This is a genomic window from Clostridium sp. CTA-19 (assembly GCF_054767855.1).
On record NZ_BAAABH010000007.1, the window covers coordinates 57,672 to 150,464 of the forward strand.

Here is a 92,793-nt window from a genome sequence, read left to right on the forward strand (position 1 = left end):
ATTATTCAACAAGAAAATATAACATAAAATTTAAATTTATGTTAATAAAGTTTAAATTTTATATAGATAAAAAATCCCAATTAATATATACTAAAAGTGATGTTTTAATATAAGGCATGATTGAATAAATAATAGATTAGTATTCTCGCTTATTTGTTACGAATACTTTTTTGGTAAAATACACATATAGTCCAACTATGACTTGATTTCATCTTCTTGTCTTGTGACAAATATGCTTTGAATGTTTGATATCTTATTTCTTTTCATATGCCTAATGAAATTTAAAAAATTTGCATAGGTTTAAACAATTTTAATATTAATAAATTTAAAACATCCGAGGGTAAACCTATACAATTTAGGGGGGATTTTTATGAGTAAAATTGCATTTGTTGGCGGATTGCTAATAGATGGAACAGGAAAAGATTCAATAGAAAATTCACTAGTACTTGTTGAAGACAAGAAAATCGTTTATGCTGGAGAAATGAAAACGATTGAGGATGATTATGAGAAAGTAGAGATAATTGGCAAGACTATTATGCCAGGATTAATAGATAGTCATCTTCACTTTAGTGGAAACTTAACTGATAATGATAGTGATTGGGTACTTGAGCCACCTATACAAAAAACAATAGTAGCAGTTGCTCAAGCACGTGAAGCATTGGAACACGGATTAACATCTGTAGGAGAAATTTCACGTTCAGGAATACATATTCGTAATATGATAGAGGAAGGTATAATACCAGGACCACGTGTTGTAACTACAGGATTAGGATTTTGTAGAACAGCAGGACATGGTGATTCACATAGATTACCGTTAGACTACAATAACGATTCTCATCCTTGGGCAGAACGTATCGATGGACCATGGGAACTTCGTAAGGCTATAAGAAGAAGATTACGTGAAAATCCAGATGCAATTAAGATATGGTCAACAGGTGGAGGCATATGGAGATTAGATGCTAAAGCGGATTCACACTATTGTATGGAAGAAATACAAGCTGTTGTTGATGAATGTAAAATGGTAGGATTACCAGTTTGGTCACATGCAGAAGGATATGAGGGAGCATTAAATTCTTGTAAAGCAGGAGTTTCTGCAATTATACATGGACAAGAATTAAATGAGGAATGTCTTGAGATAATGAAAGAAAAGGATATAACTTTCTGTCCAACTCTTCAATTTTTCTTTGAGTGGTTTACAGTATATGAACCACCATATAGACCAATACATGATAAATATCCAGGTGCAACAATTGCAGAAAAAGAATTAAATCGTATAATAGATAATCTTCAAAATGCAAATAAAAAAGGTATTAGAATTACAGTAGGTTCAGATTCGTTTTGTAGTAGTTTAACTCCATATGGTAAATATGCAATAACTGAAATGTATGCATTAAATAAAGCAGGTCTAACATCAATGGAAACAATAATGGCTGCTACCAAAAATGGAGCTGAAATGCTTAGAATAGATAAAGTAACAGGAACATTAGAAGAAGGAAAATTTGCTGATATTCTTGTAATAAATGGGAATCCATTAGAAGATATAAAAAATATATCCGTAGATAAAATGGACGTAATAATGAAAGAAGGAACTTTTGTTAAAGGAAAATAATTAATTATTTAAAAAGGGTATTCAAAATTTATTTTGAATATCCTTTTCTGTTATTTAGTTGTGTTTTTGATTTAATTTATTAATGAAAATTTTATTATAAATTTAGAGAAACAATAGTATGAGGAATTTATACGTTGATTCAAAAATGTAAAATTTGATTTGACATGTATTATTTAAAGGAATAATATTATATGTGGAAGAAAAATTGAATTGTTAGGTGAGGCTCCTATAAAGACACATGCTACTGCCCAGAAAAATCGAGAGATTCCAATGGGTTAGCAGGAATTATCGCAAAGGTAATTTTTAATGTAGCTGACTACAAGTCTAAGCTTTATAGTGCTAAAGCTCTACAACTAAAAGATACTAGATTTTTTAGCAAGGAGCTGGAAGGTCTTTTTTGTTGTTTTTAATGATATTTGATATCTTTTTATAAATTTTGGAGGTGATATAAATGGACAGCGACCCTTATAGTAGGTGCAATTTTACAAGTAAATATATAGGAGTAGCTTTGAATTCATTTATACACTTTTTATTCCAAGGCTTCTCTTAATTTAAAGGAGGAGTTTGATGAAACTTGAAATGGACAGAGAAGAATTAAAAAGGTTATTACTTTACGGTTCACAAAAGGGAATAGATGAAATAATAGAGGATATACATCCAGCAGACATATTAGATGTACTACATGAAATAGAGGCTGTAGATGTAATCAAAATACTTCATAGAATACCAGAATGGTTAATCGCAGAAGTCATAGACGAAGAAGATGATGAAGAAAAATATGCACTTTTGGTGAATTTTTCCGAGAAAAAGCAAAAAAATATATTAAAAGAAATGTCATCTGATGAAATCGCAGACTTGCTAGGTAGCTTAGATGAAATTGAATCTAAGAGAATTTTAGATAACATGCCAGTTGAAGAAGCTGAAGATGTTAAACAATTGCTTACTTATGCGCCAGATACAGCTGGTGGTATAATGGCAACAGAATATATTTCAATTAAAGAAAATATGACTGTGAAAGAAACATTAAAATATCTTCAAAAAGTTGCTCCAAATGCAGAAAGTGCATATTATCTGTATGTTGTAGATGAAGATGAAAAGTTAAAGGGTGTTGTATCATTAAGAGAAATAGTTGTAAGTCCTTTTGATACAATAATTATTGATGTTTTAAATAGCAACGTTATAAGTGTTCATCATGACATGGACCAGGAAGAAGTTGCACATAGATTTGAAAAATATGGGTTTTTAACAATGCCTGTTATAAATGATGAAGAGCAGATGTTAGGTATTGTAACCGTTGATGATATAATAGATGTTTTAAGAGATGAAACAACTGAGGATATACATCGTCTAGGTGGAGTAGGTGAAAGCGAAAAGGTTAATGGAACACTTTTTGAATCTGTAAGAAGTAGGCTCCCATGGTTATTTGTTAATTTACTTACTGCTATGTTAGCTTCAGCAACAGTAAGTATGTTTGAAGGAACTATAAGTAAAGTTGTTATATTAGCTACATTTATGCCAATAGTTGCAGGAATGGGTGGAAATGCAGGAACGCAGACATTAACAATAGTTGTTAGAGGATTAGCCTTAGGGGAATTAAATTTTGAAAATGCTAAAAAGATTTTCTTTAAAGAAATAGGTGTAGGTTTAACTAATGGACTTTCAGTTGGGATATGTATTTCTATAATAGGTGGATTATGGTCTGGAAAACCTGTATTTGGATTAGTTATTGGACTGGCTATGATTTTAAATATGACAGTAGCTACGACAGCAGGATTTTTAGTTCCATTGACACTTAAAAAATTAAAAATAGATCCAGCATTAGCATCAGCAGTTTTTGTAACAACAGCTACTGATGTTTTAGGATTTTTCTTTTTCTTAGGATTAGCAACAGTATTTATACAATATTTAATATAAGAGAAAAGAAGCTCTTTAATTATTTTGAGCTTCTTTTCTCTTATATTTTTTTATCAGAAAAATTAGGAAAACCAATTGACACAGCGGTATAACAATTAATTTTAGATTTAATAAAAATAGTATAGCCTACTTTATCACATAAAGATTTTACTAGATAAAGTCCAAGACCAGTAGATTTAGTATTAACTCTTCCATTATTTCCTGTAAAGCCTTTATTAAAAACCCTTGAAAGGTCTTCTTGTTTAATACCTATGCCATTATCATATATTGTAAGAATAAGATTATTATTTTCTATATGGCATCTTATTAAGATACATCCATTGTAATTAACATACTTTATAGAGTTACTTATTAATTGATCAATTACAAAAAATAGCCATTTTTCATCAGTTAATATGTAATAATCTAAATTGATAAGTTTCAATTTAAGCTTTTTTGATATGAAATACTTAGCATGTTTACTTATAACCTTTTCTATTATTTTTTTTACATTAACATTTGATATTATAAAATCTTTATCAAAATCATCTAATCTGGTTAAATAAAGTAATTTATTTAAAGAATCATCTATATTTTTAACTTGAAAATCAATGTCTTTAAGAGTTGGTTCAAAGCTTAAATCCATATTTTCATCTATAATTAGTTTAATTATAGAAATAGGGATTTTTATATCATGAATCCATAATGTTATTAATTCCTCATTTTCAGTATATCCATCTATAAAAGTTTTCAAAGTATCTTCATATATCATATTTTGAGATTTAAATAAATTAAGATATAAACTCTCTTCATAAGTTTTATTTAGCTTAGATAATTCATTGAAATTTTTATTTTCTAAAGATGAATATAGTAATACTAGAAATTTTTTTCTTTTATTATATAAATACAACAAGTATAAAGAAGAAAATAAAATATTAATTATGAATATGTATGAGAATATGTTAAAGATATCTCCTGTAATAGGAGAACAAATAATAATTAAATATAAAAATACTAAAAAACTGGTGTCAAATATAAAAAAGGTTTTATTGTCTTTAATAAATTTTAAAAAGTTCATTTAACTGATTATATATCCTATGCCACGTTTTGTTTCAATAAAATTTTCTAATCCCAGTTCTTTAAGTTTACCTCTTAATCTATTTACATTTACAGTTAAAGTATTATCATCTACGAAACAAGAGCTATCCCAAAGTTTTTCCATAATTTTATCTCTAGAGACAATTTGTTTATTATATTTCATAAGAACATAAATAATTTTAAGTTCATTTTTAGTAAGTTCTATAGATTGATCATTATAATGTATAATGCCTTGAGTTAAATCTAAAGTTACATCATTATGTACCAAAATATCATTAGATTCACTTGTGAAATTATAGCTTCTTCTTAAAATAGCATTAACTTTTGCTAAAAGCACATCAAAAGAAAAAGGTTTGCTAATGTAATCATCTGCACCGAAGTTAACTCCCATTATTATGTCCATATTAGAATCTCTAGAAGAGATAATAATTATAGGTACTTTTGAAATTTTTCTTATTTCATTACACCAGTAAAAACCATCATAGAAAGGCAAATTTACATCTAAAAGAATTAAATTGGGATTAAATGCTTTGAATTCTGGCAAAATATTTTGAAAGTTTCCCACAGCTTTTGAATTATGACCCCATTTGTTTAAATGAATAGTTAATTGATTAGATAAATCTAAATCATCCTCCACTATAAGTATCTTAAACATAATACACCGTCCTTACCGTAAAAATACATTTTTTACTTACAATACAATTATAAATACATTTCTCTTTATAATAAAGTAAAAATAGAAAATAAACATTACAATATAACAAAAATGTAAGTTTATAGGTACAGTTTGTTATGTAATGAAATGGATAGGGTGCTAATAAGGCGATAAAATATAAATAGATTCAAACATAAATGACTAGGGGGAGAAATTATGAATAATATTTTAAAAATAAAAAATGTAACTAAAAAGTATGGAACAAGGACTGTGCTTTCAAATATTAATTTCACTATGAATGAAGGTGAAATTATTGGCTTAGTTGGACCAAATGGAGCAGGAAAAACAACTATTATGAAAATAATAACTGGACTTACTACTAAGTATGGTGGAGAAGTATTTATACAAGATGAAAATATTATGAGCATGAAAAAAAGTAAAACAAAAAAAGTAGGATGTGTTATAGAAACTCCAGGATTATATCCTAATTTGACTGGATATGAAAATTTAGAGTTTTTCTCTCAAATATCAGGAGTGAAAAATAATGATGAAATTTCTACAATTGTAAAGATGCTAGGCTTAGAAGATGCCATTAATAAAAAAGTAAAAACATATTCTTTAGGTATGAGACAAAGATTAGGTATTGCACAGGCAGTACTGTCATATCCGCCATTACTTATACTTGACGAGCCAACTAATGGATTAGATCCAAATGTAATAATAGAGATAAGAAAATTTATAAAATATATTTCAGAAAAAAAGAAAACTACAGTTTTAATATCAAGTCACATACTTTCAGAAATTGAGATGCTTTGTGACAGAGTTATATTTATGCAAAAGGGAGAAGTAATTAGATGTGAAGATTTAAAAAACAAAGGTGATGAAATAGCTACTACTGTTTTTGAAACTAAAAATATAGAAGAATTTAAAAGATTTTTTAAAGAAAAAAATATAGAGTTTTCAACTGAAGATGTAGATAAAGTAAAAATACAAAAAAATAAAATTGAGATTCAACAAATTATAAAAGAACTTATAAATGATGAAATTTTATTTACAAGTGTTTATGAAGAGAAGGAAAGTTTAGAAGAAAAATTTATGAAAACAGTAGGCGGTGATATAAATGTTTAAATTATTAAATTTATCTTGGAAAACTATTAAAAACATACTTCAATCTAAACAATATATTTTAGGAACAATATTATGCTTTATATATTCGGCTATGTGGATTTTCTTTATACAACCTGGTGGATATGATATTAATTGTTATAATTTTGAATTTTTGCGTATGTTATATGTTGGCATAGTATATCTAAGCTTTTTAGTATTAGCAAATGATATAGAACATAATACAACAAAAACAATATTTTCAGGAGTTTTTACAAGAACAGAAATAATGATTTCTAAAATAATTTCTTTAATTTTATTAGGGATAATAGTGTGGATTACAACAGAGGTTAACGGATTGTTTGCAGCACTTTCAATACCTAATAAATTAGGCGTTGAAAGTTTTGTACATTTAAATCATCTAAGATTATTAATAGCTTTAGTGGCAACAACGTTCACTATAGGGGCATTAGCTATGGTTATAGTATCTATAACTTATGAAACAAAAATAACTGTAGTTGTAGGTAGCTTGATTTTAGGAGTAGTAAATTTTTTGGCAGCAGCGTTTGTAGTAACGGTTAATAAGTTAGTGGAAGTACCAACAGGCTTATATATATTTACTAAAACACCTTTTTATATAACTTCTGAATTAATGAATGGAAGTAATTTAAATGGAGTATTAGTTATGATTTGCTGGGGAATAGCATTTTTTATAATTTCCTTATTAATAATGAATAAAAGAGAAATTAAATAATTTGTAAAAGGAGTAAAATAGATATGAATAAAATTTTTGATTTAACTTTAAAGGAAAGAAAAGTATTTAAGGAAAATAGAAACATATTATTAATTATAATAATATGTTGTTTAATGGCTATATTGGGAAGCCGTAATATAGAAAGTTTTCCAGGGAGTTTTAACAACATGTTGTCCTATGGAATCTTAATAACTAATTTTTTCATATTAGGAAAAGGTTTTGAAAAAAATGTTAATAGAGTACTATACTCAGGAGTTTATAGTAGATTTCAAATATTTCTATCTAAATTAATATCAATAATTATAAATTCAATTATATTTTATATAGCACTTATTTTAGGAATTATGATTGTTAGTATCATTTCTAATACAGGTTTAGATTCAATGAATTTTATAAATAGTATAAAAGATTTATCATATTTTATTCTTTATAGCTGTAGCTTAGCTTTAAGTATATTTTTAATAACTATGTTAGCTGATAATAGTAATATTGGTGCAATAGTAACTTATATATGCTATTTTGATTTAATATTAGCTCTTTTCGCAAATGCGTTACAATCTTCAAGACTAAGTGATGGTGTAAAAACAATAATAGAAAATTTACCATTTTATTCAACTAATATGATGTTTCAAAGTAAAATATATACTTTTTCTCAAGTTAGTGTATTAATTATATTTAGTATAGTTATATTTGCAACTAATTGTTATATATTGCATAAAAAAGAATTATAATATAATATATAACATTAAAAATATAATTTAACAGTTTTAAGGAGAAGTTATATGGATAACATACTTGTGGTAGATAATGTTAGTAAGATTTATGGATTTGGAAATAATAAATTTAAAGCACTTAAAAACATAAGTTTTACTGTTAATAAGGGAGAATTTATAGGTATAATGGGACCTTCAGGGTCAGGAAAAACTACATTACTAAATATAATTTCTAGTGTGGATAGTATTACAGATGGAAGTGTTCTTTTAAATAATATAAACATAAATAAACTTAATGATAAGGAAATATCAAAACTTAGACAAGAGGAGTTAGGATTTATATTTCAAGAGACAAGCCTTTTAGATTCTTTAACCATAAAAGAAAATATAATATTACCATTAACTTTTAAAAATGAGAAAGTAGAAGTAATGGAAAGGAAGGTTGAAGATTTAACTAAAAAATTAGGCATTTATGATGTGTTAAGTAATTATCCTTATGAAATTTCAGGTGGTCAAAAACAAAGAGCTGAGGCTTGTAGAGCAATTATAACAAATCCATCATTAATTTTAGCAGATGAACCAACAGGATCACTTGATTCTAATAGTTGTAAAATATTTTTAAGTAATTTACAAAATTTAAACAAGGAATATAAGATAACAATAATTATGGTTACACATGATCCACTGGCAGCTAGTTATGCAGATAAAATTTTATTTATAAAAGATGGAAGAATATTTACTGAAATAGTAAAAGGTGAAAGTAAAGAAGAGTTCTATTTTAAAATAACAGATATGATTGCGATGCTTGGAGGAATAAAAAATGAAATTTGTTAAAGTCTTTCTTAAAAATTTCAAGAAAGATTTTGCAAGTTTTAAAGAATATTTTTTTATATTAATTTGTTATGCTTTTGCTATATGCACGTTAATTATTATAGGTGATAAAAATTTTTCTAAAGAAATAGGTATTTTTTTTATTATATTAATTATTTATTCAATTATAATTTTTACAATTATTTTTGGTATTCTTTTAGGAGTAAGTAATGTTAATTTAGTAAACAGAATAAAAAAACAAATAGGTGTATATAGAATACTTGGTGTTAGAAAGAAGAGGGTTTATTTTTTCTTTTTAATAAAAAAATTAATAGTATTGTTTATAGCTTTAATTTTAGGAATATTTTTAGCAACCATATTATCAAAATTAATGTTAATGATTATTTTTACTTTATGTAAAAACAAGCAATATGCTTCAATAAATATAAACTTTAAAGAGTTAATAATTACATTAATAATTATAAGCATATTTTTTATAATTTCGGAAATTAAAAGTTATAAACTTATAACAACATGTGAATTGATAGAATTATTGAAAAATAAAAAAGAAAAAGTTATGTGTAAAAATAAATCTATTTTTAAATGTACTTTAGGAGTAATACTAATAATTACATCATATGTTTTAGCACTTACTTCATTAATGGGATCTTCATTAAATTTTTGCTTTTTAGTGCTAATTATGAATGTAACAGGTACTTATTTTTTCTTTTTTAGTACCATAGTTATCCTAGTAAGTGTTTTGAAAAAGTCTAAAAAATTATATTATAGAGGAGAAAATTTAATATTTATATCTGATATAAGTAATAAATTGAGTAGTAATGCTAAAATCTTAACTATTAACACTGTAGTAATAGCTTGTGCAGTAACTATTTTGAGTATTACATCTTCCATATATTATGATACAGTAAAAAATTCTAAAAAAGATTATAAATTTAGTTTTGTGATTATAAAGGATGATACATATAAAAATGATTTAGATGATATCTTTACAAAATATGAAAATAATAAGATTGTATTAGATAAAACAATAAAAACAATAAGATTTGATAATAAATACTATTTAAATCAGGAATTAGGTAGTAAAAGTGGAATTGTTGAAAGTTATATGGATTTTATTAGCGAAAGTGACTATAGATATATCTCGAAAGTTAAAAATATTAATATAGTAGAATTTAAAAGTGACGAATGTATTATATTTAAACAGTCAGCAGGAGTAGGGCTTCATAATTTTATAGAGGGAACTTATTTACAGAGCAGTAAAGATAATACTAAATTAAAAATAAAAAAACAATATAATGAAGGATTAATAAATAAAAGAGTAGGTATGGATTTAGTTGTAGTTAAAGATGAAATTTATAATAAAATTAAATCTTTAGGTAAAACAAATGTATATAGGCTTATAGATGTGAAAAATGAGAATAATAGTTTAGCTATATATAATGAATTAAAGGCTAAAAATTTAGATTTTAATTCATATGTTGGACGTTATAAAATGGATTTAAACACTTACGGACCAATACTTTTTTTAGGTGGATTTATGTTTTTAATTTTAATTATATGTAATGGCGGAACTATTTTATTAAGGCAAATAAATAGTGTATATAGTGAAAAGGAAAAATATTTTGCATTAAAAAATTTGGGTGTATCAAATGACTCAATAAATAAAATTATAAATAAAAAAATAAAAACCATATTTATAGTGCCCTTAATAATTGCAACATTAGATAATATTTTTGTAAACTTAATAGTAGAAAAATTAATGGGTAGAAGTATATTTATACCTTCTTTATGCAGTCTTATATGTTGTTATAGCATATATATACTCATAGGATATTTTGGAATAAAATATTATAAAAATGCAGTGAAATTTTATTAAGGATGAAAAATATAAAATAACTATTTATTTTATATTTTTTTATTTGAAAAGTTTTAAATTTAATTTTATTTATAGTAAAATAAAGTTAAATTTATTTTTTTATTTAGTAGTTTTATATATTTTATTCTAAAATATATAATTATGGAAATAATTAAAATAGTATTTAGATGTTTTAAGAAAAATTTGAAATATATGTTTAAAATAGAGTTATGAATTTAAAAGGCTAAATAAAAATTAATTTTTTTGACACAAATAGTATAATTTGGAATATAAAAATTAAATCACATATGGTGTATAATATAAAAAGTAATTATTTTAGGAGGAGAATAGGTTTTGAGTGTAAAAAAGATATTGATAAATGGGTTAGCTGGAATTTTATTAATTTCAGGTATTGCCATGATAGCTATGGGAACTAGTAATAAGTTTAAAACTAAAAAAGCACAAGATAAGTATATCCAAAGTTTTGAAAAAAGTGTAAAAGAAGGGCAAATAAAGGATATAACTGTTCTTGGAATTCTTGAAATACCTAATATTGGATTGAAGGTAGCAGTTAAAGAAGGAACAGAGGAAGATACAATAGATTATGCTGTAGGCCATTTTTTGAATACTGCAATGGCAGGTGAAAATGGAAATTTTGCATTAGCTGGACATAGAAATTATTCTACAGGAGAGTTCTTTTTAAAATTAGATCAACTAAAAAAAGGTGATATAATAGAATTTACTACATATGATTCAAACTATACTTACGAGGTAAGTGGTAGTGAAATTGTAAAGCCTAATAATATGGATGTTTTAAAGGAAACTTCAACTCCTACAATAACACTTGTAACATGTAGTGACGATGGAAGTGAGAGGTTAATTATAAAAGGTAATCTTAAAAAGTAATTAATAGTTAAAAGTATATAAATAAAAATAAGAGAGGAGGATGGATATGAATGAAAATTTACATAAAGAGGACTTAGGAAAATTTGTTCATCTTCATGTACATACAGGATATAGTCTTTTAGATGGTTCAGGTAAAATAGATAAATTAATTGAAAAAACTAAAGAATTAGGAATGAAAAGTATAGCAATAACAGATCATGGCGTTATGTATGGATGTGTAGACTTTTATAAAGCAGCTAAAGGAGCAGGTATAAAACCTATAATTGGTTGCGAAGTTTATGTAGCATCAAACTCTATGCTTATTAAAGATAATCGTAGCGAAAATAAAACAAACCATTTAGTGTTACTTGTTAAAAATGAGCGTGGATATGAAAATTTAATGGAGATAGTGTCTAAGGCATCTATAGAAGGATTCTATTATAAACCAAGGATAGATCATGAATTTTTACAAAATCATAGTGAAGGAATTATAGCATTAAGTGCATGTTTAGGTGGAGAAGTTCAATCACATTTGCTTAATAATGACAAAGAAAAGGCAAAAGAGGCGGCATTAAGATTCAAGAGCATATTTAAAGAGGACTTTTATTTAGAACTTCAATATCATAATCTTGAAGACCAGTTAAAAGTAAATGAAATGCTTATAGAGTTATCTAAAGAATGTGATATACCATTAGTTTGTACAAATGATATACACTATATAAATAAAAAGGATGCTAAATCTCATGATGTTCTACTTTGTATACAAACAGGAAAAACAGTGGAAGAAAAAGATAGAATGAGATATCCATCTAATGAATTCTATTTAAAGTCCCCAGGAGAAATGGAAAAAACATTTGGATATATACCAGAAGCTTTAGAGAATACAGTTAAAATTGCAGAGATGTGTGATTTTGATTATGAATTTCATAAATCTAAATTGCCTAAATTTCCATTACCAGAAGGCGTTGAGGCTTATGAATACTTAAAAAAAGTATGTTATGAGGGATTAATAGAAAAATATGATGCTTTTAATGGACTAAAAGATAAAGATTTGAACTATGAAGAAGTTAATTTAATTGGGAAAAAAAATAAACAGGCCCAAAATCTTATAGATAGATTAGAGTATGAACTTGGAATAATCAGAGAAATGGGGTATGTAGATTATTTCTTAATAGTTTGGGATTTTATAAAATTTGCAAATGAAAATGGTGTACCAACAGGACCTGGTAGAGGTTCAGCAGCAGGTGCTATAGTTGCATATACATTGGATATAACTAAAATTGACCCTATAAAATATGGACTTATATTTGAAAGATTTTTAAATCCTGAAAGAGTTAGTATGCCCGATATAGACTCAGATTTTTGTTATGAAGGAAGACAAAAGGTTATAGATTATGTTGTTGAAAAGTATGGTAAAGACAATGTATCTCAAATTATAACTTTTGGAACTATGGCTCCAAGAGCTTGTATAAGAGATGTGGGAAGAGCTATGGACTATCCTTATGCAGAAGTTGATAGAATAGCTAAAATGATTCCAACAGTTTTAAATATAACAATAGAAAAAGCGCTAGAAATGAATCCAGAGTTAAAACAAGCCTATGATGATGAAGAAAGAGTTAAAGAACTTATAGATGTAGCAAAGGATTTAGAAGGGCTTCCAAGACATAGTTCAACTCATGCTGCTGGGGTAGTTATAGCATCTAAACCTCTTGTAAGCTATGTGCCACTTCAAAAGAATGAAGAAATGATAGTTACTCAATTCACAATGGGAACTTTAGAAGAACTTGGACTTTTAAAAATGGACTTTCTTGGATTAAGAACATTAACTGTAATGAGAGACTGCGTTAAATTTATAAAAGAAAATAGAGGAATTGATATAGATTTAGACAAGATTGATTTAGATGATCAAAATGTTTATAAGATGATAGGTGAAGGCAAAACTGTAGGGGTATTCCAACTGGAGTCTGCTGGTATGACGAGTTTTATGAAAGAGTTAAAGCCAGACTCACTAGAAGATATTATAGCTGGAATAAGTCTTTATAGACCAGGCCCTATGGCTGAAATACCTAGATATATAGAAAGTAAAAGAAGTCCTGATAATGTTCAGTATGAAACAAAGGAACTTGAAGACATACTAGATGTAACCTATGGAGTTATGGTTTACCAAGAACAGGTAATGGAAATAGTTAGAAAACTAGGCGGCTATTCACTAGGACGAAGTGATATGGTTAGAAGAGCCATGTCGAAGAAAAAACATAAAGTAATGGAAGAGGAAAGAAAAAACTTTATCCATGGTATTGTAGATGATAGTGGAAATGTTGAAGTGCCAGGTTGTATTAGGAATGGTATTTCAGAAGAGGCTGCTAATAAAATATTTGATCAAATGATGGACTTTGCCTCTTATGCTTTCAATAAAAGCCATGCTGCTTGTTATGCTGTAATAGGATACCAAACAGCCTATTTAATGAGATATTATCCAGCAGAATTTATTGCAGCAATGTTAAACTCTGTGAAGGGAATTAATGAAAAGGTAGCATATTATATTAGATTTGCTAATCAATTAGGTATAGAAGTATTTCCACCGGACATAAATGAAAGTTATTCTGATTTTACGGTAAATGAAAACAGCATAAGGTTTGGACTTTCAGCAATAAAAAATGTTGGTGAAAATGTTATAGAATCTATTGTTAAAGATAGGGAAGAAAAAGGGAAATTTACAGGATTTATGGATTTTTGCAATAAGATAGATACATCTATTGTAAATAAAAGAGCCGTGGAAAGCCTTATAAAGTCTGGTGCATTTGATTCTTTAGGAATTTATCGTTCTAAACTTTCAGCGGTATATGAAAGAGTTTTAGAGGGGGTAAATAATGAAAGAAAGAGAAATGTAAAAGGACAAATAAGCTTATTTACTGATATATTAGATGATGAGGCAAACTCAGAAGTAGATTTCCCGGATATAAAAGAGTTTAATAAAAGAGCAATTTTAGCTATGGAAAAAGAAATGACAGGAATATATTTATCTGGTCATCCATTAGATGATTACGAAAAATCTTTGAAAATGCAGACAAGTCATAATATATCAGATTTACTTAAAGGTGAAAACTTAGAGGATAATATAGATATAGAAGAAGATACCTCTAAAGTAAGTGATAATGATAGGGTTATAGTTGGTGGATTAATTTCAATTGTAAATAGAAAAATAACTAAAAATAATACTATGATGGCATTTTTGACATTAGAAGATTTATATGGGGCTATAGAAGTTGTAGTTTTCCCTAAAACCTTTGAAAAATATAGAAACCTGTTAAATGAAGATGAGGTTGTATTAATTAAAGGAAGGGTTGCTGTAAGAGAAGATGAGCAAAATAAAATTTTGTGTGAACAGATAGACCCATTAGTAAATATAAGCAAGGATAAAATATATGTTCTTATAGAGGATAAAAGTAAGTTGAAATTAGCTACAGAAGAAATAAAAAGAAAATTTTTAGACTTAAAAGGGAATACACCAGTGTATTTATGTACAGCTGACGATAGAAAATCATACTTATTAGACAAAGGTTATTGGCTAGAGAATGAGTATGATAGTATAAAACTTTTAAAAGATATTTTTGGAGAAAATAACGTAAAAGTTATGGAACAAAAATAGTTACTATAGGATTCCAAAATCACATTTTAGTTAGAGTTTATAAGTTTTGGATGCCTGGAAGAACAATATATGACTCGAAAATTTTACAACATAGAAACAGCTTTTATAAACTATGGCTAAACAGAAATTACATATGTTTAGTCATAGTTTTTGCTATATATAAATTAAAGGATATGGGATTTTATGAAGGAAATAATTAATAAGAAATATTTTAATAAAAAAGATATATTAATGTGGGCTATAATTATATTGCAATGGCCAATTAGTAAAAAAATTAATAATGATTATGTACTTATTGTTTTTAATTTATTATTTTCATTTAGTATGATGTATTTAATCATTTCTTTAATAAAAGATATGGTTATTAGTGATAGAGAAAAATCTAAGATTACTAGACCTAAAAAGTTTTTTATACTAAGTTTATTATTAGGAGGCACAATATTAGGAGCTATTTGTTTATATATAAGTTTAAAAAGTATTTAATATTGCTTCAGCTTAACCGTTAATTTATTAAAAAATATCGAAAAAAGAATTAATAAAAAGGTTAAGTTTAAAAATGGTACCTATAGAGTAGACACAATAAAATATAGTGTCATCTATAGGTACTTTTTCATATAAACATCTTAAGTTGGAGAATATGGTGTATTAAAAGTAAAAGTATTTATTGAATATTACTTTTTTAACATCCAATAAGGCATAGTTGGAACTTCATCTTGATATATTGGAATCTTTACATCATTTCGTGATTTCCCATAGATAGCTTTATGATCATCCATTATCTTAGAGATTTCTGATTGACTTGATATAATGTTATCACTAAGAACTAAAGCCTGCCATCTCATGCCACATGTAGCCATTTCATATAAGGGTTTAAATCCATTTCTTTTATAGAAGTTTATTCTACGCTTACGTAAATTATTTTCAGAAGCAGAATCTTCAGAAACTGGTAGTTCTGATTCCACTATTATATATTCATTTTTGTAGTATTTTTTAAGGGCTAATAGAATTTTACTTCCTAGTCCTTTATTGCGTAAGCTTGAAGATACGCCAAGATAATCTAAGAGTAATAAATTTATATTTGGAGATTTCCAAATAGTTGCATACCCGAGCATTTGATTAGAGTGTTTATCAAATAGTCCTAATAAATCATATTGACCAGAATTTCGAAGTTTTATAATATCAGCTAGAGGCTTTCTTTCTTGTAAGTTAAAATCCTTTTCAAACTCTTGTGTGTACCAATATGTTACTTCTGAATCTGTCATAAGACGAAGCTTTAAATCACTCATTTTCTCACTCCTATCGTTATTAAATATTTACTGATATAGTGTCAGATTTTTATTACCATTAAATGAATATATAATAATAAATTTTACAATTAACAATATTATAGCATATATAAGTTTAATCATTTCTTTATATAGGGTTCCAAATTAAATTTTAAACTTATTCATTTATCAAATGAGAAAACTCAAATTAATATTTTATCAATAACTAACAGATTATTTTAGTTAAAAGTTAATAGTGAAAAGTTAAGAGTTGTGGTGATTATTACTCACTATGTTCCTAATAATACTAAACGTACTTTTTTAGAAACAGTTTTGATTGCTTTAGGTTTTATTTGTATTTTTTCTTAACTGATAACAAAAATTTATTCAATAACCTAAAATATTTTTATACAAAATGTAGTGTTGAATTCTAGGTGATTCGGAGCATGTCTCACTATTTTGGTTATTCAAGTTTTGGAATAGATAATTTTAAAACTTGGATACCTAAAATAATAAAATCATCTATGTAAAAGGATTATATAGAAGCATATTTTATTAGATTTTTAAATTTCTCATTTTTGTATTATATTTTTGATAATAGATATAGTTTATTTTATGTTTAACCCTTTAATTTATTTAATTATACATAAATGAAAATTAAATAAATATATATATATTGTAAAGAACAAAAAAATTAGAACTTGAAATTTTATACATAGGATGTGTTAAAAACATTTAGAAAATCATTTTAATATAAATTTCTACAAAATTTGTATTGGGATTTTATAAGTGTTATTTTACATGTTCAATATTATATTAAAGGAGGCTTTTTTATGAATGCTATAGTTTTGCTTTTAGGAGCTATAGTGATATTTATTGTCGCTTATTTAACCTATGGAAGTTGGCTTGCTAAAAAGTGGGGTATAGACCTTAATAGAAAGACACCTGCACATACTAAGTTTGATAATGTGGATTATGTGCCTGCTGATGCAAGAGTTCTGTTAGGTCATCACTTTTCATCTATAGCAGGGGCAGGGCCTATAACAGGACCAATTGTCGCTTCAGTATTTGGATGGCTACCAGTGTATTTATGGATACTAGTAGGTAGTGTGTTTGTTGGAGGAGTACATGATTTTGGTTCACTTTTTGCATCAATAAGGCATGATGGAAAAAGTATAGGAGAGATAATAAAAACTACTTTAGGAGAAAAGGGAAAATTACTATTTAATATTTTTGCATGGTCTACACTAATTTTAGTTGTTGCAGCATTTACTGATATATGTGCAAGCTCATTTGCCTATGACCCAGAAAATTTAGCTGGTGCACAGGCAGGAACAGCATCAATGCTTTTTATTATATTAGCGGTAGGTTTTGGATTTTTTGTTAACAAAAAGGGTAAAGGTGTAGGTATATCAACGGTAGTTGGAGTTATTTTATTATTTTTATGTGTATGGATTGGATACTTATTCCCAATAATTAAATTATCTAAAGGAGCATGGATGGTAGTACTTATAATATATATAGCAGCAGCATCAATTTTACCAGTTTGGATATTGCTTCAGCCAAGAGATTATTTATGTTCATTTTTACTATATTCAATGCTAATTTTAGGGACAATAGGTATATTTGTAAGTAATCCTACTTTAGAAATTGCAAGCTTTGCAGGGTTTACAACTGCAAAAGGTGAAACATTATTTCCATTTTTATTTGTAACTGTAGCTTGTGGTGCAGTTTCTGGTTTTCACTCTCTTATAGGTTCTGGAACATCTTCAAAACAAATAAATAAAGAGGGAGATGCAAAACTTATAGGTTATGGTGCAATGCTTATAGAGGGAATAGTTGCAGTTATAGCATTAATAGCTGTAGCATCATTTAAAGGTGTAGAGGGTGCACCAGCAGCTGTATTTGCTAGTGGTATTGCAAATTTTATGGGTAGCTTTGGAGTGCCAGTAAAAGTAGGAAAAGTTTTTATTATGCTAACATTTGCATCCTTTGCACTAACTAGTTTAGACTCGGCAACAAGAATAGGAAGATATATTTTCCAAGAAACTTTTTCAGATTCTGATGAAAAAATAAAAAAAGTTTGTTGTAATAAATGGTTTGCTACTATAGTAACGGTAGCAGCATCAGGATTGTTAACATTGTATGGATATACTAAAATTTGGCCTATATTTGGATCTGCAAACCAACTTTTAGCAGCGTTAGCATTATTAGCACTAAGTACATGGCTTATGAAGGTTGGAAAAAATTATACTATGGTAATAATACCTATGATATTTATGTTTATAGTAACAGTATCAGCACTTTTAATATTAATATATCAGAACCTGTTTACAGGTGGTAGCATAATCTTAGGAATATTAGGGGCATTATTGTTAATAGTAGCAATAATGTTATTGATAGAGTCATATAGACAATTAAAAAAATTGAAAAACAATATAAAAACTAATTAAAAAACAAACTAATTTTAAATTTATTATATAAAGAAACTAGCAGTTAATAACATAAATAGCTAGTTTCTTTCAAATTTTATATTGTAATTAATTTGATAGGAGAGTTTTAATATGGATGCAATAACTTATATAGAGAAGTTAGAACAAATGTATGAAAAAAATTTTCAAGTTATAAAAAATAAAACAATTTGTAAAAAAAGGTATGATTTATATGCACATTATAAAAACATTGAAGGAAGAACTTTGATAACTAAAAATGATATAATTGATAAATTTGAGGTAAATGAATATTGTCTTGTTAGAAAGGTTGATAATTTAGACGAAAAAATAATAAATGAATTGTTGCAACATAGTAAAAACCTAATAAAAGAGATTGTAAAACCACACATAGAACATAAAAAAAGTAATATCACATTAATATTGCTTTGTAAAAAACCCCTTTTTCAAAATACTGTACAAGCTATAAAGAAATTCAAATGTGAAAAAATCCATTGTTTTTATCTTTGTGGTATAACAGAGGTAAGGTTAGTTGTTATTGATATAGCAAAAGAAAGAGCGTATACCAGCAAGAAAGCAAAAGAATTGGGTAAGATATACTTAAATAAATTAGAAAATACTGTATAATAGTATATTTAAAGATTAATATCTTATTCAAAATATAATCTAATAAATCTCTATAAATTGCTTTATAATAATATATAGAACAACAATGCTAAGATGTATTTATATTTTTTATGTTGGAGAATATAAATACAGACAAATTAATAAACAAAAATTTTAAAAGTTATTGATTAAATCTTTTAATTTGCTTAAAATTTAAAGTATAAAGTTATGGAAATTTTTGTTTTAAAATTTATATTTTTGGTCAAATTAATAAGAGAAAAATTAATTTGTTAATATGAAGACTTAAAAAGATTTCTTTAAGTTTAATTAACAATAAAATGTTATATTATTCTAAGAGGCACATAATCTAATTTGTCAAAATTTTAATTTAATTATTACAATGCTAAAAAATTTATATAAATAATTTTTAAATTTAACAATATATAATTAATAATAAAAATTAAGAAGCAAAGGAGGCGTTATTAATGAAAACTATAGGTGTTTTAACAAGTGGTGGAGATGCTCCAGCTATGAATGCAGCAATAAGAGCAGTAGTAAGAATGGGTACAGATAATAACTTAAGAGTTTTAGGAATACAAAATGGATATAATGGTCTTATAGAAGGCGATATTGTTGAAATGCAAAGATTTTCCGTATCAGATATAATTCACAGAGGTGGAACAATACTTAAAACTGCTAGAAGTGAAGAATTTAGAACTCCAGAGGGCAGAGAACGTGCTAAAAAGGTAATGGATATCTTTAAAATAGATGGTCTTGTGGTAATTGGTGGTGATGGCTCTTTTAAAGGAGCTAAGCTTTTATCAGAGTTAGGTGTACCGGTAATAGGAATACCAGGAACAATAGATAACGATTTATCATATACAGATTACACAATAGGTTTTGATACAGCATTAAACACAATATTAGATTGTATAAATAAAATTAGAGATACATCTACTTCACACCAAAGAATTAGCATAATTGAAGTTATGGGCAGAGAATGTGGAGATTTATCTTTATTTGCAGGAATTGCAGGTGGAGCAGAAAGTGTAATAATACCAGAAGTAGAATTTAGTTTTGAAGAAATATGTACATCTATATTTGAAGGGAAGAGAAGAGGAAAACTCCACAATTTAATAATATTAGCAGAAGGTGTTGCAAAAAATATAGGCGGAGCAGAAAAATTAGCTAAAGATTTAGAAGATGTAACTGGTCTTCAATGTAGAGCAACAGTTCTTGGATATATTCAAAGAGGTGGAAATCCAAGTGCATTTGATAGAATACTTGCTTCAAAATTAGGAGTAAGAGCTGTAGAGCTTTTAATGGAAGGTGCAAGTGGGAGAGCTGTAGGAACTAAAAATGGTCAAATAATAGATATGGATATAAAAGAAGCTTTAGAAATGGAAAAAGTCTTTGATAAAAGATTGTATCATATAGCACGAATTTTATCATACTAATAAACTGTATGAAAAAAATATTATTAAACTTAATGAAAAAATATTAAATCAATAGGAGAGAAATAGGATAAACAAAAGTTTAAGTCTATTTATTAAGGAGGCAAGGAAAATATGAAAAAAACTAAAATAGTATGCACCATAGGACCAACAACAGATAATAAAGAAATTATAAAAGAGCTTATGAAGTGTGGGATGAACGCAGCGAGACTTAATTTTTCTCACGGTAGCCATGATGAACATAAAAATAGAATCGATATGATAAAAGCGGCTAGAAGTGAACTAAAAAAATATATAGCTATAGTATTAGATACAAAGGGCCCAGAAATTAGAACACATAAATTTGAAAATGGAACTGTAGAATTAATACAAGATACTGAGTTTGTTATATATTGTAAAGAAGAAATTATAGGTGATGAAACTAAGTGTTCTGTTACTTATGGAAATTTATATGAAGATGTTGAACCTAAAGACACTATATTGATCAATGATGGTCTTGTTGCCCTAGAGGTTCAAAGAATAGAAGGAACTAAAGTATATACAACAGTTAGAAACACTGGAATTATTGGTGATAATAAAGGTATTAATGTTCCTAATGTGGCAATAAAGCTACCAGCATTAACTGAAAAAGATATATCCGATTTAAGGTTTGGAGCTGAAAATGATGTTGATGTAGTAGCTGCTTCATTTATAAGAAAGGCTTCTGACGTTTTAGATATAAAAAAAGTTCTATCTAAGGCCGGAGCTGAACATATACAAGTATTTTCTAAAATAGAAAATAGACAAGGTGTAAATAATATAGATGATATCATAAAATTTTCTGATGGAATAATGGTTGCTAGAGGTGACTTAGGTGTTGAAATACCAGCAGAAGAAGTTCCTGTAGTACAAAAGATGATAATAGAGAAATGCAATATAGCTGGCAAGCCTGTAATAACAGCAACTCAAATGTTAGATTCTATGATAAGAAATCCAAGACCTACAAGGGCAGAAGCTTCTGACGTTGCAAATGCTATATTCGATGGAACAGATGCTATAATGTTAAGTGGAGAAACTGCAAATGGCAAATATCCAGTTGAAGTTGTAAAAACAATGGCAAATATTGCAAGAACAGCAGAAAATTATATAAATTATGATTCAAAATTGAACTATAGTAGAAAGAGTCATATACCAAATGTTTCAAATGCTATAAGTTTAGCTACTTGCACAACAGCGGCAGAATTAAATGCATCAGCAATAATAACTGCAACACAAAGTGGCCATACAACTAAACAAGTATCTAAATATAGACCTAAGTGTCCAATAATAGCAGTAACACCAAGTGAAAGAGTTGCTAGAAGCTTAGCATTAAATTGGGGCGTTTATGCTATACAAGCAGAAAAAATAGATAATACAGATGAACTTATGGAAAACTGTGCAAAAGTTTCATTAGAAAAAGGATATGTAAAAAGAGGGGATTTAGTTGTAATGGTAGCAGGTATCCCAGCTAACTTTGTAGGAAGTACTAATATGATGAAAGTTCATGTTATTGGGGATATATTAATTCAAGGAACAGGAACTATAGAGACTACAGCTTATGGAACAGCATTATGTGTAGATAATGTTAAGGAAGCAGTAGATAATATAGATGAAGGAGAAATTCTTGTAGTAAAAAGATTAGGTAGAGAATACTGTGATGTTATAGATAAAGTTTCAGGAATAATTGTTGAAGAAGATGAGATGAGTTCAAGTGTAGTTATTGATTGCACAGCAAAAGATATTCCAATAATATATAGTGCAGTGGATGCCATGGAAATAATAAAGACTGGAGCATTTATAACACTGCATTCAAATAAAGGTGTAGGAATAGTTTACTCTGGAAGAGCTAATATAAGTCACTAAAAATTTAAAGAAAAATATATGAAATATTTTATATATTTCATCCGTTTAAAAAAAATTAACATAGAAATAAATATAAAAAAATAAAATCTACTGTTTATTGTATTATTTTTTTGATATAATATTATATTGTATTTTAATTTATTTATGTTATTATAGTGAATAAAGTTGTAAAAACATGGATAAAATTAAAAAGAATATAATAGGCAACTGATTTATTATTGACACCCATTACGGGTGTTTTTTTTATTTTAGTATAGTAATATAGGGATACAATTAACTTTTAACTAAAATAATCTGTTAGTTATTGATAAAATATTGATTTAAATTTTCTCATTTGATAAATGAATAATTTTAAAACTTAAATTGGAACCCTATAGTACTTATTATAAAATCAAATTTTAATTATAATAAAGAATTCATAAAAATACACGAGTAAAAGCATATATGGAAAACAAGCTTTTAAGAAATTCTAACTAAAAGTAATTTAAGTAGGTGAGTGTAATGAAAAAACAAATTAAAAATTTTTTTAAGCCCAAAGGCATAGGAGCTAAGTTACTAACAGTATTTTTATTAGTAACTTTTGCTATATGTACATCTTTATCAGTAATATCAAGCTTTATAGCTAGAAATGCATTAAATAGATTATTAAACTCGACGTTACCACAAACTACAGAAATGAGTTCAAAATATATACATGAAAAATTAGAAATAAGTAAAAGAGCTGTTGAAAATTTATCTGCAAATGATTTGGTGATAGATGATAAATTATCAGTAGATGAAAAATTAAAAACATTAGAATCAGCTTTAAAGTTAAATGGATTCTTAAGAATTGGTATAGCTGATAAGAATGGAAATATTAAATTTAATGATAGTAACACTAATATAAGTAAAAGAGAATATTTTAAAGAAGCATTAGGTGGGAAGGTATCTGTAAGTGCGCCAAGTCCTAGTATTAATGAAAAAGATAATGGAGCCATAGTTAGTGCATATGCATCGCCAATAAAAGATCGAAATGGACAAATTATAAATGTATTAGTTGCAATTGAAAAGGCAGATTTTTTTAATGAAATTGTAAAAAATATTCAAATAGGAGAAACAGGAGAAGCTTTTATTGTAAGTAATGATGGTGAAATTGTAGGTGATAAAGATATTTCCCGTATAGGAACAGTAAATTTAAAAGAAGCTTGTAAAACAGAAGAAAGCTTAAAAGGTTTTGATAAAGTTTTAGACAATATGATTAAAAATGAAAAAGGTATAGAATTATACAATAATGGTAGTAAGGATATTTTTTTAAGTTATAACAATATTCTAGATACTGACTGGACATTAGGAATTAAGATAGAAAAAAATGAAGTTTTAAAGGATGTTAAAACAATACAAGTAAGTTCCTTTGTTGCAGCTTTAATTTGTTTAGTTATAGGTAGCATTCTTATAATGTATCAAATTAAATCTATAAATAAGGGGCTAAAAAATGCTACTAATGCATTAAATGTTATAGGAAATGGAGATATGACTGTCAATATAGATGAAAAGTTAATAGAAAGAACGGATGAGCTTGGAATAATGGGAAAAGCAATGAAAACTATGCAGGGTTCTGTAAGTTCTACTATAAAATCTATAAGAGAAAATGCAGAAAATATAGATAACTATAGTGAAAATCTAGCTAGTATATCTGAAGAAATGGCAAGTTCAACTGATTCAGTTGCAAATTCAATTCAAGAAGTTTCAACTGGAATTCAAAATCAATCTGAAGATATGAGTAGCATGTTTTCAATGCTTGAAGACTTTAATCATAGGATAGAAATGGTTATGTTATCTATAAATGAAATAGGAAGCGAAAATAAGGAAATTTATACTTTATCTGAAAAAAGTAATGGGGATATGCAAAAAGTTACAGTTTCAGTATCAAATGTAAATGATGGTTTTAGAAGTTTAGTTGACAAGGTAAAATCTGTTGAAGAAAATATAAATAAAATAAATGAGATTATAACTCTTATAAATAGTATATCAGAACAAACTAATTTACTTGCTTTAAATGCAGCTATAGAAGCTGCAAGAGTAGGAGAAAGTGGAAAAGGATTTGCTGTTGTAGCAGATGAAATAAGAAAACTTGCAGAACAAAGCAAAATGTCTGCACATAGTATAACTAATTTATTAAATACTGTATTTAATGAAACAGGAATAATGGTTCAAACTACAGAAATTGTTAAAGGAGAGATAGAATCTCAAAGTGAAATCATAAATGGTGCTGTAGGTAGCTTTGAAAAAATAAAAGAAGCTGTAAATAATATAACACCTAAAATTACAGATAGTCAGGGCTTAGTAAAAGAAATAGTTACAAGTAAAGAGAGTATAAATGAAAAAGTACAAAATGTTATGTCTATATCACAAGAAATTGCAGCATCATCACAAGAAATTGCTGCAATATCAGAAGAAATGAATGCATCATCAGAAGAAGTTGCAAGTTCAGCATTAAATTTAACTGATATGACTAAAACCATGAAATGTGAAGTAGAAAAATTTAAAGTATAATAAAAAAGTGTTTAAGAATAAGATTTAAAATTATTCTTAAACACTTTTTGCGTGATAATTTAAAATATAAAGAAAATTTTTAAATGAACGATATTAATAAAGTTAAATAATAATTAACAATTTTTACACAATTTTAATAAAATTTAAATTAGGAGGTTTTTATGAAGAAAAAATATATCCATAGATTAGAATTTAAAAGTATAGGAAGTAGATTACTAGTAAGTTTTATTGGAATTATAATTGTAATATGCATATTATTTGCAACAGTATCTATAACTATAGCTAAAAAAGCATTAACTGATTTTTTAAGTACAACATTACCAGAGACAACTGCTATGTGCGCAAATTATATACATGAAAATATAAATGGTAATATGAAAGTTGTTGAAAATTTATCATTAGATAAAGATGTTAGGAGTGAATCAGTAGCTATAGAAGAAAGAGCGAAGACATTACAAAACAACTTGGAAGTAAATGGATTCATAAGAATAGGGATTTCTGATAAAAATGGAAAATTTGTAGCTAGTGATGGTAAAACAGTATTAGATATAAATGATAGAGAATACTTTAAAGATGCTTTAAACGGAAAAGTTACATTAAGTACACCAGCTAAAAGCTTAAACAAAGAAGATAATGGTGCTATTATAAATGCATACGCAGCACCAATAAAAAATGATAGAGGAGAAATAACTAGTGTATTGGTGGCTATTAGAAATGCTGAAGTATTTAGTGAAACAGTGAAAAATATAAAAGTAGGAAAAACTTCTAATGCATATATTTTAGATGCAAATGGAAATGTTATTGGATGCAATGATATAGAAAAGGTAGGAAATTTCAACTTAAAAGAAGAGGTAGAAAAGGATCCAGATTTAAAGGGCTTTAAAGTTGCATTAAATAGTATGATTGAAAAAAATGAAGGTATAGAAGCCTATAGTTCAAAGGGCAAAGAGTTTTATTTAACATATAAAGATATAGAAGGAACAGATTGGACTGTTGGTATTGAAGTAAAAAAAGATGAGGTTTTAAAAGGCATAAAAACTATACAAAATTACTCAATATTAATTTCAATATTATTTATACTATTAGGAAGTGGAATTATAATAATTCAAGTTAAGTCTATAAATAAAGGTTTAAAAGGTGCAACGAAAGCTTTAGATGTTATTGGAAAAGGGGATATGACTGTTGAAATTAATGAAGGATTAATAAATAGAACTGACGAACTAGGAATAATGGCAAAATCTATGAAGAGTATGCAAATATCTATAAGAGAAACCATAAATGCAATAAAAGAAAGTGCTCAGAGTATAGATAGTTACAGTGAAAATTTAGCAAGTATATCTGAAGAAATGGCAACGTCAACAGATTCAGTGGCAATTTCAATTCAAAATGTATCTAGTGGTACTCAAAATCAGACAGAAGATATGGGCATAATGGTTTCAATGCTTGAAGAATTCAACAATAGTGTAGAATTAGTTATGGAAGCTATAAATGAAATTGGACAAGAAAACAAAGGGATTTATAATTTATCTAAAGAAAGCAATGAAGATATGGATAGTGTTATAGTTTCATCTGAAAATGTGAATAAGGCCTTTGGAAATTTAGTGCAAAAAGTAAAGTCAGTTGAAGGAAATATAGATAAAATAAATGAAATCATAAATATTATAAACAGTATAGCAGAGCAAACCAACCTATTAGCATTAAATGCAGCCATAGAAGCAGCTAGGGTAGGAGAGAGTGGTAAAGGATTTGCTGTTGTAGCAGATGAAATAAGAAAACTTGCAGAACAAAGCAAAATGTCTGCAGGTAGCATAACGGGGTTATTAAATGCGGTATTTAAAGAAACTGGAATCATGGTAGAAACCACAGAAATTGTTAAGGGAGAAGTAGAATCACAAAGTGAAATCATAAACAAGGCTGTAGATACTTTTGAAAAAATAAAAATAGCAGTAGACAACATGAACCCTAAAATCAAAGGTAGTCAAGGCTTAGCATTAAAAATTATAGAAAGGAAAGATGTTATAAATGGTAAAGCACAAAGTGTAATGTCTGTATCAGAAGAAGTATCAGCATCATCACAAGAAATAGCAGCAATAGCTGAAGAAATGAATGCATCATCAGAAGAAGTAGCTAGTTCATCATTAAAATTATCCAATATGACTAAAATGATGAAAGAAAAGGTTGAATTATTTAAAGTAGATTAAAAGTATAAAACTCTAATTAAATTTTTAAAACTAAAGTTTAATTAGAGTTTTATTGTTATAAATTAAAATAAATATTAACTTTTGATTTTCATACATAAAATTTTCCTCAGTTCACACAATATAGATAGGTAAACCTATTATTTAAAAGAATTTAAATAAGGATGTGATTTTATGAATGGAAGTTTAAGTTGTAATGCCCAAAATTGTTTATATAATGCTAATGGATTGTGTGGTGCCAGTGTAATTAAAGTAAGAGGGGGAAATGCTGAAAGTAGTGCATTTACTCAATGTGATTCATTTGCTGAAAAGGGACTTAAAAATTCATTAGCTAATATGTTTAATATGAATATTCAAGGCGAAATAAAACAAGCATTTACTAATACGTCTATAGAAATGTATCCCAAAATAGAATGTGATGCAAGAAATTGCGTATATAACATAGGAAATGTATGTTCAGCAGATTACATACAAATCAATGGTCAAACTGCATTGTCAAGCACAAGAACAGAATGTTCAACATTTAAAAAATAGAGATTGGTATTCTTGTATATTTTTATATGTGTAAAGAAAGAACTATAGCTTTAAGAATATAGTTCTTTCTTTTGGTGTTCTAAGGTGACAGACATTAAATATATAAAATAAATTAACTTAACTTAACTTTACATAAGGTGACACTCATTAAATATTGCAAACAAAGTATTTGAGTGACAATCATTAATTAATAATTGTCACTCAAATATAATAAGTTACTTTTATTTTTTAACTTCATTTATAAATTCAGTTACAGCTTCTTCTTTTGTAGCCCAAGATGTAACTAATCTAATAGCTGAATGAGTATCATTTATTTTTTTCCATACATAGAAGCCAAATTTTTTTTGTAATTTTTCAATTAAATTATTTTCTAGTATAGGAAAAATCTGATTCGTTGGAGAATCAATTAAAAATTCACAGTTAGCTTCTTTTAACCCATTAGCTAAATGATTTGCCATAATATTAGAATGATTTGCTAATTCAAAGTAAAGGTTATCCTTAAATAATTCCTCAAATTGTATTCCAAGAAGTTTTCCTTTTGCAAGTAGAGCACCTTTTTGTTTTAGATGATATCTAAAATCTTCTCTTAAAAAATCATTTTTAATAACTAAAGCTTCACCAAGAAGGGCACCATTTTTAGTTCCCCCAATAAAAAATGAGTCTGTAAAATCACACATATCTGATAGTGTTAAATTTGCATCTTTAACACAAAGTGCACAACCAAGTCTTGCACCATCTGCATATAAAATTAGATTATTGGATTTGCAAAATTCGCTTAGTGATTTTAGTTCATTTTTTGTATAGACAGTACCTAGTTCTGTAGGGTTAGAAATATATACAAGTTTGGGTTTGACTACATGTTCATTTCCATAAGCATTTAAAATTTCTTCAATTTTATTTGGAGTTACCTTTCCATCATTTGAATCTACTGTGATAACTTTATGTCCAGTATATTCAATTGCACCAGTTTCATTAACAGCAATATGTCCTGTATTTGCAGATATACATGCTTCATAAGGCTTTAAAAAAGCACCAATTGCAATTAAGTTTGTTTGGGTACCACCAGAAATTAGATGAATATCAATGTTTTTATTATCTATTAAGCCTTTTATTTTATAAATGGCATTTTTGGTATGTGTATCATTTCCATAACCTTCTTCTTGGGTAAGATTTGACTCTATTAAAGAGTTTAAAATTTTGGGATGAGCGCCTTCACTATAATCATTTTTAAAACTGTATAACATCATAAATCTCCTTTGTATTTATTTTTTATTTTATTTAGTTAAAATTATAAAATATTAGTTAATTGAAGTATAAGTAAAGAATTTTTAAAATTCAACTATTTTTATTTGATTTAAAAATTTAATTTAAAGTGACAGTTATTAATTAATAAAAATAAACAAGTAATATAAAATAATAAATAACTGTCACCATAAGTATTATAAGTAATTAGGGTAGTTAAAAATATTTAATGAGTGTCACTTATAATAATAATAAATAAAAGAATTAGTTTTATAATAAAACACAGGCTTGTCCATTTTATTAACATTATTTATTGCAAAATTATTAAAAAAAATTTTTTGAATACCATTTTTGTTTTATTTAATTTTAAAAATTAAAAATTTATAAAATTTTCAAAGAGCGTTTTATATTTATTGTTAGTTAGAACTAGATCAATTGCTTTGTTGCCAAGTTGTGATACTCTGCTAGAAGTTAGGTTACCTAAAATTGTAGCTATTTCTTTGCATGTTTTTCCACAAAGTGCTGTTGCAAGTAAAGAAATCATTGCTCTTGCATTTTGATTTCTACTTCTATTTTTGATGAAAATTTCATTCGGATTTAAATTTTCTTCTTTGGCTACAAAATTAGTAATTTCTTTTATTGATAATTCAGGTTTTAATATGCCTTTTTCATTAGTAAATTTTTCATCTTTAATTTTAAATTTTAAATTTATATCTTTAAAGTTTGATACTTGTTGATTCATTGTAGCTTCAAATACTTCTTTATATTCTTTTCTAGCTTTTCTTTTATTTTTACACATTATTTCTAGTATCATATCAATATCTAAAACATCAAATTCATCTTTGCCTCCTAAATAAACACGCATACTTGAAAATACATAATCTTGTGGTCGTTCTAAAAATCCTGGTAAATCTTTTGGGTTTCTATGAATATAGATAGAAGCATTTATTAAATACTCATCAGTAGTAATCATTTCACTTTTAAATCTTTCCTTGCATAGTCTAGAGTCTAAATCATATTTTTTATTATAAAATTTAACATATCTTAAATTTAAACTTTTCATTATTACAGAAATATCTTGATTCTGTGAATCTATAAGTAGATGTGCATGATTATCCATTAAACAAAATGCATATAATTTAAATGGATACTTTAATTGACTTTCCTTTAGTTTAATCATAAACATATTTTTATCAGCATCACAATTAAATAATAACCTGTCTTTTACACTTTTTATAATAATATGGTATATTGCATGAGGCGCTTTTTCTCTTGCATATCTTCCCATTTTTATACACTCCTTAAATATCTATTTTATGTCATAAATAACATAAGAATTTTATATGGCTTTAAATTGATAAATAAAGCTTGTTTTATTATGAGTATTGACAGTATAGATATTTTTAATCGAGAGTAATGACTTGAATAAAATTTAAAAAATCTATATATGGTTAATTTCTTTTAAATTAAAAGAAAGTTTGTTAAAATATATGGATGTACTGTTTTATAGAGAGTAATTTAAACTATAAAAATAGATAATTGTTTCACTATGGAATAGAATAAGTAAGTTATAATTGAAAAAATAAAGGGAATAATCAATTTAAGCATTTATATAAAATTCAATGCACAGTTATTTACTGTGTATTTAGGAAAGGTGATTTTATGGGTAAAAATAATATAGTTAATTGTAACGTTGAAAAGAATAAGGAGTATATAATAAAAATAGAAAATAGTGGTCATCAAGGTGAAGGTGTTGGAAAAATAGATAATTTTACTGTTTTTGTTGAAGGAGCTTTAAAAGATGAAACAGTAAAAATTAAATTAATAAAAATTAATAAGAATTATGGTGTAGGAAAGCTTATAGAAGTTCTGTCTTCATCTGAATCAAGAACTGAACCAGCCTGTAGTACATATAAAAGATGCGGTGGTTGTAATCTTCAACATAGTACATATGAAGCTCAATTAAGCTTCAAAACTGAAAGAGTAAGAGATGTTATTAAAAGAATTGGTAAGTTAGAAGATGTGAAAATACATAATACTATAGGTATGGAAACCCCATATAACTATAGAAATAAAGTTCAACTTCCAGTAGGAAAGAATAAAGATGGTGAAATCGTTGTTGGATTCTATGCCCCAAGAAGTCATGACATAATAAATATGGAATGTTGTTACATACAAGATGAAGTCGGAGATAAGGTTATAAAAGTAGTAAAAGAATGGATGAAAAAATTTAATATAGAAACTTATGATGAAAAAACGAATAGTGGAATAGTTAGACATATAATGATTAGAAAAGGATTTAAGACTGAAGAAGTAATGGTAGTTGTAGTTACTAATGGAAATAGTATTCCATATTCAGAAGAATTGGTTAGTATGTTAAAAGATAATATTGAAGGAATAGATAGTATTATACAAAACATAAATAATAAGCAAACTAATGTAATACTAGGTCAAAAGTGTAAAACTTTGTATGGAAAAGATACTATAACTGATTTTATAGGAGAATTTAAGTTCAATATATCTCCATTATCATTTTTTCAAGTAAATTCAATACAAACAGAAGTTCTATATAATAAAGCTTTAGAATATGCCGATTTACAAGGAGATGAAATTGTATTTGATGCTTACTGCGGAACTGGAACAATTTCATTATTCTTATCACAAAATGCTAAAAAAGTTTATGGGGTAGAGATAATACCTCAAGCTATACAAAATGCTATAAAAAATGCAGAAGAAAATAATGTTACAAATACAGAGTTTATAGTGGGGGAAGCTGAAAATGAGATTCCTAAATTAATAGAAAAAGGAATTAAAGCAGATGTAGTAGTTGTTGATCCACCAAGAAAGGGATGTGAAGAAAGTTTATTACATTCAATAGCTAAAATGTCACCAAAAAAAATAGTTTATGTATCTTGTGACCCAGCAACATTAGCAAGAGATTTAAATATATTACAACAACTAGGATATAAAACTTTAGAAATACAACCAGTAGATATGTTTCCACAAACTGCTCATGTTGAAACTGTGGTTAAATTAGAAAAAGCTAAACTAGTGAATTTATAAGGTTAAATAAAACATAAAGGGATATTTTTATCAAATTGCCACCATAATTTTATATATGGTGGCAATTTATTTTTTAAAATCTGTCAACACTATTACAGGAAAATTCAGGTGTTAAATGTGTATAAGTGTACCTGTTTGTTGATAAATTACTATGACACCTTATAGTTTTAGTTATTTCTTGTGTATGTAAAATACTTTACTTTTAATATAAGTAATGTAATAATAGTATGAGAAAAACTAAAAAGGAAATTTATTGAATAACGGTATGCTAATGATTTTGAAAGTTTAACTGACTTGTTATATGAATATGCACTTAAAAACGGTGATGTCGACTAAAACACAGTTATTTCTTCTATATTGGCTGGAGGAATGTCTATGTGAAAGAGACTATGAAAATCATTGATAATGGCAGATATTGCGTAAATTAGTATGAGGTGAAACTTGAAAACTCTTTATAACTTGGCATGAATTCAATAAAATTTAAAAGTAAATAGATTTTTATATTGGTATTGAGTAATAGATAGCAAATAAAATGTAATTGAAACCATAACAATGACCTTCTTTCGTAGATATTTGCTTTGTGATGATTTCATTATATACGAAAATAGGGGATCATTGTTTTTTGTTTTGAAAAATGACATAACTTTTGAAAATGTTAAATTTTAAATAAGAAACAGGTATGTCAGACTTGACACTACCTTGAATTTGTAGGGGGAATGAATATGAAAGCAAGAAAATTATTGGATGCATTATTGGTAGCCGAAAAGCTGAAAGATACAACACGCCATTGCTATACTTCAAAAGGCAGGCACGAGAGTGTTGCAGAACATAGTTGGATGATGACTTTGATGGCTTTCTTTATGAGAGATGAGTTCCCTGAGGTTGATATGGATAAGGTTATCAGAATGTGTATTATTCATGACTTGGGAGAATGTTTTACTGGAGATATTCCTACTTTTGAAAAAAACCTAGACCACGAACTGAACGAAGAAAAGCTACTGTATAGTTGGGTTAATTCCTTGCCAGAGAAATATGCAGTAGAAATGCGAGAACTTTATGAGGAAATGGCAGAGCGTAAAACAGCTGAAGCACAGATTTATAAAGCCATTGATGGACTTGAAGCATTGATTCAGCACAATGTGTCTGACTTGTCTACTTGGATTCCGAAAGAATTTGAACTCAATCTAACTTACGCAGATGATAAGGTTGCATTCTCTGATTATTTGAAATCCTTAAGACAAGCTGTTCGTGAAGATACCATTAAAAAAATTGATGAAGAAAATTAAAACTTTGCTATAAATATTAGGTTTACTGATATTTATGGAGGCAGCGGCTGTTTGTAACAAAGGAAGAAGCGATAGTAAGTATTTCGTATAAGGAAGAAAAAGAAGTAGAACTCCGTACGAGTATTGATATTAATAATAGGGACATGTACATAGTTCAATATCGTTAACACATTAGTAGTGTTACTTTTATTTTTGTTATATTTGCCATTCTTTACTGGTTCAACATGAATGGTTAGTAAAGAATTGAAAAGAAACGCAATAAAGAACATGAATAGGTTTAATTTTAAAATCAATCACATTTTTTCTGTTACACTATTCTAAATGTAAACGGGAAACATTAATTTCTGTTAAACAAATCAATATTTCCATTATCAAAGAGACAGACGCATAGACGAAGAGCCTATAATACACAGTAATAAATGTGGTTATCCGCTCTTTGTATTATGTAGATTTTAACAGTAAAATAACAATAGCTATGAAAGGAATTAAATAATGAATAAAAAAAGTTTTTTAAATATTGTTACAATAGTGGCATTAAGCATTACTATATTTACAGGGTGTGGAAATAGAACAGCTACAGCACCAGTGAACTTAAGCGACTTACAAACAGATATCAGCACTTTTGCTGTATCAAAAAATGTACAGGTTGTAGGACTTGGAGAAGCAAGCCACGGTGCAAAAGAATACCATCAGATGAAAGCAGAAGTATTCAAAGCATTGGTTGAAAACAATGAGAGTCGAACATTCATTATTGAAGGTGACTTTGGAGGAGCATTAAAGGTAGATTCTTATATTCATGGGGGCAAGGGAACAGCTGAAGATGTTGTTGGAGAAATTGGATTTAATATTTATCGTACGCATGAAATGGCTAGCTTGGTAGAGTGGATGCGTTCCTATAATGAAACTGCCCAAGATGGAAAAGACTTGCACTTTTATGGAATGGATATACAGAGATATGATAACAATAAGGAATACTTGTTTTCCGTATTGGATACGGCTGCACCTACATTAAGTGAAAAATATAAAACAGCCTTTTCGCAATTAACTGATGAAGCAAGATTGGATTTAAGTACAGATATTTTGAATAATTCTAAGGCGGATGTTTTAGAGCTATTAAAAGAGATGGATGATTCTGAAACAGATATTGTAGCTATTTCTGGACAAACTGCTTTTGATTTTGCAAGAGAAAGTGCGAATACAATATATGAATGTAGCGAAACAGTATTAAGTAATAATGCCGACTATAATGCTTTGCGAGATAAGTATATGTTTGAAAAAGTGAATTGGTTTTTACAACATGGCGATGGTAGTGTAATATTTATTAACGGGCATAATGGTCATATAGGTAAAACTTCAGCTTCTGGCTATACTTGCTTGGGTGAATTACTGACTAAGAACTTAGGAGAAGATTATTGCGCCATTGGAACAGATGCGGAAGATACGGAATTCAATTCACAAGGCAGTAATGGGGATTTTAGTATTATGGAAGTTAAGAATCGAAATGAACTTAATAGTCTGCTTGACAAAATGGAGAGTGATTTTTACTATATTGACTTCTCAAAAGTAATGGATGATGTACATTGGCAAAAACTTTTGAATGGACAACAAAAGCTTACTACGTTAAATGTAGGAATTTCAGGTTGGCAAAAACTTTTAAAATCACTTTATACAACAAATATTGTTCCAAGCGATACGTTTAACGGGATGGTGGTTTTTAAAAAAGTTCATCCAACAACGCTAATTCAATAAATGATATTTCATAAATATAAAAAGGTATAATAATTTGATAACAAACATTAGATAATCTGTTCTATATGGGGAAATAAAACAAGGATTAAAATTTGTGAAAATACAACATTAGATAAATTTTTATTATATTATCCAAATGTAAGCAGGAAACTTTAATAAGTATATAATTAAAAAGACAGACATAAAGACACAGAGTCGATAGTTTGAGTATTGAAAATCTCATCTCATCGGCTCTTTCTGTTATATATGGATTAGTCAATTAATCTTTGATAGTGATTGCTACTTTAATACAGTTCGCTAATGCTTCTAGAAGTGGATAAAGGGAGGAAAAGAATGATAATACGTGAGTTGACACACGAAGAATTGCTAATTGCTGTAGAATTAAATTATAACTGTTGGAATGATGACTTTGCGGGAATTATTCCTTATGATTCCATGAAAATAGAAAAGGAGCTTACCTTTGTATCAAATTGGATAAACGATAAGAGGTGCCAGGATATTAGACGTATATACGGTGCTTTTGATGGAGATAAATTTTTAGGATATGTAGGTGGGAGTTTAGCTAAGAAAGAAGATGCAGAACATGGTGTCGAATTAAATTATTTGTATGTAAAAAAAGAATATCGTGGAATGGCATTGGGGTTAAAATTAATAAGAACTATTATAGCTGAATTTGAAGATTATGGGGTAAACAAGTTAATAATCAATAATTTTCACGAGAGTGAGTCAAGTAAATTCTATAAGTATCTTGGAGGGGAAGTAGTTAAACAAGTTATACAAACTGTAAAAGGAAAAGAGGTACTTGTTGATGTATTTAGTTGGAATATTGATAGTCTTATAGAGCAGTTGAAGGATAAATTAAATTCTCGTAGTTATGAAAAGGGTGGGCTTGCTTTTAACGATAAGTTAACTGAAGGTATCTCTATGACTAACACCCATACTAAAGAAGATTTAGATGTAGTTTTAAAAGGAATTTTTGAGCATAATACTAAGGGAACTAATGGGTTATTGAAAAAACCAGCTATTGACATAAATATATATTTAAAAGATGGTGAGAAAACTATTGGTGCTATATTGTGTGACACATTTAATTTTTGTATTTATATCGAAATAATGTGGATAGATAAAGACTATAGAGGAAAGGGATTAGGGAAAAAGCTTATATCAAAAGCAGAGAAAATAGCAAAAGAAAATGGTTGTATTTTATCTCACACCTGTAGTCTTAGCTATCAAGCACCAGAGTTTTATCAAGCATGTGGTTATGAAATTTTTGGAAAACTTGATGATTATCCTAATGGTATAGTACAGTATTTTTTAAAGAAAAAGCTATAAAGTGAATCTAATATAAATGATTATGCATCACTGTCCTATTCTCCTGTTTCCAAGAGAGAATAATCTTTTAAAGAAGTCTAATATAAATAATCTTTACCGATAAATGTCATAAGAAAACAAAAGGAGGATAATTAATATAGTCATAATCAAAGCAATAATAAGAGAACTTGAAGCCTTACTCTAAGAACATGGCTTAGAATCTAAAAGGATGGCTGAACGTCGAAAAAGATGTATCCTCCTAATTGTTTAAGATAAAGTATGCCTGCAAGTCATCTATTTTCCTTAAGCTGCGTGGGGAAATAGAACTTGCAACATTATGTAAAATAGAGTTGCAAACATCATATAGTTTTTGCACCAAAGTATATAAGAAAGATAATATACGGTAAAATTAAAGTAGATATACGAACTATATTAAGAAAGTTATGTGAACATAAAGGAGTAGAAATTATAGTTTGATGATGTTTGATAGACATGTCAATTAAAAGTACATATATGAAAATAGACAATTTTGGTGTAAGGTATATTATGTTGATACAGTTTGAAGAAGCAAAAGGTAATAAAAGAATATATAAAAAATCAAATACAAGAAGATATAGCATATTAAAAGAGAAGGAGGTTTATTTTGGAATTTAATGAAAAGTTACAACGACTTAGAGCACAGAGAAACTTAACACAGGAACAACTTGCAAAGCAATTATATGTATCAAGGGCAGCAATTTCAAAATGGGAAAGTGGAAAAGGTTACCCAAACATTGAATCGCTAAAATGTATATCTAAACTATTTTCTGTTTCTATAGATGAATTGTTATCTGGTGAGGAACTTATTAGTCTTGCGGAAACAGAAAATAGTTCTAATATGCAAAAAGTTTATAATATGATTGGTGCTGTACTAGATTTAATGGCGATTATGTTTATCATTTTCCCGTTATATGGAAAAACTATTGAAAACTATATCTACTCAGTGAACCTACTTTCATTTACAGAAACTACATCAATAAATCTTGCAATCTATTGGAGTATATTTATCGCTTTGATTAGTATTGGTATCGCTAAACTTATCTTTATCAGACTTGATAAAGAGTTATTGTGCATATACATAACAAAATGTTCTGTAGCACTAAGCATTGCAGCAATCTGTTTTTTTTCTATGGCAAAAGAACCATATGTTACAACATTTTTATTTTTGATTTTTACGATAAAAATATTTGTATTATTGAAGCAGTGTGAAACAAAGTAAAAAAACTATAAACCTTTGGAAATAGGCTCTGACACGAAAAGTGTCAGGGCTTTTTTCTATTGTGACGATAGGTTTCTTGGTTTTTAGGACATAAAGCCACACAATAAAATTATGTTCAACACAAAATAAAAAACAACAGAAGGGACAGATGGATATGGAAACTATTATTGAAACAAAAAACCTTACAAAAATATATGGAAGTGCTACCGTTGTTGATAACATCAATCTTCATGTACCAAAGGGAAAAATCTATGGTTTACTTGGCAGAAATGGAGCAGGGAAAACTACAGCAATGAAGATGATGTTACAGCTTGTTTATCCGACAGGAGGAGAAATTCGATTGTTTGGAACAGATTATAAGAAAAACACTCCCACACTTTATGGAAAAATAGGATCAATTATTGAAACACCAGGTTTTTATAATAATTTGACAGGATATGAAAATTTACAAATTATTGCAAAACTGAGAGGACAGCTTTCTAAAGATTCAATACAAGAGGCGCTTCATATCGTTGGATTAGAAAAGGAAACAAGGAAAGTGTTTGCTGACTATTCATTAGGAATGAAACAGAGGCTTGGCATTGCTGCAGCAATTATGCATAAACCTGAATTATTAATTCTAGACGAACCAATAAATGGACTTGATCCTATTGGGATTTCTCAAATTCGTTCATTACTGATTGAGTTAAGTCACAGTAGGAATACTACCATTGTTATTTCAAGCCACGTTTTAAGTGAGATTGAACAGCTCGCAGATACTATTGGTGTCATGCATAATGGTAAATTGATAGAGGAAGTTAACATGGAAGAGCTTCACAAGCGTAATCGTAGGTATATTGAATTCAATCTGTCTGATGGGACAACAGCTGCAAAGATATTAGAAAAGCACTATCAAATTAAAGATTACTTGATAAAAGGCAATACAATAAAAGTTTATGACTTCACTCATAGTTCTGGGCAAATTAACAAAACTTTTGTAGAAAATGGATTATTAGTAACAAATATAAATGTAGAAAAGGAAAATTTGGAGGAGTATTTTTCTGAATTGATTGGAGGTGGCAATATTGCGTAGTCTTATTTACTGTGAATTACTAAAGTTAAAAAATTCAAAAATGGTGCTTATCAGTATTCTAGGCGCTATGTCCACGCCATTTATGATGTTTATAGAATCATTGCAAACACACTTTCAGCACCCAGAGCGTGTTATAACACTGACTAACGTTTATGATAACAGTTTGCTGTATATGATGCTACTAAGTAATATGATGATTTATGTGGTAATTACCGCCTATTTGTTTAGTCGTGAGTATATAGAAAATACATTAAAAATAATTTTACCAATACCAATTTCAAGAACAAAATTATTGCTGGGAAAGTTTATCACCCTGTTTTTTTTGATTGTTATACTTAACTTTGTAACTTGGGCAGGTATTCTGATTTTATCAGGAATATATAATTCTATATTTGACATGGTAGGATATAATTTACTTATTTCTATTGAGTGGCTTTTTAAGTATTTAGTTGCTAGTATTCTTATGTATTTAACAATTTCCCCCTTTGCTTATATCGCTCTAAAAACAAAGGGATTTGTTGCACCTGTAATTGCTTCAGCTGTTATCGTTATGGGGAGTGCAGCGCTTTCAAATCAAGATTTTGGAGCATTATACCCATGGACAGCTACCTTTTTTCTGATAAAAGGAAAATTACAAAGCACAGGTTATTCAATTACTTTAGGAATAACAATTATTGCTTTTGTATCTATAGTTGGATTTTTATTGACATTTAACTACTTCAAAAAGGAGGATTTGAAATAATGATACTTAATTTTATTGAAATTTTAAAAGTTATATTTCTTGGTATAGTGGAGGGGATTACGGAATGGCTACCTATCAGTAGTACAGGACATATGCTTCTTGTAGATGAGTTTATTACTCTTAATATGAGTGAAGCCTTCAAGGAAATGTTTTTTGTTGTCATTCAGTTTGGAGCAATTCTTGCTGTAGTTGTTATGTTTTGGAAAAGAATGTTTCCCTTTCAATTTGAAGATAAATCACAATCCATTATAAAAAAGGATATCATCTATGTGTGGTTTAAGGTTGCAGTAGCTTGTATACCATCAGCTATCATTGGGGTTTTATTTGATGACTTCTTAGATGCACATCTTCAAACCCCAATCGTAATTGCAATAATGTTAATTTTTTATGGTGTATTATTTATTATTATTGAAAACTGGAACAAAAAGCGTACAGCTACTACTGCAACACTTGCAAAAATAAGCTACAGGACAGCGCTGATGATTGGGTTATTTCAAGTGTTATCATTAATTCCAGGTACTTCTCGTTCCGGAGCAACGATTATAGGTGCTTTGTTGATAGGGGTATCACGAGTGGCAGCAGCGGAGTTTACCTTCTTTCTGGCCGTACCTACCATGCTTGGGGCTAGCACTTTAAAGTTGTTGAAATTTGGATTTGACTTTACAAATATAGAACTAGTCACTCTTATTATTGGTATGTTGGTGGCGTTTATAGTGTCCATCTTTGTAATTAAATTCTTAATGAGCTTTATCAAAAAACATGATTTTAAAGTATTTGGATGGTATCGAATTGTACTTGGAATAGTGGTGTTAATTTACTTTGCTATAATGTAGGGTGTAAGCATAATTTCACCACATTAATAAAATAAAAAAGCACATTAATCTGAAATATTATCAGATCAGTGTGCTTTTTTATCCTTTAATCTCAATATGAACACCATACTTAAATTAATCATAAAATTAGATGACATTGATAAGAGTATTTTTTATTACATTGATTATTTTTGTAAGTTTTTTATATCAATCTTCAAGTCTATAGCTAAAGTAAAAATCAAGTGTTGGTAGTCTTTATGTTGTTTTATAACTGAAGTTGTATGTTTTTGTAAAAAGAAATATAATGAAATTATGGAGGTGTTATGGGTGGAGTATATAACGACAAAAGAAGTAGGAGAAAATTGGGGGATTACAGACAGTATGGTAGAGTACTATTGCTCTAATATACGTACTAATGGGGCTAAAAAAATAGGAAATACATGGCTTATTCCAATTGATGCTGAAAAACCAGTTGATGAACGATATAGAGGTAATAAAGTAAAGGCTGGTGAAAATGAATGAAAAAGATATTTTTGGTTGAAGACGATAAAGCAATCGCTAAAAACCTTATGCTTTTACTTCGTTCTGAGGGATTTGCAGTAATTCATGCCTCTACTCGTAGTGAAGCACTTGTAACCATTACTGAGAATAAATTTGATTTGGCGTTGATTGATATTTCTTTGCCAGATGGAAATGGTTTTACGGTTTGCACAGAAATCAAAGAAACAGAAGATGTTCCCGTTATCTTTCTAACGGCGTCAGGTGATGAAGCAAGTGTTGTTACTGGACTGAATATGGGTGCAGACGACTATATCACCAAACCGTTTCGTCCACGTGAATTGATTGCACGAATTGGAACTGCCCTACGAAAAAGTGGGCGTTCTGGAACGAATTTTGAAATTCTTGGTCTTCATGTGGATACGGCAAGTGGTATTGTTAAAAAAAATGGTAAAGAGGTTTTTCTTTCAGCATTAGAATACCGATTATTGCTGGTGTTTATTAGTAATTCTAAAAGTATTATAACCAGAGGTAAGTTACTTGACGAATTGTGGGATGCTGCAGGAGAGTTTGTCAATGATAATACACTAACCGTGTACATTAAACGTTTGCGAGAAAAGATAGAGAATGATCCAGCAAAACCGCAAATAATTTTAACTGTTCGAGGAATGGGGTATAGATTGGGGGGCGAACATGCTTCGAAATAGAGAATTTAGACAGTTTACCATTTTATTCTCATTAATAGCTGCCATCAATGTGACGTTGGGATTTGCAATAAATGCAGCAGCGGGAATACTTACCATTGTTTCTGTTATTGCATTTGGAACAGCGTTTTTTGTATTTACCAAAGCTCGATATAAAAGTATTTCACAAATTTCAGATCAAATCGATTGTGTGCTTCATAATGATGACCATTTGTATATTAGTGAATCGGATGAAGGTGAACTTTCTATTTTACAAAGTGAGATAACAAAAATGACGATGCGTATTAGGGAACAAAATGATGCACTAAAAAAGGAAAAAAAACATCTTGCTGATTCGCTAGCTGACATAGCCCATCAACTTCGTACTCCTCTCACATCTGTGAATCTTATTTTGTCATTGCTTACGAATAACCCCGAGGAAAATGAAAGGAGAGCATTAATTAGGGAAACAGAGGAATTGCTTGTACGTATGGATTGGCTTATCACTTCCCTATTAAAATTATCTCGTTTAGATGCAGGTATTGTAGTGTTTCAATGTGAAAAGATAGATGTAAATAATTTGATATGCGCTGCCGCTCGTCCTTTGCTAATATCAATGGAACTGCACGATATTGAGTTGCAAATAAGTGTATCTAAAGGTGTGGTTATTCAGGGTGATTCAGGTTGGCTTTCAGAAGCAATTCAAAATATCCTAAAAAATTGTATGGAAAGCGCAGGCGAAAATGGAAAAATTGAGATTGTATGTACTGACAATGCACTGTTTACTGAGATTGCTATTCACGACAGTGGTAGGGGCTTTGAAAAAGAAGATTTACCATGTTTGTTTGACAGGTTTTATCGTGGAAAAAACCCAAATGCTACAGGATACGGAATTGGATTGGCTCTTTGTAAGATGATTATAACACGTCAGGGCGGGACAATTACTGCAAAAAATCACCGTCAGGGTGGTGCAATATTCTCTATTCGTTTCCCAAAGTGACGAATCTCTCACTTGAAAGTCACATAGATGTAAGTTGAAGATTCTATTATATAGGTAAACCATTAGAAAGGAGACTCACATAATGGAATTTTTAAAGATTGAAAATTTATGCAAAGTCTATGGCAAGGGTGAAAACCAGGTTACCGCCCTTGATCATGTTTCACTTACTATTAAAAAAGGAGAATTTACAGCAATTATCGGTTCCTCTGGTTCTGGTAAATCCACACTTCTACATGCCATCGCGGGAGTGGATGTACCAACAAGTGGAAAGGTATACTTAGAAGGACAAGATGTATATGGACAGAGCAATGAAAAACTTGCTATTTTCCGCAGGCGTCAGGTTGGATTGATTTATCAGTTTCATAATTTGATACCAACACTAAATGTAGTGGAAAATATTACTCTGCCTATACTTATGGATAAGCGTAAGGTTAATGAGGAAAGACTAAATGACCTGCTAGATCTACTTGGCTTAAAAGAACGAAAAACCCATTTACCAAACCAACTTTCTGGAGGTCAACAACAACGTGTTGCCATCGGTCGTGCATTGATGAATGCACCAGCAGTTATGCTTGCTGATGAACCCACTGGTAGCTTAGATAGTAAAAATGGACAGGATATTATCCATTTATTGAAAGAAAGCCATAACAAATATCACCAGACCCTTATCATTGTCACACATGATGAGAACATTGCGCTGCAAGCAGATCGAATCATCTGCATAGCAGATGGAAAAGTAGTACGTGATGAGAGACAGGTGACTCGTTCATGAACATTTTTAATAAAGTTGCATTGCAAGGACTGAAAAAGAGTAGAACAAGAACACTTGTAACTATTATAGGAGTTATTCTATCTGCTGCTATGATAACGGCAGTCACTACCTTTGGCGTTACTTTGCTAAACTATATGAAAAATGGTGCTATATCGAAATATGGTGATTGGCACGTAGCGTTTTTAGACGTTAATTCTTCTTTTGTACAGGAACAGATAGATAATGATGAGGTTGCAAATACTGCAACATTTGAAAACATTGGATATGCAACACTTGATGGTGGCAAAAATCCCGAAAAACCATATCTTTTTATAGCTGGATTCAGCGAAGAAGCCTTTGATACTTTACCCATAACCCTGGTTTCAGGTAGGTTACCTGAAAATAGTGGAGAAATTCTTGTTTCGGGGAAAGTTTCAACAGATAGTGGCGTCAAATTTGCAGTAGGTGATACTCTTTCATTGGCGGTGGGAAGTCGGATGAATGGAAAAGATAAGCTTGGTCAGAGTGACCCATATACCGACGGAAGTGAAAATCTTGTGACACAAGATGAGAGAAACTATACAGTTGTAGGTATCTGCAGAAGACCTGTCTTTGAGGAGTCTTCAGCACCGGGATACACCTTGATAACCAAATCAGATGAACAAGTCAAGACGGATAGCTTCAGTATGTTTAGCACATTAAAAAATCCATATAAACTTCATTCATACATAAGTAGTATTAAAGATCATGCTTATGTTTTGAATGATAATGTGTTGCGTTTTATAGGCATTTCAGACAATAACTTATTCAATATATTTATGTATTCCTTTGGCGGTATTGTGTTGGCAATTATTATGCTAGGCTCAATTTTTCTAATCTATAATTCGTTTAATATGTCATTGAACGAACGTATGCAGCAGTTTGGAATTCTTTCATCTGTTGGAGCTACAGAAAAACAACTACGAAATTTGGTGCTGTTTGAAGGATTTTGCATTGGCGTAATTGGCATCCCAATTGGAGTTATTGTTGGTATAAGCAGTATTGGTGTTGTAATTTCCGTTGTTGCTAAAAAATTTGCAAGTGTTCTCTATCTCAACATCCCTTTGACTTTGACGTTGTCTACAACTGCAATAATTGTTGCAGCAGTGGTAAGCATGGTTACCATTTTGATTTCAGCCTACATTCCAGCAAGAAAAGCTTCTAGCACACCGGTAATGGAATGTATTCGACAGACAAATGAGGTGAAAATTGAATCTAAAGCTGTTAAAACATCAAAGCTCATACAACGTATTTGTGGTTTGGAAGGAACCCTTGCATTGAAAAACTTTAAAAGAAATAAAAAACGCTATCGCAGTATAGTACTATCACTTATTTTAAGTATAGTGTTGTTTATATCCACCAGTGTTTTGGTATTTGATTTGAAACAAATGTCAAATCAGACGTTAGAGTTTACTGAACATGATATCATTTTTTCCACACAGAACATGAAGGATAGTGAAATGTTACAGCTTTACGATAAGTTTAAAACTGCTAATGGTGTTTATGAAGGATTATATCAAGAATGTATAACCTATTCATCCATTGTTAAAACAAGTGAGCTTACAAAGGATTACTTGAACTATAAAGGTTCGTATTCTCAGTATGAAACGGCGAATCTACCAGTAGATATGCAGTTTCTTGATGACAGTACTTACCTGAATATTATCCAAGGTTTGGGTTTACCTACAGAAGAATATACTGGAAAAAATGCGAAAATGATTGCTGTTTCTATGATTGAGGGGGTGGATGATACTATTGATATCTTCAAGAGTTCTTCTATTAAGGTTACTTTAATCCCTGAAACTAAGGACCAATCGAAGATGGTAGAGGGGCAAAACGTTGATATTACATTCGTCAAAATTGTACCACCTGATTGCCCCCCAAGTGATATAAGTTCAGAGATCAAGCAAACTTCCTTTAGGGTGTTGGCTCCTTATTCGATGAAAGATAAATTTACATCCTATGATATTTCTACAGAAATTAAAAGTATGAGCTTTAAATCAAAGAATCCTACTCAGTCAGTTGCAGAAATGGAAAAAATCATCATGAGTGAGGGGGTTACATCCCAGTATAATCTATATAATATGTATGGATTAATGGATGATAATCGCAATTATATCTTCATTGCTAATGTGTTTGCGTATACTTTTATCAGTATGATATCACTAATTACGGTGGCAAATGTGTTCAACACAATTTCCACAAATATTAAGTTGCGCCGTCGAGAGCTTGCTATGCTTCGATCTGTGGGAATGTCTGAGCATGATTTTCAGAAGATGATGAATTTTGAGTGTATCTTTTATGGAGTGAGAGCGTTACTCTTTGGACTTCCTATAGCTATAATTACTTCATGGCTAATTCATAAAGTAATGGTAACAGACGATATCGATTTTGTGGTTCCATGGGGAAGCATTGGAATCAGTGTGTTTGGTGTTTTATTCATCGTGTTTATTACAATGCTATATACCATTAATAAGATAAAAAAGGAAAACATTATTGATGCACTTCGAGATGATATGTCTTGATAACATATATTAATTTGATAAAAAATAAAAAACATATATTCAAGTTGTTGACGATTTTCTCAAAATACACTTTATATCTAAAAATATAGAATTTATACTACACAAATAAAGTAAATTAGTGCGTAACTGTGGTAATGAAAAACTGCAGTTGTGGCAGATGACGTTTTGTGGCCCAAATGGGGCTATGCGGCGGTTTTGAAATAATAATCAAAACCGCCGTTTTCCTTTTTCAAAATTGGAAACTCAGAGGGGGTATTAGCAAAATAAATTGTTAATAACCTCCGGTAGTCGTTGCGATATTTTCCATTCCTTTCCCAAAGTGACGAATCTCTCACCTGAAAGTCACACAGATGTAAGTTGAAGATTCTATTATATAGATAAACCATGAGAAAGGAGATTTACATAATCGAATTTAAAAAAATTGAAAAGCTATGTAAGGTTTACGGCAAGGGCAAAATGCCCTTGAACATGTTTCGCTTACAATCGAAAAGGGAGAGTTTACTAAATCATCTCATGGCTGATTTATGCAGGATTGGTGGCCGACAAAAGGATTAACAACTTCAATTTTGTATTCCCGTAGGCAGTATGGCAATCAGCGTGTTCTTTATTATATTCATTACAATGCTGTATCCCATTAGTAAGATAAAAAAGAAAATATCATTAATGCGCTTCGGGATGACAAAGCTTAATTCAAAACCGATATTGACTTGATATATTGAATAATTATATAAAAGTCTAAGTTTACAGTTAATAAAAATATACTAAAAAAGGAGTGTAAAAGTATTTATGAAAATCAGTATCAAAAACGTGAGTATGACATACAAAACAGGAAAAAAGGCACTAAGTAACATGAGTTTGGAAGTGAACAGCCCAAGTTTTATAGGACTTTTGGGTCCCAATGGTGCTGGAAAAAGTACCTTTATGAAACTATTGGTATCTAAGATAATACCAACAGCTGGCGAAATAATTATTGACGGTAATTCAATCCAAAAACACGAAAAAGAACTCAAAAAGCATTTGGGTTATTTGCCGCAAAGCTTTGGTTTATATGACGAATTAACTGTTTATGAGTTTTTGGATTACATGTGTGCATTAAAAGAAATTAAAAACAACGTGAAAGATATTATCGAACAAGCTATTGAACAGACTAATTTGCAGGAAAAAAGAAATTTCAAAATTAAAACTCTTTCAGGCGGTCAGAGGCAGCGTGTTGGTATATCACAAGTATTACTTGGAAATCCTGAGCTTATCATTTTAGATGAACCTACAGTTGGGCTTGACCCAGAGGAAAGAATTAAATTCAGAAATATATTTTCACAGACTGCAAATGACAAAATAGTGTTACTTTCTACTCACATCATTGATGATATACAAGCCATTTGCAATAGAATTATAATAATTAATAACGGTACGATTTTATTTGATGGAACTTCGCCGGATTTAATAAAAACTGTACACGGACATGTTGGTTTTATTGAGGAAAAAGATAACGAGGCTTTAGAAAAAAGAATTGGGGGTAAGTACAAAGTCACATCCAAATTATTTACAGGTAATGGTGTCTCTTGTCGTGTTATCGGCACAAAAATAGAAAGTTCTATTCCCCTGATAGAGCCTACCCTTGAAGATGCATACACATATGTCATACACAATGGGGGTGTCCATTAAATGAGGAATACATTTTTTGTCTATGAAACAAAGAGGCTTTTAAAGTGCAGATTTACTCAAATAATAATCTTGTTGACGTCAGTTTTTCCTTTGATTTGTGCACTGCTCTCACCGTACATTAACGAAGACATTAGCAGTTTGATATTTGGAATAAATAGCTCTACTCTTTTATCGCAAACGATACTTTTTCCGGCAAAGGCAGGGGCAGTGCTTTCAACTTTTGCGTTTACTGCACTAACAGTTTTTGAGTTTGACAAAATACGTAGATTTAGAGTCAATTATATAATTGAACCAATAGCAAGTTCTATAAAGATAAATTTAACCAAAATTACAGGCTTAATGTGTGCAGGTCTTATTTCAACAGTCGGTTCAATGATAATTATGATCCCTCACTATATATTTAACATGGGTAGTCTAACCAATTTTAGTTATTTCTTGCTCAATTACTCCTTAATAATTTTTGGTTCGATTGTGTTGTCAACTCTTATTACCGCAGGATTTTATCTTATATTTAGGAACATTAATATAACCTGCATTATTATGTTTTTAACGGTGCTCTTTAGTTTTTTTGCAGGGATTATTAATTATCAATATATGTGGGTTCAGACAGGTGCTAATGGACTTTCTGAAAATTTTGGAAACGGGAATACCGTTTTAGGAATGTTCTGGAATAGGCTGTTTGGGTTATCGGTAGCTATGTCAATATTTTTATTTGGAATGTTGTGCGATAGATGTTATGAAAAAGGAGTATTGAAATCTCTCTTAAAAAACTGTAAAAAATATAAAATATTACTGATTTGCTTTTTGATTTCTAGTTTTGGAGCATTTTTTGTTTTTCAAAATGAACCAATTTTTAAAGCAGTTTCGCTTGGGGATTTAATGTCAGCAGTGATTAGTGGTGGTAGCGAAGACACTCCTGTAAGCACCAATGTCATAGGAACTTCAAATATATTTATAGATCTTAAGATAGAAAAAAACAAAAATTATGCTACAGGGGCTTATTTTCAAGAACTGCAAAACGGCACTGATAAGTCTCAAAACATATATTTTGAATTAGCAGACGGCTACCACATTAATGAGATCAAGTTAGACAACGTAGACATAAACTACACACAGGTTTCATCTAAAATTTTGGATAGCGCAAAACGTAAAAACGTTTTTGAAGCAAGCATTCCTAAAAACACTAAAGCTAAACTAAGTATAAGGTATTCTGGTACACCGAAAGCCTTAAATGTAAATGCAGATTTTTCCGCAGGAATTAGCAAAAATTATGTAAGTCTAAGGCGCACTATGATTGCTCCAGTTGTTTGTGCTGAGCAAAAGAATAGGATTATTGAAGGGACAATAAAAATAGACTCAAAATTTACAGTCATAACTCAAGGAGATAAAAATCGCAAAATTTCTGAACACGATGGTTTTACTGTTTGGAGTTTTTCTTGTGATAAACTAAGTGACTTATCTTTGACAGCTGGACGATATGGAATACTTGAAAGAAATGTAAGTGGTACAAATGTGGAGTTTTTCTATCCATTGGCTGCGAGCAAAGAATTTGAATCCAAGGGAAGTGACACGCTTGATATATTCTCGTTCTTTTCAGAAAAATTTGGGCAGCTAGACAGAGAGAGTCTTAAAGTAGTTGTAACATCAGGAGTACATGGCGGAGGTGGAGTTCAAGCAGGAAACATTTCTTGTATTTCCGAAGATTGTTTAACAAAAAAATCCAATATGGATTCATCGCAAGCCTCTTCTTCTGACACTTTTGCTGTGTTGACGCATGAAATTGCTCATCAATGGTGGGGCGGTGGAATAGATGTATCTAACGAAAACAGCGATAATCAAATAGATAAAAATCACGATGAATGGTCCAATGAAGCTTTTGCGGATTTTAGCACTTATTTATTCTTGAAAAACAAGTTTGGAAAAGATTATGCAGAAAATTTAATGCTGAAAAAATGGAAAGAAGGAGCAAATGAATTAAATCGAAATTTTTATCAAAGAAATCCTGAATACATGAACAAATTATCGATGATTCCAAAGTACAACGTCTCATTATTTTTAAGAGGCAATAAATGTTATGCTTTGGGGCCACTCACAGTTTACAATGTTTATAATCAAATTGGTGAAGACAATTATTTTAATTCAATGAAAGAGATATACAAAGAATATTATGATAAAAAAGATAAAAAACTATCTTTTTCTGAGTTTTTAAATATTACTGGTGTTACAAGGAGGTAGCTTTCAATGAATATAAAGATTCTTAAATACGAACTGAAAAGAATAATTTTTTCGAAAATGTTTATGATAACTTTCATAATTGCACTTTTCTTTTCAGTAATTAACCTCTATACAGAAATAATACAAGGTGTTTCTGGTACGGCACCTTTTTCTAAGTGGAGTTATTGCAAGTTTTTGTGTGACATAAATACGATTATGTTATTAATTCTAATGCTTTCTTGCACAGGGCTTTTTTCTAGAAACGAACAAAGAGTAGGAGAAATTACTTCATGTACATCTTTACCACAGAAAAAGTATTTGGCTACAAAAAGTTTAGCTCTGTTTATTTCTTACTTAATTATTGCTGTATTTTGTATTTTAATAAGTTTGGTATTTTACAAGACAACTTTTAATTTTGTTAATTTTCTAAACTTTTTATTGCCGAGCTTAATAATACTACTTCCCACTTTTGTGTTTATTTTTGGAACGAGTATGTTTTTAGGTAGCAAAAGCCAAACTTTGCTTTATGCTTGGATTCCAATTGTTTTGATTTTGTCATTGATAAGTTTTAATAGCACACCTTTTATTGATATTTTTGCCAAAGGGTATGTGACTTATATGCCTACAGTTTTACCCGTTGATAGTCTCGGTGAACCTGTTTTTAGTTTATCTTTAAATTTTATAATGAGTAGGTTGCTATTTACTCTAGTAGGAATAGTTTTATATGTAGCTTCATTTAAGAAGCTTTCTAGAAAATCTTAAAAAATTAGTATAAGTCTATTAAGGCAAAAGCTAATTCTTGTATTGAGAATACAGAATCCATCCTACAGAAGTAATGTAAATTACAAAGGAGTGCTGCCTTACAGTAATAAAAAAAACACAGTTGTGGCAGATGACGTTTTGTGGCCCAAGTGGGGCTATGCGGCGGTTTTGAAATAATAATCAAAACCGCCGTTTTCCTTTTTCAAAATTAGAAACTCAGAGTGTGTAAAAAAGTAATTTTTTCTTAAGTTATTAAAAAAGAATTTTGAAGTTTATTATATACAAGCTTAATAAAAAATTCATATCTTCTATATATTTTTCATAAAAGTGTCAGTGTTTGTGTAATTGAAATAAAATCTGAAAATTAAGTTAGAGGAATATGTAAAAGATTGTAGAATTCATATAAATGTAAATAAACTTTGAATTTAAAATCAATAAAGATATAGTTTAAGATGATAGATTTACTAAAATACTAAGAAGAGAATTTTTAGATGATAAGAAAACTAAAGTTAGTATTGAATTTTTATAAAATAAAAAATTATATTTTTACATAATAGTAATAGAAAAAATCTAATGAGAATTAGTTAAGGGAGACAACCATAAATGAAACGAATATTAATTATTGAAGATGATTTGTCCTTAGCGAAGGGGATAGCGCTCGCTTTAAAAGATAGTGAATTTACATTTGTACAAGTACAGGATTTGCATTCTGCGTGGCGAGAAACTGAAAACAATACTTTTGATCTTATCATTCTTGACATCAACTTGCCTGATGGAAATGGATTGGATTTCTTAAAAGAGTTAAGGAGGGAATCTGCTGTTCCGGTAATAATTCTTACTGCAAATGATTTGGAAATAGATGTGGTTACAGGTCTTGAGTTAGGAGCAGACGATTATATAACCAAGCCTTTTAGTTTGATGATTCTAAGGGCAAGGGTAGGTGCTAGACTTCGAAGTAATGCACCTGTTATTGTTGATTCAATATCAATTAATGAATTTCAATTCTCTTTTACAAGAATGGAGTTTTTAAAAAATAACATTTCCATTGAATTGAGCAAAACTGAACAAAAATTATTACGTATTTTACTTGAAAATAGAGGACATACTCTTACAAGGGCCCAATTGGTGGATGCCGTATGGACGGATGATGCTGTATATGTAGATGAAAATGCCCTGTCAGTTGCAGTTAAGAGATTACGTGATAAATTAGAAGACACACCTTCTTCACCTGTATATATTAAAACAGTATACGGCATTGGTTATACTTGGTCGGTAATGTGATGGACAAGCATTTTTTTATAATAGGGATCTTCTTAGTCATTTCAATGTTTCTTGTAATTTTCATCATCCTTCTATATCGTAGAAAAATGCGTCGGCTTATGAATTCCTTGACCACTATGTTAGATAGTGCTATAGATGGAGATTTCATTGAAAATACCTTTGATGAATCTGTATTGTCAGCTATAGAGGCAAAAATGTCTCATTTTTTATCATCTTGTGCTGTATCTTCAAAAAATATGAGTATGGAAAAAGAAAATATCAAGCATTTAATTTCTGACATATCCCATCAAATTAAAACACCAGTTGCAAATATACTTCTTTATTCACAGATTCTTATGGAACATGATTTGCCAGAAGAAAGTACTGTATGCGCAAAAGCACTAGCTACTCAGGCCGAAAAACTTGATTTTCTAATACTAGCCTTAATGAAAATTTCTCGTCTAGAAAGTGGGATTATTACTGTTAATCCTCAAAAGGGTACCATGAAAGCGTTGCTTTATGCTGTTATTGACTCAATACTGCCTAAAGCAGAAGAAAAAGAGATTACAATTGAAATTGAGTTAACAAATGGTACGGTTTATTATGATCCAAAATGGACTGTTGAATCAATTTATAATGTCCTGGATAACGCAGTTAAGTATTCTCCTAGAAAAAGCAACATCAAAGTTTGTACTGTATCCTATGATTTATTTTTTCGGATTGATATTATAGATAAAGGGATTGGTATAGCAACAGATGAAAAGGAAAAAATATTTACGCGATTTTACCGTTCTGCAAAGGTACGTGAGTATGAAGGTGTGGGACTAGGATTATTTCTGACACGAGAAATTATATCTAACGGAGGAGGTTATATTAAGGTATCTGGAACAAAAGGAGGCGGTTCTACCTTTTCTATTTTTCTACCAACAGAGAAAAGATAAATCTTTCAAAACTGATAGATTTCAGAAAGAATGTGGAAAGAAAATTTTGTTATTATTTTTGTATAACAAAAATTTTGATGTAGATTTTGGGGAGGACACTATGAAAACCATATTGGAAACGACAAACTTAAAAAAATATTATGGGAGTGGAGAAATGGCTGTGCGTGCGCTGGATGATGTTAGTCTTTCCGTAGAAAACGGTGAGTTTATCGCAGTAATAGGGCTATCAGGTAGTGGAAAATCTACACTTCTTCACATGCTAGGTGGTCTTGACCGTCCAACTAGTGGAAATGTAATGGTAGATGGCAAAGAAATTTTTAAAATGAAAGAGGAAGAATTGACAATTTTCCGACGCCGTAAAATTGGCTTTGTATTTCAGAGTTTTAACCTTGTGCCTATGCTAAATATTTATGAAAATATTGTACTACCTATACAGTTAGATGGTAACAAGCCTGACAAAAGTTATATAAATAAAATTATTAAGGTGCTAGGCATTGAGAACAAACTAGAAAATTTACCAAATCAACTTTCTGGTGGACAGCAGCAACGGGTTGCTATTGCAAGAGCATTGGCAACAAAACCAGCTATTGTACTTGCTGATGAACCTACTGGCAATTTAGATAGCAAGACCAGTCAGGATGTGATAGGGCTTTTAAAAGTGACAGGAAAAAAATTCAATCAGACTATTGTTATGATTACTCATAGTGAAGAACTTGCACAGCTTGCAGACCGTATTATTCGTATAGAAGATGGAAAAATATCAGGTGGTGATACCATATGATTCGAGTGAAAAACAGAAAGATAATTTGCAAATTGGCAGTTAAGAATTTTAACTCTGCCCAAACACGCAACATTATAGCTGTCTTTGCAATTGCACTAACTTCACTTTTATTTACCGGTATGTTTACTATGGGGTTTGGTATGGTAAAAAGTATACAGCGTGCTGACATGATAATGTCTGGTGGTGATGGACAAGCGCGTATAAATTATATGACTGAATCAGAGTATGACAATATAAGCAGTCATTCTTTGATAAAGGAAATTGCCTATTGTCGCAAACTTGCTGACAGCGTAGATAATCAATCACTTATGAAGCGATACACAGAGTTTTGGTATTATGATGATCTTGGTTTGAAATATGCGTTTGTTGAGCCTACAATTGGGCATAAACCTCAGACAGAAAAAGAGATTATCACCGATACGACAACACTAGAAATGCTTGGTATCCCACAAAAATTGGGAACTCATATAAAACTAGAGTTTACTATCCACAATAAAAAAGTTGCACGGGATTTCATACTTGCCGGTTGGTGGAAGAGTTATCCAGGTGTGAGGAATGGTACCATTATTGCATCTAAGGCTTATGTTAATGCTCATTTGGATGAATTGAAAAGCACCTACCGCCAAGATCGGGAAGAAACTGGAACCATCGCTGGAATTATAAAATTTAAAGATGAGCAAAACATTGAAAAAGGCCTGGAGAAGGTAGTGAAAGATAGCGGATTTTCTATGGATTTAAATGCACAAAATTATATAAATACAGGAATAAATCCACGATATTTGTCCAAGCATACAACAATGGGGATTGGAACAGCTGGTGCACTATCTTGTGCATTATTGTTAGTTGTATTCACAGGATATCTAATCATCTATAATATTTTTCAAATTTCTGTTTTACATGATATGCACTTTTATGGGTTATTGAAAACTATTGGTACCACAGGACGTCAACTTTATGGAATCATTAACCGACAGGCATTTATGCTTTCATTACTTGGCATTCCTTTAGGGCTTTGTGGCGGTTTTTTAATGGGTAAGGCATTGCTACCAACGTTACTGATACAATCTAGTTTTAAGGGGAATACAGTAATTGTATCGCCTAATCCTTTTATTTTTATGTTGGCATCTATATTTACACTAATCACCGTATTTATAAGCGTTCGAAAGCCAGCAAAAATGGCGGCAGAAGTATCCCCAATGGAAGCTGTTTCCTATACTGATTACAACTTTAACAATGGTAAGAAAAAAAAGAAGAAGACAAGGAATGGAAATCCTCAAAAAAGGATGGCATGGGCAAATCTTGGACGAAATAAGAAACGTACTGTGCTAGTTATTATAAGTCTTTCGCTTAGCATAGTGCTAACTAACACAGTTTTTAATTTTTCGCAGAGCGTAGATCCAGAGAATGCTCTCAAAAATGCCAATACTTCAGATTTTTGCATCGGTAATACCGACTTGTTTTTTCAGTACAAAGTTAATGCAGAAAGTGCCCTTAGCGAAAGTTTTATAACTGCTGTAGAACAACATGATGGATTTAAAACCGGTGGTCGCCAATACGGCTGTAGAGCTACATACACGAGCAAAACCACTAAACAAACTTGCAGCAATCAGCAGAAAGACGGTTCATTTCCTACACATATATATGGTATGGATGAATTTCCATTTTCCCGTATGAAATTAGTAGATGGTGAAATAGATATAGAGAAACTTGCAACAGGGAAGTACATCTTAGAGGGGGCTTGGGTAGATTCCCGCGGTCATATGGACATGAAAAGTATGAATCATAGTATTGGAGATAAGTTGGAATTGAATTATAATGGTAATATTCATGAAGTAACTGTACTTGGACATGTTATTGCAAACGAGGGAAATACTTATGATTGGGTGGACTCCTGCTTTTTTCTTCCAGTGGAGGGTTATAAAGAAGTTACTGGCAATACCTATACTATGAGTTATGTTTTTGATGCTACAGAAGATAAAGAAGCTGATATGGAGGAATTTCTAAAAAATTATACGAATAGTGTTGAACCAACAATGAGTTATAAGTCTAAACTCAATACCTTAGCAGGTGTTACAGATATTAAGAATACAATCATATTGATTGGAGGCACTATTGCATTCATTATTGGAATAATTGGTATTTTGAATTTTATCAATACCATTTTAACTAGTATTTTGGTTCGTCGCAAAGAACTTGCAATACTACAAAGTATCGGTATGACCAAAAGGCAGCTTGTTGAAATGCTATGTTTAGAAGGATGTTATTATGTCATATTTACTTTGGTAATTTCTATCTTATTGAGCATAGGAAGTTCACTATTTATAGTGAGACCACTATGCAATCAAATTTGGTTTTTAAACTTCAAATTTAATTTTTTATCACTGGTAATCATTTTTCCAATATTATTTGTCTTAGGTTTGTTGATTCCATATGTTGCATATCACTTTATGGGTAAAAAAAGTATTGTAGAACTTTTGAGGGTTGATGGATTATAAAATTATTAAAAAATGTATATTTAGAATAATCATGATATAGAATTAATCGTTTTGTTACATGTAAAAATGTAGTGTTTATAAAAGAATAAATTTAAATAAATAATAAGATTTTGATTTTTATAATAGTAGTATAAATCTATAAATTTTTTATTTGTTTAAAACAAGAGAGGATAATATGTTTAAATTATAGTTCAAAAATTTATTTATATTAAAAAAAGTTATCACCAAATTTATTATATATTTAAAATTGTATAATAAATTTGGTGATTAATTTGTTGTTTATGAACATTCTTCAGTTTCATTTTCCCAAAGTTTATAGTATTTTTTTAAATATATATCCATAGCTTGAGTTTGGGGTGCACAGATAGGTTTATTATTATTATCTATTCTTTTTATTGGACATCCACCGTGACACATAGGTAAATATGAACATTCCTCACATTCCTTAGGCCAGAAATCTTTCAAATATTGTTGACAGCGCTCACAATTATCACATAGATTATCAACTGTACCAATAGTTAAATCTTTTTGTCCTATTTCTTCCCAACACTTATACACTTCTCCTTCAGGTCCAATTACATAAGAATCTTTACAAAGTGCTCCACAAGCAAAACTTAAAGGAACTGGATAAAATTTTTCAACTTTATCATCAATCATATAATCTTCGTATATATCTCTATAAAACTTATAATAGGCATCTAATGTAAGGGCAGAATCACATCCAGATACTGGAGCTAGAGTGATTGAAATTTTTTTGTTACTTTTATAATTTAAATCATTATATAAGTAAGATAGTAAATCTTTAATTTCATATTTATTATTATTATCAATGTTTATCCTGATTACTATAGCAAAATATGTACAGGCAACATTTATATTTTTTAAAATAGTTTTAAAACTATTATAACCATTTAAAGCAATTCTTCTTTTATTATTAGTTTCCTCAAAACCATCTAAGGTTACTTGTCCATCTCTAACTTTCATTTCTTGTAAAAATTTAGCGTTTTCCTCTGTGAGAAGTAATCCATTTGTAATTATGGATGCATGGTAGTCTATTTTATTTTCAATACAATGTTTTGTTATAGGTTCAGTTATATATTTAATAATATCCTTATTTAATAATGGTTCTCCACCGGTCCAAGTAATTAGTAACTTTTTAAATTGGTTTGTGGATAATTTATTTAATATAAATGCTATTATTTTATCTGCAGTACTTTCAGTTAAATATTTTTTATTTTTATGCTCAAAGCAATAAGGGCAAGCCATATTGCAATCTAGTGTTGTCGCTATTGTAATTGATAAAGATTCATTTGCTAAGCGTGCATGTTGAGTTGATTCAACTAAATCTTCAATTTCATCTGAATCTATATTAACTATAAATCCTAAATCAATTAAGTTTTCTACAACTTCGTCATCATATTCATTAATTTTGTTTATATCCGTTAAAAAATTTTGAGTTTCTTTATCTAAAACAACAAATGAACATTCTTTTGAATTAAATAAAATAAGTTCATCGCTATTGTCTACTGGCACTACTATATTGAATCTAGAGGTTTTATAATCCATAAATAAGCTCCTTCCTTATAAGAACTAAAGGTATTAAAATGTTAATTGGATTTATATAAAATTAATTATAAAAAAGTGAACTTGGAATCTTATAATAATAAATTTAACCCACCGGCGTTAACCGGTGGTAATTATGTCATCATTAATATTTGTAAAAAACTACAGTCCGTATCTTGGGCATGGTGCATGTTCTGGTAATGGATAATAGCATTTTATATTAGCAGATTTATTTTTCCTTCTAATTATTTTCATAGGAGTTCCCCCTTTCTTAAATTATTTATAAGCTACTTAATTTAAACTAAGACTACTTAAATTAAAGTTAGTAAATGATGTTTAATATTTAGTAACTTTGATAATAAGTATATCTAAGTTTTTAATAAGTAGAAGAAAACAGTACTTACAATATTTAATTTATCCAAATTATACCAGCTAATAAAAGGTATTACAATTAACAAATTGTAAAAATATAGAAAAAATTTATTTTATATTATGACAAAATTCACGAATAATATAAATGTATTAAGCCTAATTAAACAAATTTCTAATAAATTTTTGTAGAATTATAAGTGAAAAATAGTCAAATAATATAAGAATTAAACTAATAAAACATCCTAAAATATTAAATTTTAGGATGTTTTAATTATTTTTATTAAGGAAACTCTAGTTCTATCAATTTCATCAATAATAAAAGTTAAGCCCTTTACTTCTATCATATCTCCTTCTTGAGGAATCCAACCAAATTCGCCGATTATGTAGCCACCTATAGTATCAAAATCTTCAGATTCAATAGATGAACCTAGAATTTCGTTAACTTCAGAAAGTTTAGTAAACCCATCAACTAAAAATTCATGTTCATTTATTATTTCTATATTTTTAGTGTGTTCATCATATTCATCATCTAAATCGCCAACGATTTCTTCTACTAAATCTTCAATTGATATAAGACCTGCTGTTCCTCCATATTCATCTAGAACAATTGAAAGAGAAACTCTTTTTTTTCTCATATCTGAAAAAAGTTCAGAAATAGGTTTATATTCATAAGTAAAGTAAGGTGTTCTTAAATGTTTTTTAATATCAAAGTTATCATTATCAATATTATGAAAAATTAAATCTTTTAGATGTAGTATACCTACAATTTCATCAACATTATTTTCATATACAGGTATACGTGAAAAATGTTCTTCTTTGAATAATTCCATTATATCTTCATATGGAGTACATAATTGAATAGCTATTATATTAGTTCTTTGTGTCATAATATCTTTTACTTGTAAATCCGTAAATTCAAAAACATTATGAATCATAGCTTTTTCTTCAATCTCTAATATGCCTTCTTCATGTCCAACATTAACTAAGGTTTTTAATTCATCTTCAGTTATAAAAGGTTTCTTAGAATTATTTTTACTTCCTAGTAATTTTAGTATAAGTTCAGTTAACTTATTAAAAATAATTATTATAGGGTTTAAAATAATTATAGTTAAAGATATTATTTTACATACTTTTAATGAAATTTTTTCAGGGTCATTTGCAGCAAAAGATTTTGGGGTAATCTCACCAAAAATTAATACAAGAATAGTCATTATTCCTGTTGCAATACCAACTCCTGCGCTACTAAAATAATCAATTGCAATTACTGTGGCTAATGAAGATGCACCAATGTTTACTATGTTATTACCTATCAGTATAGCACTTAACAATTTGTTTGGATTGTCAATTAAATTACTTACAATATCTGCATTTTTTATATTTTGATCAACTAAGTATCGAACCCGTAATTTACTTAAAGACATTAGTGCAGTTTCAGATGCTGAAAAGAAAGATGATAATGCTAAAAGAAAAAACAATATAATTATTTTTCCACTATTATTTATATTCATAGTAAATACCTCGTTTAAAAATTTATTGCTTTAAAATATTATCTGTAATATGTAAGTTTTTAATCCATAATTGGCTATGAAAATTAAAATTATATTTAATAAAATATATAAAATAAATTAACCCAAAATACAATAAATATATTTGCTTTAAAAAAAATATTTCTAATATAAAAGCTATAATAAATTATAAAAAAAAGTAGCTTTAGGTGAATTAATAGCAGCATTTATTTTATCAACTAGTGTAACTTGTTATACATATGAGATTATAGGAATATGTGGAGAATGTGATGAAGAAATGCATCTTGATAGATCACACTTATATAGATATATATAAATAGTTACTTTAAGTTAGTAAAAGACAATTTCTATTAAAATACTTTCAAAGCTTATTGTAAACTTAATTAAATATTTAAGTTGACAATAAGCTATATATTTATTATTATTAAATAAAAAATATATGGGGGTAATTATTTGAAAAACACACAAAAATTAATTTTAGTTGCTATGTTTGCGGCTTTAACAGCAGTGGGGGCCTTTATTAAAGTTCCTATACCGTATGTTCCTTTTACTCTTCAATATATGTTTTGTGCATTAGCTGGTATAGTATTAGGTTCACGATTAGGTGCTTTATCACAAATGATATACATAAGTATTGGACTTATTGGTATACCAGTGTTCACTGAAGGCGGAGGGATTAATTACATATTTAAACCTACATTTGGATATCTCATAGGATTTATAATAGCAGCCTATGTTATAGGAAAAATAAGAGAAAAGACCACAAAAATAAACTTATCAAAAGTAGTGTTCATGTTGACTTCAGGGCTGCTTTTTATATACCTATTAGGTGTTCCGTATTTGTATGTTATTTCTAATTTATATCAAGAAAAAAATATTTCTTTTTACTTTGCTTTTTTTTATGGATTTATAGTATGCATACCTGGGGATTTGATATTAACATTATTTATAGCACATATTTCAATAAAATTATTGCCTATGTTAAAAATAGGTGGATATATAGATTAATCAAACATTAAAAGGGGATTAAAGTATGAAAAAATTTATTAAAAACTTAGAAGCAAAGGTTTTAGCAATGCAATTTATAAGTATTGAAGAGGCTATGAAGTTAACATATATTAAAAAAAATTGTGATATAGATCAATTGTGCAACAGTGCTGATAACATCCGAGAATTTTTTTGTGGTAGTAAAGTAGATTTGTGTACTATTATGAATGCAAAGTCTGGATATTGCTCTGAAGATTGTAAGTTTTGTGCTCAATCAATTCACTATATGACAAATGCAGAAGTATATGGATTAGTTTCGCAAAAAGAAGTTTTAAAGTTGGCAAATGAAAATGAGAAAGAAGGAGTAAATAAGTTTTCTTTGGTAACTAGTGGTAGAGGAATTAATGATAATGACTTTGAAAAAATTTTAGAGATATATAAAGAATTAAATAAAAAAGTGAAAATAAATTTATGCGCTTCATTAGGAATAATAAAGTATGATAAATTGTGTAGGTTAAAAGAAGTAGGGGTAACTATGTATCATCACAATTTGGAAACTAGTAGAAATTACTATGAAAATGTATGTACAACGCATAGTTATGATGAAAGAATAAGCACTATAAATGCAGCTAAAGAAGCTGGAATGGATATTTGTGCAGGTGGGATTATTGGGCTTGGAGAAAATTTATATGATAGAGTTAACCTTGCATTTCAATTAAGAGATTTAAACGTTAAATCTATTCCTATAAATATACTTAATCCAGTGAAAGGCACACCCTTAGAAAATACAGTCAACTTAACTCAAAATGAGATATTAAAGACAGTAGCAATATTTAGATTTATAAATCCTACAGCGTTTATAAGGCTTGCAGGAGGAAGAAACCTTATAAATAAAAATGGTAAAAAATGTTTTAATTCAGGTGCAAATGCAACAATTACAGGAAATTATTTAACAACATCAGGTAATAAAATATGTGATGATAAAAAAATGATAACTGAATTGAATTTAGAGGTAAGAGAGAATGACTAAAGGAATATTTGTAGTTGGTACAGATACTGATGTAGGAAAAACTATTGTTACGGCAGGAATTATATATATTTTAAGAAAGAATGGTTATAATGCTATTTATTTTAAAGCAGCATTAAGTGGAGCATTAAAAATAGATGGAGAGCTTATTCCAGGAGATACAAAGCTTGTAAGTGAAGTAAGCAATTTAGAAGAACCTTATGAAAATATTACACCTTACATTTATAAATCAGCTGTATCACCGCATTTAGCGGCAAAAATAGAAAATAATCTTATAGATTTAAATAAGATAAGAAAAAAGTATAATTATTTAAAAGAAAAATATGATTACATAATTGCAGAAGGAAGTGGTGGCATAATCTGTCCACTAATAGATGGTGGAAGAGGAGTATATATTCTTAAAGATCTTATCAATGATTTAGGTATGAGTACTATTATTATAGCAAATGCAGGACTTGGAACAATAAATCATACAGTTTTAACTGTTAAATATCTACAGTCATTAAATATTAAAATTAATGGGATTATAATAAACAATTATGAGAATAATGCGATTTGTAATGACAATATTAAAATGATAAAAAAGCTTACGGGAGTCTCTATTATAGGTAAACTAAGTAAAATAGAAAATTTACAAGTTAATGTTGTTGATAGAATAAGGAATAATGCAGATAAAGACTTGAAACTAGAAAATATAATCAAATGTATGGACTTTTTATAATAGATAAAGCGAGGTGGTATTATGAATGAGTATGTAAAAAAAGATTTAAGATATATATGGCATCCCTGTTCTCAAATGAAAGATTATGAGGAACTTAATCCAATTGTTATTGAAAAAGGTGAGGGAGCTTGGCTTTATGATATTGATGGAAAAAAGTATTTAGATTGTATATCATCTTGGTGGACAAATACTTTAGGACATAGTAATAAAAGAATCAATGAGGCTATAAAAAATCAGATAGATAATATTGAACATGTTATATTTGCTAATTTTTCCAATAAACCAGCTATAGAGTTAGCAGAAAAATTGGTAAATATAACTCCAGACAAGCTTAATAAAGTATTTTTTTCTGATAATGGATCTTCCGCTGTAGAAATAGCTTTAAAAATGAGTTTTCATTATAATATGCAAATTGGAAATATAAAAAAGAAAAAATTTTTAGCTCTAAGTAATGCATATCATGGTGAAACATTAGGAGCGTTATCAGTTTGTGATATAGATGAATTTAATATGGTGTATAAGCCACTTCTTTTAGATACCATAAGAGTAGAGGGGCCAGATTGCTATAGATGTAAGTATGGTTTAAATAGAGAAAGCTGTAATGCAGAATGCTTTGAATTTATTGAACGATGTATAATAAAAAATAATGAAGAACTAAGTGCTTTAATAATTGAACCTATGGTTCAAGGAGCTGCAGGTATGAAAATTTATTCACCAATATATTTAAAGAAACTTAGAGAAGTTTGCTATAAATACAAAATACACTTTATTGCAGATGAAATTGCTATGGGATTTGGTAGAACCGGTGAAATGTTTGCCTGCAATCATGCAAATATAAGTCCAGATTTTATGTGCCTTTCAAAGGGGATTTCTGCTGGATATATGCCTATGTCAGTAATTATAACTACTGATGAAGTATATGATTGTTTTTATGGCAATTATAATGAAAAAAAATCATTTTTACATAGCCATACATATGCAGGTAATGCCATGGCATGTGCAATTGCACTAGAAAATATTAAAATATTTGAAGAGGATGAAATAATAAAACTTAATAAAGAAAAAGGAAAACTTATAAAAGAACTATCATTAAAAAGAGCCCAGTCATCAAAACATATAGGCGAGGTAAGAAGTATAGGAATGATAACAGCTGTCGAGATAGTAAAAGACAAAGATACTAAACAACTTTATCCTTGCAACATGAGGGTAGGCTATGAAATTTACAAAATTGCCCTTAAAAAAGGATTGTTGTTAAGACCTATAGGAAGTGTTTTATATTTTATTCCACCATATATTATTAGTAAAGAAGAAATAGAATTTATGGTAGATACATGTTTTAACAGTATAGATGAGTATTTTAAGAAAAATTTATATTAATATAATGTTTCGAGCCAATAACCATATATATGTAGATATTATCAAAATAAAATAACTATTGCTCAACTAATGTTTAATTTAGTTGAGCAATAGTTATTTTATTTATATATATTTAAACAGTGGGAAACTTGATTTGTTAATCAAGTTTCTTTAAACCACCATCTATAACTTGATAAGTAACAGAAGAACCTTTTTCTAATTCAGCTTGATTTTCTGTATTAATTAGTTGTAATCTATTACTAAATTCTAAATGAGTAATTGTGATTATACTGCCCTCATCAAGAGAAACTGTTTCACTATTTTTGGAGTAGTTATTAGTTCCAATAAAATTCTTAGAATATACAGTTTCGTTCTGAGGATTTTTAATTAAAACTGAAGCATATGTGTTTGAAAAATAACTATGAACAATACCTTGTGATATACTTATTGTTGCTTTCTTTTCATCTAAATTCATGTTCATTTCTGCAAAAATTCTATCACCATATCCTTTAAAAACTGTGTTAAATTCATTTCCATAATAAGTTGGTTTACTTGGAGTAGGAATTTCATTCTCTGAACATTTAGCTAATCCAACATCAGTTATCTTATAAGTTATGGTTTTATCTTTATCTAATTCTAAATTGTTGTTTATATTGGTAATTATTAAACGACTATCTGGTTCTCTATGTTTTATTGTTATATAATAACCAGATTCAATTGAAATATTTTTTAGTAAATCAGTATTTGATTTACTTCCGATAAAATCCTCAGAATAAACATTATTTCCTTCAGTGTCTTTAATTACAACTGAAGCATAACTATCTGTAAAATAAACGTGTGGTTCACCTTTATTTATATCAAGGTTAGCTTGTTTAGATGATAAATCTAAAGTTAGTTCTGCAAAAACCCAGTCACCTAAGCCTTTAAATGTGATATTAAAGTTTTCACCTAAGCAAGGATTTTTATCAGGAGTTGGTATATCGTTTTCATTAATTGGTTTTAGCTGATTTTTACTAATCTTATATGAATTAGTGGCACCTTTATTAAGTGATAAGTTTTTATCATTATTAATTATAAATAACCTATTTGAATACTCTCTATGTTTAACTGTTAAATAATAACCTTCTTTTAAAGGTATTTCTTTTACCATAGCTTCGTTTACTTTATTACCAATAAAGTCTTTATCAAAAATAGTTTGTCCATATTCATTTTGAATTAAAATTGAAGCATAGCTATCATTAAAGTAGTAATGAGTTTTAATATTTTCAATTGTAAGCTTGCTAGTTAAGTTTGTAAGATTAAGATCAAGCTTAGCAAATTGTTTGTCACTATAACCTTTAAAATCAAATGTAAAAGATGAACCTTTATTTTCTTCTCCATTTCCATTAATTAGAGTAGCAGTCTTAGTAACTGCGTTATCGAATAAATCTGTTAATATTACTTTAGCATACAGTCCTTTTGAAATATTTAAATTAGCAACTTCGTTTATTTCATTTTCATAGGATTTTATGTTATTAATAGTTTTAATAGGTGTACCTGTCATGCTAGAGTTATTGTAAATTTCTATTTTACCTTTAAATTGAGGTGTACTTTGTTCTTTTAATTTCCATGATATGTTTAATTTCCCATTTTCGTATTTTTTATTTGTGATATCAAAATCTAAGTTCCCAACATTAGGTGTATTAGGTTGATTTAATTGAAATACTTGGCCACTACTGATAGATGGTTTTGCATTACCACCTGCACTAACCCAAACATATTCTGAATTTCCTCCGCCATTCCAGTTCATATTAGGATATTGACTAGTTATTTTTTGTTTGTTTAAAGAATTCCATAAGCTATCAGAAACATTTCTGCTATAAAAATTTTTTAATCTAGCTTCTCTTTCTTGGTGACCATTTCCTGCCCAGTCTTCTTGGAACATTCCAGTACCCCAATTAAAGTTAACATTTGCTACTGGAAAATCTAGAATAGCTATCTGTTTCCATTGTTTAGTAGATTCATCCCGTATCCATTGACCAAATTTTGTGTGTCCATCTTCTTGCCAATTACGCATGGTCATTTTATACCAATTGTTGGGTTGCCAATTATAATTTGTTTCAACTTTCATTCCTTCACCTTCACCGCCAAAACGGGATGAAGTAGAATTTGGAGAAAGATATTCTGCTTCAATTGGCTGTCTAACCGATACTGGATCCCAAATTGCAAAATGAGCTGTACGCCTGTCAGCACGCTGCTGAAAACCAGCATAGCCACCTGCTTCCCCACCGGCATTCCAATTGTGTACTGCCCAATATGTATATGGCGGGTTTTTGATTGCACTCCAATCATTAGTAATAATATCCGATGGCTTTACATTTGTAGGACTAACATACATTCCTGTTGCATTAGTGTTTGCATGAACTGTTTTAAAATTACCGATGCTTATACCAATTAACAGGGCAATAACACCAATTAATAAAGATTTTTTTTTCATTGATTATCATCTCCTTGCTTTAAAATTATGAATTTTGAAAATTTTTGGTGTATTAATATAAGTTTGTAGCAATAACTTATATTTAATATAATAAGATAATTTTTACATATTGTATATAATTTTGTTAAAAAACCATTTGTTCCTAAAAAAATTCACAATTTGTCAATAAAAGTGAAATTAGTATTTAAATCTACATATTTAGAAAATAAAATGAGAATATCTGAGAATAATATACTAAAGGTAGTTTTCATATTTAGAGTTATAAATACTACAACTTTTATAAGGCTTACTGGATAAAAATGTTTTAATTTTTTATGTGTATTTAGAAAGAAATTATATGTAGATGTCCATAATTATGATTCAAGATTAGCTTGTTTCTCTATAGAAATGTTTATGTGGTAATTGAATTGGAGAAATATAAAGAAGAATATTTTATATAAAATAGATAATAAGGGGCATTGGTTTTATAAAAACATATATTAGTGAAAATACAGGCAATAAAAAATGATTAAGTGCGCAAAACTTAATCATTTTTCAGTATGGATTTAAATTAATGTCACAAACAGTATTTCTACTGCATTCTAAATTAAATTTATCTAATTAAGATACATTTTCAGGTGTATCTTTAGAGTAACTAGCATTTTTAGGTGTCAATTTATCTTTAAAAGCATCAACTAAGATAGCAATTGCATTATCTCCAGATATATTACAAGCAGTACCAAAACTATCTTGTGCTATATATAGAGCAATCATTAAAGAAAGTTGAGCTTCACTAAAACCAAGATTTGTTTGAAGAACTCCTAGTGCGGCCATTACAGCACCACCTGGAACTCCTGGGGCTGCAACCATTGTAACCCCTAGCATAGCTATAAAACCAGCAAATTGACTAAATGATAGTGCCATGCCATTTAATAACATTATAGCTATAGCGCATGATGTTAAAGTAATTGTACTTCCAGATAGGTGTATAGTTGCACAAAGTGGAACTACGAATTCTCTAACCCCTCTAGATACTTTGTTTTTTTCAGCACATTCTAAGTTTACTGGAATAGTAGCTGCTGAGGACTGAGTACCTACTGCAGTTAAGTATCCAGGAATTTGATTTTTTAAGCAAGATATAAGATTTTTTTTACCAACCAAACAAGCCACTGCAAATTGGAATATTATCATTAATATATGCATTGCAAGTACAATCAAGAATACTTTCCAGAATACAGATAATATTCTGCTTACTTCTCCTGCATAAGTCATATTTGCAAAAATACCCATTATGTGAATTGGTAATAATGGAATTATAGCTTTTTCTATTGTTTTCTTAACTATATGTTGAAATTCTATCGATGCATTTAATAAAGTTTTTCCTTTAACTGATGCAATACCTAAACCAAGAAGAAATGCTAATATTAATGCTGTTGTAACAGGCATTAAAGGTGTCATTTCAATTTGAAAAAGTGGTTTAAGTAAATGATCTTCTGGATTAACTGCATTTGATAAAGTTTTTGTAGTAGCTATAAAAAATGGGAATAATTTAGATGCTACAAAGTATGCAAAGAATCCAGCTATAAGTGTAGATACATATGCAAACAGGGTAGTTACTCCAAGCATCTTTCCGGCGCTTGTCCCTAATTCTGCTATTCCAGCAACTATAAATCCAACAATTATAAGAGGTATAACAAAGTTTAAAAAGTTTCCAAATATGGAGTTGAAGGTCGCTAGAATCTCCACTACTCTTCTTGGAAAGAATGCTCCAAAAATAATTCCAAGTGCTATTGCTATTATAAGTTTTGGTATAAGTCCTAATTTTTTCATAAGTCAATTAACCTCCTTTTATAGTGTAATTGTAATAATTTGATAAATTAAGAATGTTTGTGTTAATGTAGTTAGTATTATAGCAAAGTAAAATAAAAAATAAATAGTTTTTTGTTAAATTTTTAGGGATACTTAGTTATAATAAAGATATAAAGAAAACCTTTAGAATTACACCTTTATTTTCGTTAATTTGAAGAATAGGACCAATAATAAGGAATAGAGCTTTAATAGAAATTAGGCTAAAACACAAAAAGAAAAGATTGTATTTATGAAGAGTACAAAGAGCAAGAATTGCAAAATATAATAAGTGAATAGAATTCATAGGTTAATATATTTTTAAAAAGTTCTAAAGTAACTTTATATTAAAAAAACTGGATGTTTTAAAATTTTAGGATTAATAATTAAGGGGGAATAGTATGGAAAATAATTATTTTGTTGTAGATGGTGAGGTATTACCAGAAATATTTAGTAAGGTTGTTGAAGTTAAACAATTGTTATACAAAGGACATGTAAAGGATATAACAGAGGGAGTTAAGGTAGTAGGGATTAGTAGAAGTGCATATTATAAATATAGAGATAAGGTTTTTTTGATGACAGAGGATGTAAAAGGGCAAAAGGCTACAATTTCAATATTAGCAAGTCACGAATATGGAGCTTTATCTGAGATACTTGAGACGATAGTAAAGTTTAAGGGAAATGTAATAACAATAAATCAAGATATTCCTATAAATAAGGCAGCGAACATAACAATAACTTTAGATATATTAAATATTGAAGGGGATATCGAAGAGCTTATAGCTGAAATGCAATTATTAAGTAAAGTTATAAAAATAAATTTAATAGCTATTGAATAATATGATAGTATTAATACAAAATGTTTAATTACTGTCACCATAAATAATAAAAGAATGTATAGAGACAATATTTAAATTAGTTTAAGTTATATAAAAAACAAAAAAATGATTAAGTGCGCAATACTTAATCATTTTTTAATAAGGATTTAAATTAATGTCATAAACAGTATGTCTACTGTCTTCTAAATTAAATTTATCTAATTAAGATACACTTTCGCATGTATCGTGAGAGTAATTAGCATTTTAGTGTTTAATTTATTTTTAAAAGTATCAACTAATATAGAATTACCAGTTTATCTATAAATAAGTTTTAATCTTTTAATAATAAAATTAACATATTTTTCAACTAAATTATAGTAATTTTATCCGTAAAGAAAAGTTATGTTAATTCATTTAGTATTATAGCAAAGAAAAATAAAAAATAAATAGTTTTTTATTAAATTTTTAGAGATACTTAGTTAAAATTAAAATATAAAGAAAAGCTTTAGAATTACAACGTTATTTTTGTTAATTTAAATAATAAGGCCAATAATAAAGAATAAAGCTTTAATAAAAAATAAGCTAAAAAACAAAAAGAGAAAATTGTGTTCATGGAGAATACAAAGTATAGTAATTAAACCAAAATATAAATAAAGAAATTTATAAATTATTATGATTAAATATATATCTTAAAATAGTGGAATATATGAAAAAGTTATATAAAAATACAAATGTAAGGATAAAATATTTATAATTTAAAATTTTATTAATTATAAATATTTTTAAAATTTAGCTATTGACAAAAAATAAACTTGAGTATAACATATAAACAATAAATAACAAAATAAATTCTATGAAGAGAAAAAGTAAGCAATATTTTGTTCTACAGAGAGTTGGCATTTTGCTGTAAGCCAATGTTCAAGGTATAGTGGAAAATCATCTCTGAGAAGTAAAACTGAATTTAGTTTAAGTAAGTTTTGCCGGAGTCTTTCACCGTTAAAAGATAAGCGTATTGATAGATACGTAACTAAGAGCTATAAAGGTCTATTTATTATAGATTATTTTATAGAATTAGGGTGGTAACGCGATTTAACTCGTCCCTTATTTTAGGGGCGAGTTTTTTATTTTATAAAAATTTATAATTTTTATTTATAAGGGGGGATTTCATGGAAATTGAGATTGATATTATAAATTATAGAAAAGAAGTTATGTTTAAACGAGGGGGAAATTGTAAATGAAAAACTTATCAAATGAAAACTTATCAAAAAAAGATTTATTACTTATAGGATTAATGCTCTTCTCATTATTTTTTGGGGCTGGAAATTTAATATTTCCACCATTTTTAGGACAATCAGCTGGCATAAAAACTTGGATATGTATGGGGGCTTTTTTTATAACAGCTGTGGGATTTCCGATTTTAGGAGTAATATCTGTTGCTAAATGTGGTGGATTGACTAATCTTGCTAAAAGAGTTAATCCTATTTTTGCAATAATTTTTACAGTGTTAATATATTTATCTATAGGACCTTGTTTAGGAATTCCAAGAGCAGGGAGTTTACCTTTTGAGATGGTAGTAGCACCATATCTGCCACAGGGTATATCAAAAACGTTAGCATTGTTATTATATACATTTATATTTTTTATTATAGCTTATTGGCTTTCTTTATCACCAGCTAAATTAGTTGATCGTATGGGGAAGGTGTTGACACCTAGTTTGTTAATTTTAATATTAGTTATATTTGTTGGTGCTTTATTTAAACCATTAGGAAGTTTCGGAGAACCTGTAGGAGAGTATATGACTTCTCCTTTTGTTAAAGGATTTTTAGATGGATATTTAACTATGGATACTATAGCAGCCTTGAATTTTGGAATAGTTATTGCTTTAGCAATAAAATCTAGAGGAGTTAAAAGTGAAAAAGTGATAGTTTCAACATCAATAAAAGCTGGAGCAATAGCTGGAACTTTGTTAGTAATCATCTATTCAATGCTTGCATATTTAGGTGCAAGTAGTGGTGAAAGATTTGGAACTACTGAAAATGGAGCCCAGACGTTAACAAATGTGACAATGTATATATTTGGTAAGCCAGGTGCTGTATTACTAGCTGTTGTATTTACTTTAGCTTGTTTAACAACTAGTGTTGGACTTATAACATCTTGTAGCCAATATTTTCAATCACTAAATAATAAAATATCATATAAAACTTGGGTTAGAGTGTTATGTGTTTCTAGTATGACACTTGCAAATATGGGATTAACAAAAATTTTATCAATATCTGTACCAATACTAAATGCAATTTATCCAATAGCATTAATGCTTATACTATTATCAATGTTAGATACTTTATTTAATAAGAGTTCTATAGTTTATAGTTTAACTATATTGTTTACTGGAATTGTAAGTTTAGTTGATTCACTAGGACAAGTAGGTGTAAAGTTAGGATTTGTTACAAATTTATGTAGTAGCTTACCTCTTTATTCAAAGGGGTTAGGATGGGTAGTACCAGCAGTAGTTGGAATGCTTTTAGGAATAGCACTTTCTGTTGTTAAAGAAAAGTCGGTGGTAGAGGTTGGATAGAATATAAATATGACTAATAAAAGAAGATATTTTAAATAGAAATATTATGATGAGTTGCATTGTTATATGATTTTAAATAGTTAATGACTGTCACCATACATAAAAGTGTATATGTAATGTTTTAAAATATAGTATATCAATATATGATATTTAGAAGAATAGATAAATTAGTCTTGTTTCATTAGAATAATAAAATTATGTTATATTAAAATAGATATAAAAGGAACATATGAATAGGTGATTTATTGATAGGAATAATATTAATATGTATTGCGGTTATTATTTTTATAGCTAAAATTTTAAATTGTGGTATGGATATACATAAATTAATGTTTTTATCTATATTTGTGTTGTTAATCAGTATTGCATTAATATTGCTTGTTATTAATGAGGACGGTAACTTAGGGTGTTAGTATAAGATTAATTTCAGTAATTTTTATTATATATGGAATTTTTACAGGTATTCAAGTTCTAAGATTTAAAAAATAAATATAATTTAAAATAGTTAATGACTGTAATTATAAATGTAAAAGCTATGAGTTAATAAAATAATTCATAGCTTTAAGTTTTTCGTATAAAAATAAGCATGCGTATATCTTTACATATAACATATTGAAGTATAAGATTTTGTATAAAAGAAGAGGAAGTAAAAATTTTAAATTAAATATGGAGGAGCATATGTTTTTTATAGGCGTATTTGGAATAGAAAGAAAAGAAGAAGAGATAGGTAATTTAAATGATATATCTTGCAGAAATTGTGATACTGGTTTAGGGGGAAGAATTATAAAGACATTCAGTTTTTTCCATTTCTTCTTTATACCGATTTTTAAGTGGAATGAGAAGTATTATGTGGTATGCAATGGATGTAAGTTTATTTATGAAATTTCAATTGAAAAAGGAAAAAGCTTTGAAAAAGACAAAGATGTTAAGTTTAATTATTGGGATTTAAAACCTGTAGAAGAAAGAAATGAAATTTGTTCAGATGGTAATAGTTGCTTAAATTGTGGTAAAGTTGTGGAAAACAATTTTAAATATTGTCCTTACTGTGGAGAGAAGATAAAGTAAATTATAATTTATAAAATAAAGCCATTTGGGAAGAATATAAATAATACAAATTGTTTATTAAAAAATTAAAAGTGAGGGTTTAAATGGCTTATATAAATTTTAAAGAGGAAAGGGTAGCATTAAAAAATCAGTTAAGTAACAGAAATAATAATAATGAGAAGTTGTTTAATGAAATAAGAAATACAAAAAACATGTCTGTAAATTATAATCCGGATAAAAAATATAGTTTTAAGGATTTTAAGGAAACTACTTTTGGAAAAGGTAGAGTAAAAAATGAAGAAGAATTTGCGAAAATTAATGGTATAGATATTATATGTGCTACGTTTGATAAATGTAAATTTCATAATATAAAGTTTCAAGACTGTAAGTTTATAGGTTGTTATTTTAATGAATGTAGTTTAAATGGTGGAGGAGTAATTTTCGAAAACTGTATATTCATAAAGGAAGAAACTGATAAGTTACCATCATTGAATAAAAATGATAATTTTTCTTGTGCTTTTAATGGATGTGATATTTATGCAAGGTTTTATAATTGTTTGTTAAACTATGCTATATTTGACAATTGTAACGTAAAAGATACAAACTTTGAACTTAGTGATATGAGTTCTGTAATCATAATTAATTCATACCTAAGTAAGATAACATTTAAAGATGTAGATTTATCTTGTTTTAAACTTACAAAAACCTATATAGAAGATTTAGATTTTAAAGATAAATTTAAGAGTAAAATAGATGAAAAAACTTTTTTTGATAAAATTGAATTGAAAAAAGGTACAAGAAATGAATATGAAGGCATTTACATGGTTTATGAAACTGTAGCAGATAAATTTAAGGAAAATGAAATAAAAAATAATTTTGGTGAGTATTATTTTTTAGCAAAAAAAACTCAATCAAAGACTTTAAGACCATTACCACGAATTGGAGCTTTAATAAATTGGATAAGTTGTGGTTTTGGTGAAAGACCATTATATGCTATATATACATCTATTGGTATAATGTTGATTTTTGCAATAGCTTATTTAATAGTAGGTATTGAGGTTGATAGTGAGATTATAAAATATACATTTTTAAATAACGGATTTAAACTATCAACATTTATTTTTGATTTTAATGAAGCATTAAACTTAAGTGTTGGAATGTTTGCTGGGCTTGGAGTAAATAATGCACAGCCAATCCCAGATGCATACTTTTTAGCAAATATTGAAACTTGTATAGGTGTAATAATGATGGGCGTTGGAATAGGTACATTAACTAAAAAATTAGTTAGATAAAATAAATTTTAATATATAATAAAAAATTAAGCAAAAGTACACTGCATAAGTTTTATGTAGTGTATTTTTATGTAGAAAAAGAAGTGATAAATGTTATCAATAATTTAACGAAAATAGATGTAATAAGAAAAGTTTATTGTATGTAATTAAAACAAAGGTTATTTTAAAAATTAATAAATATTTAGGAGGTATTTTATATGGAAGTAATTTTTAAATATGAAGAAAATGAATATTTATCTATTAGTACAATATCAGTGATAGGTGAATTTAATAATTTTAATCCAAATGATGGAATAATGGTAAAAGAAAATGATATATGGGTTTTAAAATGTGTATTACAACCAGGGGAGTATAAATACAAATTCCTTATTAATAAAGAATTAAAACTTAATGATCCAATAGCTAATATTTATTTGCCAGATGAAAATGAATCACTTTGGTCAACTATCATTATTAATGATAAGAATGAAAGAATGTACAATAATACTCAGTATACTACACATATAGAGAAATACGATATAAGTTCAACAGTAAGTGAAGATGAGGTATTAGTAAATAAAAAGACTTTTAATACTATTTTGGATGAAAAGGTTGTAACAAGATTTCAATTTACAAATGTTACAGGATTACATACTGTAACTACAGCATGGTATAACCCTATTGGGGAACTTTTTCAAATAACAGAAAATAATTTATTTAATCCTCCAGAAAATAAGAAAGCTATAACATTGTGGTTTTGGATGGATTTAGATAATAAAAGTAGAAAGTATCAATTAGGAACCTGGAAAATGAAGCTTTTTATAGATGGTGAGTTTATTTTAGAAGATGAATTTACTTTATTAGAAACTGGAGCTTATTCTGCAAATGGGCAAATGATATATTAAAAACTGCTAATATATTCTTTATTTATATAGAGTTTATATAGAAAAAAATAAAATAAGGAAGTGAAAATGTTATGAAAATAACTAGTAATGTTAATTTAAATGCAAATATTATGAACAAAACAACTGATTGCAAAACAAATAGTAAAGATGTGGAGATGAGTAAATGCAGTTCAAATGTACAAGCTACTAGTGTAAAAAAATTAGAGAAAAACTACAAAGAGTCAATTGTAAATTTAAGTAGTAACTCATCCACGGTAAATAAAGAACAAAATGCAACCAAAAGTTCAATATCTAGATTTTTTAAATCAGTATCTGATGGATTATCAGTTGTTACTAGTAATGTGAAAACTTTTGTTAAAACGGCAGTGTCAGTAAGTGAAAGTGTTGTAAAAACTGTAAGTGCTGTTTCAAAAACTATTGGGGACACTGCTAAAGTGGTAGCAAAGACTTTAAAAGATGTTTCAGAATCTGTTTCTCATAAGATAACAGACACAGCTTCAAGAGTAGCTAGCACCGTTAAACAAGTAACAACTACAGCCGCCGATTTAAAAAAAGCAGCAGAAGAGATTAAAAATTCTGCTACATCTTTAATTAATACAACAATAAAAACCTCAGTTTCTGTAGGGGCAGATGTTATGGAAATAGCAGCAAAAGTAGGAGTTACAGTTGCTAGTGTTAAAGGGATAATTGATAATCCAAGTATTGGTATCATAAGTAAAGTATTTGAAAGTGGTGCATCTATAAAAGGTGGAATAGACTCAATAAAAGAGCCTATAAAAAGAATTCCTAATACAATTTCGAAGGGATATGAAGTTGTACAAAAAGATTATAATAATATAAAAAATACTATAGAAAACTCTATGTCTGATGTTGAAAAAGTAACTAAGTCTGTTATATCAATTAGTAAGGAGGTAGTTAATACAGCAAAAACAGTATCAAAAGAAGTAAAAGATGCAAGTAAAATAATATACAATAGTATAGATAATGCTAAAAATAATATAAAAGATGCAGTAATTAAAGGATATAATGAATTAAATGAAGAAATAAAAAAAGGATATGATGATAATACTGATAGTATAGGAATGACTCCTATTCTAGCATAAAAAATAAAGTCTGTAGTGTAAATCTACAGACTTTACTTTAAAAATTTAATTGATAAACTCATATGTACATCAATGGAAAATAATAAAATACTTATTATCATCAGTTTGATTTTCTTGAAATCTTGTGAATGATTTTTAAAAGTATTCCAGACAAACTGGTTATACATAATATAATAACTGAACAGTGATAAAAAAACTTTTCTGGTAACAATAAAATTATGGGGTCTAAAGACGAGTTGAAAATCCAATAATCATTATTAAAAAATAGTTTATGGAACAATGTAAAAATATAATTAAAGTTAAACAAGGATGCTAGTACTATTAATGCTGAGAATGTAATTAGTATATTTCCACTATATTTAAAAAATAAGTAATCTTTATTTATAATTTTAAATAGTCCATATAAAATACTAATTCCAAAAGTAATAATCCATAAACTTCTTAATGATTTAAATATCATCCTAACTTCATAAAAATGAGTTTTACCATTTTCAGAAGATGGTAGAGATGGTAAAGAAAAATTATCATCTGTCTTTTCTAGTATATAATCTACTGCATAGTTATAGTTTTTTTTAATTTCATATACAGATATAGGCATTCTAGATTGTAAATTCAATGTATTTATATCAAGATAGTACAAGGGTTTAAACATACATACTGAGAATACTGCTGATATTATTATGAATGTGCTTATACAAAATGCTAGAAAATAATTTGAAAATATATATTTAAAATTCACATAAATTCCTCCCAAAATAAAAAACATATATGAATAGTTTTCCATTTTAAAAAGACAAATATTCAATTAAAAACAATAAAGTATAAATTAAAATGTTAAAGTTTTATTAAGTTTTATAATAATGGATATTTATATATGGATTACTTAAAAATAGCATAAAAATATGCACTTAAGAGCAAGAAAAGTTGCTATTTTATTATATTCAAATGATATATAAACAAACATGCAATGAAATAAGTATATTTAAGCAAAATAAGTTGCACATTAAAAAAGTAAATTTAAGAAATGGTGGTATAAATCATTAATTATTATAATAATTATTATAATATAGCAGGTTATTTCAATATAATCTTGGCATGAATTTTGCATAATAATTATGGTATACGTTGTTTAGATTAATATGAATTTTAAAGTTTATATTTTAATTTATGTATCTGATTAAAATAGGACATGCTTGAGAATTTAGGTTGATTGAAATTCAAAAAAGGCTTATAAGTAATTTTAAGTGAAGATTTCTTCACAATATAAAAATAAAATGGGGGTAAATTATATGGAAAATGTAAAAGTAGCACTTTGGGGATTTGGGGCTATGGGAAGTGGTATGGCTAAAGTTTTATTAGGGAGAAAAGGTGTAGAAATAATAGGAGTTTGTGATATGCATCCAGAAAGAGCAGGCAGAAGTATATTTGATATATTAAATGTTGAAAAAGGCAATCGAATGGATGTAATAGTGCAATCGAATATTGAGGATGTTTTGACTGAAAAAGGTTGTGATATTTGTATATGTGCCACAGATTCTTTTACTAAAAATGCTTTTCCAAAATTAAAGTTTGCTTTAGAAAAAAAAGTGAATGTAATATCTACAGCAGAAGAAATGTCTTATCCACAAGCTCAGAATACAGAACTTTCAAAAGAATTAGATAGAATAGCTAAGGAGAATGGTGTATCAATTTTAGGAACAGGTATTAATCCAGGATTGATAATGGATTTATTAGTTGTATGCTTAACAGGGTGTATGACAGATGTAAAACATATAGAAGCTAAGAGAGTAAATAGCTTATCTCCATTTGGACCAGCGGTTATGGAAGAGCAAGGAGTCGGTTTAACGGTTGAAGATTTTAATAAAGGTGTGGAAAGTGGCAAACTAGCAGGTCACGTTGGATTTGCAGAATCAGTAAGAATGATTGGGGATGCCATTGGCTTTAATGTTGACAAATTTGAGCAACAAATGAGTCCTATTGTAACTAAAGTAGATAGAAAAGCACCATATGGATTTGCAGCAGCTGGTGATGTTGCAGGTGTAAATATGATAGGACAAGGTTATGTTGATGGAGAAGTGAAAATAGATATGATACATCCTCAACAAATTGAACCTGAAATGGAAGGAACATATACAGGAGATTATATAACAATAAAAGGAACTCCAGAGGTTAGTATGTCAATTAAGCCAGAAGTTGATGGTGGTCTTGGAACTATAGCTATGTGTGTAAATATGATACCACATGTTATAAATGCCGACCCAGGATTAAAAACAATGATAGATTTACCAGTACCAAGAGCTATAATGGGAGATTATAGAGATTTTATTAAAAGATAAATAAATTTTAGATAAATACAAAAGTGAGTGTATTTTCTTGTGAAAAAGCAGTTTAAAATAAAATTTTAAACTGCTTTTTTAAATAGAAATAACTTTATTTTAAAATATATGAAATTAAGTGTATTAAAAAAATAAATTAGAACCAAAGAAAAAATTACAATATTTAAGTTAAGTTATAAATTTACTTAAATATTTACATTGAGCAATAAATGGATATGTAAATAATTTATAATTTATGTTATATTAAAATAAAGTATTAATTAACTTATATATAATATTATTAATAAATAAATATAAGGCAGTGGTTAAAAATGTTAATACTATATATAATACTTTTGTCTACGATTATTTATAGAAGTTTTATAAATATATCAAATATAAAATTCAATATAGAACAGGCTATTTTAATATTAGCATTAATAGATATAATAACAATATCAGTTACTTTCTTCGAAGAATATTTACCTACATATGTAAGCGATTGCTTGCCAATAATTATTATTAATATAAGTTTGATAATAGTGTACTATATAAAAAATAAAAAACTTTTATTAGGTACTATGACTGTAATTTTTTCAACAATAACCTTTGTTATAGGAGATTATGTTGTTGATTGGATAAAGATAGGTTTTTTTAATGTTGATTTAGCTTTGAATATTGAAATTACATATACTAAGCTTTTAGTGGATTGGATTATGGTCTATGTAGCTGTTTACTTTATAAGTTATTTTGTTGGAAAATTATTTAGAAAAAACTTGTCTATGATAGATTTTTACTTTAAATTTAAAACTTCCGTTTTAGTATTAATAATATTATCATTAACATTATTAATATATTATGTAAACATAATATTAAACGAAAGTTGTGCTATATCAAATAAATTAGTTAAGTTTAATGGAGCGTTATTCTTAATATATTTTATAACATTAATACTTATTATTTATTCAGTTCTTATTACTGTAAGAAAAGAACTTCAATTTGAAAATGACAAAATACATTTAAAAAATTTAAGAGAATACACATCTAATTTAGAATCAGTATATGCAGGGGTAAGAAAATTCAGACACGATTATATAAATATTATTTCATCTATGGCCGGATATATAGATGAAGGGGATATGGTAGGACTAAAAAAATTTTTTAATGAAAATATTGCACCTTTGAGTGAAGAAATGAACTCCAATAATTTTAAATTATGCGTTTTAAAAAATATTGAAATTTTAGAATTAAAAGGTATAGTATCATCTAAAATGATAGTTGCAAAGGAAAAAGGAATAAATTTAAGTATAGATGTATTTGATCCTATAAAAGAGGTGAAAATGAATATTTTAGATTTATGTAGGGTAGTAGGAATTATACTAGATAATGCTATAGAAGCTTCTTTGCAATGTGAAAAACCATTTTTGAAATTAGGTATTATAAAAAAGAAAAGGTCTATTTTAATAATAGTAATAAATAATTATAAAGATGTTTTACCACCTATAAGTAAATTGTTTTTAAGAGGTTTCTCAACAAAAGGTGCCAATAGAGGGCTAGGTCTTAGTAATTTAAGAGAAGTGTTAGATAAATATGAAAACGTAATATTTGATATTGAATTAAATAATGGAGAATTTATGCAGACATTAGAAATATATTCAATGGGGGGATAGTTATAAATATTTTTCTTTGTGAAGATGACAAAAACCAAAGACAAAAATTTAATAGGATAATTAAAAAAATAGCAAAAGAAAAAAATATAATTTTGGATGTTAAAATTTCTACAGATAATCCAAACGATATAATCAAACATTTACAAGATAATGAAACTGTAGGCGTTTATTTCTTAGATGTTGATTTAAACAAAGATATTAATGGAATCGAACTTGCTTCTAAAATAAGAGAATACGATTCCATAGGGGTAGTAATATTTATAACAGCTCATTTAGAGATGAGTTATCTTACTTTTTTATACAAAGTAGAGGCTATGGACTATATATATAAAGGGGATATAAATACATTAGAAAAAAGAATGGAAGAATGTATTTTAAAAGCTAAGAAAAAGTTCGATAAAGAAAAAAACAAAGAAAGTATAAGCATAAAAGTTTATGACAAAATTATAAACATAGATTATGATGAAATATTATTTTTTGAAACATCCCATAATATGCATAAAATAATTTTACACGGGGCAAAAAGACAAATAGAGTTTTATGGTAAATTGAAAGATATGGAAAAAGAGTTGAGTGAAGATTTTTATAGATGTCATAAATCTTTCATAGTGAATAAAAATTATATAAAAGAAATTGATACTAAAGAAAAATTAATACATTTAAAAAATGGAGAAAGATGTTTAATAGCATCAAAACTTGTGAGTAAATTAATAAAAGAAATAATTTAATATATAACAAAAGGCGAGATTAAATTTTTAACTCGCCTTTTGTTGTGAATATATATATGATTTTAAAGCCTTACGTTGATGACTTTAAATTTTTGGTATGTATCATAATGAAACAAGCTGAACATTTATCTTATAGAATAGTTTTAAATATTTATAAGCTTGTTATCATTTTTTAGGAACTAAAATCTTTCATTTAAAAGTAAAAAATAGTTTTAAATTCCTATATATAATTAAGCATTATGAAATAAATTTAATGATATTATTTGCTAATTATTTAAAATTAATTTTAAAAATACAATTATAAAATTTTTGACAAACAAAAGAATATAAAAAACAAGAACTGTATTTATTAGTATGTAAATTTTTTGAATTTTAATATTATTTTTTACATCATTAAAAAATTTTAAGCATATTGCAATAATAAAACATATTATAAAAATTATATGATATATCATAAGTTTCTCCTTATGAGGTATTAATTCTTAAACCATAAACAATATATATCATTTTATAAAAATTTTAAATCTATTTTACTTGAAATACATTTTTTTATACCTAAACAACAGAAAATATAAATTTAAAATTATATTAAAGCATAAAATGTTAAAAAATTATATTATAAAACCTAAATAAAATAGATTGTTGTCCATACAGTGAGTGTCGCAATTAAAGTATAGTAATGAAAAATAATATATACTTTACACTGAATTTCAATTATACAACAACCTATTTTACATATGTATATAGAATTTAATATACATATAAATGATAGTAGTATGTAATAATTTGTGTTTAAATAATATAATTAATATTATTTTATTTTATTTTATAATATAAAAAATAAAGTTATTTTTAAAGCTATATTACTTAAAATATATTAATTTATACTTAAAAGATTAAAAAAATAAAAAAATTTAAAAGTCCTAATAAACATAAAAATGTACATATAAGAATTTTAAATACATTTAATTTGTTATGTAAAAATATAATTATTAATATAATAAAAAGGTAAATAATAATCTGTAATATAGAAAAAAATTTAATAAAACAAATTTGGTTAGTTATATCTGAATAAGCTAAAGATATAAGTATTAATGCTAAAAAAATACTAGAAAAATTTAAAATTTTATTTACCAATGTATTCACCTCGATGAAATGCAGATAATATGTAAAGTAATGAAAATATAATACAAAATATTTATAACAAATAGAATGGATAATACTTGAAAAGTTAAAATTTATACTTGAAAAAGTGAATTTAATATATTTGAAAAAAATAATAAATTATAGTATATTAATATAAACTAATAAAAAATTAATTTAATTTAAATTATTATGAAAACTTAGTTCAAATTAAATTTTTATAACATAAAATTTGAAATTAAAGTTATTAAGGTAAGATGTCATATAGAAGTTAAGTACATAATAATTTGGTTTTTATAAGTTACTTTAAAAGATTATGTACCATTTAAATGTTTATATATTTTGAAATAGAGGTGATATATATGTTTTTAATGGAATTGCAATTAAAAGAAAGAAAAAGTTTTTTAGATTTGGCCCAATATACAATGAAAGTTGATAGATATGTTACAGCTAGCGAAAGCTGGATGCTTAAAAAATTTTCTGAAGAATGTGGCTTTTTTGACAATGCATATATCCCTAGAAAAAGGCAACTTGATGATATAATCAAAGATTTTGAGAATTCAAGAAAGAAAATTAAAAATATAGTTATTTTTGAATTATATAGAATGATATTAGCAGATGGAGTTTTTCATGAAAAGCAAAGAGAATTAGTTGATCATCTTGCTAAACAATGGGATTTCACTGAAGATGAGATTTCGGAAATAATAAATTTATCACAAGAATTGATAGAAATGGCATTAAAATCTTATAAAAGATTAAGTATGAATTAAAAATGAAAAGGAAGTATATGGGGTATTCATATGCTTCTTTTTATTTTAAAATGATATATAGGGAAACAAGCTCGAATTTAAATTTATTCAATAACTTTAAAATGTTTTTATACAATATGTAGTGTTATTCTAAGTGATTCGGATTATATCTCACTATTTTAAGTATACAAGTTTTGAAATGAATAATTTAAAAAGTCAACTTAAAACTCTATATATTTACTTAATTTCATAAAAAACTAAATTTAAAAGGTGGTACTAGATGAATATACAGATTTTTGGAATAAAAAAATGTTTTGATACAAAAAAAGCAGAACGATTTTTTAAAGAAAGAAAAATTAACTTTCAGTTTATAGATTTAAAAATGAAAGCTCCCAGTAAAGGGGAACTTCAAAATATAAAAAATGCAGTAGGATTAAACAATTTAATTAATTCTACTTCGAAGGATTATAAAAAATTGAATCTAGATAAAATAAGAGGAGAAGAGACTAGAATGGAAGTTTTATTAAATAATCCGCAACTTTATAAAACTCCAATAGTTAGAAATGGTAAGAAAGCTACAATCGGATATTCTCCTGATACCTGGAATGAATGGATAAAAGAACAATAGTATAAATCAAACATGGAAATGTAAGATTATATGTTTTAAATGATGAAAATGAAGTTGTAAAGATAAAGTATAATGATGGGAAATATGTATTTATAAATTTTGAAAATAAAAATAAAACAGAAGAGTTTTATAAGAAATTAAAAAAGTAAATATAAAATGCTATAAAAAGTTTCTATGAATACTATAAAACATAGAAACTTTTCTATTATATTCAATTAAAGGGATTAATCATGTAATTTTCAACATTTTCTAGAACCTCATCATTACCTACATAAATTAAAATATCTTTAGCTAATAATGTAAAGTAAGGTCCAGGAGATAAAAAAGTTTCATTATCACGCTTCACACCAATTATTGTAGCTTTTGTATGATGCCAAAAATTAAGATCACCGATACTTTTGCCAATTATAGAACTGTCAACAGGTACAGTACTTTCAAAGGGAATTATTGTACCTACATTGCGAAGTTGAGTGGCAAATTTTATTATAGAATTTAATTTTTGTTCAATTTCATTATCAATTTTTTTCTTTTCGTTTAATAGTTCAAAAGTTTCTGATTTTAAGTTATTGAAATCAGATTGCGTTTTAAACTTATTTAAAAATTCAACAGCCTTTTTTCTACTGTTTATTATTATTCCACTTTTCTCATTTACTGTAACAACATCCATGTCTTTAAGCAATGCAATAGATCTTCTAATAGTTTCAGGTGAAACTTGATAAATACTTACAAGTGTTGTTCTACCTGTTATTTTGCTACCTTCAGCAAATTCATTTTTAACTATTCTATGAGCTATATCAATAGCAATTCTTATGTAGTTTGGAATTTTCACTTTCTTTGTCATTATACATATGCACTCCCCTAAATATATACTATAAAAATTAAATGTTATAAATTTATTAAAAAGCTAATTTAAAAGTGAAATTAGAATAATTATATAGTTAAATAAGCTAGAATTTTAATTTATTCATGAATTATAGAAAATTTTTATTCTAATTATATTATTCAATTTAAGCTATTTTCAATTATGTGGTTACTATTTAGGCATCGAAAATTTCTAATGTATAAGTTGAAAGGAAATTTTAGAGCCATATATATTCACACAAATTTAAATTTTATCATAAAAAATATAAGATGTAAAATCAATATAAAGATATAATTATAACAATTTGCAATATGACAACTTATGTGTTAGTATAAATGTGTCAGAATAAAAAAAGTAAGTAACTTAATATATTAAAATTAAGTTATTTTTTTATTCTCAAAACTGACAACTTTATAAAAAGGATAAGATTTCACTTAGGGGGTAGATAAATTTTATGATTTATAAAAAAGAGAAGAATATTAATAAAAAATTTTTGAAAGATAATATAGTCTATATTAGTTCTATAGTATTTGCTATATTGGTAGTAATTTGTGGAGTGTTTTTTAGAACTAGTTTAGAAAATGGAGTAAATTTAGTATATTCAATAATAATAGATAAATTTTCATGGGTCTATTGTGGTCTTATGCTTATATTCTTTTTATTTTGTATATGGATAGCATTTAGCAAATTTAAGAATGTAAAGCTTGGGGACGATGATTCAAAACCAGAATTTTCAAATTTAACTTGGTTTTGTATGCTTTTTAGTGCAGGAATTGGAATAGGACTAGTTTTTTGGGGCGTAGCAGAACCATTAACACATTATATTAAACCGTTAAACCTTCAAGGGGCAACACCAGAGGCAAAGGAATTTGCTTTTACCAAATCATTTCTTCATATGGGAATATCCGCATGGGCATGTTATTCAGTTTTAGCATTAGCACTAGCATATATGCATTTTAGAAGAAAAAAACCCATACTTATTAGTAGTTTATTAATACCTTTAATAGGTGAGGAAAGAGCTAATGGAATGTTAGGAAAAATTGTTGATATATTTACTGTATTAGCAACGATGGCAGGAATAGTTACATCTCTTGGAATGGGGACTCTTCAAGTAAACAGTGGGCTAAATTATTTATTTGGAGTACCAGATAACAATGTTGTAAAGATAATAATAATATCAATAATAACAGTGTTATTTTTAATATCTGCTTGTACAGGTGTAAACAAAGGGATAAAAATATTATCTAATACCAATATGATTTTGGCAGGGATATTTTTAGTTATGGCAATTATTATAGGACCATTTAGTGATATGTTCAATAATTTAATCTTAGGATTAAAAGGGTATGCGGTAGAACTTGTTACTACTAACAATAATATCTTTGTAAAAGGTGAATGGTATGGGAAATGGACTATATTTTATTGGGGATGGTGGATTGCATGGGCTCCATCAGTAGCAATATTTATAGCCAGAGTATCTAAAGGTAGAACTATAAAAGAATTTATAAGAGGGGTATTGTTTGTTCCAGCTGGTTTTTGCATTATTTGGATGAATGTATTTGGAACTTTAGGTATTAATGCACCGTTAGATGTTGGAATGGTTGCTATAGAAAAAGTTGAAACTGCATTATTCATGGTTTTTGAAACATATCAATTAGGATGGATAATGTCAATAATAGCTGTAATTTTACTTTTTACATTTTTTATAACCAGTGCAGATTCTGCAACTTACGTTTTAGGAATGATAACATCAAATGGAAATACAGAAGTTAAAAATTCTAAAAAAATAGTATTAGGGATGATGCAAGCTGGAATAACTATAGTACTACTTTTTGCTGGAGGGCTTGCTATGGTGCAAAGTGCATCAATAGTTATGGCATTGCCTTTTGGTATTATAATGCTGATTGTAATTGTAGCCTTTACAAAGGAGTTATATGCAGTTGAAGGAGAAAGTGAAAGTTTGAAAAGTAAAAAAATAAGTGTGAAAAAGGTAGAATCACAGAGTTGAACAATTAATATTTATAAGCATTAAAAATATGTTTTAAAATAGAAAATAATAAAAGTAGGCAGTAATTTTTTAAATTACTGCCTATTTTTATCCAATTATTTTATTGAGTAGCCTGTATTTTCAATACAAGTTTTTATTTCATTTTCAGTAGCAGGTGAATTATATTCAATTTCCACAGATCCTCTTGCAAGATCAACTGCTATTTGTTGAATCCCCTCTATTTTAGTTAATGAATTTTTAATTTTAGTTTTACTCTCTGAATTTGCCATGCCGGAAATATTGAGATGTATTTTATTCATTATAACTCTCCTTTCATAAAATGATTTTAATAATGATTTTAGAATAGCTTTTAAGTATAGTATTAAGTAAATAATTAAAATTTATCCTTATTTAATATTAAAGAATTCATAAAATTATTAAGCTTGAAATAGTATATTAATAAGAAATAAAATAAAAAATAACACAAAAGGAATTTAAAATGGGAACAGGCAGAATAAGAAATATTCCAAGTAGACAATTGCAAAATGCTTTAGGTAGTGAGGAAGAACAATTATTATCATCTATACAAGCTATTTTCGTTGCGCCTATAAGAAATGTAGCTATTGATATTCAGTTTGGTATAACTATAGAATATTTTTTTATAATACTTTTATATTGGGTTAATAAATATAAAAATGGAAATTTTGAAGGGTTAGAGGATTTAGGAGAATTAGAGGTAGATGCTGAAACAATTGAACAAGAAGATGATATTTATTTTAAAAGTATAAAGTTTTTTGTTAATATTGCATATGTAAAAAATAAAAATGATATATATCCAGTAGCGTATGCAATAATATTACCTATAACATGGAAAGAATTTATTACTTTTTTTACTATAGGTAAGATGACTAATCAATTGAGAGAAGAAGAAGTTATAGAAGAAGAGACAGAGACAGGATTATAATTAAATTGGTTTATATATTAAAGTAATTTATTTATAAGTATAGGTAAACAAGCTCCAATTTAAATTTATTCAATGATTTAAAAATGCTTCATATGAAATATAGCATTGAATTCTAAGTGATTCGGAACATGCCTCACTATTTTAGGTATCCAAGTTTAAAAATGGATAACTTTAAGAGTCAACTTGGAACCCTATATAGGGAAACAAGCTCCAATTTAAATTTATTCAATAACTTTAAAATATTTTCATACAAGCTTCAGCATTGAATTCTAAATGATTCGGAGCATGTCTCACTATTTTAGGTATCCAGGTTTTGGAATGGATAATTTTAAGAGTCAACTTGGAACCCTATAGAGGGATACAATCTTGAAATTAAATTTACACATGAAATTTTTGTTATCAGTTGAGAAAAATAACTACAACTGTTCACTAGTCACTCTTAACTTTTAACTAAAACAATCTGTTAGTTATTGGGAAAATATTAATTAAAACTTTCTCATTTGATAAATGAATAACTTTAAAGCCTAGTTCAAACAAATGGAGGTGAATTTTGTGTTGGTAGCAAAACGGATATTTTTATTAATTCCAATATTGCAGTTTATAATTATAATTTTAGATAGTGTTTATGTAACGATTAGATGCAAAAAAGAAGGAAAAACCAATGGTGAACTTCATACTTTCATAAAAATGTTATTTAGTTTTTCAATGATAATAGTGGCTTTCATTTTTTGGGAAACAAATAACAATGAAAATTTAAAAACATATTTAATGTTCATATTTTTAGGAATGACTTTTTCAGCAATTGGGGATATGGCAATGGCAAAGCTTATAAAATCAAAAGATAGGTTAATGTTAGGTATGACGTTTTTTTCACTAGCACATATACTTTATATATTAAGTTATATAGAAATTACTAAGATTTTTCAATATGAATTTGGTGGACTGATTTTAATTTTCATTATAGGTTATATAGTAATTTTAGGTGTATGGAAAAAGTTTGTTTATAACAATACAAGAACTAAAAAATTTAATTTTATTAGCTTAATTTACTCAATTCTTATATCAACTATGATGTTTTTATCATTAAATTTAGCAATAGAATCTAAAGGGGAATTTATTATTTTAACTATAGGGGCAACTATATTTATGATTTCGGATTTTATAATATCTTTATCAGAAATAAAGGAGATAGGTCTTAAAAATCAATCCATTTGGGTTTGGATAACTTATGTTATTGCTCAAATTTGTATAGTTTATAATTATCTACTAGTTTTATAAAATTTAAATAAATATAGTGATTAGTGGATTTAGAAACATTTAAATATATAGTGGAAATAGACGGGGTTGTATCAAAATGAAGTTTTTTAAACTTGATTTTGATACAACCCCTCTTTTGTGTAAATTAAAATTTGAGTTTATTTCCATATAGTATAGTAGAAGAAAAGTTTGTCTATAGTGTATAATATTATGGAAGTGATAAGAAAAGCATTTGGAGGAAATTATGAAGAAAAGATTAGCAAAAGCTGCTACGGTCATTATGATTATGACACTTATAAATAAAGCTATAGGATTCTTAAGAGATGCATTAGTGGGGAGTGCTTTTGGAACTACCTATCAGACAGATGCTTATAATATAGCTATGAATGTATCGGACTTTTTATTTATTATGATTGCATTAGCTATTACAACAACATTTATTCCAATACTGAGTGATACCTTAAATAAAAAAGGTAAAGAAGAAATGTTTGATTTTGCAAATAATATTATGAATATAACAACGTTATTAGGAATAATACTAATTATTTTAGGCGTTATATTTTCTCCGGCGATTGTAAAAATTATGGCGTTAAATGCAGATAGTAAAACTTTTAACTTAGCGGTAAATCTTACTAGAATTAGTGTTGTAACTTTAGTGTTTTTGATTATGCATTCAGGGTATACTGCTATACTTCAAACTATGGATGATTTTTTAGGACCAACAGTTGTTGGACTTATATTCAATATTCCGGTTATAGTTTACATATTATTTGGTGCAAGTGGTGGTGTATATGGGTTAACAATTGCAACAGTTATTGGAGCTGCACTTAGGGCGTTAGCTCAAATTCCATTTTTATATAAACATGGATTTAGGTTTAAACCTATATTAAATTTAAGAGATAAACGAATAAAAAAAATGCTAATGTTGATTTTGCCAGTAATAATTGGAGCATCTGCGAATCAAATAAATAAACTAGTGGATCAAACATTAGCATCAGGCATAGCTAATGGAGGAATATCTGCATTGGTTTATGGTCAAAGAGTATCCGATGTTATTTATGCTACTTTTGCAGTGGCTATAATAACCGTTATTTTTCCAACTATGTCTATGGCTATAAGTGAAGATGATGGAGCGAAATTCAAATTTTATATGGAAAAGGGTATAAATAATATGAATATGATATTATTTCCATGTACAATAGGATTAATAGTACTTAGTACACCTATTATAACTGTAATATTTAAACATGGAATATTTGATGATAGAAGCGTAGAAATGACTGCTTCTGCACTTGCTTATTATGCAATTGGTATACCTTTTTTTGGGCTTAGAGATATATTTAATAAATCATTATATGCAGCTCAAGATACAAAAAAATCTACAATAAATGGAATAATAGCTGTAATAATAAACATAATATTAAGTTTATTATTCATAGAAAAACTAGGGTTAAAAGGACTAGCGTTATCAACTTCATTAGCTGCAATAGTAGCTACTATATTGTTATTTGGAAGTGTAAAACAAAAAATAAAAAATATAGAGACTAAACCTATATTTAAACCGACGTTAAAAATATTTATTGCTTCATTAATAATGGGAGCTATAGTTAAACTGTCTTATGATTTCATGTATGAGATTAATATGTTACTAGCAATAGGTATATCTATCATAATAGGTGTAGTTATTTATGGTTTATTGTTAAAAGTGTTTAAAGTATCTGAATTTGAAGAGATTATTATATATATAAAATCTAAAATTAAAAGTTAAATATAAACTTAACAAAAGCAAAAGGTATAAGGGTGAATTTTAAATGAAAAATAAAATTTTAATTGGAGAAATGGCAAAGTTACATAATGTATCAACTCAAACTCTTAGATATTATGATAAAATAGGACTTTTTAAGCCACAACACATAGATGAAGAGAATCAATATAGATATTATGATGTAGAACAATTTCCAATGTTAGATTCTATATTGTTTTTTAAAAAATTAGGAGTTTCTCTAGATGAGATTAAAGCATATTTTCATGACAGAGATTTAAATAAAATGGTAGATTTGTTAAAGGAACATGAAAAAATTTTAAAAAAAGAAATAAATATTTTAAATAAACATTTAAAAAATGTTAGAGAAAAAATTAATATAGTTGAATATTATAGAGATAATAATAATTTATACATATGTTCTTTTAGAGAAATGGAATCAAGAAAAGTTGTGTCATACAATTTAAAAAACGGTGGAAATAGTGTGAATTTTGAATACGGTTTGAAAGAATTATACAAAAAAGTTAAATATGACAATTATATTTTTAATAGTAGAATTTGCTCCACAATATCTAAAGAAAACATATTAAATGGAAATTATAAGTATTTAGATGCAGTAGGGTTATTAGTTGAAAATGCTAATATCAAAGAAGACTATATTAAAGTTTTAAAGAAAGGAATATATGCTACTATTACGTATACTGGTGATGATGAGGAGAAATATTTTAATAAGTTAATGAGATTCATAAAAGATAATAATTACAGCGTAAGTGGTGATGGAGTAATGATAACGATAATAGATATAACTTTTTCAGATTATAGTGATGAATACATAAAAGAAATGCAAATACCAGTTGAATTTAATAATATTTAAAAAATAGCTAAAAGTAAGTTTGTTTAATTACTTTTAGCTTTTTTTATAAAAACATTAAATTCAGAATAGGGATAATTATGTGACAAAAGAATAAAAGGAAAGCTTATATTTCTTTCGAAAAAAATATCTTGACATTATAGTCGCTATAACCTTTACAATACCTCTTGGCGCATAAATAAAGTGTTCTAAAGTAATTTTAGATACACTTTTAGATATATTTAATTTAATTAGAGGAGGAATTGTTATGGGGAAAAGAGTAGATTTATTAAAAGATGATGTAAAGAAAACATTTATAAAATATTTAATCCCAAGCATTGCAGGAATGATAGGTTTATCTTTAAATATTTTATTCGATACAATATTTGTAGGAAGAGGGGTAGGAAGCGATGGTCTTGCTGCATTAAATATAGTAATACCTATATTTAATGTTTTTTCAGCAGTAGCTTTATTATTAGGAATAGGTGGAGCAACAGCAGTTTCAGTATCCATGGGAAAAAAAGAATATGATAGAGTAAATAAAATATTCACTACATCTATATTGGTTAATATTTTAATAGGATTAATAATAACTATTTTTTCCGTAGTATTTATAAATAAACTATGTTATGGCTTAGGTGCAACTGAAGAAATTTTTTCAATGGTAAAAAGTTATCTAGGGGCAATTGTTTGGTTTAGTTGGGCATTTTTAATGGCTAATACTTTGGCGATTTTTGTTCGTAATGATAAAAATCCTAAACTTGCAATGTGGAGTATGCTTGCAGGAAATATGGCTAATGTAATATTTGATTATATATTTATATTTATTTTAGGATGGGGAATGAAAGGTGCAGCAATAGCAACAACAATGTCTCCAGTAGTAACAATAGTACTCTTAAGCACTCATTTTATAAGAGGAAATAATACATTAAGAATTACTTGTGATAATTTAAAAATAGATATAGAAATTTTAAAGAGAATATTTAAAAATGGTTTTCCAAGTTTTATAATGGAAATGTCAAATGGATTAATAATATTTGCATTCAATATGGTTATAGGTAATTTAATAGGTTCAATTGGTGTATCCTCATATAGTATAATTGCAAATATATCGCTGATATGTGTAGCTATATTTAATGGTATAGCTCAAGCTATTCAACCAATAATAAGTATAAATTACGGAGCACAACAATATGATAGAGCTAAAAAAGCTTTGAAATTAGGTGTGATAACAGCATTTTCTTTTGGCGTAGTATTTTATGGAATAGGATTTTTATTCCCAGAATTAATAGTTAGTCTATTTAGCAGAGGAAATGATAAGCTTACATCTATAACAGTTAATGGAATTGGTATCTATTTTATAGCATTTTTATTTATGGGATCAAACATATCTATGGTTTCATATTTTCAATCAATAGAAAGTTCTAAATCATCTACATTAGTTTCAATGTGTAGAGGGATTATATTTGTACTTATTTCATTATTAGTATTACCAAAGGTTTTTGGAATAAATGGAGTTTGGGCAACTATACCAATATCAGAATTAGCTAGTATTGTAGTTGCAATAATGTGTGTAAAAAAGACAGATATGGAAATTGAAAAAGAAAGTAGCTATAGCTTAAATTAATAGTAGTAAATATAAAACAAATAACTAGCCAGTTATAGGCTAGTTATTTTTTATATAAAAATGTGGTGTAAATTTAATTATTTTTTCTTTTTAATAATTTTCTTTTTAATAGTTTTCTTTTTAATAACTTTATTTTTAAGCTTTTTAATAGTTTTTTTAATTTTTTTTAATTTTTTAATTTGTTTCATAGAAATACCTCTCTAAATTCATAATTTTGGAATATAATTAAATTATAAAGTTTTAATACATATCTATTATATATTAAGGGAGATACTTTTTAAAAACAAAAAGATCAAGTATTAAAAAATATAGATATGGCTTGAAGATTAATATAGGGTTCCAAGTTGATAGCTAAAATTATACTGAATAATAAAAATCTTTCTACAAATACTTAATATACGTAAATTTTTAAATAYAAYATTGTATAGAAAGGATTTTATTATGGGAAGATCAGCTATAAATATTGAAACACTGCATAATTTTAAAATTGAAGAATTAATAGAAATACGAAATTCAACAGAAAACAACCGACAAAGGTTAATATTAACTACTGTTATAATGAGATATT

Annotated in this window: 72 protein-coding genes, 2 pseudogenes, 1 riboswitch and 1 other annotated feature; of the genes and pseudogenes, 62 read left to right on the forward strand and 12 right to left on the reverse strand. The window is 27.8% G+C overall.

Annotated elements, in window-relative coordinates:
* Positions 1-370: 370 nt before the first annotated feature.
* Both ACYUE0_RS05635 and mgtE read left to right on the forward strand, forming a co-directional pair.
* Entirely contained in the window at positions 371-1,609 is a 1,239-nt protein-coding gene (locus ACYUE0_RS05635) for a metal-dependent hydrolase family protein (RefSeq protein ID WP_460269809.1), read from the forward strand.
* A gap of 202 nt (positions 1,610-1,811) precedes the next feature.
* A riboswitch (M-box (ykoK) riboswitch) is annotated at positions 1,812-1,974 on the forward strand.
* Positions 1,975-2,176: 202 nt separating this feature from the next.
* Positions 2,177-3,523: a magnesium transporter gene (mgtE, locus tag ACYUE0_RS05640; protein ID WP_460269810.1), complete on the forward strand. Its 1,347-nt coding sequence runs from the start codon at positions 2,177-2,179 to the stop codon at positions 3,521-3,523.
* A 40-nt stretch (positions 3,524-3,563) separates the two neighbouring features.
* On the opposite strand, the gene ACYUE0_RS05645 is transcribed toward mgtE, so the two are convergent.
* Both ACYUE0_RS05645 and ACYUE0_RS05650 read right to left on the reverse strand, forming a co-directional pair.
* The gene (locus ACYUE0_RS05645) at positions 3,564-4,256 is read right to left on the reverse strand and encodes an ATP-binding protein (protein ID WP_460269811.1); all 693 of its coding nucleotides are present in this window, start codon (positions 4,254-4,256) and stop codon (positions 3,564-3,566) included.
* 324 nt (positions 4,257-4,580) lie between these two features.
* Entirely contained in the window at positions 4,581-5,255 is a 675-nt protein-coding gene (locus ACYUE0_RS05650; RefSeq protein ID WP_460269813.1) for a response regulator transcription factor, read from the reverse strand.
* 216 nt (positions 5,256-5,471) lie between these two features.
* On the opposite strand from ACYUE0_RS05650, the gene ACYUE0_RS05655 reads away from it, so the two are divergent.
* The 8 genes from ACYUE0_RS05655 (at position 5,472) to ACYUE0_RS05690 (ending at position 15,529) form a co-directional block, all read left to right on the forward strand.
* Positions 5,472-6,383: an ABC transporter ATP-binding protein gene (locus ACYUE0_RS05655; protein WP_460269814.1), complete on the forward strand. Its 912-nt coding sequence runs from the start codon at positions 5,472-5,474 to the stop codon at positions 6,381-6,383.
* Positions 6,376-7,113, forward strand: a complete 738-nt coding sequence (locus ACYUE0_RS05660) for a hypothetical protein (RefSeq protein ID WP_460269815.1) — start codon at positions 6,376-6,378, stop codon at positions 7,111-7,113. The genes ACYUE0_RS05655 and ACYUE0_RS05660 overlap by 8 nt, the downstream gene beginning before the upstream one ends.
* Before the next feature lie 23 nt (positions 7,114-7,136).
* On the forward strand, positions 7,137-7,844 hold the full coding sequence (locus ACYUE0_RS05665; protein WP_460269816.1) for a hypothetical protein: 708 nt from the start codon (positions 7,137-7,139) through the stop codon (positions 7,842-7,844).
* A 51-nt stretch (positions 7,845-7,895) separates the two neighbouring features.
* The gene (locus tag ACYUE0_RS05670) at positions 7,896-8,660 is read left to right on the forward strand and encodes an ABC transporter ATP-binding protein (RefSeq protein WP_061995800.1); all 765 of its coding nucleotides are present in this window, start codon (positions 7,896-7,898) and stop codon (positions 8,658-8,660) included.
* Positions 8,647-10,533: an FtsX-like permease family protein gene (locus ACYUE0_RS05675; protein ID WP_460269817.1), complete on the forward strand. Its 1,887-nt coding sequence runs from the start codon at positions 8,647-8,649 to the stop codon at positions 10,531-10,533. Before ACYUE0_RS05670 ends, ACYUE0_RS05675 begins: the two co-directional genes overlap by 14 nt.
* Positions 10,534-10,866: 333 nt before the next feature.
* Positions 10,867-11,418, forward strand: coding sequence for a class D sortase (locus tag ACYUE0_RS05680; RefSeq protein WP_460269818.1), 552 nt, complete (start codon positions 10,867-10,869; stop codon positions 11,416-11,418).
* A gap of 46 nt (positions 11,419-11,464) precedes the next feature.
* Positions 11,465-15,046, forward strand: a complete 3,582-nt coding sequence (locus ACYUE0_RS05685) for a DNA polymerase III subunit alpha (protein ID WP_460269819.1) — start codon at positions 11,465-11,467, stop codon at positions 15,044-15,046.
* Positions 15,047-15,229: 183 nt separating this feature from the next.
* Positions 15,230-15,529 (forward strand): hypothetical protein, encoded by a 300-nt coding sequence (locus tag ACYUE0_RS05690; protein WP_061995796.1) that lies wholly within the window; start codon positions 15,230-15,232, stop codon positions 15,527-15,529.
* A gap of 188 nt (positions 15,530-15,717) precedes the next feature.
* On the opposite strand, the gene ACYUE0_RS05695 is transcribed toward ACYUE0_RS05690, so the two are convergent.
* A complete protein-coding gene (locus ACYUE0_RS05695) occupies positions 15,718-16,308 on the reverse strand; it encodes a GNAT family N-acetyltransferase (RefSeq protein ID WP_460269820.1) in 591 nt (196 codons plus the stop codon).
* Between the two features lie 836 nt (positions 16,309-17,144).
* On the opposite strand from ACYUE0_RS05695, the gene ACYUE0_RS05700 reads away from it, so the two are divergent.
* The 7 genes from ACYUE0_RS05700 to ACYUE0_RS05730 all read left to right on the forward strand — a co-directional run bounded on the left by ACYUE0_RS05700 (position 17,145) and on the right by ACYUE0_RS05730 (position 27,966).
* Complete coding sequence (locus ACYUE0_RS05700; protein ID WP_460269821.1) at positions 17,145-18,764, forward strand: carbon starvation CstA family protein; 1,620 nt, start codon at positions 17,145-17,147, stop codon at positions 18,762-18,764.
* A gap of 111 nt (positions 18,765-18,875) precedes the next feature.
* Complete coding sequence (locus ACYUE0_RS05705) at positions 18,876-19,388, forward strand: hypothetical protein (protein ID WP_460269822.1); 513 nt, start codon at positions 18,876-18,878, stop codon at positions 19,386-19,388.
* Between the two features lie 464 nt (positions 19,389-19,852).
* Positions 19,853-20,824 (forward strand): 6-phosphofructokinase, encoded by a 972-nt coding sequence (pfkA, locus tag ACYUE0_RS05710; RefSeq protein WP_061995792.1) that lies wholly within the window; start codon positions 19,853-19,855, stop codon positions 20,822-20,824.
* 111 nt (positions 20,825-20,935) lie between these two features.
* On the forward strand, positions 20,936-22,702 hold the full coding sequence (pyk, locus tag ACYUE0_RS05715) for a pyruvate kinase (protein WP_061995791.1): 1,767 nt from the start codon (positions 20,936-20,938) through the stop codon (positions 22,700-22,702).
* A gap of 501 nt (positions 22,703-23,203) precedes the next feature.
* On the forward strand, positions 23,204-25,234 hold the full coding sequence (locus tag ACYUE0_RS05720) for a methyl-accepting chemotaxis protein (protein WP_460269823.1): 2,031 nt from the start codon (positions 23,204-23,206) through the stop codon (positions 25,232-25,234).
* 161 nt (positions 25,235-25,395) lie between these two features.
* Positions 25,396-27,435 (forward strand): methyl-accepting chemotaxis protein, encoded by a 2,040-nt coding sequence (locus tag ACYUE0_RS05725; protein ID WP_061995789.1) that lies wholly within the window; start codon positions 25,396-25,398, stop codon positions 27,433-27,435.
* A 171-nt stretch (positions 27,436-27,606) separates the two neighbouring features.
* A complete protein-coding gene (locus ACYUE0_RS05730) occupies positions 27,607-27,966 on the forward strand; it encodes a DUF1540 domain-containing protein (RefSeq protein WP_061995788.1) in 360 nt (119 codons plus the stop codon).
* 221 nt (positions 27,967-28,187) lie between these two features.
* Here the strand turns inward: ACYUE0_RS05730 and ACYUE0_RS05735 are convergent, their stop codons facing one another.
* Entirely contained in the window at positions 28,188-29,210 is a 1,023-nt protein-coding gene (locus tag ACYUE0_RS05735; protein ID WP_460269824.1) for a threonine aldolase family protein, read from the reverse strand.
* Positions 29,211-29,581: 371 nt separating this feature from the next.
* The gene (locus tag ACYUE0_RS05740; RefSeq protein WP_460269825.1) at positions 29,582-30,496 is read right to left on the reverse strand and encodes a transposase; all 915 of its coding nucleotides are present in this window, start codon (positions 30,494-30,496) and stop codon (positions 29,582-29,584) included.
* Between the two features lie 374 nt (positions 30,497-30,870).
* Here ACYUE0_RS05740 and rlmD point away from each other — a divergent pair, with 374 nt between their 5' ends.
* The 24 genes and pseudogenes from rlmD to ACYUE0_RS05860 all read left to right on the forward strand — a co-directional run bounded on the left by rlmD (position 30,871) and on the right by ACYUE0_RS05860 (position 56,115).
* The gene (gene rlmD, locus ACYUE0_RS05745) at positions 30,871-32,271 is read left to right on the forward strand and encodes a 23S rRNA (uracil(1939)-C(5))-methyltransferase RlmD (protein WP_460269826.1); all 1,401 of its coding nucleotides are present in this window, start codon (positions 30,871-30,873) and stop codon (positions 32,269-32,271) included.
* Positions 32,272-32,993: 722 nt separating this feature from the next.
* Positions 32,994-33,557, forward strand: coding sequence for an HD domain-containing protein (locus ACYUE0_RS05750; protein ID WP_061996873.1), 564 nt, complete (start codon positions 32,994-32,996; stop codon positions 33,555-33,557).
* A gap of 304 nt (positions 33,558-33,861) precedes the next feature.
* A complete protein-coding gene (locus ACYUE0_RS05755; protein ID WP_268869860.1) occupies positions 33,862-33,948 on the forward strand; it encodes a cysteine-rich KTR domain-containing protein in 87 nt (28 codons plus the stop codon).
* Positions 33,949-34,049: 101 nt separating this feature from the next.
* Positions 34,050-35,306, forward strand: coding sequence for an erythromycin esterase family protein (locus ACYUE0_RS05760; protein ID WP_460269827.1), 1,257 nt, complete (start codon positions 34,050-34,052; stop codon positions 35,304-35,306).
* 63 nt (positions 35,307-35,369) lie between these two features.
* A complete protein-coding gene (locus ACYUE0_RS05765; protein ID WP_460269868.1) occupies positions 35,370-35,462 on the forward strand; it encodes a hypothetical protein in 93 nt (30 codons plus the stop codon).
* Between the two features lie 177 nt (positions 35,463-35,639).
* The gene (locus tag ACYUE0_RS05770) at positions 35,640-36,638 is read left to right on the forward strand and encodes a GNAT family N-acetyltransferase (protein ID WP_460269828.1); all 999 of its coding nucleotides are present in this window, start codon (positions 35,640-35,642) and stop codon (positions 36,636-36,638) included.
* Between the two features lie 342 nt (positions 36,639-36,980).
* A pseudogene (locus tag ACYUE0_RS05775) lies at positions 36,981-37,242 on the forward strand (transposase).
* 18 nt (positions 37,243-37,260) lie between these two features.
* Positions 37,261-37,875 (forward strand): helix-turn-helix domain-containing protein, encoded by a 615-nt coding sequence (locus ACYUE0_RS05780; RefSeq protein ID WP_460269830.1) that lies wholly within the window; start codon positions 37,261-37,263, stop codon positions 37,873-37,875.
* 154 nt (positions 37,876-38,029) lie between these two features.
* A complete protein-coding gene (locus ACYUE0_RS05785) occupies positions 38,030-38,947 on the forward strand; it encodes an ABC transporter ATP-binding protein (protein WP_460269869.1) in 918 nt (305 codons plus the stop codon).
* Positions 38,931-39,689, forward strand: a complete 759-nt coding sequence (locus ACYUE0_RS05790; protein WP_460269870.1) for an ABC transporter permease — start codon at positions 38,931-38,933, stop codon at positions 39,687-39,689. Before ACYUE0_RS05785 ends, ACYUE0_RS05790 begins: the two co-directional genes overlap by 17 nt.
* Positions 39,689-40,522 carry an undecaprenyl-diphosphate phosphatase gene (locus ACYUE0_RS05795; RefSeq protein ID WP_199870352.1) on the forward strand — a complete coding sequence of 278 codons (834 nt, stop codon included), beginning with the start codon at positions 39,689-39,691 and terminating at the stop codon, positions 40,520-40,522. The genes ACYUE0_RS05790 and ACYUE0_RS05795 overlap by 1 nt, the downstream gene beginning before the upstream one ends.
* Positions 40,523-40,828: 306 nt before the next feature.
* On the forward strand, positions 40,829-41,023 hold the full coding sequence (locus ACYUE0_RS05800) for a DNA-binding protein (protein WP_460269831.1): 195 nt from the start codon (positions 40,829-40,831) through the stop codon (positions 41,021-41,023).
* Positions 41,020-41,706, forward strand: a complete 687-nt coding sequence (locus ACYUE0_RS05805; protein ID WP_460269832.1) for a response regulator transcription factor — start codon at positions 41,020-41,022, stop codon at positions 41,704-41,706. Before ACYUE0_RS05800 ends, ACYUE0_RS05805 begins: the two co-directional genes overlap by 4 nt.
* Positions 41,693-42,682 carry a sensor histidine kinase gene (locus ACYUE0_RS05810; RefSeq protein WP_460269833.1) on the forward strand — a complete coding sequence of 330 codons (990 nt, stop codon included), beginning with the start codon at positions 41,693-41,695 and terminating at the stop codon, positions 42,680-42,682. Before ACYUE0_RS05805 ends, ACYUE0_RS05810 begins: the two co-directional genes overlap by 14 nt.
* Positions 42,683-42,764: 82 nt before the next feature.
* Positions 42,765-43,454, forward strand: coding sequence for an ABC transporter ATP-binding protein (locus tag ACYUE0_RS05815; RefSeq protein ID WP_199870348.1), 690 nt, complete (start codon positions 42,765-42,767; stop codon positions 43,452-43,454).
* Positions 43,451-45,997, forward strand: coding sequence for an ABC transporter permease (locus ACYUE0_RS05820; protein ID WP_460269835.1), 2,547 nt, complete (start codon positions 43,451-43,453; stop codon positions 45,995-45,997). The genes ACYUE0_RS05815 and ACYUE0_RS05820 overlap by 4 nt, the downstream gene beginning before the upstream one ends.
* Before the next feature lie 505 nt (positions 45,998-46,502).
* Positions 46,503-46,686: pseudogene (locus ACYUE0_RS05825) on the forward strand (ABC transporter permease); the annotation flags it as partial.
* Between the two features lie 97 nt (positions 46,687-46,783).
* Complete coding sequence (locus ACYUE0_RS05830; RefSeq protein WP_460269836.1) at positions 46,784-47,662, forward strand: ATP-binding cassette domain-containing protein; 879 nt, start codon at positions 46,784-46,786, stop codon at positions 47,660-47,662.
* Positions 47,663-49,897 carry a gluzincin family metallopeptidase gene (locus ACYUE0_RS05835; RefSeq protein WP_460269838.1) on the forward strand — a complete coding sequence of 745 codons (2,235 nt, stop codon included), beginning with the start codon at positions 47,663-47,665 and terminating at the stop codon, positions 49,895-49,897.
* 6 nt (positions 49,898-49,903) lie between these two features.
* The gene (locus tag ACYUE0_RS05840; RefSeq protein ID WP_460269839.1) at positions 49,904-50,638 is read left to right on the forward strand and encodes a hypothetical protein; all 735 of its coding nucleotides are present in this window, start codon (positions 49,904-49,906) and stop codon (positions 50,636-50,638) included.
* 603 nt (positions 50,639-51,241) lie between these two features.
* Positions 51,242-51,919 (forward strand): response regulator transcription factor, encoded by a 678-nt coding sequence (locus ACYUE0_RS05845; RefSeq protein WP_460269840.1) that lies wholly within the window; start codon positions 51,242-51,244, stop codon positions 51,917-51,919.
* On the forward strand, positions 51,919-52,839 hold the full coding sequence (locus ACYUE0_RS05850; RefSeq protein ID WP_460269841.1) for a sensor histidine kinase: 921 nt from the start codon (positions 51,919-51,921) through the stop codon (positions 52,837-52,839). Before ACYUE0_RS05845 ends, ACYUE0_RS05850 begins: the two co-directional genes overlap by 1 nt.
* A 100-nt stretch (positions 52,840-52,939) precedes the next feature.
* The gene (locus ACYUE0_RS05855) at positions 52,940-53,620 is read left to right on the forward strand and encodes an ABC transporter ATP-binding protein (RefSeq protein ID WP_460269842.1); all 681 of its coding nucleotides are present in this window, start codon (positions 52,940-52,942) and stop codon (positions 53,618-53,620) included.
* Positions 53,617-56,115 (forward strand): ABC transporter permease, encoded by a 2,499-nt coding sequence (locus ACYUE0_RS05860; RefSeq protein WP_460269843.1) that lies wholly within the window; start codon positions 53,617-53,619, stop codon positions 56,113-56,115. The genes ACYUE0_RS05855 and ACYUE0_RS05860 overlap by 4 nt, the downstream gene beginning before the upstream one ends.
* Before the next feature lie 279 nt (positions 56,116-56,394).
* Here ACYUE0_RS05860 and ACYUE0_RS05865 read toward each other — a convergent pair whose 3' ends face one another.
* Entirely contained in the window at positions 56,395-57,681 is a 1,287-nt protein-coding gene (locus ACYUE0_RS05865) for a radical SAM protein (RefSeq protein ID WP_460269844.1), read from the reverse strand.
* A 626-nt stretch (positions 57,682-58,307) separates the two neighbouring features.
* The gene (locus ACYUE0_RS05870; protein WP_460269845.1) at positions 58,308-59,558 is read right to left on the reverse strand and encodes an HlyC/CorC family transporter; all 1,251 of its coding nucleotides are present in this window, start codon (positions 59,556-59,558) and stop codon (positions 58,308-58,310) included.
* A 471-nt stretch (positions 59,559-60,029) separates the two neighbouring features.
* Here ACYUE0_RS05870 and ACYUE0_RS05875 point away from each other — a divergent pair, with 471 nt between their 5' ends.
* The 4 genes from ACYUE0_RS05875 to bioA are packed head-to-tail and all read left to right on the forward strand — an operon-like array spanning position 60,030 to position 63,688.
* Positions 60,030-60,584 (forward strand): biotin transporter BioY, encoded by a 555-nt coding sequence (locus ACYUE0_RS05875; protein WP_061995398.1) that lies wholly within the window; start codon positions 60,030-60,032, stop codon positions 60,582-60,584.
* 25 nt (positions 60,585-60,609) lie between these two features.
* Entirely contained in the window at positions 60,610-61,593 is a 984-nt protein-coding gene (bioB, locus tag ACYUE0_RS05880; RefSeq protein ID WP_460269847.1) for a biotin synthase BioB, read from the forward strand.
* A complete protein-coding gene (gene bioD / locus ACYUE0_RS05885) occupies positions 61,586-62,311 on the forward strand; it encodes a dethiobiotin synthase (protein WP_460269848.1) in 726 nt (241 codons plus the stop codon). Before bioB ends, bioD begins: the two co-directional genes overlap by 8 nt.
* A gap of 21 nt (positions 62,312-62,332) precedes the next feature.
* Positions 62,333-63,688, forward strand: coding sequence for an adenosylmethionine--8-amino-7-oxononanoate transaminase (gene bioA, locus ACYUE0_RS05890; RefSeq protein WP_061995401.1), 1,356 nt, complete (start codon positions 62,333-62,335; stop codon positions 63,686-63,688).
* A 136-nt stretch (positions 63,689-63,824) separates the two neighbouring features.
* Here bioA and ACYUE0_RS05895 read toward each other — a convergent pair whose 3' ends face one another.
* On the reverse strand, positions 63,825-66,143 hold the full coding sequence (locus ACYUE0_RS05895) for a putative mucin/carbohydrate-binding domain-containing protein (RefSeq protein ID WP_460269850.1): 2,319 nt from the start codon (positions 66,141-66,143) through the stop codon (positions 63,825-63,827).
* 600 nt (positions 66,144-66,743) lie between these two features.
* Positions 66,744-67,952 (reverse strand): dicarboxylate/amino acid:cation symporter, encoded by a 1,209-nt coding sequence (locus ACYUE0_RS05900; RefSeq protein ID WP_061995402.1) that lies wholly within the window; start codon positions 67,950-67,952, stop codon positions 66,744-66,746.
* A 416-nt stretch (positions 67,953-68,368) separates the two neighbouring features.
* On the opposite strand from ACYUE0_RS05900, the gene ACYUE0_RS05905 reads away from it, so the two are divergent.
* From ACYUE0_RS05905 to ACYUE0_RS05930, 6 genes are all read left to right on the forward strand, one after another.
* Positions 68,369-68,806 carry an ACT domain-containing protein gene (locus ACYUE0_RS05905; protein ID WP_061995403.1) on the forward strand — a complete coding sequence of 146 codons (438 nt, stop codon included), beginning with the start codon at positions 68,369-68,371 and terminating at the stop codon, positions 68,804-68,806.
* 823 nt (positions 68,807-69,629) lie between these two features.
* Positions 69,630-69,890, forward strand: a binding site (T-box leader).
* 129 nt (positions 69,891-70,019) lie between these two features.
* Positions 70,020-71,360 (forward strand): branched-chain amino acid transport system II carrier protein, encoded by a 1,341-nt coding sequence (gene brnQ / locus ACYUE0_RS05910; protein ID WP_460269851.1) that lies wholly within the window; start codon positions 70,020-70,022, stop codon positions 71,358-71,360.
* A 678-nt stretch (positions 71,361-72,038) separates the two neighbouring features.
* Positions 72,039-72,425, forward strand: coding sequence for a zinc-ribbon domain-containing protein (locus ACYUE0_RS05915; protein ID WP_460269853.1), 387 nt, complete (start codon positions 72,039-72,041; stop codon positions 72,423-72,425).
* 83 nt (positions 72,426-72,508) lie between these two features.
* On the forward strand, positions 72,509-73,696 hold the full coding sequence (locus ACYUE0_RS05920; RefSeq protein ID WP_460269854.1) for a pentapeptide repeat-containing protein: 1,188 nt from the start codon (positions 72,509-72,511) through the stop codon (positions 73,694-73,696).
* Between the two features lie 197 nt (positions 73,697-73,893).
* Positions 73,894-74,580, forward strand: a complete 687-nt coding sequence (locus ACYUE0_RS05925; RefSeq protein WP_460269855.1) for an early set domain-containing protein — start codon at positions 73,894-73,896, stop codon at positions 74,578-74,580.
* Between the two features lie 71 nt (positions 74,581-74,651).
* Complete coding sequence (locus ACYUE0_RS05930; RefSeq protein WP_460269856.1) at positions 74,652-75,683, forward strand: hypothetical protein; 1,032 nt, start codon at positions 74,652-74,654, stop codon at positions 75,681-75,683.
* A gap of 100 nt (positions 75,684-75,783) precedes the next feature.
* Here ACYUE0_RS05930 and ACYUE0_RS05935 read toward each other — a convergent pair whose 3' ends face one another.
* Positions 75,784-76,422 (reverse strand): TIGR01906 family membrane protein, encoded by a 639-nt coding sequence (locus ACYUE0_RS05935; RefSeq protein ID WP_460269857.1) that lies wholly within the window; start codon positions 76,420-76,422, stop codon positions 75,784-75,786.
* Between the two features lie 550 nt (positions 76,423-76,972).
* Between ACYUE0_RS05935 and ord the strand changes: the two genes are divergently transcribed.
* The 5 genes from ord to ACYUE0_RS05960 all read left to right on the forward strand — a co-directional run bounded on the left by ord (position 76,973) and on the right by ACYUE0_RS05960 (position 82,916).
* Positions 76,973-78,019 carry a 2,4-diaminopentanoate dehydrogenase gene (gene ord / locus ACYUE0_RS05940; protein ID WP_061995411.1) on the forward strand — a complete coding sequence of 349 codons (1,047 nt, stop codon included), beginning with the start codon at positions 76,973-76,975 and terminating at the stop codon, positions 78,017-78,019.
* 311 nt (positions 78,020-78,330) lie between these two features.
* Complete coding sequence (locus tag ACYUE0_RS05945; protein WP_061995412.1) at positions 78,331-79,668, forward strand: sensor histidine kinase; 1,338 nt, start codon at positions 78,331-78,333, stop codon at positions 79,666-79,668.
* A gap of 8 nt (positions 79,669-79,676) precedes the next feature.
* Positions 79,677-80,396 (forward strand): LytR/AlgR family response regulator transcription factor, encoded by a 720-nt coding sequence (locus tag ACYUE0_RS05950; RefSeq protein WP_275934979.1) that lies wholly within the window; start codon positions 79,677-79,679, stop codon positions 80,394-80,396.
* Between the two features lie 1,505 nt (positions 80,397-81,901).
* Positions 81,902-82,309: a hypothetical protein gene (locus ACYUE0_RS05955; protein WP_460269859.1), complete on the forward strand. Its 408-nt coding sequence runs from the start codon at positions 81,902-81,904 to the stop codon at positions 82,307-82,309.
* Between the two features lie 259 nt (positions 82,310-82,568).
* Positions 82,569-82,916 (forward strand): arsenate reductase family protein, encoded by a 348-nt coding sequence (locus ACYUE0_RS05960; protein ID WP_199868952.1) that lies wholly within the window; start codon positions 82,569-82,571, stop codon positions 82,914-82,916.
* A gap of 211 nt (positions 82,917-83,127) precedes the next feature.
* Here ACYUE0_RS05960 and ACYUE0_RS05965 read toward each other — a convergent pair whose 3' ends face one another.
* Positions 83,128-83,757: a TrkA C-terminal domain-containing protein gene (locus tag ACYUE0_RS05965; protein ID WP_460269860.1), complete on the reverse strand. Its 630-nt coding sequence runs from the start codon at positions 83,755-83,757 to the stop codon at positions 83,128-83,130.
* Positions 83,758-84,232: 475 nt separating this feature from the next.
* On the opposite strand from ACYUE0_RS05965, the gene ACYUE0_RS05970 reads away from it, so the two are divergent.
* A complete protein-coding gene (locus ACYUE0_RS05970) occupies positions 84,233-85,786 on the forward strand; it encodes a BCCT family transporter (protein ID WP_460269861.1) in 1,554 nt (517 codons plus the stop codon).
* Between the two features lie 95 nt (positions 85,787-85,881).
* On the opposite strand, the gene ACYUE0_RS05975 is transcribed toward ACYUE0_RS05970, so the two are convergent.
* Positions 85,882-86,085: a heavy-metal-associated domain-containing protein gene (locus ACYUE0_RS05975; protein ID WP_199868962.1), complete on the reverse strand. Its 204-nt coding sequence runs from the start codon at positions 86,083-86,085 to the stop codon at positions 85,882-85,884.
* Positions 86,086-86,264: 179 nt separating this feature from the next.
* Between ACYUE0_RS05975 and ACYUE0_RS05980 the strand changes: the two genes are divergently transcribed.
* The 5 genes from ACYUE0_RS05980 to ACYUE0_RS06000 all read left to right on the forward strand — a co-directional run bounded on the left by ACYUE0_RS05980 (position 86,265) and on the right by ACYUE0_RS06000 (position 92,225).
* On the forward strand, positions 86,265-86,729 hold the full coding sequence (locus ACYUE0_RS05980) for a hypothetical protein (protein ID WP_061995420.1): 465 nt from the start codon (positions 86,265-86,267) through the stop codon (positions 86,727-86,729).
* Between the two features lie 552 nt (positions 86,730-87,281).
* Entirely contained in the window at positions 87,282-88,007 is a 726-nt protein-coding gene (locus ACYUE0_RS05985; protein ID WP_460269862.1) for a lysoplasmalogenase, read from the forward strand.
* A 223-nt stretch (positions 88,008-88,230) separates the two neighbouring features.
* Positions 88,231-89,754, forward strand: a complete 1,524-nt coding sequence (murJ, locus tag ACYUE0_RS05990; protein ID WP_460269863.1) for a murein biosynthesis integral membrane protein MurJ — start codon at positions 88,231-88,233, stop codon at positions 89,752-89,754.
* Positions 89,755-89,797: 43 nt separating this feature from the next.
* Positions 89,798-90,622 carry a MerR family transcriptional regulator gene (locus ACYUE0_RS05995; protein WP_460269864.1) on the forward strand — a complete coding sequence of 275 codons (825 nt, stop codon included), beginning with the start codon at positions 89,798-89,800 and terminating at the stop codon, positions 90,620-90,622.
* 244 nt (positions 90,623-90,866) lie between these two features.
* A complete protein-coding gene (locus ACYUE0_RS06000; RefSeq protein WP_460269866.1) occupies positions 90,867-92,225 on the forward strand; it encodes an MATE family efflux transporter in 1,359 nt (452 codons plus the stop codon).
* The last annotated feature ends 568 nt before the right edge of the window (positions 92,226-92,793 follow it).

Coding starts and splice junctions, on each gene's coding strand:
- ACYUE0_RS05635 (WP_460269809.1), top strand. CDS start 371: ATGAGTAAAATTGCATTTGTTGGCGGATTGCTAATAGATGGAACAGGA.
- mgtE (WP_460269810.1), top strand. CDS start 2,177: ATGAAACTTGAAATGGACAGAGAAGAATTAAAAAGGTTATTACTTTAC.
- ACYUE0_RS05650 (WP_460269813.1), bottom strand. CDS start 5,255: ATGTTTAAGATACTTATAGTGGAGGATGATTTAGATTTATCTAATCAA.
- ACYUE0_RS05655 (WP_460269814.1), top strand. CDS start 5,472: ATGAATAATATTTTAAAAATAAAAAATGTAACTAAAAAGTATGGAACA.
- ACYUE0_RS05660 (WP_460269815.1), top strand. CDS start 6,376: ATGTTTAAATTATTAAATTTATCTTGGAAAACTATTAAAAACATACTT.
- ACYUE0_RS05665 (WP_460269816.1), top strand. CDS start 7,137: ATGAATAAAATTTTTGATTTAACTTTAAAGGAAAGAAAAGTATTTAAG.
- ACYUE0_RS05670 (WP_061995800.1), top strand. CDS start 7,896: ATGGATAACATACTTGTGGTAGATAATGTTAGTAAGATTTATGGATTT.
- ACYUE0_RS05675 (WP_460269817.1), top strand. CDS start 8,647: ATGAAATTTGTTAAAGTCTTTCTTAAAAATTTCAAGAAAGATTTTGCA.
- ACYUE0_RS05685 (WP_460269819.1), top strand. CDS start 11,465: ATGAATGAAAATTTACATAAAGAGGACTTAGGAAAATTTGTTCATCTT.
- ACYUE0_RS05690 (WP_061995796.1), top strand. CDS start 15,230: ATGAAGGAAATAATTAATAAGAAATATTTTAATAAAAAAGATATATTA.
- ACYUE0_RS05695 (WP_460269820.1), bottom strand. CDS start 16,308: ATGACAGATTCAGAAGTAACATATTGGTACACACAAGAGTTTGAAAAG.
- ACYUE0_RS05700 (WP_460269821.1), top strand. CDS start 17,145: ATGAATGCTATAGTTTTGCTTTTAGGAGCTATAGTGATATTTATTGTC.
- ACYUE0_RS05705 (WP_460269822.1), top strand. CDS start 18,876: ATGGATGCAATAACTTATATAGAGAAGTTAGAACAAATGTATGAAAAA.
- pfkA (WP_061995792.1), top strand. CDS start 19,853: ATGAAAACTATAGGTGTTTTAACAAGTGGTGGAGATGCTCCAGCTATG.
- pyk (WP_061995791.1), top strand. CDS start 20,936: ATGAAAAAAACTAAAATAGTATGCACCATAGGACCAACAACAGATAAT.
- ACYUE0_RS05720 (WP_460269823.1), top strand. CDS start 23,204: ATGAAAAAACAAATTAAAAATTTTTTTAAGCCCAAAGGCATAGGAGCT.
- ACYUE0_RS05725 (WP_061995789.1), top strand. CDS start 25,396: ATGAAGAAAAAATATATCCATAGATTAGAATTTAAAAGTATAGGAAGT.
- ACYUE0_RS05730 (WP_061995788.1), top strand. CDS start 27,607: ATGAATGGAAGTTTAAGTTGTAATGCCCAAAATTGTTTATATAATGCT.
- ACYUE0_RS05735 (WP_460269824.1), bottom strand. CDS start 29,210: ATGTTATACAGTTTTAAAAATGATTATAGTGAAGGCGCTCATCCCAAA.
- ACYUE0_RS05740 (WP_460269825.1), bottom strand. CDS start 30,496: ATGGGAAGATATGCAAGAGAAAAAGCGCCTCATGCAATATACCATATT.
- rlmD (WP_460269826.1), top strand. CDS start 30,871: ATGGGTAAAAATAATATAGTTAATTGTAACGTTGAAAAGAATAAGGAG.
- ACYUE0_RS05750 (WP_061996873.1), top strand. CDS start 32,994: ATGAAAGCAAGAAAATTATTGGATGCATTATTGGTAGCCGAAAAGCTG.
- ACYUE0_RS05760 (WP_460269827.1), top strand. CDS start 34,050: ATGAATAAAAAAAGTTTTTTAAATATTGTTACAATAGTGGCATTAAGC.
- ACYUE0_RS05770 (WP_460269828.1), top strand. CDS start 35,640: ATGATAATACGTGAGTTGACACACGAAGAATTGCTAATTGCTGTAGAA.
- ACYUE0_RS05785 (WP_460269869.1), top strand. CDS start 38,030: ATGGAAACTATTATTGAAACAAAAAACCTTACAAAAATATATGGAAGT.
- ACYUE0_RS05795 (WP_199870352.1), top strand. CDS start 39,689: ATGATACTTAATTTTATTGAAATTTTAAAAGTTATATTTCTTGGTATA.
- ACYUE0_RS05805 (WP_460269832.1), top strand. CDS start 41,020: ATGAAAAAGATATTTTTGGTTGAAGACGATAAAGCAATCGCTAAAAAC.
- ACYUE0_RS05810 (WP_460269833.1), top strand. CDS start 41,693: ATGCTTCGAAATAGAGAATTTAGACAGTTTACCATTTTATTCTCATTA.
- ACYUE0_RS05815 (WP_199870348.1), top strand. CDS start 42,765: ATGGAATTTTTAAAGATTGAAAATTTATGCAAAGTCTATGGCAAGGGT.
- ACYUE0_RS05820 (WP_460269835.1), top strand. CDS start 43,451: ATGAACATTTTTAATAAAGTTGCATTGCAAGGACTGAAAAAGAGTAGA.
- ACYUE0_RS05830 (WP_460269836.1), top strand. CDS start 46,784: ATGAAAATCAGTATCAAAAACGTGAGTATGACATACAAAACAGGAAAA.
- ACYUE0_RS05835 (WP_460269838.1), top strand. CDS start 47,663: ATGAGGAATACATTTTTTGTCTATGAAACAAAGAGGCTTTTAAAGTGC.
- ACYUE0_RS05840 (WP_460269839.1), top strand. CDS start 49,904: ATGAATATAAAGATTCTTAAATACGAACTGAAAAGAATAATTTTTTCG.
- ACYUE0_RS05845 (WP_460269840.1), top strand. CDS start 51,242: ATGAAACGAATATTAATTATTGAAGATGATTTGTCCTTAGCGAAGGGG.
- ACYUE0_RS05850 (WP_460269841.1), top strand. CDS start 51,919: ATGGACAAGCATTTTTTTATAATAGGGATCTTCTTAGTCATTTCAATG.
- ACYUE0_RS05855 (WP_460269842.1), top strand. CDS start 52,940: ATGAAAACCATATTGGAAACGACAAACTTAAAAAAATATTATGGGAGT.
- ACYUE0_RS05860 (WP_460269843.1), top strand. CDS start 53,617: ATGATTCGAGTGAAAAACAGAAAGATAATTTGCAAATTGGCAGTTAAG.
- ACYUE0_RS05865 (WP_460269844.1), bottom strand. CDS start 57,681: ATGGATTATAAAACCTCTAGATTCAATATAGTAGTGCCAGTAGACAAT.
- ACYUE0_RS05870 (WP_460269845.1), bottom strand. CDS start 59,558: ATGAATATAAATAATAGTGGAAAAATAATTATATTGTTTTTTCTTTTA.
- bioB (WP_460269847.1), top strand. CDS start 60,610: ATGAAAAAATTTATTAAAAACTTAGAAGCAAAGGTTTTAGCAATGCAA.
- bioD (WP_460269848.1), top strand. CDS start 61,586: ATGACTAAAGGAATATTTGTAGTTGGTACAGATACTGATGTAGGAAAA.
- bioA (WP_061995401.1), top strand. CDS start 62,333: ATGAATGAGTATGTAAAAAAAGATTTAAGATATATATGGCATCCCTGT.
- ACYUE0_RS05895 (WP_460269850.1), bottom strand. CDS start 66,143: ATGAAAAAAAAATCTTTATTAATTGGTGTTATTGCCCTGTTAATTGGT.
- ACYUE0_RS05900 (WP_061995402.1), bottom strand. CDS start 67,952: ATGAAAAAATTAGGACTTATACCAAAACTTATAATAGCAATAGCACTT.
- ACYUE0_RS05905 (WP_061995403.1), top strand. CDS start 68,369: ATGGAAAATAATTATTTTGTTGTAGATGGTGAGGTATTACCAGAAATA.
- brnQ (WP_460269851.1), top strand. CDS start 70,020: ATGAAAAACTTATCAAATGAAAACTTATCAAAAAAAGATTTATTACTT.
- ACYUE0_RS05915 (WP_460269853.1), top strand. CDS start 72,039: ATGTTTTTTATAGGCGTATTTGGAATAGAAAGAAAAGAAGAAGAGATA.
- ACYUE0_RS05920 (WP_460269854.1), top strand. CDS start 72,509: ATGGCTTATATAAATTTTAAAGAGGAAAGGGTAGCATTAAAAAATCAG.
- ACYUE0_RS05925 (WP_460269855.1), top strand. CDS start 73,894: ATGGAAGTAATTTTTAAATATGAAGAAAATGAATATTTATCTATTAGT.
- ACYUE0_RS05930 (WP_460269856.1), top strand. CDS start 74,652: ATGAAAATAACTAGTAATGTTAATTTAAATGCAAATATTATGAACAAA.
- ord (WP_061995411.1), top strand. CDS start 76,973: ATGGAAAATGTAAAAGTAGCACTTTGGGGATTTGGGGCTATGGGAAGT.
- ACYUE0_RS05945 (WP_061995412.1), top strand. CDS start 78,331: ATGTTAATACTATATATAATACTTTTGTCTACGATTATTTATAGAAGT.
- ACYUE0_RS05955 (WP_460269859.1), top strand. CDS start 81,902: ATGTTTTTAATGGAATTGCAATTAAAAGAAAGAAAAAGTTTTTTAGAT.
- ACYUE0_RS05960 (WP_199868952.1), top strand. CDS start 82,569: ATGAATATACAGATTTTTGGAATAAAAAAATGTTTTGATACAAAAAAA.
- ACYUE0_RS05965 (WP_460269860.1), bottom strand. CDS start 83,757: ATGACAAAGAAAGTGAAAATTCCAAACTACATAAGAATTGCTATTGAT.
- ACYUE0_RS05970 (WP_460269861.1), top strand. CDS start 84,233: ATGATTTATAAAAAAGAGAAGAATATTAATAAAAAATTTTTGAAAGAT.
- ACYUE0_RS05975 (WP_199868962.1), bottom strand. CDS start 86,085: ATGAATAAAATACATCTCAATATTTCCGGCATGGCAAATTCAGAGAGT.
- ACYUE0_RS05980 (WP_061995420.1), top strand. CDS start 86,265: ATGGGAACAGGCAGAATAAGAAATATTCCAAGTAGACAATTGCAAAAT.
- murJ (WP_460269863.1), top strand. CDS start 88,231: ATGAAGAAAAGATTAGCAAAAGCTGCTACGGTCATTATGATTATGACA.
- ACYUE0_RS05995 (WP_460269864.1), top strand. CDS start 89,798: ATGAAAAATAAAATTTTAATTGGAGAAATGGCAAAGTTACATAATGTA.
- ACYUE0_RS06000 (WP_460269866.1), top strand. CDS start 90,867: ATGGGGAAAAGAGTAGATTTATTAAAAGATGATGTAAAGAAAACATTT.